The following is a 114,120-nucleotide window of genomic DNA, read 5'->3' as shown; positions in this document are numbered from 1 at the left end:
GCTCCACGAAGTCGCCGAAGCGGGGGTAGAGCTGGGCGAGGGCGTCCGCGTCCTGGGTATGGAACTGGCCCCAGTGGGGCCGCCCCCCATGCGCCTTAAAGACCTCTTCCAACGCCCCAAACAACTCAGCATGGGGCTGGCGCCAGTAGGCTCGGGCCGAGATATAGAAAGTCTCCCGCCCATAAGCCTGAGACAGCCAAATATCATCAGCGGCAGCGGTCCGCACAACCAGGGGGTAGGCCATCTCATTCCGGTAAGAGGCCAGGTGATCGCGCACGTCGCGCATGACCCCGGCAAACTGGGCCAGGTCGAAAGCGTATTCCATATTGTTCTGCCGCACCGTGCGGTGAATGGTGAAAACCCGGGCCGAATAATCGGCGTAGCGGCGGTTGCCCTTACCCCAGTTCGACACCTTATTGAGAACAGGCTGAACAGCTGGCACCTTGGCCCCGGCGTAGCTGAGGGCCGAGAAGACCCCGTTGTTGAGCAGGTGGTCGCCCCCGTAGCGCCGGGCCTGGCTGACGGACGACCCAGCGGGCATGTACCCATCCGTCAGCAGGGCCAGACGGGTGAGCCTGCGGGTGCGCACCTCCCCGGAGCCGGGGAACCAGCTGAATTCGTAGTGGTCGGCCCCGCGACAGCGGTCTTCAAAAGAGTGGACGATATCCGTGTAGGAGTGCCCGCGTTCAGCCGCGTGCAGGCGGAACTGGGGTACCACCTGGAAGGTCAGCTCCACGATGATGCCCAGGGCCCCCAGCCCGCACAGGGCCGCTGAGAAAATTTCCGGGTTCTGCTGGGGGGAGCAGACCAGCAGGCTACCGGTAGCGTCCACGATTTTTAGTTCTGCGACCTGGGTGGCAAAGACCCCGTAGGCCAGGCCGGTGCCGTGGAAGCCGGTTGAGATCGCCCCGGCCAGGGTTTGATCGTCGAGGCGGCCCAGGTTGGTAAAGGCCAGGTTGTAGTAGCCCAGCAGGCGGTTAGCGTCGCGGACGGTGGTGCCCGCCAGGAAGGAGGCGGTGAGCTTGTCGGGGTCCACCTGCACCAGGCCGGTCAGGTGGTCCAGGGTCAGCAGGGTTCCTGCGGGTTGCCCAATGGCGGACGCGCTCCGCCCCCGCCCCACGACCTTGACCCGGCTGCCGGCTGCGGCGGCGTCCTGAACCTGCTTCTGCACTTCGGGCACCGAGCGGGGGGCCAGGACGCCGGTGGGCTGGGTGGTGTGTTGGCGGGCCCAGGTGCTCCACGAGGGGGTCTGGTCTGCTGTAGCCATGCTTGCCTCTTTTCTCTCGTTTCCTTATTTTCCCATGTTTTTGGCAGGGGCTAGGGGATAGGACGCTACCTATTGCCCTCCTGGGATGGGGCAGGGGAGCCGGGGGAGAGCCGTCCGCTGACTCGAACCGACCGGTGCAAACATTGCCCCTAGCGAACCGCAGGGTGTCATCATGTGACATAGACCCTTTTCTGCCAGGTGGGGGGACTAGACTGGTGGTAAGGCCCCGGCAAAAACGCCGGAAACCCGGCTGACGCAAGCGGGGTCATCGAAAATCTAAGGAGATGACCATGACCGAGCGCGAACTCACCTTTGGTGAAAAAGCAGTAGCAGCCCGCGATAACCTGGCCGACGTCGCCAATGCAGCCGGCGAAATCATTGTTGGTATTGATGGCTCAGAGCAGAGCTACGGCGCCCTGCAGTGGGCTGTCCATGAGGCTGCAGTCCGTAAGGTTCCCGTCCGCATGGTGACGGCCTACTCCCTGCCCGTTTTTACCGGTACCGGCTTTGACGCGGGCTACTCCATGGTGGACGAAGAAGCCCTGACCGACGGGGTCGCCCAGATTCTTGATGAGGCCTATTCCCGGGTGGGTGATTCAGGCGTTGAGCTCCGGGCAACCGTTGAAACGGGGGACGCTACTGCTGTTCTGCTGGAACTTTCTAAGAAGGCTGAACTGATGGTGGTGGGTTCTCGTTCCCACGGCGGTTTCCTGGGCCGCTTGCTGGGCACTGTTTCAACTTCTTTGCCTGCACATTCTCACTGCCCTACTGTCGCTGTGCCCCATTCTTTTGCTGAGAAGATTGAGGCTGACCCTGCGATCCTTGACCGCTCCCTTCCCATTGTGGTGGGCTCGGACGGCTCCGACGAGGCTCGTCTGGCCATGATGCAGGCAGCGGATGAAGCTAACCGCCGGGGCGTTAAGCTCACCCTGGTCAATGCCCTGGCTCCCTATACCGGTGCCCTGAACTGGGTGCCCGCTGCGGTTGATTTTGAGGCCCTCTACCGGGAAATCGCTGACCTGCAGCGGAAGGCTGCCGAGTGGATTCGCGGCTACTTCCCCCAGCTTGAGATTGAGTTCAAGCTGATTGACGGCTCCCCCGTGCAGGTTCTGTTGGAGGCGGGTAAGACCGCCGACCTGGTGGTTGTAGGTACCCGTGGCCGGGGTGGAATCGCTGGCATGATTCTGGGCTCTACCTCCCAGGGTATTTTGCACAATACCCAGGTGCCGGTCATGATTGTGCCCCAGATTGAGGATCCCCGAATCGAGCAGGCACCTGACGCTAGTGTTTCGTGGGGCTAATCTTTAGGTCTTGACCTCTAGCCAGTCCCGGGTGAGGGGAGTAGGCTAGATGTAAGACAAGGCAGGAGAGCTCCCGCCGAAGCCGGTTTTCTTCAGGAAACAGGCTCCGACGGTGCTCTCCTGCCGTCTTTTTTAAAAAAGTTCAAAAAATTTTTGGGACGGACGCCCGCGGCGGCATTATGCGGTTTGACTAGGCTATTTATTTGTAGCGTCGGTTACTTTTGGGTGAATTTGTGGTGCAGGGCACCTAGTTTTTGCCCTCAAATGGGCTCTTTGGGCGGTTTTCGATTTGCACGCCTGTTTGAACTCGCGTAATGTATTACTTGTTCGAGCGACGGGCTGAGGAAACAAGGCCGGTCACGACAAGCGAACTAGCCCCTATCGTCTAGCGGCCTAGGACGCCGCCCTTTCACGGCGGTAACACGGGTTCAAATCCCGTTGGGGGTACTGTGAAACCTTGGTTTCACGGCCATGTAAGAACTTCGGTTTTTACGTATGGCCCCGTAGCGCAGTTGGTTAGCGCGCCGGCCTGTCACGCCGGAGGTCGCGGGTTCAAGTCCCGTCGGGGTCGCTCCGACCGCGTAAGTTCTCACTTGTGAGAAGACGCGGTTGTGGCATATCTAAGGGTATGCCTGGCTCTGTAGCTCAGTTGGTAGAGCGTGCGACTGAAAATCGTAAGGTCACCGGATCGACGCCGGTCGGAGCCACGAAATCCACTCTCTAGGCTTCTACATGAGAGTGGGTTTTTTCTTTTAAGAAGTAGCTGCGCCTGCTTATCCCCCAGGGGATGAGCAGGCGCAGTTGTGTTTTGCCCATAGCCCGAAGTCTTCTCAAGCTACAGAAGCCCTCTGAGGCTTATTTACACAGGTGCCCCCGGCCTAACTAGCCGGGGGCACCTGCTTTGCGCGGGCGTCCGCGCCCTTAGGCCTCTTAGGCCGCTGCGGGGAAGCTCTGTAGCTTGCCGCCGATCATGGTCTCAAGCACACGAATCACCTGGCAGGAGTAGCCGAACTCGTTGTCGTACCAGACGTAGAGAATAGCGTTATCGTCACCGGAGGTGATGGTGGCCAGGCCGTCCACGACACCGGCGGCACGGGAGCCAACGAAGTCGGTTGAGACGACCTCGTGGGAGTCGGTGTAGTCAATCTGACGGCGCAGGTTAGAGCGCAGGGAGCGCTCGCGCAGCAGGTTGTTGAGCTCTTCCTTGGAGCCGACGGGCTTCTCAAGCTGCAGGCTCAAGATAGCCATAGACACATCGGGAGTGGGAACGCGGATAGCGTTACCGGTCAACTTGCCCTCCAGCTGGGGCAGGGCCTTAGACACGGCTTTAGCGGCACCGGTCTCAGTAATGACCATGTTCAGGGCAGCGGAGCGGCCACGACGATCGCCCTTATGGAAGTTATCAATCAGGTTCTGGTCATTGGTGAAGGAGTGGACAGTCTCAACGTGGCCGCGCTTGACCCCGAAGACCTCGTCCATCACGGCCAGCACGGGGGTAATGGCGTTGGTGGTGCAGGAGGCAGCAGACAGGACAGTGTCGCTATCTTCGATGATGTCGTCGTTGACGCCGCAGACGATATTCTTGACGCCCTTGCCGGGGGCAGTCAGCAGAACCCGCGCCACTCCCTTAGATTCAAGGTGGCGAGAGAGGCCTTCCTTGTCGCGCCAGCGGCCGGTGTTATCCACCACGATTGCGTCCTCGATGCCGTGGGCGGTGTAATCAACCTCAGCCGGATCAGAAGCGTAAATGAACTTGATGGGGGTGCCGTTGGCAATGATGGTGGAGTTCTCTTCGTCCACGCGGATAGTGCCCTTGAAGGCGCCGTGGACCGAGTCACGGCGCAGCAGGGAAGCCCGCTTGTGCAGGTCGTTGTCGGTGTTCTTACGAACCACTACGGCGCGGAGCTTGGGGCCGGGGCCGGTGGAACGCTCCAGCAGAATACGGGCCAGCAGGCGGCCAATGCGGCCGAAACCGTAGAGGACGACGTCCTGGGCCTTAGCCTCAATCTGGCCCTTCTTGCCCACGACGGGGGCGAGCTCATCGCGCAGGAAGGTTTCAAGGTCATCGGCGCCAGAAGCCTCGAACTTGTGTTGCAGGCTGGCCAAATCCAGGGAGCAGGCGCCCAAATCAAGGGTAGAAACCAGCTCAAGAATGGCCAGGGAATCAGCCGGGTCAAGCTCGACATTGTCAATCTGGCGGGCAAAACGGTGGGCCTTCAGAATCTGGATAACGGACTTGTTGATGAGGCTGTGGCCGTGGATGGACACAACGACGTTGTTCTCGCGGTTCAGCTTGCCAATCAGGGGGATCGCGGCCTCAGCTTCGGCCTCAGAGGCGAGCCACTGGTCGTGAGCGTTTTCGGCAGAAATAGTCATAGGGTGACCTCTTCCTCGATGAGTAGCGTCGTTGAACTCATCGGTTGGCAGCGCGGCGGTGCGCTGGTGGGCGGTAACAGGACGTGCCTGCCGCACCAGGACGCCGGGCGTCAGGTGAGGCGGACACTCTAGGGTTTAGTTTATAGTTTGTTCACTCACATGTGGAGTTTGTGACGGAAAAGTTAGGTGAGGTCCAGGCCTCACCCGGTAAAATTTTGTTCATGCTTACAGTCATTGGCGAAGCCCTTGTAGATGTTGTCCAGCGCCCCGGCGCAGAGTCCCACGCCCACCCCGGCGGTTCCCCCATGAACGTCGCTGTTGGCGTGTCCCGTCTGGGTCATGAAGCGCAGTTTATTGGCCGTTACGGGAGCGACGCCTATGGCGAACTGATTGAGGCGCATTTGAAGGCCTCCGGTGTGATCCTGCCGGTGGGTGCTGACGCCAAGAAGACCTCGGTGGCCCAGGCAAACATTGGTGAAACCGGGGCAGCTGAGTACGAGTTCGATATTGACTGGTCCCTGGACGCTGCCGAAGAGGCCCTGCGGGAGGTGGCCCAGACTGCGACCGCCGTCCACGTTGGATCTATCGGCGCCATGCTGGAGCCGGGGGCGTCGGCCGTCCTTGCCACTGTTAAGGAAGCCTCCTCCCACGCCCTCATTTCCTACGACCCCAACTGCCGTCCTTCTATCGTTCCTGACGCCTCTGAGGCCCGCGCCTGGGCTGAAAGCATCGTCAAGCACTCTGACGTGGTGAAGGCCTCTGACGAGGACCTCCTCTGGCTCTATCCCAACCGCACCCTCGAAGAATCAGCCCAGGCCTGGCTTGAGCTTGGTGCCTCTTTGGTGGTTGTCACCCGCGGGGAAATGGGTCCCTGGGCAATCACCCGCAAGACCTCCCCGGAGGGCCTGGCCCTGCCTGCCTACCGGGTTGAAGTAGCTGACACCGTTGGAGCTGGTGACTCCCTGATGGCTGCCCTCATTGCGGCCCTGCTCGATCGCGGCATTGAAGGTAAGGGCTCCCGGGCTGCCATCGAGCTGCTGAACAAGGAGGAACTGAAAGAAATCCTGGCCTTTGCCGTCATCGCAGCAGGTATCACCGTCTCCCGCGAGGGCGCTAACCCTCCCACCCGCGAAGAACTCAACGCGGTGCTCTACCCCGAAGGCTAAACCCTCCCTGATATGAGTCTGTAAAACCCACCGTGCAGGTGGGTTTTGCTTTTAAGGCCACCTGGGGTGAGGGGCTGGCCTGAGCCAACGGGCCTGGCCCCTGGTCTTGTCCGGCAGACCCCCGTAAAATAGGTAAGGAACACCACATTAAGGACGAGGAGGCCCCTATGCTCAACCGCGAACCCTACGCAGACCTGCCCGACCTGCCCACCTTCACCCTGACGTCCGACGATGTGCAGGACGGCGCCCCGGCTCCCGCCTGGATGCGCTCAGCCATCTTCGGTATTGAGGGCGGCGAAGATATCAACCCGCAGCTGACCTGGAGCGGCTTCCCCGAAGAAACCAAGTCCTTCGTCATTACCTGCTTTGACCCGGACGCCCCCACCCCCAGCGGCTTCTGGCACTGGGTAGCTTCCAACGTCCCTGTCAGCGTGACCTCCCTGGAACGCGGCGGCGCTACCACCCTAGCGGCCACCAAGCACCGCAATGACGGGGGAACCCGCGACTTCCTGGGGGCTGCCCCACCGGCTGGCCACGGCCCCCACCGCTACATTTTCTGCGTCACCGCTGTGGATGTTGAGAAGCTGGAGGTTGACGAGGACGCCTCCCCGGCCGTCGTGAACTTCAACCTTTTCTTCCACGGGATTGCCCGCGCTTTTCTGACCGTCACCCACGAAGAGAACTAGAATCTAGAGCATGATTAAACTGATTGCCAGCGACCTGGACGGAACCCTCATCGGCGAAGACATGAGGTTCCGGCCGCGTACCCTGCAGGCCCTCCACGCGGCTGCGGACGCTGGTATCAGAATCATCTTTATCACCGGCCGCCCCCTGCGCTGGATGGGCCCCGTCTTTGAGCAGCTGGGGGCCGAATGGAACGGCGAGAACTCCTACGCTTTTTGCTCTAACGGAGCGGTCACCTACGATTTGGCCCGCGGTGAAGTGGTGGCAACCCGCGTCATGACGGGCGTCCAGGTGCGGGAACTCCACGCGGAGCTAGAGGCCACCTTTCCCGGGGCCCTCTTCATCGCAGAGACTCTGAATGAAGTCTTTATCCAGGGGGGTGCCTACGAGCCCCACGTTGATGAACGCGATAGCAAGGCGGTCCAGGGGCAGATTCTTGACCTGGTGGCTGAGGACGCTGAGATCGTGAAATACCTGATTTTTCAGGACGGGGCCACCCCGGCTGACCTGCTGGAGCAGGTTCGGTCTGTAGTGGGGGAGCGGGCCACCGCAACCCGCTCAGTGCCCTACCAGCCCCTGGTTGAGATTGCCCAGCGCGGCCTGCACAAGGGCCGGGTGCTGGCTGACTTCGCAGCTGAGCACGGCATTGAAGCTGCCGACATCGCGGCCTTTGGCGACATGCCCAACGACCTGGAAATGCTGACCTGGGCTGGGCACGGCTACGCCATGGCGTCGGGCCTGCCTGAGGTCCAGCAGAAGGTGGGGCGTATCTGTCCGGCCTTTGACGAGGACGGCGTTGCCCAAATTATCGAAAGCATGATGAGCCCGCAGGGCTAGCGGCTGGGCCGGGGATAAACCCTATACTGGTTGCTATGTCTGAGAAAACCCGCACCTGTCTCACCTTCGCCCACCGGGGCTTGGCCACCACCAGCGCCGAGAACACCCTCGAAGCCTTCCGCGCCGCCGTCGCCGCTGGCGCCCAGTGGATAGAAACCGACGTTAACACCACTGCCGACGGGCAGATTGTGGTTTTCCACGACCCCACCCTCAACCGCATGGCAGGCCGCTCCGGGGTTATTGGGCAGATGACCTGGAGTCAGCTCAAGGACTGTGAACTGATTGGCGGCGGCAAGATTCCCCTCCTGAGCGAGGCGCTTGCAGCCTTCCCCGAGATTCCCTTCAACATTGACCTCAAAGACACTGCCTCTGCTGAAAATATCGCCCAGGTGCTGCGTGAGGCCGGGGCTGAACACAGGGTACGCCTGGCCTCCTTTAGCGAGGCCCGCCTGAGGGTTGCCCACCGCCGCCTGCGAGAGGCTGGCCTGCCGGTACAGCTGAGTGCGTCAAAGAAAATCTTTACCCTTTTCTTCCTGCTGTCCCGCCTGTCCCCGCGTATCTGGCCTGCCCTGCAGAAGGTGGGCGGGCGCGTCCTGACCCCCTTTGATTCCCTGCAGATCCCTGACCACCATGTGATAGCTGGGCGTCGAATCAACCTGATTGACCGACGGCTCATGGCAGCTGCCCGCGCTGCCGGGGTGCAGGTGCATGTCTGGACGATTGACGACGAACCCACCATGCGTCGTCTCCTCAAGCAGGGGGTGGACGGAATCGTCACCAACCGCACCGACCTACTCGCTGGCGTCCTCGCCTCCTCCCGGTAGGTACCATTTAAACTAGAAAAACCCACGAACTAGGTGGGTTTTTCTAGTTTAAATGGTACCTACTGTCAGGTGAGGGGCTAGTGGACGTCGCCCTTAGCCTCGCTCGGGGTCAGCGGCTCGGGGTGGGCATTGGAAGCCTTATTGAGCGCCGCCATCAGGTGATAGACCACCAGGGTAGCGGCGGTACCCAGGGCGATACCGGCAAACTGCAGGTCGCCAATATCCCAGGTGTAGTCAGCAATACCAACAATCAGGGCCACGGAGGCGGCAGTCAGATTGACCTGGTTGGAGAAGTCCACGCGGTTCTCCACCCAAATACGCACACCCAGCATGCCGATCATGCCGTAGAGCACGGTGGCAGCCCCGCCCAGCACGCCGGCGGGCACAGAGGCCACAGCGGCACCGAAGACCGGGAAGATCGAGAGCAGGACGGCAAAGACCGCAGCGACCCAGTAGGCGGCGGTGGAATAGACCTTGGTTGCCGCCATAACACCGATGTTTTCAGCGTAGGTGGTGGTACCTGAACCGCCACCGGCACCGGCCAGGGTGGTGGCCAGGCCGTCGGCCATGAGGGCCCGGCCGGAGTACTTATCGAGGTTATCCCCGGTCATCAGGGCAACGGACTTCACGTGACCGATGTTCTCGGCAACCAGCACCAGAATGACGGGGATGAAGAGGCCAGCTAAGTTCCAGTGGAACTCAGGGGCCTGGAAGTGGGGCAGACCGATGAGGCCCTGCTCAGCCCAGGTCTTTTCGATGGTGGTGAAGTCAACCTCACCGCGCACCACGGCGGTGATGTAGCCAATGATGACGCCCAGAAGGATCGACAGGCGGCCGATCATACCCTTGAAGAGCACGGAAATCAGGATGATGGAGCTCAGGGTCACCAGGGCGGTCACGGGTGCGGCCATGAAGTTGTTCTTGGCGGACGGGGCCAGATTGAAGCCAATCAGGGCCACGATAGCGCCGGTGACAACCGGGGGCATGAGCTTGGTCAGCCAGCCGGTGCCAGCAACCTGAACGATAGCGCCCACGATGAAGAGGGAGATACCGGCCATGACGATACCGCCCAGGGCCCCGCCGGGGCCGTACTGGTTGGTTGCCGCAGCCAGGGGTGCAATGAAGGCGAAGGACGAACCCAGGTAGGAGGGCACGCGTCCTGCAGTGATCAGCAGGAAGAGCATGGTGCCGACACCCGAGAAGAAGAGGGTGGTGGCAGGCGGGAAGCCGGTGAGCAGGGGCACCAGGAAGGTCGCGCCGAACATGGCAACCACGTGCTGGGCGCCGATACCGATGGTGCGGCCCCAGGTGAGGCGTTCGAGGGGGCGGACGACTCCGCCGGGGGTGATGTTCTTGCCGTCACCGTGGAGGGTCCAGGCAAGACCGAGCTTAGAGTCCTTAGACATGGGAGAGGAAAGCCTTTGTGATGGTGGGTAAATCGTCCTTATTCTACGCCTCTTGAGGCGATGAATGAGGACGGTGCGATTGTGAAATGCGTAGTTTCCTTCGAGATGCGGAGGGAAGAACCGCACCTCGAAGGAAACCCCGCAGTTCGTGGAGCCCCCACCTGTAACCCATAGCCCTATGAGATATGGGTCATCGACAAGGTAAACTAAGTATGCCTACTCTTTTAAGAGGAGTGTTTCCCCGGCCGTCCTCGCCCAGTGCGCGACGGATCCCACCGCCACCGACCCTAAGGGCCGATACGTGACCATAGTTCTAGCGCTTTTTACCCTGCTGTCCATAGCAACCCCCTGGCTCTACCGCCGCCTGGGCACCTCCACCTTCTACCTGCTGGCAGCGGTTCCGGCCGCCGTCCTGGCCCTGGTGCTGACCAAAACCGGGCAGATTCTTGGGGGCACCCCCTGGAGCGAGAGCTACCAGTGGATTCCCGAACTGGACATGGCGCTCACCTTCCGCATGGACACCCTAGCCTGGATTATGAGCCTCCTGGTACTCGGCGTAGGCTCCCTGGTGCTCTTCTACTGCGCTAGCTACTTCAAACACTCCACCGGCGATAACGGCCAATTCGCCGCCTACCTCTTCGGCTTTGCCGGGACCATGTTCGGCCTGATTACAGCAGATGACTTCATCCTCATGTTCATCTTCTGGGAAATCACCACCATTCTCTCCTACCTACTGATCGGCTACTCCCGCCACCGCCTCACAGCCCGCCGCTCAGCCCTCCAAGCCCTGACCCTCACCACCGCCGGCGGCCTGGCTATGCTGGTCGGTATCATCATGCTCGGTTACTCGGTGGGCACCTACTCCTTGGCCGAACTCGTCGCCCAGGGCCCGGCCGTCCTCGCCGGTTCCCAGGACGGCACCGGCCCCCTCAGCTACGGCTTGCTGTCGGTTGCGCTCGTCCTTATCCTCTGCGGGGCCCTCTCTAAATCAGCGATCTTCCCCCTGCACTTCTGGCTCCCCGGCGCCATGGCCGCGCCCACCCCTGTCTCCGCCTACCTCCACGCAGCAGCCATGGTCAAGGCCGGTATCTACATTCTGCTGCGCCTGGCTCCGGGCTTTGGCGACGTTGCTATCTGGCAGAACGTCCTGGTGATTTTCGGTGCCTTCACCATGGTTTTCGGTGGATGGAGCGCCCTCAAACAAACCGACCTCAAACTGATTCTGGCCTACGGCACCGTCTCCCAGCTCGGCTTCCTGACCCTGGTCATCTCCGGCGGAACCCCGGACGCCCTCTACGCGGCTATGGCCCTCATGGTAGCCCACTCCCTCTTCAAGGCAACCCTCTTCCTCTCGGTCGGTATCATCGACCACCAGTCTGGCACCCGTGACATCCACAAACTCTCAGGCATCTACCGCCGGGCCCCCAAGCTGGCTACGGTCGCAACCATATCAGCTGCCTCCATGGCCGGTATCCCACCCCTGGCTGGCTTCGTAGCTAAAGAAGCCGTCCTCGAAACCTACCTCACCCCCAACGGCGGCTGGCAGGGCGGTATCGCCCTAGCCGCTATCGTCCTCGGCTCGGTGCTGACCTTCGCCTACTCCGCCCGCTTCGTCTGGGGGGCTTTTGCCGTCAAGCCCTACGCCTACATGCACACGGAAGGCGTCAAATACTGCAAGACTGAAACTGGAAGCGCTGACTTTGAAGAAGTCGATAACGGTGATGCTGACTTCAGCACCCGCGCCCTGCCCCGCAGCGCAAGGGGAGTGAAGCTGAGCCCCGACACAGCCTTCCACCCGGTCTCCTGGAACTTCCTCTTCGCCCCGGCCCTGCTCACCCTGCTCACCGTGGTCTACGGCCTTTACCCCGAACCCGTCCATCTCTTCATCAAACCTGCCCTGGCGGTATTCCCCGCCACCGCCCCTGAAACGCACCTGCACCTGGCCCTGTGGCACGGTATTACTCCGGCCCTGCTGACCTCCCTGGCAGTGATGGCCGTTGGCCTTCTGCTCTTTATCTTCCGCAAGCACATCGAAGAATTGCAGCTGGCCCTGCCTAGCTTCCGCTCGGCCTCTGTGGTCTACCGCGATACTATCGACGCCCTAGACCGCCTGGCCGTGTGGGTCACCGGTATGACCCAGCGAGGCTCCCTGGGCTTCTACCTGGGCGTTATCCTGATTACCGCTGTGGTGGTTCCCTTCGCTGCCCTCTTCATCAACGAAACCCCGCCGCTGGCCAATGTGCGCGTCTCAGAATCCCCAGCCCAGTGGTCAATCGCTGTGGTCATGATCGTGGCCGCCCTGGTCGTCGTCTTCGTGCGTAAACGCTTCTTGGCGATCATGATGGTCTCCGTGACCGGCTACGGCATGGCCATCCTCTTTGCTCTGCGTAGCGCCCCCGACCTGGCCACCACCCAGCTGCTGGTCGAAACTATCGTGCTGGTAGCCTTCGTCCTGGCCATGCGCGTTCTGCCCCGGCAGATCCCCCGGATCCGTTCTAAGGACGGCAAGGACGGGGCCAACAAGACCCTCCGCATTATCATCGCCCTGGGGTTTGCCGCCCTCATGATGGCCCTGGCCATGTTTACCTTCTCCTCCCGCTCCCTGGCCCCCATCTCCCTGGAAATGCCCAAGCTGGCCTACGAAATCGGCCACGGCTACAACGTCGTCAACGTAACCCTGGTAGATATGCGAGGCTGGGACACCTTCGGCGAAATCTCGGTGCTGGCTCTAGCCGCAACCGGTGTGGCCTCCCTGCTCTTCATCGGCGGCCGGGCTGACTCAGGTTCCGCCCGCAGGCTTGATACCCAGGCCATGAAGAAGATCGAGAAGTCTTTTGCCAAGCGCACCCAGATTACTGTGGCCCAGAAGGTTGCAGGCCGCTTCTCTTCTGTTGAACGGGACCCTTTCATCGTGGCTGGCCGAACCCTGCCGCCGGAATCCCGCTCAATTCTGCTGGAAGTGATGACCCGTCTGCTCTTCCACACCTTGATTATGGTCAGCTTCTACATGCTGATTGCCGGCCATAACCTGCCCGGCGGTGGCTTTGCCGGTGGCCTCATGGTAGGTCTGGCCTTCGCCGTCCGCTACCTGGCAGGCGGCGGCGCTGAACTGCGGGCCGCCTCCCCGGTGTCAGCAGGTACCTTCCTGGGCGCAGGCCTAGGTATTGCCTCCCTCTACGCCCTGGCCCCGGCCCTCTGGGGGGATCCTATCTTCTCCAGCTACGTCCTCGATTTTTGGCTTCCGGTCTTCGGCGACGTCCACTTCGTCACCGCCACCATCTTCGACATCGGGGTCTACCTGCTGGTGATCGGCCTCGTCCTTGACATTCTCAGAAGCCTGGGCGAACGGATCGACCAGAAGCTCCTGGACGAACGCCGCAGAAAAGAAAAGCAAGCCCGTCAGAAAGCAGGAAAGGCCTAACCATGATTATTGACCTCAGCCTGATTCTCGTCATGGGCGTGCTCTACGCCGTCGGGGTCTACCTGATCCTCGACCGCTCTATGACCCGCGTCCTTCTGGGCCTCATGCTCATGACCAACGCGACCAATATTTTGATCCTGCACGCGGGCGGCCCTGCTGGCCTTGCCCCCTTCTACGACAAAACCGTGGCAGCAGAAGACTACTCCGATCCCCTTCCGCAGGCCCTGATCTTGACCGCAATCGTGATTTCCTGCGCGGTAACGGCCCTGATTCTGGGTATTATCTACCGCTCCTGGTTGCTCTCTAAGGCCGACGAAATCACCGACGACGCCGAAGATATCCGCGTTGCCGAGCAGGACGCCTTCGATAAGGAAGAAGACGCCGCTGCTGAATTCGATTCCTCAGAATTCGACGCTGATGAAGCAACCCGCGAAAAAGAGTTCGCCCAAGCCGAAGAGAAAAAGAAAATCAGTCAAACACAAGCCCAGCCCCTCGTGGCCCGAAAGGGGGACTAGACGATGCTCCTTGCCCAGCTCGCCCCCTTATGCATCATCATTCTCTTCCTCGCCGCTGCTATTACCTTCATCTCAAAGAAGGACAGCGTGCAGCGCGTCATTGCCTTCGCGGCTGTGACTATCACCCTCATCTTTGAGGCCCTGCTGTTAGCGTCCGTCTGGAACTCAGAGCCCCAGACCGTCCACCTGGCAGGCTGGGAGGCTCCTTTCGGCATCACCATGGTCGTTGACCAGCTCTCAGCCCTCATGCTGGTCGTTTCCTCCACCATCTCGCTGGCGGTGCTGGTTTTTGCTACCGGCCAGAACCTGCAGGACGAGGACGATGAGGTGCCCATCTCGGTCTTCTACCCCACCTACCTGCTACTGCTGGCCGGCGTCTCCAACGCCTTCCTGGCGGGGGATCTCTTCAACCTCTATGTGGGCTTTGAAATCCTGCTCATGGCCTCCTATGTGCTCATCACCATGAACGCCAACACCCCGCGCATCCGGGCGGGCGTGACCTATGTGGTGGTATCGGTTGTGTCCTCCATGCTCTTCTTGACCGCTATCGGCTTCGTCTATGCCTCGGTGGGCACTATCAATATGGCTGACCTGTCGTTGAAGCTGGGCACCCTACCTGAAGGCACCCAGATGCAGCTGCATCTTATGCTGCTGATTGCCTTCGGTATCAAGGCCGCGGTCTTCCCCCTCTCCCTCTGGCTACCTGACTCCTACCCGACAGCCCCGGCCCCCGTTACCGCCGTCTTCGCGGGCCTGCTGACCAAGGTGGGTGTCTACGCCATTATCCGCACGGAAACCCTGCTTTTCCCCGAAGGACGTCTCGACACCCTCCTGGGGGTCGTGGCAGGTTTAACCCTGCTGGTGGGTATCTTAGGTGCCCTGGCCCAGGGCGATATTAAGCGTCTGCTCTCCTTTATTCTCATTAGCCATATCGGCTACATGATTTGGGGTATCTCGCTGGGCAACGAGCTGGGCCTGACCACCGTGGTCTTCTACATTGCCCACCACATCGTGATCCAGACCGGCCTCTTCATGGTCGTTGGCCTCGTTGAACGACGGGGCGGCTCCACCAATATCCGCCGTCTCGGCGGCCTTATCAAGAGTGCCCCCGTCCTGGCCCTGCTCTACTTCATTCCCGCCATCAACCTGGGCGGTATCCCACCCTTCTCAGGATTTATCGGCAAGGTTGGCTTCATCGAAGCCTCCGTTGAAAACGGCGGGGCGCTCGCCTACATCAACGCAGGGATCGGCGTCCTGGTCTCCCTGCTGACCCTGCTGGCCCTGGCCCGTGTCTGGAACAAGGCCTTCTGGCGCCCCGCCAAGGAAGCTGAAGAGCCCACCCCTGAGCTGGTCATGGCAGAGCACTCCGACGACCCGGCCCACTACGAGACCAAGCCGATTCCGGCGTCCATGATGGCCTCAACCGTGGCTCTGGTTCTTGTGGGTGTCGCTATCACCGTCTTCTCCGGCCCCCTCTTCCAGCTGGCAGATAACGCCTCAGATAACCTCTTCAACCCTGACACCTACATCAGCTCGGTCTTCGGCCCCGACGCCCCCAGCCGGGCCGACTACCTTGAACAACAGATCGTTGGCAACCAATCCCAGGAGGTGAACCAGTAATGAAGAAAACCCCCCTCACCACCGAGAAGTTCCTGCATTCGCTGCCGCCTTTCCTCTGGCTGGTCTTCGTCTGGTGCGCCCTCTGGCAGGACTTCTCCCTGCGCTTTATCGCCTTCGGCGCGGTGCTGGCTATCCTCACCATGGCCGTCTTCAAACTGCCCACCCTCTATCTGTCCAACCGCTTCAACCTGCTCTACGCCGCCAGGTTCGTCATCGAGCTGGTCTGGAACATTGCCAAGGCGTCCTTTGAGGTTATGTGGCTGGCTGCTACCTTCCGTCCGCCCCTGCGGAACTCCATCGTGGCTGTGCCCCTGCGTACCCGCTCAGACCTGCTGCTCACCGCAGTGTCCCACACTATGTCCCTGATTCCCGGGTCGGTGGTCGTTGAGGTAGACCGCCCCCACTCGGTGCTCTACTTCCACGTCCTGAACACCTCAACCGATGAAGAGATCAAAAAGTTCGCCCGCCAGGTCGACTATTTCGAGGCGCTCATCATCAAAGCTGCCGGAAGCCGTGAAGAATACGAAGCCCTCAGATTCGACGAGGCTATTGAAGCTGATTTGGCTCAGAACTCACCGGCAACCCGAAAGGAGAAGGCATGACCTGGGCTATATGGGCCACCGGCCTCATTCTCACCCTGGCCACCTGGGGTACCGTCTACCGGATCTGGAAGGGCCCGGCCCTACTTGACCGGGTGCTCGCCTCTGACGTTTTACTGTCGATTCTGACTGCTGCCCTCTGCGTCCTGATGATCGTGACCGACAGCCAGTTCTTCATGATCCTAATGGTAGCCCTGGCCATGATTGGCTTCGTAGGGTCCGTGACCGTGGCCCGCTTTGCCGATAATTCCAAAGCCGATGAATCAACCCCCGTCTCCCGCATAGCAGAGCTCAGAAGCCGGAGCCGCCGCCGGATCCGGGGCGGCAAGTTTACCCCGGGCGTCCTGGCCGAGGACGCCGATAAGCAGGGAGCGACCCAGGCCCACCCCGTCCGCGCTAGCCATGACCAGGGGGAATAGATGAACCTTGATACCGTCCTTGATACCCTCACTATCATCTGTATGATTCTGGGGGCCCTCATGTCCCTCGGGGCTGCTATTGGCCTGGTGCGCTTTCCCGACCTACTGACCCGCCTCCATTCGGGCACCAAGCCCCAGGTCTTCGGCCTGATGCTGATGCTGGCTGCGGTGGGCTTCCACTTCCGTTCCTGGGCCCTGGTTCCCTTGCTGCTGGTGATTCTGCTCCTGCAGATGCTCACCATTCCCATTTCGGGTCACATGATGGGCCGCTCAGGCTACCGTAACAAGCACTTCCGTAAGGACGACCTGCGCCACGACGATCTGCGGGCCCTGGTGGACGAGGTTGAGGGGAACTAGGGGACTAGCCCACGGGCGTCCGCCTGCCCCCCATTCCCGCAAGGGGACCAGAAAACCAAAAAGGACCGCGAAATATGCGGTCCTTTTCTGGTTCTGCGGTCCCCATTATGGGGAGGCAAGGGGGGAAAAGAGACTGTTAGCGGATACCCGCCATCTTCTTCACAATCCAGCCGTTGAGTGCCCACAGGGCTACACCGATACCGATGGTCACAATACCCAGCGTGGTGAAGTAGGCAACCTCGGTTTCTAGCGAGTAGAACCGACCCAGCCAGCCCGCCAGCACGGTACCCAGAGAAATGGAGGTGAAGTAGAGAGCAACCATCGCTACACGGTGCTTCTCGGGAGCCAACTTGGTAGCCAGGGATGAGCCGACCGGTGAGATAGATAGCTCACCCATAGTGCAGATAAAGAGAATCAGCACAATCCACATGAAGTTTACGTTGGTGTTGCCTGCCTGGGTAAGGAAGATAAGGAAGGCGATGCCAATGAGGATAAGCGCGATAGCAAACTTGACCGGGGTGGTGGGCTGACGATCGCCGAGCTTAGTCCACATGGCAGTGAAAATAGCACCAAAGATGATGATGAAGACCGGGTTGATGGAGTTCATGAACTCGGGAGTAAGCTGTAGACCCAAGATATTCCAGTTGATCCGTGACTCTGAGTAGACAGCCAATACGGTGAACTGCTGCTGGAAGAGAGCCCAGAAGGCCACATTACCGATGAACATGGGGATAAAGGAGACTACACGGGAGTGTTCTTCAGCGGTGGTGAGCTTAGAGGTCAGCAGAGTGTAGAACAGCAGGGCTGCGCAGACAGCTACGGTACACATAACCCAGGTAGCTAGGTTAGCGGGGTTGATGAGACCGGTGAAGACCAGAATGAGGATGACCGCAACGATAGCTACAGCCGCGAGAGAGAAGTTTCGCTTTTCGTTACCAGTCAGGGGCTGAGAGAGCTGGTGGACGGACGCAGGCAGGTTCTTGCGCGTCAGTGAGTACTGGATGAGACCAGCAGCCATGCCCAGGGCAGCCAAGCCGAAGCCAATGTGGAAGCCGTAGTTTTCACGCAGAATACCGGTGAGCATGGGGCCGAGTAGGGCGCCAATGTTCACGCCGATATAGAAGATGGTGAAACCACCATCGCGGCGGGGGTCGGTCTTGCTGTAGAGCGAACCAACCAGTACCGAGGCATTGGTCTTAAGGCCGCCAGAACCAATGGCAACCAGCACCAGGCCCGCGATTACACCGGCAGCACCGGGCAGAATCGCCAGGGCGATGTGGCCTGCCATGATGGCCCAGGCTGAGTAGTAGAGGGTGCGTTCGGGGCCAAGTACACGGTCACCGAGGAAGCCACCGACCACAGCCATAAGGTAGACCATGCCACCGTAGGCACCCATCACACCTGCTGCTGATGCTTCACTGAGCAGGCCTAGACCGCCACGGTCAGCCTCCCAGTAGAGGTAGTAGAGCATGATGACCTGCATGCCGTAGAAAGAGAAACGTTCCCACAGTTCTACGGAGAAAAGGTTAGCTAGCATGCGGGGGTGGCCGAAGAAGCCCCGGTCGTTTGTTGAGGTGTCTGCTGGATTCGGCGGGGTGGTCGTAGGCAGAGTAGACATATCGACTCGCTTATATAGATAGGAAAACCGTGGGTTCACGGTATCTGTTCGCTAGGTAACGATACTCTTCTCAGCCAGCTTAGTTAAACTCGGTAGTCAATTTTCTTAAGGCGCAGGCCCTAACCTACTTACCTACACAAAAGGCCCCACCCGTGCGCTCACCAGCACGGGTAGGGCCATCAGAAGTGGGGGGTGTTAGGCGATGACGCTATCTACCAGCTTCTTCGCCTCGGCCTGTACCTGTGCCAGGTGGTCGGCACCCAGGAAGGACTCCACGTAAATCTTGTAGACGTCCTCGGTACCGGAGGGGCGGGCGGCAAACCAGGCATTTTCGGTGGTGACCTTAAGACCGCCAATAGCTGCGCCGTTACCGGGTGCCTCGGTGAGTTTAGCGGTGATAGTTTCACCCGCTAGCTCGGAGGCAGTGACGTCCGCTGGGGAGAGCTTGGCAAGCTTAGCCTTCTGCTCGCGGCTTGCGGCGGCGTCCACGCGGGCGTAGGCCGGTGCGCCGTGTTCTGCGGCGAGTTCGGCGTAGCGTTGGGAGGGGGTCTTGCCGGTGACGGCAATAATTTCGGCGGCAAGGAGAGCCAGGATGATACCGTCCTTGTCAGTCGTCCAGACGCTGCCGTCCCGCATCAGGAAGGAGGCACCTGCGGACTCTTCGCCACCGAAACCGATGGTGCCGGTGCTGAGGCCGTCCACGAAGTACTTGAAGCCAACGGGAACCTCAACCAGCGTGCGCCCCAGTGCAGCTGCCACACGGTCAATCATGGACGAAGAAACCAGGGTTTTACCAACACCTGCATCCGCGGCCCAGCCGTCACGGTGGGTGTAGAGATAGTCGATGGCTACCGCGAGGTAATGGTTGGGGTTCATGAGACCAGCATCGGGCGTCACTATGCCGTGGCGGTCGGAATCTGCATCGTTGCCGGTAGCGATATCGTACTTATCGCGGTTAGCAATGAGAGAAGCCATAGCATTGGGCGAAGAGCAGTCCATACGAATCTTCTCGTCCCAGTCCAGGGTCATAAAGGCCCACTGGGGGTCCACATCGGGGTTCACGACAGTCAGGTTCAGGTTGTAGTCGACGGCGATGCGCTTCCAGTACTCAACGGACGCGGAACCCATCGGGTCTGCGCCGATACGGACGCCGGCAGAGCGAATAGCATCCATATCGATGACCTCGCCCAGCTCAGCAACGTAGGCACCCAGGTAATCATAGGTGCCGGTGGTGGCAGCGGCTTTCGCCTCTTCCAGGGGCAGACGCAAAACGTCAGCGTTCTTGCCTTCCAGCAGCTCATTGGCACGTCGGGCAATCCAGCCGGTAGCGTCAGAATCGGCTGGGCCGCCGTGAGGGGGGTTGTACTTGAAACCACCATCTGCCGGTGGATTGTGGCTGGGGGTAATAACAATACCGTCAGCCTGCCCTGTAGCGTCAGGGTTGGCGTTATGCACAATAATCGCGCGCGAGAGAGCCGGGGTGGGCACAAAACCGTCCGCCTCATCCAAGAGCACAGTGACACCGTTAGCCGCAAGAACTTCCAGGGCGGTATCCTGCGCGGGACCAGAAAGGGCGTGGGTGTCCTTACCCATAAACAGCGGCCCGGTAATACCCTGTGCTGCCCGGTACTCAGCAATCGCCTGCGAAATCGCGGCGATATGTGCATCATTAAAAGAGCTCTTCAGTGAACTACCCCGGTGCCCCGAGGTGCCAAAAGCTACCCGCTGGGCAGGGTCAGCCAGGTCAGGGGTGCGCTCGCGGTAGGCGGCGAGCAGCTCATCAATGTTGACAAGGTCTTCTGGGGTGGCAAGGGTGCCTGCACGGTTTGACATAGCCCTAATTAAACACTGAAGAACCAGTTGGACGCCGCACCTCGCCGTCCTGACGGAAAATAGGGGACGCGAGGACCTTTTATGACAGGGCGCCCTGCCTACGCCCTGCGGGCAGGGGAACGCTAAGGGCTAAACCAGGGGCTTAGCCTTGAAGCCTGAGAAGGCCACGCATAGGCTGAAGGTGTTACTACGAAAGAGAGGTTCAGTGATGAACGAAGATATCCGCCAGGTCACTGTCGATGAAATCCCCGCAGACGCCAAAATTCTGGATGTACGCGAAGACTACGAGTGGGTAGAGGGCCATATCGAAGGTGCCCAGCACATTCCCCTGGGTGAGGTTCCCGAACGCTACGGCGAAGTTCCCCTCGATGAGGACGTCTACGTCATCTGCCGCGCTGGTGGCCGCTCCCTGCGGGCTGCCGCCTACCTGACCCAGTACGGCTTTGATGCTATCAACGTCATTGGCGGTATGGGGGCCTGGCAGGACGCCGAGAAGCCCATGGTCTCAGAAAACGGCGAGACCCCGCAGGTTCGCTAGTTCTGACAAGGGTAGCTCTGGTTTGACCTGCACAAGCCACCCTTGAGCGTCAGCCCCGAGCCAGGCTTGCGCAGGTAAAACCTCCGCCTACCCCGTTACAATGAGTCGGTGACTTCTCTAACCTGTCGTGCCCTGAACTTTCCGGTAGAACCCGCCGCCGCCTTTCCTGTGCTGGCTGGCGGGTCTTCCTATGCTTTCTGGCTGGATTCGGCCCGCGACGAGTCGCCTATGTCCCGCTACTCCTACCTGGGGGCGCCCCTGGGCGGGGGAGTGGTGCGCTACGCGCAGCCGGGGCGGGTTGATGTGCTGGGCCAGGACGGATACCCGCGTGAGGTTTTGGGCGACAGTATCTGGCAGGTGCTCCCCGGCTTTCTGGAATCCGCGCCGCGCCCTACGGTAGGGGAGGGGCAGGACGCTCCGCCCGCCGACGTCCTGCTGGGCGGCTATGTGGGGTTTATGGGCTATGAGGCCCATGCTGACCTAGAGGTCACTGCCTTCCATAGTGAACACCCCCAGCGGGTCGCCCGCACCCCCGATGCCCTGTGGATGCCCGCGACCCACTACCTGATGTACGAGCATGAGAGTCGGAAGGCCTGGCTGGTGGGGCCTGCCGACTGGGTTGAAACTATGGTGCAGGAACTGCAGGGAATCTGTTCTTCACCTGCGTCTATAGCTGATAAAGAATATGCTTCACGGGTAGATTTACCCGACTTCCCCCTGCCTGACCGGCAGGCTTATCTAGCCGCTATCGCCACTGCCCAGGCTGAAATTGCTGAGGGCAACAGTTACGAGGTCTGTCTGACGGCTGAAACCTCTGTGCAGCTGCCTGCCCCCTTGGGCCCTGGTGAACTTTTGAACCTTTATCTGGCCCAGCGACAGGCCAACGCCGCCCCCTACGCCGCCTTTTTACAGTGTGATGACTTTACGGTGCTCTCCTCCTCGCCGGAGAAGTTCTTGACCGTCACCTCCGACGGCCGGGCTGAGGCCAAGCCCATTAAGGGCACTGTGCCGCGGGGTGCGTCCGCCGCCGAAGACCAGCAGGCAGCCAGCTGGCTAGCCAGCGACCCCAAAACCCGCGCCGAAAACCTCATGATCGTTGACCTCCTCCGCAACGACCTGTCAATGGTGTCCCACCCCGAGAGCGTGCGGGTGCCGGTGCTGATGGGGGTGGAGTCCTACTCAACCGTTCACCAGCTGGTATCCACTATCGTCTCCCAGCTACGCCCCGGCGTCACCGCCCTGGACGCGGTCGCCGCCGCCTTCCCCGGTGGCTCCATGACAGGTGCCCCCAAGGCAGCCACCATGGCCATTATTGACCGGCTTGAGAACCGGGCCCGCGGGGTCTACTCCGGTGCCCTGGGCTACCTGGGCGCTGACGGCTCTGCCGCCCTGTCCATCGTCATTAGGACGCTGGTAGCCCACGCCGACGGCCTCATCACCCTGGCAGCCGGTGGGGCGATCGTTGCCGACTCCGACCCGGTTGCCGAATATGACGAGATGGTGACCAAGCTCCGGGCGGCTGTGCCCAGATAGCGCCTGGTAGGAGCTGGGATAAGTAAGTAGTCCTGTTGGCTGTGGGGTAGACGGAAGTCTGCCCCACTTTTTTTTAAAAAACTCTTGCGCTCTCCCGCCCTGTAACTTAGGTTAATTACATGAGTAACTAACCAACTAACCTGCCCGCTGGGTGGGCCAGGTAACCACAGAGAAGGAGGTGCTCATGCTGACCGGTGACAAACCGATCTTCCAACAAATCGCAGACCATATCAGCGGCGAAATTTTAGCTGGTACCTATGCAGAAGAAAGCCAGGTACCCTCAACCAACGAGTTCGCCCTCTTCTACCGCATTAACCCGGCCACCGCCGGTAAAGGCGTCAATCTCCTGGTCGACCAGGGGGTTCTCTACAAGAAACGAGGTATAGGCATGTTTGTGGCAACGGGGGCACAAGACATTCTGCGCACTAACCGGCGGCGCGACTTCATCGCCGGCTATATCACCCCCCTCATTGATGAGGCCCGTACCCTGGGCCTGAGCCAGGACGAGGTGCTCTCGGCCCTCCGCGCCGGTTTCAGTGCTGAGGACGGCGGGGGCGTAAGCTCCCTGCAGGTCCTCGGCGAAAGCGGGGAGCAGGCATGACCGCAGTAGTACGCACCCAGGACCTCACTAAAACCTACGGCTCCACCGCCGCTCTCTCAGACGTTAACCTCACCCTGGAGGAGGGGCTCATCTACGGCCTCGCCGGGCGAAATGGCTCCGGTAAGACCACCCTACTTGCCGCCCTCGTCGGGCAGGTCACCCCCACCAGCGGCTCAATCGAACTTTTCGGCACAAAGCCGGGCGGGCGCGTCCTTGCCCGCACCCACCTGCAGCGCACCCACCTGGCCTACCCCGACGGGCTGAAAGTGCGGGACGTCCTGAGACTGGCAAGCCTGGCGTACCCGGCCTGGGATGAAACCCTGGCTGATACCCTCATCAAGGACTTCGCCCTCAACCCTGCGGCCAAGGCTCGCAAGCTATCCGACGGGCAGGCGTCCGCCCTGGGAATCACCGTTGCCCTCGCCAGCCGGGCGCCCCTCACCCTCATGGATGAGCCCTACTCCGGCCTCGACCCTGTCGCCCGCACCATTTTCTATGACCGGCTCCTAGCTGACTTTGCCCTCAATCCACGCACTATCGTCCTCTCCACCCACCTGCTCAACGAAATTGCGCCCCTGCTAGACCGAGTGCTGATACTCCGTGACGGCACCCTCGTGCTCGACGGGTCCCACGATGAGGCTGCCACCAGTGCCCACGAAATTGCCGGTAGCCAGGACGCTATCAACGTCTACCTAGCCCGTACCGGACTAGCGGACGCCGTCGCCCGGCAGCGCTCAATCGGCTCGCTGGTCACAGCCCTGCTCGCCGCTCCGCTCACTGAAACGAACGAACAGCGTGCGGCCTCGCTCGGGGTTCATATTCAGCCCGTCAGCCTGCAAGACTCCCTAGCTGTACACAGCGACGCCACCTACTCACCCCTACTTGAGCCTCAAGGAGGTCGCCATGACTAGCACACTTCACGCTGAGCCCCTCTACCCGGCTTTACCGGAAGCACGGCTCGCCCGTACCGGGGGAGGTGCTCGTACCGTATTCCGGATGCTCCTGACCGAACGCGCTACCAGCACTGTGCTTCCCCTGTTCCTGCCGCTCGGCGTTGCAGTACTTATGCTGGGACTCGCTTGGGTTCACGCGGTTCTGACCGGCCACTCGCTGGCGGACTACAGCGGCTTCATTAACCACAACTCTATGCAGGTCATTATCCTGCCCCTGGTTCTGGGTGTGACTATGCTCCTCAGCTACCGGTCACATGCCCGGCTCATACTGGGGATGGGGCTAGGGCGCTGGGACTACTTCCGTGGCTACCTCTCCTTAGCCCTCTACCGGGCGGCCCTTGCCACACTGGTCTACGCTGTAACCCTTGCCCTCGAATTGCTGAACAAGGGCTATGGACGCGGGTGGCAGGTATTCAACCAGGACTTCGGTATCTGGCCCTTTGCCTTTGATAAGACCTACAGCACCCTGGGGCGGGCATATACGGTAACAGATTACCTGGCTACCTGGTTTATCGTCCTGCTGGCTGTGCAGGTAGCGGCCCTCTTTATCGCCATAGTCTCCCTACGCTGGGGGTCGCTGGCGATGAGCCTGGCGTTGTGTGTAGTGGTCCTGCTCATCTTCAATATTTCCCGCCAGCTCTTCGGTTCCACTGCCTGGGATATGGGTATTGGCACCCTCTGGGGTCAGTTCCATTCCCATTACGGTACCTACAACATCTGGGAGCTAGCTGCGGCTCAGGGGGGAGTTGCTGACCAGGATATCTCTATATCTGATCATCCACCCCTTAACCTGATCGTGTGGAAGTACGGCTTGCTGGTATTCTCTCTCTGCGCCGCCTACCTGCTCTCCGCGCTCAGCTGGGCCCGAGCGTCCTTACGCTAACCTGCCCTGCCTGCTACCCCCTAAAAAGTGCAAGTGCCCCGTGAAAAATGACAGGCACTTGCACTTTTCGCGGGGTAAATATCTGCCGGTCTACTAGACTAAAAAGCATGACTAACCTCTCCACCCCCCTCCCTATCGAAGAAGCGCGCGAACGCCTGCGCGAGCTCATTAGCGAACTGGCCGTCGTGCGCGGCAAGGTTGTGCTGGCCTCCGGTAAGGAAGCCGACTACTACGTTGATCTGCGCCGGATCACCCTGCACCATGAGGCCTCCCGTCTGGTCGGCCAGGTCATGCTTGACCTGCTGGATTCTGCCGGCATCGAGTTTGACGCCGCAGGCGGCCTGACCATGGGCGCTGACCCCGTCGGCCACGCCATCATGCGCACCGCCGGCGACCAGGGCCGCGCTATCGACACCTTTGTGGTGCGTAAGGCCCAGAAGTCCTACGGCATGGGCCGTCAGGTTGAAGGTCCCTCGGTTGAAGGACGCCGCGTCGTTGCCGTTGAGGACACCTCCACCACCGGTGGTTCCGCTCTTACCGCTGTTGAGGCCCTGCGCAAGGCAGGTGCCGAGGTGGTGGCTGTTGCCGTCATCGTTGACCGGGCCACCGGTGCCAAGGAGCACATCGAAGAGGTTGCGGGCGTTCCCTGCCTCTACGCCTACTCCAAGACCGATTTGGGCCTGGACTAAACTTCTAGAAGAAAACGTTAGCGAAGGAGCCCCCGTGTGGGGCTTCTTTGCCTTGATAAGGGGTATGGGATGAGTGAAGAACACAAGGACGCGCCCGCCACAGCTTTAGCGGGCACAGCCGCTGAGGCCGGGGCTGAGAGCGCCGCTGAGGCAGAGCGCGAAGTGGGGGTTGGCCCCTGGGAAGGGGAGTGGCCAGAGGGGGACCACTGGGATCCGGAGCTGCTGCGCGAGGGCGACCGCCGCAACGTCCTGGACCACTACCGCTACTGGAGCATGGACGCTATCATCGCCGACCTGGATACCCGCCGCCACTCCTTCCATGTGGCGATTGAGAACTGGCAACACGACCTAAATATCGGCACCGTGGTGCGCACTGCCAACGCTTTTTTGGCTAAGGAAGTGCATATTATTGGCAAGCGCCGCTGGAACCGGCGCGGAGCTATGGTCACCGACCGCTACCAGCACGTGCGCCACCACCCCACCGTTGAGGACTTCGTGGCCTGGGCGAAGGGTGAGGGGCTGGCCATTATCGGCATTGATATCTTCCCCGATTCCAAGCAGCTTGAAACCTACGACCTGCCCAAGGACTGCGTGCTGGTCTTTGGCCAGGAGGGGCCGGGTCTGTCAGAGGAGATTCACGCGGCTGCTGAGGCAACCCTGTCTATTGAACAGTACGGTTCAACCCGGTCTATGAATGCTGCAACCGCTGCCGGTATAGCTATGCACGCCTGGATCCGCCGCCATGAGTTCGGCCAGCGGGTGAGCTAGACCTGCCCACCGGCGTCCGTAGGCCAACAATTTGCTGAGTGTCCACGAGAGTCGCGGAGTGCCCACATTGTTCGTGGGCACTCCGCGATTTTCATAAGAACTTGCATTTCTGCAAAATTTTCTTCATAAAGTATTAAACTTGGGGGCACCCCAGGTCTACAATGGCACTGTCAGCCCACAATAGACACGAAAGGACGCGCCATGACCACCCCGCCACCCACACCCCACCAAGCAACCGGGGCCAGCGCGTCCAACCCCCGCAAACTCCTCACAGCCCTGCTCACCCCGCTCTTCATGGCCCTCATGGCCATCTCGGTGGTCAACGTCGCCCTCAGCCCCATCGGCACCTCCCTCAACGCCGGATCCAGCGCCACCCAGTGGGTCGTCTCAGGCTACGCCCTCGCCTTCGGCATCCCCCTCGTCGCCGCCGGCCGCATCGGTGACGCCACCGGCCGCCGCCGCATGTTCACCATCGGCGTTTCCCTCTTCACCCTAGGCTCCCTGCTCAGCGCTATTGCGCCCACCATCGGTGTCCTCATCGCCGCCCGCGTCCTCCAAGGTTTCGGGGCCGGCCTCTTCAACCCCCAAACCACCGGCATCATCCAAGCCAACTTCACCGGCCAGGCCCGCGCCCGCGCCTACGGCATGTTCGGCACCGTCGTGGCGCTCGCCGTCATCGTCGGCCCCGTGCTCGGCGGCTTCCTCATGCAAATCTTTGGGGACTCCCTCGGCTGGCGCATGATGTTCCTCGTCAACGTGCCGATTGGCCTGATCGGGCTTTTCCTGGCCCAGCGCTGGATTCCCCAGGACGCCCCGGCTGGCTCCCGAACCGGCCGCCTCGACCTTGACCCTGTGGGCATGATAAGCCTGGCCCTTGCCATCTTGGCTGTGCTCTTCCCCTTCGTACAACGCAGCCAGGACGCCCTGATTTGGGCTTTACTGCCCCTTGGCCTAGGTCTGCTCCTCTTCTTCATCCTGTGGGAGCGCCGCTACAAGAGGGTTGGCCGCCCGCCCATGCTCGATATCGACCTGGTCACCGCCCCCGCCTTCCGCAACGGAATCATGATCGTGACCCTCTACTTCCTCGGCAACACCAGCATTTGGCTGGTTATCCCCGTGTACCTGCAAAACCACCTGGGCCAAAGCGCCCTCATGGCGGCGGCCGTGACGATTCCCTCCTCGATCCTGTCGGCCTTTGCCGCCCCCTGGGCAGGACGGCGCGTGCTGAGTATGGGGCGGCGCATGGTGATCGGTGGAATCCTGCTGTCGCTCACCTCGGTCATCGCCACCATGCTCACGATCACCCCCATTGAGCAGGGGGATCTGCCGGTCTGGTTCCTGGCGGTACCGCTGATCCTGCTGGGGGCCGGTGGTGGCCTTGTCATTTCACCGAACCAAACCCTCACCCTGGCCTCGGTACCCCCGGCCGTCAGCGGTGTTGCCGGCGGTGTGCTGTCCCTCGGCCAGCGCATGGGCACCGCAATCGGCACCGCCATTATCCCCTCGGTGCTGTACGCCCTCGTTGAAGCCGGCTACCACTGGAATATCGGTCTTATCGCAAGTTTCGGCGCCATCATCCTGACCCTCTCAACCGCCCTGACCTTCACTGTCGCCGACCGCCGCCGGGAACTCCGGGAAAGCGCCTAGGAATATCAGGGGGTAGACGGGGCACTGAAACCCATAAAAAACCAACACCCTAACACCGGCAAACCCAAAAAGCCGGTGTTAGGGTGCTTAAGACCCCCAGAAAGGCATGGTTTTCTGTGGGTTTATGCCCGAAATTAATGTGGGAAACCTACCCTTTCAGGCCCTGCCCTTGGTAAACTGAAAAGCAGGCAGGAGCCCGCCCACCCCGCGTCCTCACCCCAGAGCGACGCCCCGGCGCGGCACCAACTCACCGCGGCCGCCAACCGGGCGGCCCCACAGACCACCAAGGAGTCAGGCATGCCTATCGCAACCCCTGAAGTCTACGCAGAAATGCTCGAAAACGCCCGCGCCAAGGGCTTCGCATACCCCGCCGTCAACGTCACCTCATCCCAGACCCTGAACGCAGCTATCCGCGGCTTCGCAGAAGCAGGCTCAGACGGCATCATCCAGGCTTCAACCGGTGGTGCAGCCTACTGGTCAGGCCCCAACAAGAAGAACATGGTTGTTGGCTCCCTGGCCTTCGCCGCCTACGCCCGCGAAGTTGCCAAGCAGTACGACGTCAACATCGCCCTGCACACCGACCACTGCCCCAAGGACAAGCTCGAAGACTTCGTCCTGCCCCTGCTGGCAGAATCCGAGAAGGCTGTAGCCCGCGGTGAAGACCCCATCTTCAACTCCCACATGTGGGACGGCTCCGCTATCTCCCTGGAAGAGAACCTCGAAATCGCCCAGCAGCTGATCGAGCGCACCTCCAAGGCTAAGCAGGTTCTGGAAGTTGAAATCGGTGCCGTTGGTGGCGAAGAAGACGGCGTTGAAGGCGCTATCGACGACTCCCTCTACACCACCGTTGAAGACGCCATCAAGACCGTTGAGGCTATCGGCCTGGGCGAAAAGGGCACCTACATGGCAGCCCTGACCTTCGGCAACGTCCACGGCGTTTACAAGCCCGGTAACGTTCACCTGCGTCCCGAACTGCTCAAGGAAATCCAGACCGAGGTCGGCGCCAAGTACGGCAAGGGTGAAAAGCCCTTCTTCCTGGTCTTCCACGGCGGTTCAGGCTCCACCGAGCAGGAGATTGCAGATGCAGTGTCCTACGGTGTTATCAAGATGAACATCGACACCGACACCCAGTACGCCTACACCCGCCCCGTTGTGGACCACATGTTCCGCAACTACGACGGTGTGCTCAAGGTTGACGGCGAGGTCGGCAACAAGAAGACCTACGACCCCCGCGTATGGGGTGCAGCTGCTGAAGCTGGCATGGCCGCTCGCGTGGTTGAAGCTGCCCAGCAGCTCGGCTCCGCTGGTACCTCCGGCAAGTAAGCCCTGTAAGCTAGGCTCGTTCGCCTAGACCAAAGGCGCCGGACGCTCCCGCTTGTGCGGGGTGCGTCCGGCGCCTTTGGTCTGTGCCACCGAATGTGCCACTTACTCCCGCATTGGGGGAGTTAGAGTGGCACATTCGGGAATAAGTGGCACATTCGCGGGTGGGTGCGGGGTGCGGACGTCCGCCCCCGGCTAGACGATGGACAGGAAGGTCATGATGTTCACCAGGTTGGTGAAGTCAATGAACATGCCACCGACGATGGGCAGGATGAAGAAGGCCAGCTTAGAGGCCTTGTATTTGGTGACCAGGGAGGCCATATTGGCGATGCCGTTGGGGGTTGCACCCATGCCGAAGCCGCAGTGGCCGGCGGTGAGGATAGCGGCGTCGTAGTCTGCACCCATGGCGCGGAAGGTGACGAAGTTAGCCCAAACCCACATGAGCGCAACCTGGGCCAGCAGCAGCACGATGAGGGGGATAGCCAGCTCGGCCAGCTGCCAGAGCTGCACGTTCATCAGGGCCATTGCCAAGAAGACGTTGAGGCCGATGTTGCCCAAAACTTCGACTTCCTGCTCGGGCACGAGCTCGTGGTATTCCTTGGAGTTGCGGCGGTCGCTGATGTAGCGCAGGGCGATGGCGATAATCATGGGGCCCATGTAGCTGGGGAAGGCGGCGCGGTCGGTGAGCTGGCCGACCAGGTAGTTGAGGGCTTCGGTCAGATAGCTACCGATGAACATGGCGACCAGGATCATGATGAAGCCGTGCAGGACGCTGTCGGCGTCGAGCTTGCGGGGGCGTACTTCCAGCAGGGCGGTGTTGATGTTGACCTGGTGGGAGGATTCTTTTTCAAGCAGGTTGTGCTTGATGATGAGACGGTTGGCAAGGGGGCCGCCCATGAGCGAGCCGGCGATCAGACCGAAGGTTGCTGCGGTGTAGGCGACGGTTTCTGCGCCGGTGACGCCGGAGGCCTCAACGAGCGGGGCGATACCGCCGGAGACACCGTGACCACCGGTCATGGGGGTGGAGCCGGTCATCAGGGCCAGGGCGGGGTCGACGTTCACGACGGGGGCCAGCAGGACGGCCACGATGTTCTGGGCGATACAGAGACCTGTTGCTACCAGCAGGAAGAGGCCGACCTTAGAACCGGCTGACTTCAGCACCTTAAGGGAGGCTCCGTAGCCCACCGAGGTGAAGAAGATGACCATGAAGAAGCTCTGCAGGGTGGTGTCGAACTTAATGGTGAGCACCCCGGTCTGGTTGAGGACCAGGTTGACCAGGGAGAAGAGGAAGCCGCCGATCACGGGTGAGGGGATAGCAAAGCGCTGGAAGAAGTAGAAGCGGTTCTTAATCCACATACCGAGTAGGAGCAGTAGTACTGCCCAGCCGGCGGACTGAACCATGGTCAGTTCAAGCGTCATAGGGGTCTTTCTGTAATTGTGTGATTGCGTGTTTCCACTTCGTCGGGGAAGTTTGACCTTTCACACTATACGGGACGCGAAAAGGGCAAGTGCCCCGGCAGCCCTTGAGTAACTCATGACAGTAGGTCTACGCAGGGGGCGGGGCACTTGCTGTGGGGGTGGGGGCGCTGGGGCTTGCTAGGCTTCGATGCCTACCTTGCCGCCGTCCTTACGCCAGATGACGACGACGGCGGGGCGGGGGGCCTTGCCGGGGCCGTCGGGCCAGGTGGAGCTGGGGTTTTCGACGGTGGCGTCGTCCCCCTCGCCGGGGTGCTGGACGTTGACCATGACGCGCTCGTCGGTGATGATGGGACCGCAGGTTTCGGCGTCCTTGGGGACGGTGAGGAAGCACTTGACCTGGCCGCGGTTCTCACCTTGGGTTTCAACCCCGTAGAGGCCGTCGTGGGTGCCTAGGGCGTTGCCGTCGGTGGAGATCCAGAGGTTGCCGTGGGAGTCGAAGGCCAGGTTGTCGGGGCAGGAGATGGGGGAGACTTTGGTTTTATCGAAGCCTCCGAAGTAGGAGTAGGCTTCTGCCGGGTCGCCGCAGACTAGCAGGATGTTCCAGGTGAAGCTGGTGCCTGCGTGGTCGTCGTCGATTTCCATGACCAGGCCGTTCTTGTTCTCCCGCACCGGGGCGTATTCGGTGACGTCTTCCTTGCTCTTGGAGGCGTTCTCGCCGGTGGCGCCGCGGTACTTGTTGTTGGTCAGGGCCACGTAGGTGAGGCCGGTGACGGGGTTGGTCTGGAAGTCTTCGGGGCGGTCCATCTTGGTTGCTCCGACGGTGTCAGCAGCCAGGCGGGTGTAGACGCAGACCTCTTCGGGGGTGAAGCCGTCGACGTGGGATTCGGCGCTGCCGTCCTCGTGGACGGTGACGAGCGGGTGCCAGGTGCCGGTGCCGTCGAAGGCTCCGTCCTCGGGCAGGGTGGCGTCACCGTCAAGTTCGGTGGCGGGGGAGTTGCCCTGTAGGGACGCCACATAGAGGGTTCCAGCGTCCAGGATAGTCATGTTGTGGGCGGTGTCGCCGTCCTTGATTGTGCGGGTGGAGACGAACTTATAGATGTATTCGAAGCGCTCGTCGTCGCCGGAGTAGCAGACTACGGTGCCGTCGCTGGTGACGTGCACGTTGCCGGCCTCGTGCTTGAAGCGGCCCAGGGCGGTGTGCTTGACGGGGGTTGATTCGGGGTCGAAGGGGTTGATTTCGACGATGTAGCCGAAGCGGTTGACCTCGTTGGGTTCGGTGGCCAGGTCAAAGCGGGGGTGGAACTTCTCCCAGAGGCGTTCGGTGGCTCCCTCCTTCACGCCCATGCGTTTGGTGGCTTCGAGGGCGCGGCCTTCAAGGGCCTGGACGTTGGCGAAGTACTGGTCGATGTTTTCTTCACCCGAGAGGTAGGTGCCCCAGGGGGTGACGCCGCCGGAGCAGTTGTTGAGGGTGCCGAGGACGGTGGTGCCGTCGGGGTCTTTGCTGGTTTTGACCAGGTCGCTCCCGGCTGCCGGGCCGGTCAGGGTGAAGGGGGTGGTGGCGGTGATACGGCGGTTGAGGGGTGCGCCGACCAGGGCCTTGAGGTCACCGGATCCGGCTACCTTTTCTACCTCAAGCACGGTCTGACCGTGGGCTGCCAGGCCGATGTTGACCTGTTCCTCGGTGGGGTTTTCGGGGTTGTAGTTGGGGTGCATTTGCGGTTCGGTGGTGTACTCGTGGGAGCAGACGTAGACCAGGCGGTTGCTGTCGCTGGGGTGCTCTAGCAGGCCGGCGAAGTCGTTGTTGAAGCCGAACTGGCGTTCCTGGGCGGCGGCGGTTTGCTGGTTGATGTCAAAGGCCGGGGCGTCGGAGAAAACGGGGTCGCCCCAGCGGATCAAGACCTTAGAGGTGTAGCCTTCAGGCACCACAACGGTGTCTTCGGTGTTGGGTTCAACGGGGGTGAATTGTAGGCCGGCGCTATTGAGGATTTCGGTGAGGGAGGGGGACGCGGCAGCTGAGGGTGCGCTCGCTGAGCTGGTAGCTCCGGTGGTGGTGCTGGGGGCGCAGGCGGTGACGCCGACGGCGAGGGTGAAGAGGCCACCTGCGCGGAGGGCGGAGCGGCGGGTGATATCGCCGAAGTATTCGTTGGAGGATGTGTTGCTGCATTTGCCGAAGCAGGCGTTGCCGCACTTGTAGGTGCAGGTGAGGGACGAGCGGGATGAGAAGAAGTTGGTGAGGAGGTTCTTGCCGATGAGTGACATGGGGTGTCTGTTTCTTTCGGTGTGTTGCTTGTGATGGGAGCAGGTGTTGACGTGGGGAAACACCTACCCGGTTACTGTAGGGGTGCGGGGTGTCCGCGGGGTAAGCCCCAGGTTGCGCCCCGGTGAATTGCGTGTGAAGGCCGGGGCGGACGTCCGCCCCCTGCTAAAACACAAAAAGGGCGGTTTTGGGGAGTTAGAGGCGCTTGGTTATGGTGCTATCTCCCAAAATGGGGTGTTTTTGGGAGATAGAGTGGCATAGGATTACCTGTAACTACCAAAAAGATGAGATTTTGGGAGATAAGGGAGCATGAAAAAATACCGGAGCCTCAAATCCATTTTTCACCAGTTCGACCGGCAGGCTGCTGAAAGGTTCGCGCAGGAACGCCGCGAGATGGGCTACGAAACTGGCTTTATGGTGGGCGAGCACCGCCTGTTCTATGCTGTGACCCCTCAGCTTCTTCTTCTGCAGGAACAGATTCTGCTGAATGAGAGAACGCTTGAAGAGCTAGCAGCTAGCCTTCCTGCGACTGCCCGGGCGAGTTATCTTTATGAACTCATTACTCAGGAAATCTCAGCGACGAACGAGATTGAGGGGGTGCGGTCCACTCGGCAGGAGATACAAGAGGCTCTCGACGCTGAACCTTCTGACAATAAAAAGTTTAGAGAGATAGCCCGTCTCTACGTGGAGCTCTCACAGGGCAAGATTGAGGCCCCGCGCACGTTAGAAGAGATACGAGTAACGTACGACCGTCTCTTCGGCGCAGAGATTGCCGATGAGGATCGGCCTGACGGCAGATTGTTTAGGGCTGGCCCTGTCTATGTGCATGATGGCTCAGGCAAGATTATTCATGCCGGTGCTCGCGACGAAGAGGCCCTTGAACAGCAGCTGCAGGCTATGTTCGACCACCTTGAAAGCACCGAGGTGCCCTTTCTCCCTTCTAGAGCTGTCTCGCACTTTATGTTTGAGGCGGCCCACCCCTTCTATGACGGTAATGGGCGGTTTGGGCGTTTTCTGTTGAGCGCCCAGCTGCAAGAGGTACTCTCTGCCTACACAGTGCTTACGCTGTCACGCGTTGTGAACCAGAAAAAAGAGGAGTACCACAGGGCCTTCAGCGATGTTGAAGAGCCCCTTAACTACGGTGAGGCTACCTCTTTTGCCCATGTCATTCTAGGGTTTATTTATGATGCCCAGTGTGAGCTTCTGGATGACTTTAGGCAGAAGAGAGAGCTTATAGAGTCACTGCGGGAACGGGTTGACGGCCTCAAAGACGGTAGTTTTGAACTGGCGTCTGGCGCATATGAAGTGCTTTTCATCGTAGGGCAGACCTACCTTTTGAGCGGTGGTCGCGGGCTTTCCTGGGATGAGCTGACCCAGGTGTTAGAAAAGTCGCGCAACACGGTTCGGGCCTACCTCGTTGAACTAGAGCAGCAAAAACTCATTGAGCGCACCTCGTCCCGCCCCCTGCGTGTGCGGTTGAGCGAGTCCGGCAAGGCCCTGCTTTTCCCCGAGCACGCGTAGACTTTTTGTAGTTACAAGAATTTGAGTTGAATGGAGTAACCATGTCACTTGCCGGTAAGAACCTGCTGGATGGCCCCGCCCCCACCTTCCTGCCCGAAGAGCCCGAGCTGACGGCCCGCGTCCGCGCCGGTGAGGCCCCCGCTGACCTTGCGCAGGCCTTCCCCAAGTCCTCCCTGGCCTGGGCCCTGCTAGCCGAAGAAACTCTGAAGGCTGGTAAGACTCTTGAAGCCTACGCTTACGCTCGCGTGGGTTACCACCGTGGCCTGGACGCCCTGCGCGGCAACGGCTGGCGCGGGCACGGCCCGATTCCGGTTAGCCACGAGCCCAATCGGGGCTTCCTTAAGGCCCTGCTGATTCTGGGTCGGGCCGCCGCCGCCATCGGTGAGGCGGACGAGGCTGAGCGTATCGAGAAGTTCCTGAACGACTCCGATCCTGCGGCTGCTGCCGAGCTGGCCTAGCGGGGGTCTGTCCGTCCTGCTTGCAGTGCCTACCCTTAAGCATTTGGTGCCGGGGTGGGTTAGAAAGCAGAAAGGCTTGGGTCTTGCCCCTGCTCTGACGTGGGCGTAGTGTGGGTTTTACCTATTCAATGACGATGAGATGGGAGAACCCCACATGCGTATTGGCGTACCCCGCGAAATCAAGCCCCAGGAGCAGCGCGTTGGCCTTACCCCCGATGGCGTGCTGGCCCTGACTCAGGCTGGCCATGACGTCCTGATTGAGAAGGACGCCGGGCTCGGCGCAGGCTTTCCCAACGAGGAATACGAGAAGGCAGGCGCTACCCTGGTCAGCCAGGACGAGGCCTGGAACCAGGCTGAACTGTTGGTGAAGGTCAAAGAGCCGATTGAGTCTGAGTACAAGTACCTGCGTGAGGATCTCACCCTTTTCACCTACCTGCACCTGGCTGCCGATAAGCCCCTGACCGAGGCTCTGCTGGCTGCGAAGACCCGCGCTATCGCCTACGAGACGGTGCGTAACGGACGCGCCCTGCCCCTGCTGCTTCCCATGAGTGAGGTTGCGGGCCGCCTGGCTGCTCAGGCGGCAACCCAGTACAGCCTGGCAACCGAGGGTGGTCAGGGTATTCTGCTGGGCGGCGTACCCGGTGTTGCCCCCGGCCGTGTGGTGGTTCTCGGTGGCGGTAACGTGGGTACCCACGCCGCCAAGCTGGCGGTGGGCGCTGGCGCTGAGGTCACCATTCTTGAGGGCTACGGCCCCCGCGTGCGGGAACTGTCTGACCTATTTGGCTCCACCGCGCGCGTGCTGAACTCCACCCCCGCCAATATTGAGCGTGAAATCGCTGAGGCCGATGTGGTGATCGGGTCGATTCTGGTTCCCGGTGCTAAGGCTCCTAAGGTTGTGCGCCGCGAGCACCTGAAGACCATGAAGCCCGGCACCCTGCTGATTGACGTTGCTATTGACCAGGGCGGTTGCTTCGAGACCTCCCGCCCCACCACCTACGCTGACCCGATTTTTGAGGTGGACGGCATCCGCCACTACTGCGTTGCCAACATGCCCGGTGCCGTGCCCCGCACCTCGACGATCGCCCTGACCGATGCCACCCTGCCCTATGTGCTGAAGCTGGCTGCTGGTGTGGACGAGGCTCTGGCCAAGAACCCCGACCTGGCCCTGGGCCTGAATACCGACGCTGGCAAGATTACTTTCCCCGGCGTGGCTGAGGCCTTCCCCGAGCTGCCTGCCGCTTAGGCGTTAGACGCAAGTTTCAAGGGTGCGGACGCCCGCCCCACCTTCCTGCTGTGTAGCAGGGGAGTGGGGCGGGCGTCCTTATTATGTGGGTGCTAGGCGCTGTGCTTGCTGCTATAGGGTGGGCTCATTGGCTGACCCCATCGGAAGAAGATAAAAAGAAGGGTAAAGACTATCGCCTGGACAAGCAGAATGCCTGTGGTGCTGGCAGCGTAGCTTTCGGTGAAGATGCGTTCTTGGAGGAAGACGGTTATCAGCATCGCAGCAAATATGCAGAGAATAGTTGCCAGCAGGGAAAAAAACTGCTGTTTGCCTTTGCTGGGTATGTGTAGACCTGTGTAACCGAAAGCGAAAATAACGATGGCAACCATGCGGAACCAAAAGCTGTCATAGCGGTTGGCCCAAGCGAAAAGGCTAAGGCCAAAGGCCATTACGACAGAGGAACCTGTAGATACACCGAAGACTAACTTTTCGGTGGAGGAATTAGTCATGAGCGACTCTCTTCTCTTCAATGGGGTGGTAGCCGGGGGTGACGAATCGGTGGAAGATGAAGGTGGTGACTGCCAGGAGGGGAAGGCGCCAGGTGGCACTGGCGGGATCGTCCAGGCCGGGGTAGAGCAGGGCAAGGACAGCCACTGCGAAAACCGTCTGGGAGGCGTAAGCGTAGCTTGCAGGGAGGGTTCGTTTCGCTGAGGACATACGGCGGTTGGCGTAGATACCGAAACCTACGCAGCAGAAGACAAGAACCATATTGAGCAGGTGGGCCTGGAAGATGAGGCTGGCTGCGAGAGCCGTGAAGAGGGCTGTAATGGTGAGGGCTTGTAGCCAGCTGCTGCCGATACGTTCCTCGTAGAGATAGGGTGCGGACGCCTGCTGCACGGCCGGGCGGGGCGCGAGAGTCGTTTGGGTCATGGGAATCTCCTCCTTGAGATTTCTACCATTGTAGAACTGTGAGCTCTAGTCAGGCTAGGGGTACCTGTTATTTTTCGTTGGGTATGGCGGTAACCTCCTTGTTGTCTGCCTACTCCCCTAATTATATCATTGCTTACTATTTTGGAGGGTAGAGAAAAGGTCGCAACCTTCTGGTTGCGACCTTTTCTCATTACACACACATTTTTCGCACCGTTCCCTTGCGGGAGGGGCTTCAGAGGTACACACATTCTCTGAAAAGGATGATTGCTCATCTCAGGGAGATTCTCACTCTCTTGAGGTGGCGAGGTTTTCTCTCCTCGTCCTCATGTCTTTAACTATGGCAGGGGAACCTTTGAAGAGAGTTCGGGAAAGCTGTGTGAAACCTATGAAAATAGTTGTATCGTGAAGTTTTTGGGGTGATGTCAAGCAGAGGCTAGGCATAACAGCTGGTTGTTTGAATTTTTTGAGACTGGGGAATCGCACCCCGGCACCAGTTAACTTGCCTGCTGCCGGGGTGCCGTTTTAGGAATCAGCTATGCCTTATCGGAGTTTTCCTGGGCAATTTCGTCGAGGGTTCGGAGGGTGCCGTCCTCGTCGCTTCTAAAGAAGTCTTTACCATAGACCAGCGCTACCAGGATGATACCGGCAACAAAGCCCCAGGTTGCGCCCTGGGTAGCGAGGATTGCTCCGGTGACACCGGCAATGCCAAGGTCTTTCTGATTGCGGGCTTCCATGATGCCAACGCGGATGCTGACGAAGCCCTGAATAATCAAGGTGAGGGCCAGCCCAACAGCAAGGATCGGCTCAACCAGGGTGATAATCGGCAGAAGGAGCAGGCCGGTATTGGTGCCCCAACGGAAGGAACCTGCCCCACCGAAGATCGAGCTCATGGCTTTCTTGCCCTGCTTGTAACGTTCCACGATAACGACGTGCATAGCAGCCCATAGGGGGCCACACATAGCAACGTCGGGTCCGATGACGCTCATGATGGCGTTACGGCCGCCAAAGATGAGGTGGGCCCGGTTGGGGTTGTAGACGACAGCTTCGTCCTTACGGACTTCATCAGCTTCGCTAAGGATTGATTTGGCTTGGAGGACGTCACCAAAGACGACAATATATGCCGCGAGCATGGTCGGGATAGCGGACAGGAACATGCTGGCTGGGGGAAGACCGAGGCCGAAGACGGTGTAGTCCTGCCATAGCCCGGCGAAATCGGGGGAGCTGAAGCCCCATTCAATCTTGGGCCAAGGGGCTTCTCCTACCAGGGGCGCGACAACAACGGCTACGAGGATAGAGGGTAGTATGCCTAGTGAAGCTAGGAAACGCCAGCCTGCGCCACGTTCACGGAGGCTTGCAAAGGCTTTGGAGTACATGAGGAAGAAGGCAAGGCCTACCGCGATACTGATGGTGATGGGGAAGAGATGGAACCGCCCACCTTCCTTGAAGACGGAATGGATGGCGGCGAAGCCAGCACCGATGATGATGCCTGCACGAAGGGCAGGGGGAATAATGCTCACGACTCTTGAAGCCATGCCTGTTGCGCCGAGGGCAATGGAGAATATACCAAGGAGTAGCTGGAAGGATATAAGGGCGTGGACGCGTTCAGGCCCTTCTGGGAATCCCTGAACGTAGAGAATCAGCAGGGGAATTGCGGGGGTAATCCAGCCGGGGACGACGGGGTCGCCGAGAAGGTGATGGGTGAGGTAGAGCAGGCCGTTGAGGAGAACGACGGCGAGAGCTACTTCGAAGGGCATACCGAGGGCGTCAACCATGAGGGGGATAGCTGCCAGGTCGACAGCGCACATGAAGAGGCCTTGGACGTAGTCTTGCCATTCAAAGCGGTAGTGGATGAAAGGAAGACGGATTTTGAAGGGACCGGCTTTCCAGTGGGGAGGTACCTGCCCGATTCCGTCGGGGTGGTTATGTGCTTGCATGTCACATCCTTGTGAGTGCTGATGATAGTTGTTTCGGGGTGAGCTGGGCTTTACCCGACGAGGTGACTTTACTCCTGGAAGAAAGGGGGACGCCAGTTAGTTGACAGATATGACGTTTGCGGGTGGCTAGAGGCAGGTAGAGCTGAGCTTACAGACTGTTAAACGTAATCTTTTACCGGTATAAATCTGGTAGTAAACCCGGCAGGCCAAAAGAGCTGCAGAAATTCATAAATCTAGTTATGCTGCATCTATGGCGACTACACCGGCGTTTAATTTGAAGGCAGATATCATTTACCCCAGCCTGACAATCCCTGTTGACTACGAGAAACGCAGGGTCTGGCTGTTTCGGGCTTTGCCTGATGAAGATAACCGGAGGGCCCCTGCAGGGCTAACCTATGATGATGAGCTAGAGTCGCACTACTCATTTACTAACCGGGTCATTAACCACAAGCGGGTGAGGCCGGGCGATTTGGTTTTGCTCCGTGACAACCAGGTGCTCTTGGGCGCTGCTGTTATTGAAAGCCTGAATATCAGATCCCACCTGCATGAGAAACTGTGTTGCCCCCGGTGTGGCAGTAGCAAACTGACTTTCCGCAAGAAACAACAGGACTGGCGTTGTGATGGTCCTTGTCTGAAACGGGATGGGCTGGATCCTGATGTAAGGTCTGTGACTGAGCCCGTCGTTCAGCAGGAGGAGGGAACAGCATATACTGCTGAGTTTGGTGATACCTGGTCAGATTTGGCCGGTGCGCTGGTTGCTTCTGAGATGCCTCAGCTTTCTGATAAGTGGAATAAACAGAACAGTATTGTTGAGTTGAATCCGGTGAAGGTTCTGCATTTCCTTGAGTCTTTACGGTTCTCATTGCGGAGCCAGGTCAGCGTTTTGGAGGGGATTTCCTCCCCAATTGTTCAGGGTGGTTTTGTTGAGCGGACGGTAAGGGCTCGGCGTGGGCAGACCCAGTTCCGTGCCCAGCTCGTCCGGAAATTTGGTGCTAGGTGTGCCTTTACAGGCCCCTGTTATGTGGCGGCTTTGGATGCGGCGCATTTGTATTCGTATGCTGATGTTGGGGAGCATAAGGACGGCGGTGGCCTGCTGATGCGGAGTGACGTGCACCGTTTGTATGACAAGGGTCTGGTGGCGGTTACTTCGAAGAACCGGGTGGCTCTGCATGAGGACTTGTTGAAGAGTCAGTATGCCGAACTTCAGGATCAGGTTTTGCAGGTTCCTGTGGGCCGGGAAGAGAAAATGCTTCTCGCAAAGCATTACGAGAAGCATTCAAACCATCTGGTAGCTGGTTAGAACAGAGAATCTTCGGGTGGCTCTGGAACCGCATTTAGTTCAGGAGCTATTTCTCGTTCAAGTCCGAAATGCCGGCGGTTGATAGCCTTGCCGAGGGCGTTTGGAATACCAACGACGAGGGCGTTACCCATGCAGAACGCGCGGTGTCCATCGGTGAGTCCAGCATCTGTCCAGCCTTTGGGGAAGCCTTGAATCTGGTCTAGCTCGTCCGGGACCAAACGGCGAAGGCGCCCAGATGGGGTTTCGACAACGTGCTTAAAGCGAGATGCACCTGCTCCGCCTTCACCCGTCAGGATGGTGCGGGCCGGGCGATCTAGGGGATCGGGGAAGGACATGCTGCCCTCCGAATAGGTGTATTTGAAACCACTGGCTTTATTGATACGTTCCTCTTTTTTCCCGCCCTTGAGGTATTCCCAGGCATGGACTTTACTAGGTTCAATAAAGAACTGATCAGGCACTTCAGTTTCATCGACAACAATATCGCCCAAAGTCAGATACTTACCTGTATATAGAGCTTCTGGTTTAGCGGTGTAAACCTTACCGTGCTGCATGACACCGGCTTCTTGGAACCGTGAGGTTTTAGCGCCTAGGCCAAAGCTTTGAGTCACTTCAAAGGGGTCAGAGCTGATACTAAAGTTATCTTCCCGAGTCAGGTTCTGAGTGATAGGGAAGGCCTCAGCAAAAACTCCTTCGGTGCGCAGGTTTGTTTCTAAATCCCATGATGCATCGGTGAGTTCTGCGTAGATATATACACGTTTGCGCTTTTGGGGGTGGCCGTAGTCAGCTGCATTAATGACTCGCCATTCAACGGAGTACCCCAGTGAGTAGAAGCAGGAAAGGATAATCGCAAAGTCACGGCCACGCTGTTTCGAGGGTGATTTCAGTAGTCGGTCTACATTTTCGAGGACGACGTAGCGAGGCTTCTTCATCTCTAGCGCACGGTAGATATCCCACCAGAGCACTCCCTTTTTGCCTTCAATGCCGTGTGACTGAGATAAGGGCTTGGAGACAGAGTAGTCTTGGCAGGGGAAGCCGCCAACGAGCATATCTGCGTCTGGAATAGTGATTTCACCATTCTCGGCCATGGTGAGAGCTTTATTGATGTCTTCGTTGAGGAAGTTTTCTTCACCAAAACGTGCAACGTAGCAACGGGCAGCAAACTGTTTGGTGGGGGTTCCTGGGGGTTCCCACTGGTTAGCCCAGACTGTCTCAAAGCTGCCGGCTGAGGGCAGGGTAAACCCATCTTTGTTGTAGCCTTCGAAGCCCAGGCGGAAGCCGCCGACGCCCGCGAAGAGCTCGATGATGCGAATCGGCTGGTCAGCCACTCGGAACCTCCTGCTATAAATGCTTAACTCTACGAGTATAGATCAGAATGTATGTTCTGATCAATTCTATGTGATAAACATCTATAATTTAGGTGCTTTCTGCTTTCGTCGAGCGAAATGAGTTTAGAGAATGGCCAATGAATTCACCAGGGAGTCTTTGGAGTCCCTCCTAGATGCAGCTATGGGCAGGACGCTGGGGGAAGTTGATAGCAAGCGTCTTATTGATCGTTATGTGGAAAGCCGTCCTGACCGTGTGGTCAAGGGGGTTCCTGGCGATATCATCGAACAATCTGTCCTTGGCCTCCCCAAAGATTCTCTCCAGAAAGCTGACCTCTTGGTTGACGGGATTCCAACGGAGCTGAAGGTAACTGGGGTCTATAAACGTGGGGAAGGGAGGAAAGCGGAGTATCACGCCAAGGAACGTCTTACGATAACTAACGTGAATTACTCTGGAGTCGTTCAAGAGAGTTTCATAGACTCCCATCTGTGGGAGAAGATTCAGAATATCTTGCTGGTGTACTACCAGTATGGTGACGCCCGTGCGCTCTCGACTGAAGACTACAGAAAATTCCGGTACTTGCTCTACTCAAATCTTCACTTCAGTGATGAAGAAAGAGAGATTATCAAGTCAGATTGGGAACAGGTCCACGGTTTCTTCGCCTCTGAGCGTGGCCAGCATGTTATTAGACAGCTTCAGGACTCTCAAACTGACGACGAAGAACGTCGAGCCCTGAGGGCAGAGCTATCCGCTACCCTTGGTGGGCTGATGTATCTAGAGGTTGCTCCTAAATTTCCTCGTGCCCGGTTGGCTATAAAAAACTCGTACTTCAAAGTAAAGACAAAAGAAATATTTAGCGCGAAAGCATCACAGCAGAAACTGGCAGGGGTTTCTGGTTATTCAGATTTGCTCCAACAGATTTCTAAGTCTGTAGCACCTTATGTTGATATGAAGCTAGGAGATATCGCTAAAGAAGCGGCAGAAGCTAAATCTTCTACTCTTGCTGACCGAATCAGCAAAGGGGCAACCAACTACATACTCGGGTACATGCTTACTGGAGATTACGTTAAAGCTACTTCTATTGAAGAGCTTGCTAAAGCTGGTTTCATCGTTAAGGCAATACCCATCAAGGACACCGGCCATAAGAAGGAGGATTCTAAACTTACTCCGGTCGTATTCTCAGAATTTGAGGATGATACAGCTTTCGAGGATTCAACACTTTTTGATTACCTTTTTAGTCATAGGTTCTTATGCGGGGTCTTTGAACGTCATCAGGGGAAGGATAGGAGCCTAGATATCTTCAGGGGTGTTAAGGTTGTTGAATTTTCAGACAACATGTTTGAAGAATCTGCCCTGAGAGTTTGGGAGACAATGCGTCGCATGTACCTTCAGCAGGAGATGACCACTCACTTGGCTCTGCGAAAAGATGGAACGGTTATCTATAACAAAAACGGTTTCCCAAAGATGGGGAACAACCTACCTAAGTCCAAAGAATATGAAATCTTTATCAAGGGTACGAGCGGAGATTCATCGAAGAAACCGTTAGTCCTTAACGGACATGCCTTTTACAATCTGGATTATTGGATAAAGGGTTCCCTCATGGTTGAGTTACTGAATAAATCTGAGTTCCTTTAGGGAGAGTGATTCAAAAAATCTGGGGTGAAGCAGGAATACAGCGAGCGTAAGCCTGTTTCACCTCTTTCATTCCTCTGGTTCCGCTATATGGGCAGCCCCCGGTACAAAACCTCCACTAACCTTTCTGCAGCAAGCCAGGGGGCAACGCCCACCCGCTAAACTAGAACCCATGCGTTACACCTACCTCGGCCCGTCCGGAACCTTCACCGAAGCAGCCCTCCTCACCGTCCCCGGTGCCCCCGACGCCGAACGCATTCCCGCAACATCCGTCCCCGCAGCCCTCGACGCCCTGCGCGACGGCACCGCCGACGCCGCCATGGTACCCATCGAAAACTCCGTCGAAGGCGGCGTCACCGCAACCCTCGACGCCATCGCAGCCCTCGACGGGTCCCTCCGCATCGTCCGCGAAGTACTGGTGCCCATCACCTTCGTGCTGGTTGCCCGCCCCGGCACCACCCTGGCCGACATCAACACCATCTCCACCCACACCCACGCCTGGGCGCAGGTACGCTCCTGGGTGGCAGAGCACAAACCCGGCGTCAACTACCTGCCCGGCTCATCCACCGCAGGCGCCGCCCTCGGCCTACTCCACGATAACCCCGGCTACGAAGCCGCCATCTGCTCACCGGCCGTCGCCCAAGCCCACCCCGAGCTAGAAGTGCTGGCCCACAACATCGGCGACAACAAAAATGCCGTCACCCGTTTCGTCCTCGTCGCCCGCGACGCAACAATCCCCGCCCCCACCGGCGCGGACAAAACCACCCTGGTCATCCCGCTACCCCAGGACCGCCCCGGCGCTCTCCTTGACCTGCTTGAACAGTTCTCCACCCGGGGCATCAACCTCTCCCGCATCGAATCCCGCCCCACCGGCGAATTCCTCGGAGCCTACTTCTTCTCCATCGACATTGACGGCCACCTCTACGACGCCCGCGTCCGCGACGCCCTGCGCGGCATCCACCGCGTCTCACCCGGCGTCCTCTACCTCGGCTCCTACCCGCGAGCTGACAAGCGCCTCGCCAGCGTCGACCCCATGCACGACGACACAAGTTTCGACGCCGCCCGCACCTGGGTAGAAACCCTCTTCCCAGGCGGCCGGCCCGAAAGTCTCAAACACAACATCTAAATGTGGGTCTACCTATAAGGGAGTCTCTGGTTCCTGAAAACACAACTAAGACTCTTCTAAGCCCCATATCCGGTGGTGTTTCCAATCATCCGGAAATCCCATTTCCTGGGCAGTAAGGAAAGATACTGCAGATAGCGCTGAATCGACAAGAGAAGCAGTTCTACTTGCCCAGGCTGAACCAGGGGATACGGTTTCAAGAATCTTGGCAATAATGATAAGTGCGCCGTAAATTTTTTCGCTCTGCTGCCTTGGAGTGCCCTCCTGCCCCGGTGGGAGAGGCAGATGCGAGAGAGATTCTAAACCGCTAACCCTGGATAAAATACCAGTACCCATAGGAGATAAGGTGCAGTTCCATATTCTGGCGTGATGGGCAGACTTATTCCGTAGCAGGGTCAGCTGACGCAGAGCAGCTGCAAAGGGGTGATTGGGTGAAAGGCCTTTGGCCTCTCCTCTACTGAGCCCCAGATTTCTAACATCTATGCCAATTCGACCAGCAACCTCGTTCTGATCTGGGGTTCTCAACAGATTGAACAGCTTAGAAAGGTCCGAGAAATCTAGCACGTCCATAACAACCCAGGGCGCTAATTGAACCCCGTATTTCTCCACATTGTGCTTAATATGAGAGCTATCTCGTGACCCTAACGCACGGTTTACTCTTGAGGTAATAGTGCTAATGATCTGGTAGTGCTCGTATTCTCTGCCACGGAGCACCCGAAAATTATCCCTATCGTATAAGGCGAGCGACCCAGTGCTGCTAATGATATCTGCTAAAGATGTGCGCAGGGCAATCTCAACCCGCTCAATACCGTCGTGTACTTGAGTGCGTAGCTTCCGGTCAAACTCATAAAGAGCGGTAATCTCGGTAAACCGAGTTCCCGGCGCGAAGGTGTCCGTACGCACGGGACGGGGTGGATCTCCCATCGAAAGAGGCGGGTCGCTTAGCGTTCTGCGGGTGTACCAGTACCCGCTTAGTCTGTAGTACCCAACAGTTGAAAGCCATTGCTGAGCCTCAGCTTCATTGACATCCATGCCTCGTTCACGAAGCAGGGCGATTTGCTGCTCAATAGATGTAGGCGGTTTATGCGGTGACGTCATTGAACACTCCACAACCTAGTGAAGGGGGAAATAGAAATCCAGCCCACACTTCACTGCGGAAGGCGGGCTGAACGATTGGTACCAATTATATACAGATAAGGCCCGTTTATCTAGAAAGTGTGTATATTTCACCCCGGCCCGAAAGCCTCAAACACAACATCTAAAGCCGCAAGAACCTCTGCCACCAGCGGCGCTGCTGCTCCACCAGCTCATCCTTCGCCTCAATCAAATCCGACAGAGAATTAATCTGCATCTCAGGCGGGTACACCTTCACCAGCAAGGACGCAGGGCGCACCCGCGCCCGCAGGCCCGTTACCTCCCCGAGCACGTCCCCGTCCACCTCAACCGGAAGCCGAGAATTCGGGAAGTGCACCTGCACCTCAGAGCCCACAAAATGCTCCACCACCGGCCGGCGCACATTAGGCTTCCGCAAAATAAACTGGGCCGACATGCGGATCCAACTCAGGAGGGTGCGTGGAGTCAGCACAATCACCTCCAACTGCCCATCAGACAGCTGAGTCTGCGACGCCAAATTCACCCCGCCCTGAATCTTGCCTGTATTCGCCACCAAAACCGTGCGAATCTTCCGCCGAATAGGGCGGCCACCGTCAACCCTCATCACAGCTGCCCGGCGCCGGGTAAACATATGCCGGGCGCTTACACCCACATAGGCCAGCCAGCCAAACCGCGCCTTCAAATCCTCATTCGTATCAGTCATAATCTGAGCGTCAAAGCCAGCGCCACCCATGACCACAAAATTCACCGGCCCCGGGTTGGTTGTGCCCTGCAACTCCATGCTGATCATGTCAATCGCCTGAGTCTGGCCGTGCAAGGCCAGGTTCACGCAGGCCTGCAGATCCCCCACACTCATCTCAAGATTCCTAGCCAGCAGGTTGCCGGTGCCCAAGGGAACCACACCCAGGGGCACACCCGTGCCCGCCAGGCCGTCCGCAACCGCCCGCACCGTGCCGTCGCCACCTGCCGCCAAAACAACATCAGCACCCGCAGCAATAGCCTGGGCGGCCATGCCCTTGCCCGGGTCCTGGAGGGTTGTCTCAAACACCAGCGGCCTCGGCCACTGGGCCAGGCCCAACTCGGCGGTAATAACCCGCAGGGCAGCCTCAGCCCGCTCCTTGGTCGGATTAAAAATCACCGCCACCTGTTGCGGTTCACCCGCTTCAAGCATGCGATGGAGCGGCCGGTAGGCAGGGAAAAGGTCAGGGCGCTGCCGCCTTCCCCTCTTCACCGCCACCAGCGCACCGCAAGCCACAAGGGCGGATGTAGCTGCCGACGAATACAAAACCCTGCGAGAAACCATAAATCCAAGCATACTGAAGATGTAGGGGAGAACCCACTCGGCTCCGTCCGGCAGGGAATCTATGACGGCAGCCCCCACCCGAAGACCCACCGGGCGGACGTCCCCACCCCGCCTATCTTCTTTGGAGGCAGGGAAACTCGGGGCAATTTACGGTACATTTAGAGGCATGATTGACATTAACCTCCTGCGTGAAAACCCCGATATTTTCCGTGCCTCCCAGCGGGCCCGCGGCGCCGACGAAGCAGTCATCGACCAGATCCTTGAAGCTGACGCAACCCGCCGCACCTCCATCAACGAATTCGAGAAGCTCCGCGCCGAACAGAACGTCTTCTCCAAGAAAATCGGCAAGGCCGCCAAGGAAGAAAAGCAGGCCCTGCTCGCTGAGGTTAAGGAACTCTCGCAGAAGGTGTCAGAAGCCAAGGCCGCCGCTGACGCAGCTGCCGCTCGTCAGGACGAACTGGTCGCTGGCGTCGGCAACCTGATTATCGACGGTATTCCCGCAGGCGGCGAAGACGACTACGTTGTCGTCAAGCACGTTGGCGAACCCCGCAACTTTGAGGCGGACGGCTTTGAACCCCGCGACCACCTCGAAATCGGCGAGCTCGTCGACGGCATTGACATGGCCCGAGGCGCCAAGGTATCAGGTGCCCGCTTCTACTTCCTCAAGGGCCACGTCGCCCGCCTAGAACAGGCCCTCATGTGGATGGCCCTCGACCAGGCCACCGCCAACGGCTTCACCATGCTCACCACCCCCACCCTGGTACGTCCCGAAACCATGAACGGCACCGGCTTCAACGTCGAGCACGACGACGAAATCTACCGCCTCGAACGCGACGACCTCTACCTGGTGGGCACCTCCGAGGTCGCCATCGCCGGCTACCACGCCGATGAAATCATCGACTTTGACAAGGGCCCTAAGAAGTACCTGGGCTGGTCCTCCTGCTACCGCCGCGAAGCCGGCTCAGCGGGTAAGGACACCCGCGGTATCATTCGCGTCCACCAGTTCAACAAGGCAGAAATGTTCGTTTACTGCCCCGTTGAGCAGGCAGAAGAGATGCACGCCAAGATGCTGGCCTGGGAAGAAGAAATGCTGGCCAAGTGCGAGCTCTCCTACCGCGTGATCGACACCGCCGCAGGCGACCTGGGCTCCTCCGCTGCCCGCAAGTTCGACTGCGAAGCCTGGGTGCCCACCCAGGGGGCCTACCGCGAACTGACCTCAACCTCCAACTGCACCACCTACCAGGCCCGCCGCCTCAACGTCCGTGAGCGCATGCCCGACACCGTCACCGCAGAGGGCAAGACCAAGAAGGGCGGCACCCGCACCGTCGCCACCCTCAACGGCACCCTGGCCACCACCCGCTGGCTGGTCGCAATCCTCGAAACCCACCAGCAGGCAGACGGCTCCGTCCGTATCCCCGAGGCCCTGCGCCCCTACATGGGCGGCCTTGAGGTCATTCCCACCGTCGCTCAGTAGCTTATTTTTGGTTCCCCACGAGATACTGTTTGTACTTGTCAAACAGGGTTTCGTGGGGAATTTTTGTGTTAACGAACGGGAGGCTTAGACCGCACCCCTTGAAAAGTTCGTCTAGGCGAACTTATGATGGTTGCACACACCAGACCATGAACAGGGCTTCACCGACTACAACGGCGTAAGTCAGAAGAACGCGCACCTCCAACTAAGGAACAACGCACCCATGAACACGGCAACCCGCACCCCCCACACCCGCCGCCTCAGCCACCGCCTGCTCGCTGCCAGCGGGGCACTCGCCCTGGGCGTCCTCACCGCCTGCACCCCAGGCGACGGCAGCGACACTACAGCGCAAAACGATACCCCCACCGTCATCGCCACCTTCACCGTGCTGGCAGATATGGCGCAGAACGTGGGCGGCGAACACATCACCGTAGAATCCCTCACCAAACCCGGCGCCGAAATACACGACTACGACCCCACCCCGTCCGACGTGAAAAAGGGGGCGGACGCAGACCTTATCCTCGCTAACGGACTAGGCCTGGAAGCATGGTTTGAACAGTTCTTACAGGACACCGACGCCCAGAGCGTGACCGTATCCGAGGGCGTACAGACCATCAACATCGCTGAAGCAGAATCCGCCGGTAAGCCCAACCCGCATGCCTGGATGAGTCCGCTAGCAGCGCAGACTTACGTCGATAACATCGCAGACGCCTTCGCGGAGCTAGACCCCGACAACGCGGACGCCTTCCGAGCCAACGCCGAGACCTACAAGAAGCAGCTACAAGCCGTCCACGACGAGCTAGTGGCAGATCTTTCCACCGTACCCGAAGGCAAACGGGCCCTGGTGACCTGCGAAGGAGCCTTCTCCTACCTAGCAGCAGACGCCGGGCTCACCGAAAAGTACCTGTGGGCGGTGAACTCAGACGGCGAGCCGAGCGCCTCCCGGGTAGCTGAGGTGGCTGTTTTTGTAGAGGACAACAAGGTTCCCGCCGTGTTCTGCGAGTCCACAGTGTCGTCTAAGACCATGGAACAGGTAGCTCAAGAATCAGGTTCAACCTACGCAGGTACGCTCTACGTCGATTCGCTCTCTGAAGAAGGCGGAGACGTGCCCACCTACCTGGACCTGATTCGCTATGACGCAGAAACCATTGCAGAGGCGCTCAACAAGTAGCCCCGGCACATAACAAAACCTGGTAGATTCCCGCCCACTGACCTGCGGCTGCCGGTGCAGGACGCGGCCCCACCCAGGAGGCCCGCAACCTGCCTTCCGGCGCCGCGTCCATAACTTCAAAAGAAACTGAGCAGCGTTAGAGTACAAGAATGAGCCTTTTAGATATCCGAGATGTAACGGTTACCTACGGCGACGTGCATGCTCTTCGGGGGGCGCACCTGGCAGTAGACGCCGGGAGCGTGTGCGGCTTGGTAGGCATGAACGGGTCGGGTAAGTCCACACTTTTTAAGGCGATCATGGGCGTTGCTCCCGCCAGCGGGTCGGTCATGATTGACGGTATGACCCCGAAAGCAGCGCGGAAAGCTGGCGTGGTGAGCTATGTGCCCCAACGGGAGGAGATCGATTTCTCGTTCCCCGTATCTGTCCGTGACGTGGTAGCACAAGGACGGTACGGGCGGCTGGGCTTCGCCCGACGGCTCCGGGCCGAAGACCACGCCGCTGTGGACAAAGCCCTGGAAAGGGTAGAACTCACCGACCTGGCCCACCGGCAAATTGGCAACCTCTCAGGTGGCCAGCGCAAACGGGCTTTTGTGGCACGCGGACTGGCACAAGGAGCTAAACTCCTGCTACTCGATGAGCCCTTCGCAGGGGTCGACAAACGGAGCGAAACCATGCTGGTAACCCTCCTGCGGGAACTACGGGACGCCGGGGCAGGGATCCTGATCTCAACCCACGACCTAGCCAACCTAGCAGACCTAGCAGATACCGCCGTCCTGCTCCGCAACCAAGTGCTGATGGCAGGGGACCCCGCCACTGTACTCGCCCCCGATAACCTGGTGCGTGCCTTCGGCATGAACCCACTGACCCCAACCCAGGAGGGCAACCGTGCTTGACCTACTCCTAGAACCGCTGACCTATGGATTTATGCAACGCGGATTCCTGGTGACAGTGATTGCCGCCCTCGTCTGCGCCCTGCTGTCCTGCTGGCTGGTGCTCATGGGATGGTCGCTCATGGGCGACGCTATCTCTCACGCCGTCCTACCCGGGGTAGTGCTCGCCTACATGGTGGGTGCGCCCTTCGCCGTGGGGGCGGTGATCGCCGGTTTGCTTGCAGTTGCCCTCATCGGGGCGGTGCGTGGTAGCGGGCGCATCAGGGAGGACGCCGCCATCGGCATCGTTTTTACGGTGATGTTCGCGCTGGGGCTGGTACTGATTTCCGTGACGCCCTCCCAGACGGACCTGCACAGCATACTCTTTGGCAACGTGCTAGGGGTGTCCTGGGCTGAAGTCGCCCAAATCGCGGTGTTGGCGGTACTGGTAGTCACCGTACTCATGATCAAACGCCGCGACCTGGTGCTCTACGCCTTCGACCCCGGCTACACCCACGCCATTGGGCTGAGCCCACGCCTGCTGGCAGGGATCCTGCTGGTGGCGCTCGCCCTGACCTCGGTACTCGCCTTGCAGATCGTGGGCGTGGTGCTGGTTGTCGCCATGCTGGTAATTCCCGGCTCTACAGCGCGTCTGCTCACCGATAGGTTCAGCACCATGCTGGCGATTTCTGCCGGTGTGTCCCTAGCCGGTGCCCTGGTGGGGCTCTACGCCAGCTACCATCTAGACGTCTCCGCCGGTGGCGCGGTAGTAATCGCCTTAGGCACTTTCTTCGGCGCAGCCTACCTATGTGCCCCGCACCATGGTCTGCTGGCTCGACGTCAGGCAACCGCACAGGCGTCCAAGGGCTAGGCGTCCAGGGACGAGGGAAACGCTCACCGGAACCTCCTCACAAGGCGGGCAGGCCACGACGAGGCCGCCCTGCACTCCTGCCTTCTACAGGTAAGAGACATACACGGCGGCAGCTGCACCCGCATCGAGGGAGAGCTCAGAATCATTAGGCAGAACCAGATTCACGGCGGAACCCTGCCCTGCCTCTGCACTGTTAACAGCGGTAACTTCCAAGCGCGTACCCGGGGCAATGCCATGCCCCGCAAAGAACCGCAAAAGCTGGGGGTCGTCGTCCGAAATACGCTCTACCAGCACTCTGTCCTTCGGCGAACAATCAAGAAGGGTATGCGGGGCAATGGACTCTACCTCACCAGTGGGGGAGGGGATCGGGTCGCCGTGCGGATCGCGGGTTGGGTGCCCCAACAGAGCGTCAATCCGTTCAATCATTAAATCCGAGACGGCGTGTTCCAACACCTCCGCCTCATCGTGTACCTGATCCCAGGTGTAGCCCAGCGTCTTCACCAGAAAAGTCTCAACCAGGCGGTGGCGGCGCACCATCGACACCGCATATTTCCGTCCCTGCTCTGTCAGCTCAATTGTCCCGTACCGCTGGTGCTCCACCAGCCCGGCGGCAGCAAGCCGCTTCACAGCGTCCGATACCGACGACGGACGCAACCCTGCCCTCGCCGCAATGACAGAGGTAGATGCCGGCTCGGTACCGTGCTCGGTAATGCCCCAAATAATTTTGAGGTAGTTCTGGGTACTGTTAGACAGCTTGGCAAGAGACATACCTACAAGTTTAACCCCCACTTCTGTACTGGCCCGACCCGGTAGATTTGCGAACTGCGGGGTTTCCTTCGAGAAGCGGTAGGAAGAACTGCATCTCGAAGGAAACCCCGCAGTTCAGCCTACGGACGCTCCGCTGGGCGACCCTTCACCCCCTGCTCACCTTGCCTTAACCCGGCTTTTGTATAGTCTGGTCTAGACGAGAAGAAAAGAGACACCGATGATTTCAGAGATCAAAGACATGCAGACCCTGCCGCTGCGCCGCTCGGCCTGGCAGAAAGAAGAAGGCGCCAAGTACCTGGTCGCTATCGACGTTGATGGCACCCTGGTCACCCACGACGGCGCCATGAGCGAGGCCGTCAAAAAGGCCGCCCAGGAGGTCGTGGACGCCGGCCACCACGTCGTGATTTCCACCGGACGGTCCCTGGGCGCCACCCTGCCCATCGTTGAGATGATTGGGCTCACCCGCGGCTACGCGGTCAGCTCCAACGGCGCGGTAACCCTCAGCATCGACCCCTCCCTTGAGGCTGGCTACCGCATTATCGACAAGGTCAGCTTCGACCCCTCCCACGCTATCAAGCTCCTTAAAGAGAAACTTCCCCACGCCTCCCTGGCCCTTGAAGCCCCCGACGGCACCGTCTACGCCACCGACAACTTCGAGGATTGGTCTTTTGGGGTCAACACCGTCAAGACCACCCGCACCGAAATGGCCGCTATGAACTCGGCCGTCCGCGTGGTGGTCTGCTCACCCACCGACACCCCCGACGACTTCAAACGCGCTATCTACGACTCCGGTCTGCACGGGGTCAACTACGCGGTGGGCTGGAGCGCCTGGCTCGACGTGGCTGCCCACGGGGTTTCTAAAGCAACCGCCCTGGAGCAAATCCGCCGCAAGCTGCGCGTGGACCCCCGCCACACCATTGCTATCGGCGACGGGCTGAACGACAAAGAAATGATCCACTGGGCCGCCCGCGGCGTAGCTATGGGCCAGGCCCTGCCCGAGGTAGCGGAGCTGGCTACGGACGTCACCGGTTCGGTCTACGAGGACGGCACGGTGCCGATCTTGCGCGACCTGCTCTAAGCCCGTGACGGGCCTTGCCCCGTCACACTTAATATCAGGCGCTCCTCTATAGTGCTACTGGCCCTGCTTGCTATGGTGGTCTTACATCTGACCCGGAAGAGAAAGGGCCACCGTGACCACCTCCGTACCAGCTGAAGGCCTGCTGCTCTACGACCCCGACTGCGGTATCTGCCAGAAAGCCGCCCGGCTTCTCACCCACCTGGGCCTAGAGGCCCAGGTGCGCCCCGGCCACTACGACCGCCTAGAAGAACACGGCGTCAATTTTGAGCGCTTCATGCGCCAAATCCCCTTCATCACCCCTACCGGCCAGGTGGCCTACGGGGCGCTCGCCATCGCCCTAGCCCTGGCCACCAGCCGGTACGCACCCGTGCGGGTGGCGGCGTCCGCCCTGAAGAACCCCCAGCTTCGCCCGCTGGCAGAGCGAATCTACCTGCGTATTTCCACCAACCGCTCCACCGCCTGCCAGCTCAAGCCCTAAGAGACTGACAGCCCATGACTCCGGCCTACCGGTTCGCCCCCGCTAAATCGTCGAGTAGCTCAGCGATGAGCGCACGAGAGGCCAGCTCCTCGTGCCAGTAGGAGCGCACCAGGGTCTTACTCACCGCCTGGGAGGTAATCCCCAGGGCCTGAGCCACCGCCTTTTGCTGCCCGCGCACCCCGGGCACTAGCAGGTCAAGCACCCGCCACTCGGCGTCAGTCCGGGCGGACGCCACTCGGTAGAGCAGGCGCAACAGGCCGGTTACCTGGTCTGCCCGCACCCCCTGACCAGCTGCGTGCACGCAGATACTGCGCGGCGGGGCTCCGGTTTGAGCCTGCTCCACCGCAGACCGAGACAGGCTCAAAGCCTCACCGGAACACTCCGGGGTAGACACTGCCCCCAGGGCAGCAGCGAAGCGCGGCAGGGCCAAGGGCCCGGCCCCAATCCCAACCCAGAAACCACCAAAACGGGCCCCGAGCAGGGCGGCGGCGAGGGCGTCCTCGGCCTGCTCGAAAGCCCCCTGAAGTTCATCAGGGTAGGTGCGGCTGAAAGGGACAGTCGGGGCTAACTGCTCCAGCCGGGCCTCCAGGGCGGCAAAATCGGCGGCGGCAGAGCGGGCGATGAAGGTGAGAACAAACATAGGTTTCAGTATGCCTTACAGGATGGGTCAAAGGAGCACTTAGGGTTCCCAAAAAAGGGTTTCAGCATCGACCCCGGCTAGGAAGAGCTGCTCTTCAAGGTGGCGGCGGCACTCAATGGGGAAGCGGATACTGCTACACCCAAGGTCGGTGCCCAAGTAGGCGGTGATACGGTCAAAGCCCGTGAAATCGCGGGCCAGGGAGCGGCACAGATGAACCAGCTCGCGGAGGTCTTCAGCTGAGCCAAAAGCCCAAAAATAGTCTGCACTGGTGAGCTGGAAGAGGCCAATTGGCTGGCCACCGCCTGGGGAGTCCTTGACCCGCACCCACCCGCCGTCGATATCGAAGGCATCGGGGCCGTCGCCCGGGGCCAGCGGGTCAAGCCGCCAGGTACGGGTATTCTCTAACCAGTCAGGCAAAGCCGGCATATAGAGGGTGTCGTTTTCCCCCCAGGCCGGGGCCTTCTCAAAACTCCGGGCATACATGGCCGCCCAAAATTCGGCCTCACCACAGGTCACACCAATGCTGTTGAGCTGGTCAGGATCTCCCACAGGGGCTGATCGTTCAGCTAGCTGGGCCAAGGATTCCGGATCTTCTAGGGAGAGATCAGCCAGGTAGGTTTGGTCCCAGTAGGTAGGGCGGGTGTGGTAGCCCTGCTCCGTGAGCCGGTCGTTGATTCGGCGGAGGTAGTCAGGGTCGCCCAGGGCGACCGCCTGCCCGTCGAAGAACAGGACGTAGGGGGCCCGCCGACGGTGCGTAGGGGAGAGCGCCATACTTTAGCTCCTTTCAGAATCGGGGTCATCGTCGTTGTTGTGCAGGGAACCAAGACCAGCAGGCTGAGACGACCAGGGCCTGGCACTGCGTTCTAACCGGATGAAGGCACCCAGTAGGGCGAGGGCTTCAGGGCTGGTCGGTAAAAAGTCGGTGAACCCGCTGGAACAGACCACGACGGTCGCCCACATACCGCGGGACAGGGCCACATTGAGGCGGTTGGGGGATAGCAGGAAGTCGGTGCCGCGCGGAGTATCACCAGCACTTGAAGCTGCCATTGACACAATAACGACCGGGGCCTCCTGGCCCTGGAACTTATCAACTGTTCCTACCCGCACGCCACTGCCATCTGGCGCGGCTAAACCTGCCTCAACCAGGGCCGCACGGATCGCCTCGACCTGGGCGTTATAGGCCGCCACCACAATGATGTCACCGGGCTCTAAGGGGGCCGCCTGCTCAGGGGCCGAGAGGGCTGGCGTCCACTGGCACCCTATGAAGCTCCGGGCTACCCTCACCACCTCCTCAGCCTCTTCCAGGGAGAAGGTGGAGTTACCGGTATGTTCTAAGGTACGCAGGTACACTCCCGGCTCCCACCCCTGCAAGTGGCGCTCGCTGCCGGACGGAGCTGACGCTAAACGTCCCTCATAGGACAGGGCAGAAACCGGGGCGCAAAGCTGCGGGTGCATCCGCCAGGTGACATCCAGGAAGTAGCCGTACTCCTCGGGCAGTACCGTGCGGCCATCTGAGAGCCAGCCCAGGGCGGACTCGTCCACCGGGTAGGGGTGGGCCCCCTGGGTTACCTGGGGCAGCTGGGCCGGGTCCCCCAAGAGCAGGAGGTTCTTGGCAGAGCGGGCCACTGCCAGGGTATTAGCCAGGGAATATTGGCCAGCCTCATCAATCACCAGCAGGTCAAGACCCTCAAACCGGAATTTGTTGTCGGAGGCAAAGTCCCAGGCTGTACCGCCAAAAATCCGGCCGCCGGGTTCGTCCATAAAACGGCTGACGTCAGGGTTGCGGACCTCCCGCCAGGGGAAATCCGGGGTCTGGCTCTTCCCGACCCCCTTGGCAATAGCATCGGGATCAACCCGGCCGTTATTAATACAGCCCAGCAGCATATTCTCGACGACGGCGTGGGACTGGGCCACAATCCCGACCTTCCAGCCAGCTGCCACCAGACGTCCAATCACATGCGACCCCACAAAGGTCTTGCCTGACCCGGGAGGCCCCTGCACCGCAACATAGGACCGATCCAGCTGGCTCACAGCCTCATAAATTGCCTGTACCGTAGCCATCGCCCCGTGAGTCTCGGCAAACTCAAGAGGGCGAGGCAAGACCGGGGTGCTCCCACCTGCACTCCTACCTCGTAATCGGGGTGGACGGCGGCGCAGCAGCTCCGTGCCCGCCGACTGGGGAAGCTCAGGGAGGGTCTGCGCTGTACGGGCAGCCAGCTCCATCAAGGCCTGCTCCTGGGCCCGGGTAGGAATCGGCTGGCCCGGTGTCAAGGCTAAGGGCAGATGGGGGTAGGGCTCAGCAGGCTGCCCCTCAACCGTCTTCAGGCTCTCCTTCACCGTGATCCGCACCAGGTAGGGCTGGCCAGCCTCCTCCACCGGAATCTCTTCAAGCTCAAGAATCTCAGTGTTAAAAGCCCCAGCCCGCTCAGGCTCTACCGGCAGGACCCCCTCATGCAGGGCAGCGTAGGTCAGCGCCTGCTGCCGGGCCTCAAACTCCAAAAAAGGAGGCAAGGGGCGGCCGTACATGGCAAAGAGGTTGCTGTCTCCAACCTTCACCGATGATCCCGGCGCCAGGCGGGCGACCCCGCTCAAGACCCGCGATAGGGAGCGGGCCCGCTCCGGCTGATGCCAATCGGCAACCACCTGCATCCGACCCAGCAAGACCACATCGCGGGCGTCCTCCCAATCTTCCAAGGGAGCAGTCAGCCGGTTGAAATGATCCCACCAGAACTGGCGACGCTCACGGCGGTGATAACCGGTTGCCGTAGCCACCATCGCAACCGCCTGCTTTTGCTCATCTAGCTCGCCGCCGGCGTCCAGAGCCCCAATAAAGCGCTGCAGGGTGCGTTCTTCTTCAGTCTCGTCTTCAGCGCGACCAGCCTGTACCAGCAACTCATTGAGGTCAGCCAGCGGGGCCGGCTCATCAAGCTCCCGCTCCACCGACCGGCCAGCTAAATCAAGCAACCAGGCTCGCAGCTGCAGAAGGGAAACCCCCGTGCGGTAGAGATCGCGAGCCAGCATAGCCTTCATCTGGGCAGCCAGCTCCACCTGCCCTGCCGCCTGGGCCTCAACCCAATCGGTATAGGCCGTTGGGGGAATCTCCTGCTGCCGTTCAATACCTTCAAGGTACAGGGGCTCAACCTCAGCAAGCTGGCTGGTGCCAACACTCGTGCGAACAGAGCGCCTCATCACCTCAGAAAGATCAACAAGCACCTGGTCCCGCTGTAAATCAGTCAGATAGGCCTCGCCTACCCCGTGCTTACCGGCTAGCTCCTGCAAGGAGGCCAGCACTCCCGCACCGAAATAGTAGACACGCATACCCGGGTTTTCAGTGCGCTGCTGGTGCACCAGGTTCAAAAAATCTCCCAGCAACCTGCCCTCAGCAGCCCGGGAGTGGGCCCAAAATTGGGCAAAGAGGGGCTCCGAACTTGGATTATCAGATAGATGGGTTACACCTAAGGCGTAGGTCAGCCCCCACATCAAGGCTGGTGAGGTCGCTGCCTCATCCCGCCACAGGGGATCAGACCGGAGCGCAAGGAAAAGATCTCCAGAAGCTGCCCGGGGTAGGGCCCGCAGGGTATGGCGGGGCAGAAGGGTATAAGCCAGGACGCTTTCATTACCCTCCGCATCGGTTACCTGCACTGAGCCGTCCGGCTGGGCCCTTCCCGTCTGCAGGGCTGCCTGTTCGGCATACCGCCGCACCAAACCTGGTAGATGGGACTGGCCAGCCAAGGCTGCCAGCTCATCGATCGTCTGCACCCCGCACCGGTCAACAATAAAAGAACGGGTGCGGGCAGACATGCCCGCTGTCAGCAGCATATCCTGGTGGCGTACCGCCAAGGCCTGGCAGGTATCACACCGGCCACATCGTTGAACAGCCTGCGCAGGCTCAAGGACTTTGCCGTCTTTGACCTCGGCTAACCAGCTCAGCGGGAGGGCATCAGGACGGCGGCGCTGACGGAGGAGGGCTTCGAGCCGTTCCCGCTTCTCTTCAAAGACCGGGGTAATGGTGGATAGCTCGTGGAGGGACTCTACCTCGTGCCCCAAAATCAAGGAAACCTGCGAATCAAGGTCAATACCCTCATGCTCAAGCTGGTGGGCGTAGGCCGCTAACTGCAGGAGGGCAGGGACCCGAGCCGTACGGGCCAATTTCGTATCAACTACCCGGTAGGAGCCGTCCTCTTGTTTGACGAGAAAGTCAGCCCGGCCGTGGAAGGAGCCGTCAAAGAAAGCGGCCTGGAAGACCACATCAGCCCCAGCCCTGAGCGCTTCTAGGGTTTCAAGCCGTTTTTTGTTGAGTTCTTCCCTGCTGTAGCTGGTAGGTGGTTCTACCTCATAAACCCCGCGCCCGGTAGCCGGATTCCATACCCCATAGGTTTGCCGGTAGGTATTGAGTACCCGTTCTTCATGGGCGTTGCCGAGAGCTGCAGCCCGGGCTAGGCCAGGGTGAGGGGCAAGATCAAGGGCGGGGACGCGACCCAGCAGGTGGTCGAGGGCGTAGAGGGTTGCAAATTGGCATTGGGCGCTGGTGACGAGGTCGGTTGCAGAATAGACCAGGCTGCGGCCAGCAGGTTCAAGGCCAGAGTCACTCTGGGTTGGGTCAGCGTCGATGAAGAACATGGGGCTCCTTTGCGTGCGTCGCTTCCTAGGCTAGCAAGGGGGTCTGACATTTTAAGAACCTCTCTCAGTCACCGAAAACTGTTCCGTACCAATCTGGAATAGTGGGAACATGTGTTCTAAATATATTCTAGTCAATTAGAAGATAACCCTAGAGTTTCTTGGCTGCTTTTCTTTGAATAAATCAGCAGTAAATAAAAGCCCATGTGACCCACCTCAATCAAGACTCTTTGATTTGCTCGGCGGGTGAATTTAGTGAAAGTGGGTTGTATGGAAATTGCCCGCATTGTGGGTAGGGCGGGCAAGTGGGTTGGATTTTCCACTGTTTGCCCAAGTCATACTGGTGCGAGCGGCTGGAAAGGCTGGTTGTGGGGGTCTGTGAAGTGGCGGGTCTCCCATGATTAATTTTTTATCATTTTTTGCCCACAAAAAATTATTGAATATTAATACAAATGTGCCCTTGGCAAGGTAGAACAATCATGAAGGGAGAATGAAGACGTTGCAGACGGCCCCCTGAACCTGATTGTCCCCTTAAAAAAACTTCCTGAAAGTGTAGACATCAGGTCACGATTCTATAAAGTTGTGTTCAGAAAAATTCTCGAATGAGAACCTGAGACTTAGATGTGGAGACCAAGAGTGAAGAATCTTCTTGAAACTACTCGGGCAGTTAAGCCTAACCGCCGCCAGGCAGCTGCCCTCACCCTCGCGGGTGTTGCCGTGGCCGGTGCTGCAACCTCAGCAAACGCAGCCGCTTCAGACATCCGCACTGTGTCTGCCGCCCAGCGCGCAGCCGACCAGCAGCGCCTACTGGACCTGATTAACGCCTTCCGCGCCCAGAACGGCCTGAGCCCTGTCCGTCACTCAGCAACCGTCGCCTCCGTGATGGAGCTTGAAGCAATCCGCCAGTTCAACGCGGGCTACTTCTCCCACGGCACCCAGTTCCTCTACAACTCCAAGGTGCAGGGCTACAGCTTCGTGCGTGAGGTCATCGCTCTGACCTACAACGACGACATCAGCCAGCTGCTGGCCTTCTGGAAGAGCTCACCTGCCCACCGGGCAGCCGTCCTTGCTCCCCAGGCTAACGTCATGGGTATCGGCCTCTGCTACGGCCACGGCGGCGCCCGCCTGCCCTGGCGAATCCTCGGCAACGTCGGCATCTACCGCTACGAGAACGGCCGCGGCCCCAACGACTACACCTCAAGCATCGTCGCTCCCCAGTCTTCTACCCAGGTGCAGCAGGTTTCTGCGATTCCTATGAGCTCTGAGTTCTCAGACCACTACCAGGCCAATGGCGGGGAAAACACCTTCGGTGTTCCCACTGGCCGTGAGTTTAGCTCAATCCAGGGCGGTCGTATCCAGAACTTCTCCAAGCACCGCACCATTTACTGGACCTCAGAGCACGGCGCCCAGGACGTCTACTGGCCCGGTGCTATCGGCCAGCGTTTTGCAGGTCAGAATTTCGAGCACGGCTGGGGCTACCCCATGAACCGTGAGTATTCCTTCTTGGGTTCTATGCGTCAGGATTTCTCCAGCAACGGCAACATCACCTCCGTGTACTGGACCCCTTCAACTGGTGCCCGTTCACTCGTTGAGGGTGGAGCGATTTCTAACCGTTGGTACACCCTGGGCGGCCCCACTGTTTTGGGCTTCCCCGTGACTGATGAGGTTCGCGGCGGAGACGGTGTTACCCGTGTAACTTTCGCAAGCGGCATCACTATCAACTGGACTGAGGCCCGCGGCACCTGGGAGAGCTAAACTCCCTGAGGCCCTTTTGAGAGCACTCAACCCCGTATCCGATTCGTTCGGATGCGGGGTTGATGTTTTGTGGTCGGGTGGCGCCACCGGGGCGCTGTTTGGGCCCCTGACCTACCCTGCGGTGAGTTCTGCTGCGAACCGGTCGATGGTGTTTTTGGCAGCGTCGGTGCTCTCTAGGTCGTTCATGGTGACGGAGAAGATGAGCGGCCGGTTGTCGCTGGTGACGGTATAGCCGCTGAGGGAGAGGACGGAGTTGAGGGTTCCGGTTTTTGCGCGGACGTAGCCCCGGCCGGCTGTTTCGTTGGCGTCGTTGAAGCGGTTGGGCAGGCCGAGGGTCCCGTTGTAGCCGGCGATGGGCAGGCCGGGTAGGGTGAGGCGTTCTGTGGCGCTGCCGTTTATGGCCCGCTGGGTGAGGGCGGTGAGGAGGGTGCTAGGCACCTTGTTGTTCATGGAGAGGCCGCTGAGGTCGGTTTGGGTGTAGTCGGTGGGTAGGCCTTGTTCGGTGAGGACGGCGCGGACCTGCTGGATGGCGTCGGTCGCTGATCCGTCGCCGCCACGGGCTACGGAGAGGTTGCGGCCGAGTACCTCAGCCAGGGAGTTGTCGGATTCTTGCATCATGAGGGCGCTTTGTTCGGCCCAGGTTGCTGATTCAACGGCGGCAAGTTCTGTGCCCTGGGAGGGGGCATCGAGGGCATTGCCGCCGGTGAAGGTGAGGCCGGCTTCTGCCCCGAGGCGGTTGAGGGCTTCGAGGAGGGCTTGGTGGACCTGGGTGGGGGCGTCGTCAGGACGCTCCCCGCTGGCTCCATTACTTCCGGGGGTGTAGTGGGAGTAGAAAGCGAGGGGGGTTACGGCGCTCATGAAGCCTGAGGCGATGTCTTCTTCGTGCCATTCTGGGTTGAGGGCGGGGCCTGAGTAGATGGTGGTGTCTAGGTTGAGGGTGAAGTTTTGGGCGCTCTTGCCCTGTTGGGTGAGGGCGGCGATAGTGCCTTCTGCGAGGGTTTCAATTCCTGCCCGGCCCATAGTGCTGTCGGGGTTGGACGGTCCTGGCACCAGCAGGGTGTCGCCGCCTGCAACGAGGGTAAGAGCCCCGTCTTCGGCCAGCGTGACTGAGGTTTTGAAGCGGGTGTCAGGGGCGGTGACGACCCCGGCGTAGTGCACTAGCATCTTCATGTTGGAGGCCGGTATGCGTTGGGCATCGGCTTCCCGTTCAAAGATGACTTCCCCGCTGTTGGCGTCGATGACCCGGGCTGATACGGTGCCCTGGTTGAGCTCGTCCAGGATTCCGCCCAGGCGCTCAGCTAAACCGGCGGTATCAAGCGGGGCGGGGACGTCCTGGCTATTGGCGGGGGCTACCGGTTGGGCGGTGATACTGGGGGCCACCGACTGGGCTTCTAGCTGCTTGGCCTCTTGCCACTGGGGCAGGGCCCAGGCGCCTGCGGCAAAGCAACCAACAGCGAGGGCACCGGCGCTGAGCCAGGCAAGGACGGGGCGGGGGGTGGCCATGGAACCTCCAGGGGGTGAGCCGGCGGGGCGGCGTCAGGGAAAATGGGTCTTCACACCAGGGTATCGGGTGCGGGTGCGCTTGGGCGGAAGGGGGCTGGGGTGAGGTGTAATACGGGTGACACAAGCCTGCCTGCCCAGAAAAAGCTGTGAGACTGCCTGTTCTCAAGTAAACTAAGTTGCCGAACCACCCGTTCAACCGACGGGTTTTCTTTTACCACCAACCAGGAGGTTCCTTTGGAACTCGACGTCACTATTGAAATTAACCGTGGCTCACGCGTCAAGTACGAAATCGACCACGAGACCGGCCGCCTGCGCCTGGATCGCGTACTGTTCACTTCTATGCAGTACCCCACCGCTTACGGCTACTTTGAGGACACCCTGGGTGAAGACGGTGACCCGCTTGACGCCATGGTAATCCTGGACGTTGATGTTGTTCCCGGCGTCCTGGTTGAAGCCCGCCCCATCGGCGTTTTCCGCATGACCGACGAGGCTGGCGGCGACGATAAGGTTCTCTGCGTTCCTGCAGACAAGCGCTACGACCACATCCAGGAAATCGGTGACGTTGCCGACCAGCTCAAGGAAGAAATCAAGCACTTCTTCGAGCGTTACAAGGACCTGGAGCCCGGTAAGTGGGTTAAGGGCGAAGGCTGGGAAGACAAGGCTTTTGCTGAGAAGCTGGTAGTTGAGGCCCAGGAGCGTTTTGAGAAGTCTCACTACGAGTCCGCAGCTGAAGCTGAGGCAGACGATAACTAAAGATGGGCTGGGGTAGCGGGAGCTACCTTGTGCACCTACTGGTCAGGAGGCTGAACCCTGCAGGGTTCAGCCTCCTTTTCTCTGTGGAGGGTGAGGACGCCGGTAGCTGGCGGGGTGGGCTGGGCCTGCTGGGAGCCGGTAGAGTGGGTTTTCATGAAGCTCAACTTCTCTCTGGCCCATAAGATTGCAGGTACCCTGGCTCCGGCTGGCCCCCGCGCTGAGGCTTCCGCTAAGCGCCGTGCCGTCGAAGAGATGCGGTATGCGGCTACCGCTGCCGTTGACTACGTCCATGCCATTACTGGACTAGCTGCTGCAGAAAATTTGCATGATTCTGAACTGCTGATTGTTGATCGGGCGACCTGGGTGAAGGCTAATACCCAGTCCTTTGAGATGATGCTTGGGCCTATTGCCGAGGAGGTGCTGGGTTCCCGGTTCAGCAAGCTATCTGATACCGAAAAGATGGTGACTGAGGTGGGGGGTGCCGCAGAAATTGGGGCTGTGCTGGCTTTCTTATCCACCCGCGTCCTGGGTCAGTATGATCCTTTTGCTGCGCTGGCTGGCCACGGGGCCCCCGGCGGCCGCCTGATGATTGTTGCCCCCAATCTTCTTGCCTTGGAGAAGGAACTCAACCTTGACCCGGCGGATTTCCGCCTCTGGGTTGCCTTGCATGAACAGACCCACCGGGTTCAGTTTGCGGCGGCCCCCTGGCTGCGTGACCACCTTTTGAACCTCATGCACGAGCTTGGTCGCGAACTGGGCGATACCAGTGAGAATCTGTCGGAGCGGATCGTTACTGCTGCTACCGGGGCTGTGGCCAGCATGAAGAAGAAGGAGGCTCTGGGCGAGTCGGTTCCTGCCGGCCAGCTGCCGAAGGCCGCCCTCTTGCTCAGTGACCGGGGCCGGGACCTCATGGACGCGGTGACCGGCGTGATGAGCCTGCTAGAAGGCCACGCCAACGTGGTTATGGACGCTGTGGATGCCGATATCGTACCCTCTGTGAAAACTATCCGCCGCCGTTTCGAAAGCCGCGGTAAAAACCAGGGCTTCTTCCCCCGCTTTATGGGCAAACTCCTGGGCATGGATGCCAAAATGGCCCAGTATAAGAATGGGCAGAAGTTCGTACAGACTATTGTTGACGAGGTGGGTATGGAGTCTTTCAACCGGATCTGGGAGGATCCTGCCAACCTGCCCACCGTGGCAGAAATTCATGCCCCGGACCGCTGGATTGACCGGGTCTTGGGTGAAACCCCCAGGAGCACCGGCAGGGAAGGCCAGGAAAAGGCATAATGCAAAACCAACGTAAGAGCCGCCTAAACCCGGTGGTGGGTGCCGCCCGCCGCTCTGTGGCAACCGTCCTTGATCGGGTGTTTGGGGCGGGGACGGTCGCCCCCACCGGCGGTAAGGTCCAGCGGGAGGCCGGGGAACGGCCCCTGATACTGGCTGCGGTTTCCGGCGGCCCGGACTCCCTGGCCCTAGCTGTCCTGCTGGCCCATTTTAGCCGTCGCGGGGACGTCCGGGTGGGGGCCCTTGTGGTAGACCACCAGCTTCAGGCTGGTTCAGCCCAGGTGGCCGAGGAGACCGCCCAAATTCTGCGCGGGCTGGGGCTGAGTCCGGTGCTGGTTGAGAAGGTGGCCGTTGAGAGCGGTCAAGAGGGGCCCGAAATGGCTGCCCGCACCGCCCGTTACGGGGCTTTTGCCCGGGCTATGGCAGCAACCGGAGCTGAGGCTGTTGCCCTGGGCCATACCCTCGATGATCAGGCTGAGACTGTACTGCTGGGTCTGGCCCGCGGTTCGGGTACCCGCTCCCTGGCCGGTATGCCCCTTGACCGTACTGAAGAGCACCCGGCCGGTCCTGTCCGCCTGATCCGCCCTATGCTCGCCCTGCGGCGCACCGAGATCGAAGAGATCTGCGCCGACGCCGGCCTGACCCCCTGGCAGGATCCCACCAACACCGACCAGTCCCTCATGCGGGCCCGGGTGCGGCACTCCATCCTGCCCTATCTTGAAGAGAATCTGGGTGGGGACGTCGCCACCTCCCTGGCCCGCACCGCCACCATAGCTGGGGCCGACGCCGACTACTTGGCTAACCAGGCGGAAGCCGCCCTGGCCTCTGTCCTGATCAGCGCGGACGAGCTGGCCCCGGTTGCCCCTGCCCTTGCAGCCAGTGTGGGGGTTCAGAACCTCACTGGAGCTATCCTGCTTGACCGGGCTACCCTCGCAGGCCTGCACCCGGCCCTGCGCGGCCGCGTCCTGGCCCTAGCCCTGGAACGGGCCGGTGGAACCGCCCCCGGTTTCGAACGACTGGCTGCCCTCGATGCCTTCATCTGTGACCACGGAACAGCAGGTCCCCTCCAGCTACCCGGCCATGTCTCTGCCTACCGCCGCCGCCCCGGAGCCACCCTCATGCGGGGGGCCCAAGCGATAAACCTCAAAAAAACCGGCCTCATCGTTTTACTCAGGCCCGCCCCATAAACCATACTTAAGAGAGAACAAGCGCTCGCGCCCGTCTACAGGGCCTGGCGCCCAACCTTTCCTCCAGCAGAAAGCAAACAAACGTGGACGCACTCGACGTACAGAACGACATTAAGCACGTCCTCTTCACCAAGGAAGAGATCGACGCCAAGATTAAGGAACTCGCAGCCCAGATCGACAAGGACTACGAGGGCCGCGATGTCCTGCTGGTCGGCGTCCTCAAGGGTGCCATCATGGTGGTAGCCGACCTCTCCCGCGCTCTGAAGACCCACTACACCATGGACTGGATGGCTGTTTCCTCCTACGGATCTGGCACCAAGTCCTCCGGCGTCGTCCGCATCCTCAAGGACCTCGACACCGACCTGACCGGCCGCGATGTTCTCATTGTTGAAGACATTATTGACTCGGGCCTGACTCTCAAGTGGCTCCAGCAGAACCTGGTCTCCCGCGGTGCTAACTCGGTTGAAATCTGCACCCTGCTGCGCAAGCCCAAGAGCGTCAAGACCGATGTTGACGTCAAGTACGTCGGTTGGGACATCGAACCCGAATTCGTTGTCGGCTACGGCCTGGACTTCGCCGAGCGCTACCGCAACCTGGACTGCATCGTTACCCTGGCCCCCCACGTCTACTCCTAAGACTTAAAGCCACCGCAGGAGACGAGGTAAGACACCTCGTCTCTTGTGCTTTAAAGCCACCTCCTTTAGCCCTGAGGTGAAACCCTAGTCTCATGGAGCATTCACCCAGCAATTTTGGGTACATTAGATAGGTCTAGGCTCAGTGCACCCTGTGCGGGGTGGGCGGGTCTGAAAGATTTTGGTGGGGAGGTTCCCCGCCCCGTCATTGTGTGGAAGGCATGCCTGTGCAGAAAACGGATAACGCTCCCGATCCTCAGCAGAAGAAGGGTTTCTTCGGCAAGCTTATTTCGGGGCCCTGGTTCTGGGTCTTGTTGGCTGTGCTGATTGCTGTGCCCATGTTTTTTGCCAACTCATTGGCAGCTTCCACCCGGGTTGATACCAATGTCGGTATCGGCCTGTTGAATGACCAGAAGGTTGTCAGCGCCAAGATTTACGACGGCGAGCAGCGGGTTGAGCTGGAGCTGAAGGACGATTACGTCACTTCTGCCGGTGAAAACAAGGGCAAGAAGGTGAGCTTCTTCTACGTTGCCCCGCGTGCTGTTGATGTCGTGGACGCCATGGATGCTGCTGAGCTGGAGTCTTTCACTGACCAGCCGGTACGCACCAACTGGTTCACCTCCATGCTGTCCTTTATGTTGCCTTTGATTATTCTGGTGGCGATTTTCTGGTTCATGATGAGCCGGATGGGCGGCGGCAGCTCCCAGATTATGAACTTCTCTAAGTCTCGGGCTAAGAAGTTCAACAAGGACAACCCCACCGTTCGTTTTGCTGATGTGGCCGGTGTTGATGAGGCCCTGGCTGAGCTCGAAGAAGTACGCGAGTTCCTGGCTGAGCCTGAGAAGTTCACCCGCCTGGGCGCCAAGATCCCCAAGGGCGTTCTGCTCTACGGCCCTCCCGGTACCGGTAAGACCCTGTTGGCCAAGGCGGTAGCCGGTGAGGCGGGCGTTCCCTTCTACTCGATTTCAGGTTCTGACTTCGTTGAAATGTTCGTGGGCGTGGGCGCTTCCCGCGTGCGTGACCTCTTCAAGGAGGCCAAGTCCAACAAGGCCGCCATTATTTTTGTGGACGAAATTGACGCCGTCGGCCGCCAGCGCGGCGTCGGCATGGGCGGCGGTAACGACGAACGCGAGCAGACCCTCAACCAGCTACTGGTTGAGATGGACGGCTTCGACGGCACCTCCAACATCATTGTCATTGCGGCAACCAACCGCCCCGACGTCCTTGACCCGGCCCTGCTGCGTCCTGGCCGTTTCGACCGCCAGGTGGGTGTGGACGCCCCCGACCTCAAGGGCCGCCAGCGGATTCTTGAGGTTCACGCCGCCGGTAAGCCCATTGACCGCCGCGTTGATTTGGCCTCCGTTGCCAAGCGCACCCCCGGTTTTACCGGTGCTGACCTGGCCAACGTCATGAACGAAGCTGCCCTGCTGACCGCCCGCGACGGCGGTAACGTCATTGACGAACGCGCCATTGACGAAGCTATTGACCGCGTCATGGCTGGCCCCCAGCGGTCTTCCCGCATTATGAGTGAGCACGAGCGTAAGGTCACCGCCTACCATGAGGGCGGCCACGCCCTGGTAGCTGCTGCCCTGCGTAACTCTGCCCCGGTTACTAAAATTACGATTCTGCCGCGTGGCCGGGCCCTGGGTTACACCATGGTCATGCCTCAGGACGACAAGTACTCTACCACCCGCAATGAGCTGCTTGACCAGATGGCCTACGCCATGGGTGGCCGGGCCGCTGAGGAAATCGTCTTCCACGACCCCTCAACCGGTGCCTCAAACGATATTCAGAAGGCAACCGATACCGCCCGCAAGATGGTGACCGAGTACGGTATGAGCGCCAAGGTTGGTTCCGTCCGCCTGGTGGCTAAGGAATCAGATCCCTTCCTGGGTGGCGGTGCCGGTGGCGGCAACCAGCACTCAGATTCCCTGGCCTACATTGTGGACCAGGAAATCCACGACCTGCTGGCTATGGCCCACGACGAGGCCCACGAGATTCTCACCGAGAACCGCGATATTCTGGACGCCCTGGCCTACGCCCTGCTAGAGCGGGAAACCCTGCTCGAAAATGAGATTGCAGAGATTTTCGCTAACGTACGGAAGCGCCCGGAGCGGGCCCAGTGGCTCTCCAAGGAGAACCGCCAGGTCTCTGACCTTCCCCCGGTGCTTGCCCCCAGTGAGAAGAAGTCTGAGGCGGCTGAGCCGGTTGCTCCTGCTGAGCCCCTCGTCCAGCAGCCTACTGTTGACCCTATGGAGCCGGGTAACCCCCACCCGGGTGCCGCAGGCCCCGCAGGTAACCCTGATATTGACCCCTTGGGAGGTCCCCGCTAATGGCTGTTGATCAGGCCCGTATTGAGGCTGCCGTCCGGGAAATCCTGCTGGCTATCGGTGAGGACCCTGACCGCGATGGCCTGCTAGAGACTCCGGCCCGCGTAGCCCGGGCCTATGACGAAATGTTTGCTGGCCTTAGCATGGATGCAGCCGATATCTTGGGGACCACCTTTGATATCGACCACTCTGAGCTAGTGCTGGTCAAGGACATCCCCTTCTATTCGACCTGTGAGCACCACCTGGTGCCCTTCTACGGGCACGCCCACATCGGCTATATTCCCGGTGGTGACGGTAAGGTCACCGGCCTATCCAAGCTGGCCCGCCTGGTAGATGTCTACGCTAAGCGCCCCCAGGTGCAGGAGCGTCTGACCACCCAGGTGATTGAGGCCCTTGAAGAGCACCTGCAACCCACCGGGGCTATTGTGGTGATTCAGGCTGAGCACATGTGCATGTCCATGCGCGGGGTTCGCAAGCCCGGGGCTAAGACGGTCACCAGCGCCGTCCGCGGGGCCCTGCGCGACCCTGCCACCCGGGCTGAGGCCATGAGCCTGATTATGGCCTCCTAGTTCCTCGCAGGGGAGCCTGATTTTCACAAAAGGACCGCATTTTATGCGGTCCTTTTTAGGTTTTGCGATCCCCTTGGCTAAGACGGGAGAGGCGGGGTAGGGGCCTGAAGCTGTTAGCCTGGGAGCATGACTCTTCCTCACGCTCACGGTTCTTTCACCCAGCTACCTACCGACCGCACCCTCATCATGGGTATTCTCAACGTCACCCCTGATTCTTTCTCAGATGGGGGTTTGTATCAGGACGCTGGGGTGGCAGTCGCCCACGCCAGGGAACTGGTGGCCCAGGGGGCAGACATCATTGATGTGGGTGGGGAATCAACCCGCCCCGGGGCTACCCGCGTTGACCTGGCGGAGGAGCAGCGCCGCGTCCTGCCTGTAATCGAAGCTCTAGCGGCTGAAAATATCGTCATGTCGGTCGATACCCTCAACCCCGAAACCGCCCGTGCGGCTGTGGCTGCCGGTGCCCAGATCATCAACGATGTAGCCGGTATGAGTCTGCGGGATGACATGGTTGAAACCGTCGCTGAGCTGGGTGTTCCCTACATTCTCATGCATTCGCGGGGTACGTCGATCACGATGGATTCTCAGGCTGTTTATGCCGATGTTGCTGGTGAGGTGTTTCGGGAGCTTTTTGCCCTGCGCGAGCGACTGCTGGCCGGGGGAGTGGCACCTGAGCAGATTATTCTGGACCCCGGCCCGGGCTTTGCCAAGCAGGGGGAGCAGAACTGGCAGATTTTGGCCGGGGTGAGGTCCTTAGCCCAGGACGGCCACCGGGTGCTGGTTGCCGGGTCGCGGAAGCGGTTTATTGCCCAGCTCTTGCGGGAGCAGGACGCAGCTGCCGCGGGTCTTCAGATCGAGCAGGTGGAGGAGCGTCCGGCGAGGGGGCGGGACGTGGCGAGTGCTGCCCTGTCACTGCTGGCGGCCCAGGCCGGGGCGTGGGCTGTGCGCGTCCACGATGTGAGGGCAACTGCTGACGCCCTGGCGGTGCAGGGGGCCTGGCTGGCGCATGACCAGGGGCACATTGTTTAAGTCTTATGTGTTCTCCACTCGGTACCTTCCTGAAAAAATAATCTGACTGGCCGGTCAGGAGCTGAAACAGACCCGTCATAAAAGAAAAAGTTGCTGTGACTTTAAGCTCCTGAAAGGACGGCGGGGCAGGGCCTGGGGGCGAAAAATTGCCGTCAGAACACGGTAAGTAACCTGTTAGACATGCCTAAGACCACAGCCAGCTAAGGGTGGGGAATGCCCAAAACCCGAGGATAATGGCAACAAACCAGGCCCTGCGGTCCTCTCTCAATGGTGAAAGGTAACTATGCCCGCGACAACCCCCGCCCCCGTCATACCCGGCGACTACGCACGGGCTGACCGCATCACCCTCACCGGCGTCGGTAGCGTGGGCTACCACGGCGTCCTCGAATCCGAAAAACAAACCGGCCAGCCCTTCTTCGTTGACGTCACTATGTTCACCGACTTCACCCGGGCCGCCGAAACCGACAACGTCGCCCACACCGTCAACTATGCAGAAGTTGCTGAAGTTATCAGGGAAATCATCACCGGCGAATCCCTTGACCTGATTGAAACCCTGGCCGAGCGTATCGCGGCAGCAATCCTGAGCCGTTTCCCCCTCCTGGCGGTGGAGCTGACCGTCCACAAGCCCAAGGCCCCCATCGAGGTGACCTTCGCTGATGTCTCCGTCACTATCTTTAGGGAGAAGAATGCCGGTTAAAGCTATTTTGGGTCTTGGCTCCAATCTGGGCGCGAGTGAAGATACCCTCATCAAGGCCATCACTGATCTTTGCTCCCACGAGAAGATCGTGGTCACCAAGATTTCTCCGATTGCGATTACCGCCCCGGTCGGGGGCCCTACTGGGCAACCTGATTACACCAACATGGTGGTAGAGATTGAAACCAGCTTGAGCCCCTTTACCCTGCTGGCCTACACCCAGGCCATTGAAACCAAGCACCACCGCACACGGGAGGTGCGCTGGGGCCCCCGGACCCTGGATATCGACATTATCGACATTGCCAGCCTGCAGATGGACGACCCTGATCTCACCCTGCCCCACCCCCGGGCAGCTGAGCGGGCCTTCGTCCTAGAGCCCTGGGCCAGGATGGATCCTTCTGCCCATCTCTTGGGTAACTCCGTCCGCCAGCTTGCCAACAAGGCGGCAGATGCCGGTGGTATCCGGGAGTTCCACCCCGCTCCGGTGGTGTGCGCATGAGTCTTCGAAACCGGGCCCTTGCCCTTGTCTTTGGCGTAGGCGTTGCCTCCGGGGCCCTGCTGAACCTCTTGAGTGTGCAGGCCGGTGGGCCTGAGTTGTCCCTGCCGGCTCTGATCCTGCTGGCCGCCTTGATTTTGGCCGTCCTGGCCCTTTATTTTGCCCGGCAGGTGTCCCGCTTCAGTCGGGTAGACACCCGGGCTAAAGCGGGCTCTATGAACCCCCTGCTGGCTGCCCGGGTGGCTGTTTTTGCCCAGGCTCTAGCTTTGACCGGGGCCCTGATTGCTGGCTGGCAGCTGGCCCTGGTGGTCTACCAGGTGGGGCTTCTAGCCTCCCGTTCGGCAACTGCCCCTCTGGTGGAGAGCCTCCTGGCCCTGGTCGGCGGTCTTATCATGCTGGTGGCCGGAATCATTGCTGAGAACTGGTGCAAGATTCCTCCCGGGGACGATGAGGGCTCCGGGGGAGTGGGGCAGGTCGCCCCTCAGGCCGGGCCCCTCGCCCGAAAAACAGATGCTTCATAAGGCATGTATATGGTTGTAAAACTCCGGCCTTGCCCAGCAGGCCGGAGTTTTCTATGTCACAATGGAAGTAGATTTTTCCCTATATGAGCTAGCCAGCAAGGAGTTACCGTGACCGACCCGAGCCCTACAGAGAACCTGCTGACCAACTCACCCGCCCGTCCTGACGAGAGCATGACGCCCCAGCCTGCCCCAGCCCAGGCCCAGGACGAGGGGGCAAAGGTGCCCCCGACAACCCCCGTCTTCACCCCGATCCTGCCCCCGCTTGATATGGACGGCCGCCCCAAAAATACCGTTGATCTAGCAGAGGTCACCTGGAAGCGGGTTGCCCCCGCCTACCTGAAAGTGAAGCTGATTAGCCGCCTGATTTGGTCGGTCCTGCTGGTAGGGATAACCTCCCTGCCCCTGATATTTACTGCCGTTTTGGGCTGGTGGGATTGGCCGGCCTGGCTCATCTACCTCCTGCCTGCCCTGGCCCTCATCTGGAGTATCTGGCTCACGGCCCTGACCTCTCGTCAGGTGCGAGCCCTGGGCTATAGCGAACGAGCTGACCACCTGCTGGTGCGTAAGGGCCTCATGTTCCGCACGGTTACGGCTGTCCCCTACGGCCGCATCCAGTATGTTGATGTGTCCTCCGGGCCGATTGCCAACGCCCTGAACCTGGCAGAACTTGAGGTGAAAACTGCCGCCTCCAGCGTCACCATCCCCGGCCTGCCCAAGGAAGAGGCTGCTGCCCTGCGGGAAACCCTCACCGACCTGTCCGATGCAAAGATGGCGGGCCTCTAATGCAGAACCCAACCCCTCTACCCCAAGAGCACACGAGCCTCACTAGCTCCGCCCCCGAACCCGCCGGGCCCGCTGTCCTGGAATGGCGCCGGGCCCACCCCCTGTCTCCCCTGGTGCGAGCCTGGCTGATTGTTGCGGTGCTGGGGTACACCATCGTCACCAACGGCCTTGAAGAGTTTATCGCCGGGGCGAGAAACTTCGACCTCAGAGAACTGGGGGAAGCTGGCCCACCCGACACTATCTTCTTCACCTGGTCAAGCATCTTTGGCGGCTACTGGTACCTGGCGGTACTGGCAGTGATTTTTGTACTTCTTCTGCTGCCCTTTATCTCTACCTGGTTCTTTTACCGCTTTGCTGTGGACGGGCAGAACGTCTACGTCAAAAGCGGCATGCTCTTCAAAACCGAGCGCAAGGCCCGGTTGGACCGGGTGCAGTCCATTGACGTGAACCGACCCTTTGTCGCCCGTCTGCTGGGGTTAGCTGAGGTCAAGTTCGATGTGGCTGACGGGGCGTCCTCTGCCCTGAAAGTGGAGTTCCTCCGCTACCGGGAGGCCCGTGACCTGCGGGAACAACTCCTGGCCCAGGTGCGGGCCCTCAAGGCCGGGGTAGCAGCCCCGTCGCCCTCTGCGGCCCCGGCAACCGGTGGGCCCAGCCCGTCCTCTGATTTAGCTGACCGCCTAGCCGACCACGTTACCGAGAACTTCTTAGGGATTAAGGACGCGGACGAGCGCCTCATCGTGCAGGTGCCGGTAGGGCGCCTGCTGGGGTCCATGCTCCTGACCCTTGGTTGGATCGTGGGTGTGCTTGCCGTAGCCCTGGTTGTTGGTCTACTGCTGTGGGCAGAAGCCTCTTTGGCTACGATTTTTGCCTCAAATGTGGCATTGATTATGGGTATTGCCTCAAGTGCCTGGAAGCGCTTTAACACCGGCTTCAATTTCTCCCTCTCAACCAGTGCAGACGGCCTGAAAACCCGCTTCGGGTTTGCCGATACCACCACCCAGTCCCTGCCTGCTGGCCGCGTCCAAAAGATTGAGGTGGTCCAGCCCCTCCTGTGGCGTCTGACCGGCTGGTACCGGGTGAAGGTGACCCTGCTCGGTAAGGGCGAGGGACAGGGGGACTTTGCCGGTGAATTGCTACCGGTGGGCACTTTTGATGAGGTCATGCGGGTGCTGCCCCTGGTCTTGCCCTCTGAACAGGACGGCGGGGTGTCCCTGCCCCAGCTACAGGCTGGTTTGGGTGGGGCTGGATCTGAGCAGGGGTTCATTGTTTCCCCGGCCAGTGCCCGCGTGTTTGACTGGTTTACCTATCGGCGGAACGGCTTTGCCCTGACCCCGGCCCTGCTGGTGGTGCGTTCTGGCCGGTGGATCCACTCCTTGACCCTGTTGCCCCACGGTAAGGTGCAGGCCCTGGCCCTGTCCCAGGGGCCCTGGCAGCGTCGCCTGGGCTTGGCTAACGTGCAGTTTAAGGTTGCAGGTAGCGCCCTGGGGGTTACGGTGCAGAATACGGACGCCGAGGTTGCCCGCGCCCTGCTGGTGCGGCAGGCCCAACTGGGGGTAGGCTCAGGCAACCAGCTGGGTGCCCCCGCTGGCCGGGGCAACAACATCCCGCCCTTTGAGCTCCTGCCCCTACCCGGCGCTGACTGGACAGACTGATGGGCTTACCTCCAAAGGTTCCATCGCTTCAACTAAATCAGGGGGCCAAAGCCTTTGACGAGAATGTTATTTTCTCTGGTGCTTCTGTCACGCTGGAGCCAGGAGTGTATTACACTTTGACTGGCCCTAACGGTTCCGGTAAGTCGACCCTCATGAGCTGTCTTCTTCTGCATCAGGATTTAACCGAAGGGCAGGTGCTCATCGATGGGGCACCGGTGACCTCTGCGTCTGAGGCCTTCCGTTTACAGGTTTTTGGGCTCAACGACGCGCTGGGCTGGCTTCCCGGCCTAACCGTAGGGCAGCATCTTGAAATACTGGCCGGTGAAGGCCCTAAAATCGCTCAAAAGCTGGGAATGGCTTCTTCTCAGCGTATGAGCGTGCGTCAGGCGCTAGAAGAACTTGGAGTACCCCAGGCTTATGACAGAGAACCGCACACCTTGAGCTCTGGCCAGGAGCAACGCTCCCGCCTTGCGTCCTTGTTGCTCCGTCCTGCCCGTTACTACTTTTTAGACGAGCCAGAAAAGCGTCTTGATACTGCTGGAGTGCAGTGGATTGCTCAGTGGGCGGAGTCTACAGTCTCTGCTGGGGCAGCGGTTTGTATAGCCACACATGACCCGGCGCTTAACGCGTTGCCAGGAACTAAAAATTTGGTGTTTCCATTGGAGACTGATGGGCTTGGTCTAGGGGCCGAGAACGCATGGTAGCGCTCAGGACGCTGGGGTACCGGCTCGGTGCGGTCTATAAGGTATTTTTCTACCTGGTTTTCTGGCTTGCTCTTGCAGGGTCATTCAGCGTCTCCCTGCGTCAGGTTCGAGGCTCCTACCTATATTTCACATTAGAAGATATCCAAGCGCCCGGTTTCTTTATGGGCAGTCTGCTGATTGCAGGAGCTGGGCTAGTCTGGCTCTTTCATCAGTTGGGACCGCTGGCTTACTCGCCGGCTGAACTCTTTTGGCGTTACTCTGGACTTTCATATCCCAGCCGTAACCCCTGGCATTTTCGGGCTATATGGGTTGCTTTAGGCGCGTGGACCCTGCTCTCCGTAATGCTAGCGACTATTTTTGCGCCGCTCTCGGTGACTTGGTTGGTGGGAACGGCGCTGGGCGCTGTAGCGTTTGGGGTACTTATGCTGCACGGTATGGCTGCGGCGCAGCTACTGGGACGGCTGAAGTCTCTTTTGGCTTGGGCAGGTCTGGCAGCGGTTACGGGTTTTCTATTGCTCATCGCTACGACCACCGACTCAGTCGTAAGTGCAAACGTTGCTTTAATTTACGGTCTTGGAGTGCTGGTTCTGTCCCTCGGAATACTTGGAGCTTTTGTGCTCGTTGTTTCAGCTCAGAATAGTCCTCTGGAACGGGTTGCTGCTACCCAGGGGTTTGGGAGAAGTACGCTGCTTCTATACGCCGTCCGTAATCTCAGCGGAGCACAGGGTTACCGCTACTATGGTGGGCAGAGCGGTACCTTCCGCAGAAAACTTGTGAACTCCCGTTCTTACCTTCTATCGATGGCTGCTTTAGCTGATAGCCTGGCCCCGCTCGTTCTTACTACCTTACTGAGTATCCCCCTGGGAATCTTTGTGGGGGTCGGGTTCGGAGCGTCTGGCATCGGTATCGTAACGATTGTAGGTGTCTGGTTGATTGCCTTCTTCTACCGCTGGCTACCGCGGGAATGGTCAGCACAGCTGCCTCTTCGGCAGTGGCTTACAGCTCCTTATTTTTCAACCTTGTTGGGGTTTATCGTGGGCGCTGGTGTTGCTACGGTCATCTATGCCGTGGCAATGACCATCATCTTTCAGCTTCCGGGCATTATTACGGGCGCTGCTCTCTTTTTCGGTATTGCCGTGGCACTAGGAGAGACTGACCCTCTACAGGAATACGACTATAGCCTTGTCGTTGCCCTACCGTCGGGATTAGTAGTTCCGGTTCAGCCTCTGGTAGCTGCTAGTACCGTTGCTTTTCAGATTGGGGTAGTTGCGCTGGCTGTTTTTAGTGGCACTATTCAAGGGCTACTTATTCCCCTAGCCTTCTGCCTGTGGCGTCTTGGGCAGCACTACAGTAAAGGCCGTACCCGGTAAGAGACGGCCCCCGGTAAACTAAGCAGGCAGGACGCAGACAGAAAGGGCCCCATGCAGAGCACCAACCACCTTAAGCCCGCCCGCCTGGGTATCGGCGTAATCTCCGCAGGCAAGGTGGGGGCCGTGCTCGGCGCAGCCCTCCGTGCCGCCGGGCACCTCATCACCGGCGTCCATGCCGTCTCAGAAGCCTCCCGTACCCGGGCTGAGGCCCTGCTCCCCGGCGTCCCCGTCTCCAGCATCCCAGAGATCATTACCACCAGTGAAGTGGTGCTGCTGGCCGTCCCCGACGACGTCCTGCCCAACCTGGTCAGAGGTATCGCCGACACCGACGGTTGGCGGCCCGGCCAGATTCTCATTCACACCTCCGGCCGCCACGGAATCGGCATTCTTGCCCCCGCCACCGCCCAGGGGGCCATTGGCCTTGCCATCCACCCGGCCATGACCTTCACCGGCCTCTCCCTCGACCTGCCCCGCCTAGCCAACACCAGCTTCGGCGTCACCGGCCCAGCCCCCTTCACCCCCATCGCCCAGGCCCTGGTTGTCGAAATGGGGGGAGAGCCCGTCCTCATTGCTGAAGGCGACCGCCCCCTCTACCATGCCGCCCTGGCCCACGGCTCCAACCACCTGGTCACCATCACTGGCCAGGCCCTCCAAATCCTGGCCTCCATTGGCATCGAAAACCCAGCCCGCTACATCGAACCCCTCCTCAGAGCCTCCCTGGATAACGCCCTGGCCAACGGTGATAGCGCCCTTACCGGCCCCGTCGCCCGCGGGGACGCCCACACTGTCGCGGCCCACGCCCACACCCTCGCCAGTTACGCGCTCGAAGAAAACGCCGCCGACGTCCCCGCCGCCTACCTGGCCCTGGCCCGCGCCACTGCCGAACGCGCCTACAAACGCGGAGCCCTCACCCAAGAGAACTACCATGCTGTGCTTAAAGCACTTGACGGGTAAAATGGTAAAGCGCAAAAGACGAAAGGACCTCTCACCATCGTGACGAGTCAAACCCCCATCGCATACACCATCACCGATCTCGGCAATGAACTCCTGCTGGCAACCACCACCGCCAAGCGTCGCCTCGAAGCCAGCAGCAAAACCTCAGACGGCCCCAAAACCATCAGCGTCGGCTTCGTCCCCACCATGGGTGCCCTCCACGAAGGTCATGCAACCCTGATCCGCCGAGCCCGCGAACAGAACGACGTCGTCGTCCTCTCCATCTTCGTCAACCCCTTGCAATTCGGGCCCAACGAAGACTACGACCGCTACCCCCGCACCCTGGAGGCCGATGCCGCGCTTGCAAGCGAGGCAGGTGTAGATGTCATCTTCGCCCCCTCCGTTGAAGAAATGTACCCCGGTGGCACCCCCAAAATTACCGCTGTTTCCGGTGAGCTAGGCACCCTCTTTGAGGGCAAAACCCGCCCCGGCCACTTTGACGGTGTGCTGACCGTGGTCAATAAGTTTTTCAACATTCTGAAACCCCTGATTGGCGGGGCAACCCTCAACGCCTACTTTGGCCAGAAGGACGCCCAGCAGCTGGCCCTGATCCAGCGCATGGTCAAGGACTTCAACCACGACCTCGTCATTAAGCCCGTGCCGGTTGTACGCGCGGACGACGGCCTTGCCCTCTCTTCCCGCAACCAGTACCTCAGCGCTGACGAACGCGAAGCCGCCCTGGTGCTTTCCCGCACCCTGGCTACCCTGCGCGAAAAGTACATCACCGGTAGCTTCAGCGCGGACGACGTGCAGGCGGCCCGCGAGGCCATTGACGGTACCGACGGGGTTAAGCTGGACTATCTCGAAGTGGTCGATACCGACACCTTCGCTACCCCCACCGATGAGAGTGCGCGTGTTATAGCGCTCGTCGCTGCCTACGTGGGCAACACCCGCCTCATCGATAATATGGACATCAACTAAGACTTCATACACCACCTAGGAACAGGTAAACCATTGACTGAACAGGGCAAGACCCCCGAAACCCTCAACGTGTCAGAGCAGATGCAGATCCGCCTGGACAAGCGAGCCAAACTCCTTGAGTCGGGCCGCGAAGCCTACCCCGTGGGCGTCCCCGTCACCCACACCATCACTGAGATCCGTGAAAAGTACGACGGCAAGCTCGAGGCAGACCAGACCACCGGCGATATTGTGGGCGTCGCCGGACGCGTGGTTTTCGTCCGTAACACCGGTAAGCTCTGCTTCGCCTCCCTGCAGCAGGGCAACGGCACCCGGATCCAGGCCATGATTTCCCTGGCCAGCGTCGGTGAGGAGGCCCTGGCTGACTGGAAGGCCCTGGTTGACCTGGGCGATTACGTCTTTGTTAAGGGTGAGGTTATCTCTTCCCGCCGCGGTGAGCTGTCCATTATGGCTGAGGAATGGCAGATGGCTTCTAAGGCCCTGCGTCCTATGCCCAACCTCCACTCTGACCTGAATGAAGAGACCCGCGTCCGTCAGCGTTACCTGGACCTGATGGTGCGCGATGAAGCCCGTGACCTGGTTATTAAGCGGGCCAAGATCACCCAGACTGTGCGCGATGTACTGAACCGCCACGGCTACATTGAACTGGAAACCCCGGTCTTGCAGCTGATTCACGGTGGTGCCTCTGCCCGTCCCTTCAACACCCACCTCAACGCTTTTGACCAGCCCATGACCCTGCGTATCGCAACGGAGCTTTTCCTCAAGCGGGCGGCAGTCGGCGGCCTGGAGCGCGTCTACGAAATCGGCCGCGTCTTCCGAAACGAGGGCGTGGATTCTACCCACAGCCCCGAGTTCACTACCCTGGAATGCTACGAGGCCTACGCTGATCAGTTCGTCATGGCCAAGCGCATGCAGGAAATTATCATGTCCTGCGCTGACGCTGTGGGTATCCACCAGATTGAGACTGAAGCTGGCACTATTGACCTGACCGGCGAGTGGAAGTGGCTGGGTGTCTACCCCGGTCTGTCTGAAGCTGTGGGCGTTGAGATTACCCCCGCAACCACCGCAGAAGAACTGCGTGCTATTGCCGAGAAGCACGAGGTTCCCGTTGATCCCAAGTGGGACGCTGAGAAGCTGGTCGTTGAGCTCTTTGGCGAGATCGTTGAACCCACCCTGCTCAACCCCACCTTCGTCTACGATTATCCGCCCTCTGCCCAGCCTCTTGCCCGCCAGCACCGCTCTGAGCCCGGTCTGATTGAGGCCTGGGACCTGATTATTGGTGGTATGGAGCGAGGCACGGCCTTCTCCGAACTCATTGACCCTGTGATCCAGCGGGAGCGCCTAACCGAGCAGTCCAAGCTGGCTGCCGGTGGTGACGACGAGGCTATGCAGCTGGATGAGGACTTCCTCCGCGCCCTCGAACACGGCGCTCCCCCCATGGGCGGTATCGGCCTGGGTATTGATCGTCTGATTATGCTCTTCACCGGTGTGGGTATCCGTGAAACTATTCTCTTCCCGCTGATGAAGCCTGAAGCCGAGTAGTCTTCACATTTCTTTAGCTCTGGAGGTAAGGGGGCGTCATAGCCGTTGTGGTTATGGCGCCCCTTCCCTTTGGGGCGGTAGGACGGCGACGTGGCCAGTGGGCTTCCTCCGGCAGCTTCTCAGGTGGCTAGGGTAGATTGAAGAGCAGAAACATCTCATGAAAGGCAGTGTATTTCCGTGGAGTTTTTGATTGGCTTGGTTCCCTCAATCGGTGCCGGTCTTGTTCTGTATTTTATTTTGCGGTGGATGAACCGGGCTGACCGTACCGAGCGGGCTGCCCGGCAAGATATTGAAAAGGATGCTGAGGCTTGGTACCGCGAGGTAAAGAATTCAAGCGGTAGCCGGAATCCGTTTGGAACCGACGATACTAAATAAAACTTTTCTTACTCTTTAGTGGAATTCAATTTGCATTATGCGGCTTAATCAAAATATTATATAGATAATGTTTTGGCCGTAATGGCTCAAGCTTGTAGCTTTCCCCTAGGGTGCAAGGTTATTCCTTAACTTTTGTTGCGCCCAAAAGCTGTAAGTTTGGAACATTCCCTTGTGTTTCATAACGATGTATTGGAGATGAATAATGGCTCAGAAGGTCAAGATTATTCTTGAAGACGACCTCGACGGCGGCCCCGCAGAAGAAACCGTACGTTTCGGTCTTGACGGCGGTCAGTACGAGATTGACCTGTCCAGCGCTAACGCTGCCCGTCTGCGTGACGCCCTGCGTCCTTTCGCTGCTAAGGCCCGCCGCGTTCAGGGTGCCCAGCGCTCTGCTGGCCGTCCTGCCGGCTCCCGCACCACCACCCCTAAGCGCAATCCTGAGATTGCTGAAATCCGTAAGTGGGCCCAGGAGAACGGTTACGAAGTTTCAAGCCGTGGCCGTATTCACCAGAACGTTCAGGACGCTTACTACAAGGCTAAGGGCGAAGGAAAGTAAGGTTTTTCTTTAGCTCCAGCTAATAGCGAAAAGGTGGCAGGATTCTTTTGGAGTCCTGCCACCTTTCTTTTGTTTCAGAACCTTCCCCGTCGGTTATGCGGAGGTCGTTGGGGGCTTATGAAATGCAGGTTTTAGGGGCGGCAGAGTGGGGGTAAAAAGCTGCGGGTGGATTGTCTTATTTTTCGGTGGTTGATGCGGGACGTATTCCCGATAAAGGCGCTGGAGCGGATAGGCCACGTTGGGGGCAGGGGAAGCTAACCCTTTCCTTGAGGGCGAACGCCATTCATTCCGTGGCGAACAGGGCCCCGCAGGCTGAAAAACGCGCGTAATCTTTTGGGTAATAGTAAGTTCCCAAGGAGTGTTCAATGTTTGAACGGTTTACCGACCGCGCCCGCCGCGTCATTGTGCTTGCCCAAGAAGAAGCACGCATGCTGAACCACAACTACATCGGCACCGAACACATTCTGCTCGGTCTGATTCATGAGGGTGAAGGCATTGCCGCCCGTGCGCTGGAATCGCTCGGTATTAACCTCACCGCTGTGCGCGACCAGGTGCAGGACATCATCGGTTCTGGTCCCCAGGCCTCAAGCGGCCATATCCCTTTTACCCCCCGCGCTAAGAAGGTCCTTGAGCTGTCCATGCGCGAGGCCATTCAGCTGAACCACGGCTACATTGGCACCGAGCACATCCTCTTGGGTATGGTCCGCGCAAATGAGGGTGTAGGCAACCAGATTCTGACCAAGCTGGGTGCTGAGCCCGCCAAGGTCCGCCAGACCGTCATGGATCTGATTTCTGGCTACCCCGGCAACAACAACGGGGAAGGCAAGGAAACCGCTGGTGTCGGTGCGGGCAACTCCCGCGAGGGTACCCCGGCTGGCTCTGCCATTCTTGACCAGTTTGGCCGTAACCTGACCGCTGCTGCCCGGGAGGGCAAGCTCGACCCGGTAATCGGTCGTTACAAGGAGATGGAACGCGTCATGCAGGTTCTGTCCCGCCGTACTAAAAACAACCCCGTCCTCATTGGTGAACCCGGCGTCGGTAAGACCGCTGTGGCTGAGGGCCTGGCCCAGGCTATCGTCCACGGGGACGTCCCTGAGACCCTCAAGGACAAGCACCTCTACACCCTGGACCTGGGTTCCATGGTGGCTGGCTCCCGCTACCGCGGTGACTTCGAAGAGCGCATGAAGAAGGTTCTGAAGGAAATCCGCAACCGTGGTGACATCATCCTCTTCATCGACGAGATCCACACCCTGGTGGGTGCAGGTGCCGCCGAGGGTGCTATTGACGCTGCCTCTATTCTCAAGCCCATGCTGGCCCGCGGTGAGCTACAGACCATCGGTGCAACCACCCTTGATGAATACCGCAAGCACATCGAGAAGGACCCTGCCCTGGAACGCCGCTTCCAGCCCATCCAGGTGGATGAGCCCAGCCCCGAGCTGGCCGTCGAGATCCTCAAGGGCCTGCGCGATAAGTACGAGGCCCACCACCGGGTGACTATCTCAGATGAAGCTCTGGAAACCGCCGTCAACCTGGCCCACCGGTACATCTCTGACCGTTTCCTGCCCGATAAGGCCGTTGACCTCATTGACGAAGCCGGTGCCCGCCTGCGTATCAAGCGCATGACCGCTCCGCCGGAAATCAAGCTCCTTGAAGAGCGCATTGCCAAGCTCAAGGGCGAGAAGGAAGAAGCCATTGCGGCTAACGAATTCGAGAAGGCAGCTGACCTGCGCGATAAGGAGCAGAAGCTGACCGCCGAGAAGGAAGAAGCTGAGAAGGAATGGCGCAATGCCGGGGACGCCTTTGGCGAGGTCACCCCCGAAATTATTGCTGACGTTCTGGCTGCCTCCACCGGCGTTCCGGTCTACAAGATCACCGAGGAAGAATCTGGCCGTCTGCTCAAGATGGAAGAAGAGCTGCACAAGCGCGTCATCGGCCAGGAGAACGCCATCAAGGCCCTCTCCCGTTCAATTCGTCGTACCCGTGCTGGCCTCAAGGACCCCAAGCGCCCCGGTGGCTCCTTCATCTTCGCTGGCCCCACCGGCGTCGGTAAGACCGAGCTGGCTAAGGCCCTGGCTGAGTTCCTCTTCGGGGATGAGGACGCCCTCATCACCCTGGACATGTCGGAGTACCAGGAGAAGCACACCGTCTCCCGTCTCTTCGGTGCCCCTCCCGGCTACGTTGGCTACGAGGAGGGTGGCCAGCTGACCGAGAAGGTCCGCCGCAAGCCCTTCTCCGTTGTGCTCTTTGACGAGGTTGAAAAGGCCCACGCTGATCTCTTCAACTCCCTGCTGCAGATTCTGGAAGACGGCCGTCTGACCGACTCCCAGGGCCGGGTTGTGGACTTCAAGAACACCGTCATCATCATGACCACCAACCTGGGCTCCCGCGAGATGGCCCGCCGGGTACCCGTAGGCTTCCAGCAGGTGGGCGACGACCAGGGCTCCTACGAGCGTATGCAGGGCCGGGTCATGGAGTCCCTCAAGGAGCACTTCCGCCCCGAGTTCCTCAACCGCGTGGACGACATTATCGTCTTCCCCCAGCTCTCCGAATCTGAGATCCTGCAGATCGTTGATCTCTTCGTGGCCCGTCTGGCCAAGCGCCTGGCTGAGCAGGATATGTCTATCGAGCTGACCGACAAGGCTAAGATCCTCATGGCAACCAAGGGCTATGACCCCTCCATGGGTGCCCGTCCGCTGCGCCGCGAAATGCAGCGCAACCTGGAGGATCCGCTGTCTGAGAAGATCCTCTTCGGTGAGATCAAGCCCGGTGAGAAGATCACCGTGGACGCCGAGGGCGAAGGCGATCTTGCCAAGTTCACCTTCAGTTCTGCCCCCATGGGGGAGCTGGACTCCGAGGCTTTCGATAAGGCCTTCAGCGAGCCTGTTGTTGAAGAAGCACCAGAAACTGAAGAACCTGGCGAGTAAACCTAGCTGATCGCGCAGAAGCCGGGGCGGGGCCGTCCTGAAAGACAAGGACGCCCCGCCCCGGCTTTGTGCTACCGCGCCCAGGGGCAGGCGGCAGATTCGTGACCGTCTAGAGATGAAACAGAGCTAGAGTAACCAAAACTTGACCATACTCCCAGCTTGTATTCAGCCCCTTAAGGCCGGAGTACAAGGCTAGTGGGCCATACTAGAGGCATACGGTTCGAGAGAGCCCCTGAAGTACACAACCTTTGTGTGTTGGGTTGTTCAGGACAAGAAGACTCTTGTGTGTATGTGTGTGTAATGATGAAAAGTCAGCCCCCGCCGTGAAGCGGGGGCTGACTTTTTTGTGCCGGTATATGCTGGCCTGCCAGGGGAGGTGGTGGCTCTCGCACCGGCAGATAGGCCGGGTTGAGGGGTTCCGGGGCGGTAGGGCAGTAACCTAAAGGAATGACCGAACTGACCGTGCGCCCCGCAACCGTCCACGACGTACCCGCCATCCAGGAGCTGGTGCGTCCGCTCGCCCTAGAAGGCATCCTGCTGGATAAGGAAAGCGTTGCCTACTACGAGTCCATACAGGAGTTTTTAGTGGCTGAGGACGCCTCCGGGGGCCTACTGGGGTGCGGGGCCCTGCATGTTATGTGGGAAACCATCGCTGAAATCCGTACCCTGGCGGCAGCACCTGAGGCCAGGGGCAGGGGGGTGGGCTATGCCCTGGTGCAGGGGCTGATTGCGAAGGCCCGGCGCCTTGAGGTCGACAGCATCTTCTGCCTGACCTTTGAAGTGGATTTCTTCACCCGTCAGGGTTTTCGTGTCATGGAGAACCAGGAGCAGCTCGACCCCGAAACCTACATGGAGCTACTGAGGTCCCATGACGAAGGCGTCGCCGAGTTCCTGGATTTGGCCCGGGTCAAACCAAATACCCTGGGCAACACTCGCATGATTCTTGAGCTTTAGAGGCTCACCAGGCCGTCGGCGGTTTCGCGGGCGAGGCCGTCGGCCAACAACCCTGCGTAGCATCGTTCAGCCTGCCCTTCCTGGGGTGTGAGACCCCGCAGTTTTTCTAAGGACGGCGCTAACTCGGCAGGAAGGATAAAGTCCACCGGGCCGGAACCCACCAGGACGCTCCGGGGCAGGGGGGCTGAAGCTGCCCGCAACACCCCCATCATGGCTCCCCGCAGCTGGCGGTCTGTCCCCGCCCATGCCTGGCCCCGGGGCGTATAGTCGGGCTCAGGCCGTCCGGTTGCAATCCAGGCGCAGGCAGAAGAGACTGGGCAGACCTCACAGGCCGGGGACTTGGCCGTGCAGACCAGGGCACCCAGTTCCATCACCGACACATTCCACAGGCAGGAGGTCGCCAGGTCAGCAGGCATCAGCTCATCAGCTAGGCGGGTCTCAGCGGCCGTCAAAGACGGGGAGGGTAAACCCCTGCCCGATACCAGGCGGGCATGAACCCGGCGGATATTGGTATCAATGACCGTAGCCCGATTGCCAAAAGCAAAAACAGTTATCGCCGCTGCCGTATAGGACCCCACCCCGGGCAGGGCCAGAAGCTCATCATAGGTTGAGGGCACCTCACCCCCGTGCTGCTCGGTGATGGCCACCGCCGCCGCATGAAGCCTCAAAGCCCGACGGGGGTAGCCCAAACGTCCCCAGGCCCGCACCGCCTCAGCTGAATCTTCAGCAGCCAAATCAGCAGGTGACGGCCAGCGATCAAGCCAAGCCTCCCAGACCGGCAAGACCCGCTTCACCGGGGTCTGCTGCAGCATAAACTCACTCACCATAACCTCCCAGGGGGAGTTGGTCCCCGTCCGCCAGGGCAGATCCCGGCGGTGCTCAAGGTACCAACCGTTCACCGCCTCATGGAGGGCATCAAGCTGAGACGGACGAAGCTGGGAAAGAGGCAGTGCAGAGGTCATTCGACCACTCTAAAACATGCCCTGCGAAACCCGCCACACAGTGAACTTAGAATTCTGCAAAGACGGCAGAAAACTGTACTCTAGAAGTATGTCTGAAACTGTTGATTCCTACGAAGGCCAGGTACCCCCCGAGGTCTACCGCCGCCGCCGCATCGTCGCCCTGCTCGCCTTGGTCATCGTCCTGCTGATTATCATCGGTCTGATCCGCATGATTGTCGGCGGAGGTAACGATTCCAACCAGGTAGCCAGCACCGCCACCAGCACTACGACCAGTGCTGAACCCTTTAGCGACTTCAGCGAACGGGCCACAGAATCAGCAGAACCTTCAGAAAGCGCTGACCCCAGTGCATCAGCTGACGCCACCGAAACCGCTGAAGCCAGCGAAACCGCCTCAGCTGACGCTACCGAAACCCCTGAGGCTAGCCCCACCCCCAGCGAGACCGCTGAGCCTACCGAAACCCCCGAGGCAACCCCCACCCCCAGCGAAACTGCAGCAACCGTCACTGCCTGCTCAGCCGCTGACATCAAGGTAAACCTGACCGCAGACGCAGCCTCCTACGCAGCAGGTCAGCTGCCCGCCCTGGCTGTTACCGTCACCAACTCAGGCAGCAACCCCTGCACCGTCACCGGTGGCCTCAACAACATTGACATCAACATCACCTCCGGCCCCGCCCAGGTCTACAACTACGCCCAGTGCCACGCAGTAGCCGGTGAAGACGCAGAACTTGCAGCAGGCGTCGCCAACACCACCTCCGTTACCTGGGACCGCACCATGAACGTCCTCGGCTGCGGCACCACCAAGACCATTCCCGCTGGCCACTTCTGGGCCACCGCCACCGTCAACGGCGTCTCCTCCCAGCCTGTCCGCCTCATCGTGAACGGCTAACCACCGCTTCCAGGCCCCACACGGCCCCCAAGCCCCGGCGTCAGTGAACAAACCCGGTTCACCGACACCGGGGCTTTCTGCACTAAAATGAGTGGGGTGCACAAGGTCTATAGTGAATCCCTGCTGAAAACCCTCGCCCAAATCGCTCCTGGAACTGAGCTCCGCGAAGGCCTCGAACGAATCCTCCGCGGCCGAACCGGCGCCCTCATCGTCCTCGGGAGCGATAGGGCCGTCACCCAGATGTCCTCCGGCGGATTCGCCATCAATACTGAGTTCTCAGCTACCCGCGTCCGCGAACTTGCCAAAATGGACGGCGCCATCGTTTGCGATAAGGACGCCTCCACCCTCCTTGCCGCTGGCGTCCAGCTCCTGCCCGACCCCAGCATCGAAACCAATGAATCCGGTACCCGCCACCGCACAGCTGAACGAGTTGCCAAACAAACCGGCTTCCCGGTGATTGCGGTCAGCGCCTCCATGTCCCTCATCTCTGTGTACACCGAAGGTATCCGGCACACCGTTGAGGACACCCAATCTCTTATGGGACGGGCTAACCAGGCCATCCGCACCCTCGATAGCTACACTGAACGGCTCGAACAGGTCCTCCAACAGCTCTCCTCCCTCGAAATCGAAGCTAGCGCTACCCTCCGCGACGTTGCCGCCACCCTCCAGCGCATGGAAATGGTCCGCCGTATCACGGTTGAAGCTGGCCACTACGTCGTGGAACTGGGGGATGTGGGACGCCTGGTGGCCCTCCAGCTTGAGGAGCTTACGACCCACAACCTCCCCCACAGCTGGGTCGTCCTGCGCGACTACCTGCCCCGCGATACGACCCCTGACCAGCTCCAAAGCTACGTCACCGCGCTCGAAGCCCTCGACGATAAAGATATCGTCGACCTCACCACGATCGCCCGGACCAGCGGCCTCGGCGAAGACCTTGAAGCCCCCCTCCACCCCCACGGCCACCGCCTCTTGGCAGGGATTAAATCGATGCCGGGGGCCGTTGCCGACCGTCTTGTCGATAGCTTTGACGGCCTGCAGTCCCTTATGGCAGCCAGCCTGGATGATCTCCGTGCCGTTGACGGTATCGGTGAGCAGCGAGCCCGTGTTATCCGTGAATCCCTGTCCCGCATGGCTGAGAGTTCCCTGCTAGAGAGATTTATGTAATCAGCCCTTAAAGTGTCAGCCAGGGGCCCTAAGCTGGGTGTATGGCTACCCGAAAAACCTCTAAGTCTCGATCTGCTAACGCCTACCGCTGCACCGAGTGCGGCTGGACGACCGCCAAATGGGTGGGGCGCTGCGGAGAGTGCCAGTCCTGGGGCACCGTTGAAGAAGCCGTCGGCCCCGTAGCTGCTAAAACCACTGTGGCCTCCAGCGTGCAGAATCCGGCCCAGCCGATTAGCTCCGTCGACTCCACTGTCGCCCAATACCTGACCACCTGCAACCCCGAATTTGACCGGGTTTTGGGTGGGGGGCTTGTTCCCGGCGCGGTGATTCTCATGGCGGGGGAGCCGGGCGTCGGTAAGTCTACCCTGCTCCTTGATGTAGCTGCGACCTTTGCCCGCGGGCAGTCGACGGGTAAACCCCACAATGTCCTGTACGTGACCGGCGAAGAGTCAGCCGCCCAAGTGAAACTGAGAGCTGACCGGATCGGGGCTCTTGCCGATACCCTTTATTTGACCAGCGAAACAGATCTGGGGACGGCCCTGGCCCATATTGAGCAGGTCAACCCCGACCTCCTGATTGTGGACTCGGTGCAGACCCTGGCCTCTTCTGAGGTTGAAGGTAGCGCTGGCGGCGTGACCCAGGTCCGTGAGGTGGCCGCCTCTATCATTGCCGTTGCCAAGCGTCGCAACATGTGTACCCTGCTCGTTGGGCACGTTACCAAAGAGGGCACCATTGCTGGCCCGCGTCTTTTAGAGCACCTGGTGGATGTTGTCTGCCAGTTCGAGGGTGACAAACACACCCCCATCCGGATGCTCCGGGCCATCAAGAACCGCTTTGGTCCGACCGACGAGGTGGGCTGTTTCGATATGCACGAGGACGGCATCGCCCCGGTCACTGACCCGTCGGGCCTTTTTGTCTCCCGCACCCCGCACCCGGTCGCCGGAACCTGCGTCACGGTCACGATGGAAGGTCGCCGCCCCCTGCTTGCTGAGGTCCAGGCCCTGCTCGATACTAGCGCCACCCCTCAGCCCCGGAGGGCCACCAGCGGCCTTGACCCATCCCGTATTTCTATGCTGCTGGCCGTGCTCCAAAAGCGGGCAGGCTTCAACGTCGGCAAACTGGATTGCTACATTTCGACGGTGGGCGGAGCCAAAATTTCTGAGCCCTCAGCAGATTTGGCCTGCGTCATTGCCCTAGCCTCTGCCGCCCAGGACAAGCCCCTGCCCCGTAAACTGGCAGTCTTTGGCGAGGTCGGTTTGGCCGGGGAGGTCAGGGCTGTCCCCGGTATCCGCCAGCGGATCGCTGAGGTAGGCCGTCTTGGCTTTACCCACGTCATCGTTCCGGCCTCCCCCGCGGGAGTCGGTGAGGTACCTGCTGGGGTGTCAGTGCGTGAGGTTGCCTCCCTGGGCGAAGCCCTCACTCTGCTCTTTCCCGGCGCAGGATCCTAGTTACGGGCCTCGTCCTCACTCATTCTGCGCTCAATCACCTGCAACTGCTGGGTGTTGAGGACCTGCTGCTTCTCGGCGCGGGCCACCACCTCCCGCTGGCTGGTCGTCGGCGGGGTGGGCGGGGCCTGCACCGCGGGGAAACTGCGGGGGTCGCGCACCGAAGCGTCCTTCATTACCTGGATGCTGACGCTCGGGGCCCGGTCCTTGGCTCTGAGCACCGTGGTGAGCTTGCGGGTATCGTCCCGTAGCTTTTGCTCTTGGACGGACGCTCCCGCCCCGGCCTGGTCTTGGACCGGCAACATACTCGTGGCTGGGGCGTGTTCTGTCATGGACTCGCCCAAGGGAACAAGCATGTCGACGGCCTCATCGTGGGTCAGACCAGAGGCCTCCAGCAGGTCCACGACCAGGGGCCTCATCATCAGCACCAGGGCTTCGGCCTCCATTGACTTTACCCCCATCAGGTGGGGCTCCAAGCCCCCCGCCAGCCGGGCCAAATCCCGTCGGGCCCGTACCATTGAGGCCCGACGCACCTCAGCCTCAGCAGAAGACATTCCCTCGCCCAAAAGGGCAATGGCATCGCCGGTCGCCCTAAGAGCCTCAGCCAAAGAGGTGATAGCCTCCTGCGAAATCTGTACGTTCGCAACAGTAGAGGCCAGCCGGCGGTTTAGCACCCGGGTGTTCCTAATGGCGTAATCAATCTTGTCGAGGACAAGGCTGTACTGTTTCAGCTCCCCCTTGTGGGAGCGGCCCGTCCAGGCAAGCTGGGCCATCCCCTTTGCGGTAATAATGTCCTTCTCACAGGTATTGTAAAGCGGCTGCAGGCGGCGGGCTGACGACAGGGCATGCCAGGCCTCAGTGCTGTCATAATGCTCCATGGCCACCGAAGCATCCCGGAAGACCTGGGCAAAAGCCCCCATCATCCTGGCGGCGTTCTTCCGGGGGGTCCGGCGGGGATCCTTGGGGAAGAGAAACATCAGCAAGAAAGCACACAGGCCCCCGACAATGCCGTCGAGACTCCGGGCAAAGGGCCCGTCAGCATTGGGGGGGAGCAAAACGACAAGGGCCGACTGGAGTCCCATCTGAATGGTAAACAAGATGCCGTTATCTAAGAACCTAGCCAGCATAATCGACAGGAACATCACTAACCCGGCCTGCCAAATGCCCTGGCCTAAGAGCAGCATCATCATATCGCCCATCAAAATACCCAAGGTCACCCCGAGGGAGACCTCTAAGATACGACGGGCATGGGTAGCCCCGGTGATATAGCCCAGGGACACAATCGCAGCTGTCGCCGCAAAAATAGGCTCAGTGTGCCCCAGGACCTGCTCAGCAAACAGATAGGCCCCGATACCCGACACCACAATCTGAAGGGATTGGAAAAACCCGTCCTTCATCCGCCGCCAGCCCTGCTGGCACCGATCCGCTACCTTCTTCTTTAGCCCAACAACCTGCTGCTTAAAACCCATGCCTCCCATTCTAAACCCGCCCCAACTCCGTCCAGCAGGCCCTACCCAACCCCAACTGTGTGCCACAAGTTAACCAGGCGTTCACCGTGTGCTAGCCAACCTGCTACCTGCCGCCCCTAAAGTCGAATCCGTTAGACACCACCCCATGCCCTGTCTCACCCAGAAGAACACAGAGACACCGGGGCCACCTACCCCAAAGGAATTCACACAGTGAACGTCAAGTCACTTGCTCGCTGGAGCTCCCTCGCCCTCATCGGTACCGTAGCCCTGACTGCCTGCGGCTCAGACAACGCAACCGGCACTGCCACCACCTCAGATGCAGGCAGCAGCGCAGCTTCCCTGCCCAGCGCCCCCCTCACCGGCGTCGGTGCTTCCTCCCAGCAGGCCGCTATTACCGCTTGGGAAACCGGTTTCGCCAACCTGGGCGGCACCGTCCAGTACTCCCCGGACGGCTCCGGTGCAGGCCGTGAGGCCCTGCTAGCAGGCGGCGCTAAGTTCGCTGGCTCAGACCGTCCCCTCAAGGCAGAGGAATGGGAAGAGTCTAAGCAGGTCTGTGGCCCCAACGGTGCCATCAACATCCCCGTTTACATCTCCCCGGTAGCAGTAGCTTTCAACCTGCCCGGTGTCTCATCACTGAACCTGGACGCTGAGACCATCGCCAAGATTTTCAAGGGCGAAATCACCACCTGGAACGATGCAACCATCGCTTCCCAGAACGAGGGTGTAGAGCTGCCCGACACTAAGATCACCGTCGTCCACCGCTCAGACGACTCCGGCACCACCGAGAACTTCACCGACTACCTGGAAGCAGCCTCTAACGGCGCCTGGGATGTCGAAGCAGACGGCAACTGGCCCTCCCAGTACGCCGCTGAATCCAATAAGGGCACCTCCGGCGTCGTCTCCACCACCTCCTCCACCGAAGGCGCCATCACCTACGCAGACGCCTCCGCTATCGGCGACCTCGGTAAGGTCAACGTCAAGGTCGGCGACAGCTATGTGGAGCTCTCCCCCGAAGCAGCCGCCAAGACCGTTGAAGTGTCAGAGCGCGTCGGAGGCATGAACGAGAACGACATGGCCATCAAGGTCAACCGCACCCCTGAGGACTCCACCGCCTACCCCGTCGTCCTGGTCTCCTACCACATCGTCTGCTCCGGCTACTCCTCAGAAGATGACGTCACCCTGGTCAAAGCCTACGAGAGCTACGTCGTGAGCGAGCAGGGCCAGAAGGACGCAGCGGATGCTGCTTCCTCCGCCCCCCTCACCTCAGCCCTCACCGCCGACGCCCAGAAGGCTATCGACTCCATCTCCGTGACCAAGTAACACTCAGCACTAGCGGGGCAGCCAGCACCCTGGCTGCCCCGCCTCTCCCAGCTCAAAGGTTCACCCACTCCCATGTCAGCATCAGCTCTCCAGCAGGCCGCGGCCGCCAACGGCCGTAAAGCCACCAAGGACCTGCCCGCAGTCGGCAACCCTGCCGCCGACAAAATCTTCTCGGGAATCTCCCTCACCGCAGGCATCACCATTCTGATCGTTCTGGCAGCCGTCGCTATCTTCCTGGTCGCCCAAGCCCTGCCGGTCTTCACCGCCGACTCTGCCGACCTCACCAGCGGCAGCTTCCTCCAGTACATTATTCCGCTGACTATCGGCACCCTCATCGCCGCGGTGATAGCCCTGTCTCTGGCCACCCCCATCGGCCTCGGCGTAGCCCTCTTCATCTCCCACTACGCCCCCCGCAAACTAGCCAAGGGCATCGGCTACGTTATCGACCTGCTCGCTGCGATCCCCTCCGTTATCTTCGGCGCCTGGGGTGCCTCCGTCCTAGCCCCCCATATTGTGCCCTTCTACGACTGGCTGGCCACCTACCTGGGCTTTATCCCCCTCTTTGAAGGGCCCGCCTCCCAGACCGGCAAGACTATCCTGACCGCCGGTATCGTCCTGGGCATTATGATCTTGCCGATCATCACCTCCATGTGCCGCGAAATCTTCATCCAGACCCCGGTCCTGCAGCAAGAGGCGGCCCTAGGCCTGGGCGCTACCCGCTGGGAGATGATCCGGATGACGGTCTTCCCCTTCGCCCGCACCGGCATTATCTCTTCCGTCATGCTGGCCCTGGGCCGAGCCCTTGGCGAAACCATGGCAGTGACTCTCGTTCTGGCCTCCGGCCCGCTGACCGCCTCCCTCATCACCTCCGGCAACCAGACCTTCGCCTCAGAAATCGCCCTCAACTTCCCCGAAGCCTACGGTCTTCGCATGTCAGAGCTCATCGCCGCCGGTCTGGTGCTCTTCATCATCACCCTCATCGTCAATATCCTGGCCCGCATGATCGTGGCCCGCTACAAGGACTTCTCAGGAGCTAACTAATGTCTGTAGCTACCACCTCATCCCGCTTCGCCAGCCGCCAGGCCCCCCGCTGGCTGCCCGCCGCAGTTGGAGCCGTTGCCATTATCCTCGGGGCCGCCACCAGCTCCCTCACCGGCTTCTCCATCGCCACCTTCGCCCTCTTCAGCGGCCTCATCTTCGTCATTGCCGGGCCCCTCGCTGTAGGGTCGTATGAAGGACGCCGCAAGGGCCAGGACGCCTTTGCCCGCTACCTGGTCTACGGCACCTTCCTCATCGCCCTCATCCCCCTGGTCTCGGTACTCTACACAGTCCTGGTCAAGGGAACCCCCGGGCTCTCCGGCAACTTCCTCAGCACCTCCATGAAGGGGGTCACCGGCGTCCACGACAACGCCGCAGCAGCCGGGGAAGGGGCTGTCCTCGGTGGTATCTACCACGCAATCATCGGTACCCTGGAAATCACCCTGCTGGCCACCGTCATCTCGGTACCCATCGGCCTGCTCACCGCTATCTACCTAGTGGAATACGGGCAGGGTAAGTGGCTCTCCAAGGCCATCACCTTCTTCGTGGATGTCATGACCGGCATCCCCTCCATCGTGGCGGGCTTGTTCGCTGCCTCCTTCTTCGCCCTCGTCTCAGGCAACCCCATGAACCGTATGGGCCTGGTCGCAGCCGTCGCCCTGTCCGTCCTCATGATTCCTACCGTGGTGCGTAACGCTGAAGAGATGCTGCGTATCGTACCCAATGAGCTGCGTGAGGCCTCCTACGCCCTGGGGGTGCGCAAGTGGCGCACTATTATGAAGGTCGTTATTCCTACCGCTATCTCAGGTATCGCCTCGGGCGTCACCCTGGCCATTGCCCGCGTCATCGGCGAAACCGCGCCGATTCTAGTGACCGCAGGCTTCGTCACCTCGATCAACTGGAACGCCTTCAGCGGCTGGATGGCAACCCTACCCACCTACATCTACTACCAGATCATGACCCCCACCAGCCCCACCGCCGCCACAGTCTCCGAGACCCGCGCCTGGGCTGCTGCCCTGATCCTGATTATCATCGTGATGATCCTCAACCTCATCGCCCGCATGATCGCCAAAATCTTTGCCCCCAAGACCGGCCGCTAAAACCACCGGAAGAAACCAACTAGCTGAGCCCCTCTTCCCGCCCCGGTCACCACACTGTGTAAGAAAGAAACAAACCCCATGTCAAAGCGCATCGATGTAGAAAACCTCAACGTCTACTACGGCGACTTCCTGGCCGTCGAAGACGTCAATATGGAAATCGAGCCCCGCACAGTCACCGCCTTCATCGGCCCATCAGGTTGCGGCAAATCCACCTTTCTCCGCACCCTCAACCGCATGCACGAGGTAATCCCCGGCGCCCGCGTCGAAGGTAAGGTCCTGCTCGACGGCGACGACCTCTACGGCAAGGGCGTTGACCCCGTCGTCGTCCGCTCCCAGGTAGGTATGGTTTTCCAGCGGCCTAACCCCTTCCCCACCATGTCCATCCGCGAGAATGTGCTGGCCGGCGTCCGCCTCAACAACCGCAAGATCTCTAAGACCGACGCCGATGAGCTGGTCGAATCCTCCCTCCGCGGCGCCAACCTCTGGAACGAGGTCAAGGACCGCCTCGACAAGCCCGGCTCCGGCCTCTCCGGTGGCCAGCAGCAGCGACTCTGCATCGCCCGTTCCATCGCCGTCAAGCCCGACGTGATTCTCATGGACGAGCCCTGCTCCGCCCTCGACCCCATCTCAACCCTGGCCGTTGAAGACCTCATTAACGAACTCAAAGAGAACTTCACCGTCGTCATCGTTACCCACAATATGCAGCAGGCAGCCCGCGTCTCAGACAAGACCGCATTCTTCAACATCGCAGGCACCGGCAAACCCGGCAAGCTCATCGAGTACGCCCCCACCCAGGAAATCTTCAACAACCCCAGCCAGAAGGCCACCGAAGACTACGTCTCCGGCCGCTTCGGCTAAGCCCACCCCGCTAGGAGCCTCCCCCTAGCCACCCGCCCACCGCGGGCCGCCACCTTCCCCCGGCCAACCAAGCTGACGGGCCGGGGGAAACCATGGGAAGGTGCGTGCCGCAGGAGCCCTGCTGACGCTGACACAGCAGAAAACTCCCGGCACACAAAACCTGCCCTCCCGGTATCAGGAACCGGGAGGGCAGGTTTTCTACTTCTTATGAGGGGTTACTCGCCGCGCATCTTACGGCGCATCCAACCGCGGAAGGTCGCGTTTTCTTCAGCCTCAATCAAGGAGTCCTCAAGCTCAGCGTTCTTTCGCTCCAGCTCAGCAGCCCGAGCCTGGGCCTGGTCCCGCTGCAAGAGACGCTGGTAGTCCCAGGAAAGGGCCCGGTCGGTTTCAGCGCTTGCCATCGCTGCGGCCAGAGAAAGCTCAGCGATATCTTCGCGCACCAGCAGGTTGGTGATATTCCATTCGCCGGTGAAGATTGTGGGGGTGTTATCGAGGTCGCGGACGGCCTGGCCCGACTGGGCATTGCCGGTCAGCAGAACCTGGGTTACGGCATCCCACCAGGCGCTGGAGAAGCTACGGAGCTCTTCAACGCGGGTCAGCAGGGTTTCTGATAGCTCATTGCGGAGCTGGATAACCTCGTGCAGGGCCTCTGCCGGTGCATCTGAGTTCAGCAGGGACAGCGGAATCGCGTAGTTCTCGGCCCCGTACTGCTCCATCATGCCGCGAACCCGCATATCGGTGAAGGCATCGGGAAGCAGGGCTACAAAGGGCACACCCGCTGAGAGGGAGAAAACGCCGGGGTGGTAGCGCGTGGAGAAAGTAATGAAGGCCCCGCGGTGAACCTGAACCGCGTCGTCCGTATGGACCACGGGCAGCTGCACCGGGTCAGAGAACATGTGGGAGGCAATCTCTGCGTGGGTGTCGACGTCGTGGCCTCCCTCGAGGGGGACGCCCATGTGGGGCAGGAAGACGGTGCGCAGGCCGTAGTCGCGGTACATGTCATCGAGCAGCTGGCCTACGGTGCGGGCCTGACCGGGGTTCAGGCCGGAGAAGGTGGCGCAGATGTAGTGCTCAGGCAAATCGACGGTTGGACGGCCGGGCAGGGAGCGCTTCTGGTGGGTGTAGAAGGTGGCGTCGTCAACAATATGGTTGGCGGTGATACCGCGGCCCTGGGCCCAGGCGTGGGAGGACTTTTCCCGCATACCAACAAGCTGGGCAGCTGAGAGCATGTTCTGCAGGGTTTCTGCGTCTGCCTCGGTGAGGACGGGGCCAACCGACTGGCCGGAGATAACCAGGGGGATTCCGTGGACCTGGGCGATGAGGGCGTAGGCGGCCCGTTCGTAGAGGAGCCAGCCGTAGGTGGAGTTCATATTGCCGCCACCGGCAATGACGATACCGTCCATATCGGCTACGGCACGGACGAACTCGGTGATTTCGTCGCGGGCGGTTTCACCGGCGAGGTGGGCCCGGACTTCTTCTAGATAGATTTCACGTTCGGCCGGGGGCCAGGGGAATTCTAGGGTTTTAAGGTAGCTGGAGGCGGTGCCGATGTACTGCTGGGAGTGTTCAATGCTTCGGGTGGCAATGACGACGTCGTAGCCGCGGCGGGTGAGTTCCGTGGCGGTTGCGATGCCCATGGCTTCGTCGCCAACGTGGTAGACCGGCTGCCCAAGGTCTGCAAGCACAAGAATGCGAGGCATGTTTAGCGGGTTCCTTTCACAAAGCGGGAGAGGCGCGATTTAAGCGAGAGCGCCTTCTCGATGCGTTCGAGCCGCTCTGAGGTGGTGCGAGTGGTTTTTTCTATTAAGTCTAGTTTGGCATTGATCGCGGCTAGTTCTTCGAGAACACGGTGGGTTAGGTCAATATTGTGACCCACACTGCCATCTACCTGGTTGGTGAGGTGGGCTTGGAAGAGGTAGGGGCCGAGGGATCCTCCGGCGGCGAGGTGGTCGCGAATAGCTTGGGCCCGAACCTTGCCGTCGTAGATACCGTGCAGGATTTTTCCGGCGTGAACGGAGTTGGCGTTGCTACCTTCTGTTTGGTCAGGGCGCTGGGACCAGTGGGCGAGATTTTGGTCGATGAAGGCGATGGGGTAGCGGGAGGCTACGCGGAGGTTGAATTCCCAGTCTCCAACGACCGGGAGATCTTCGTTGTAGTAGCCGAGTTCATCGTGGAGGGTGCGGCGGTGAAGGATTGAGATGGGAACAGCGCGGTTGATGCGGGCAAGGTCCTGGAAGGTGATGTCGTTGAGGAATCCCCAGAAGGGGCGGGAGTCGATGAACTCGAAGGTGCCGTCATCGGTGATGCGTTCGAAGTATTCGTCGGTACGGACGGTGACCATCTGGCCTTGGGTTTCTTCGAGGTGGCTGACGGTGGTTTCGAGGAAGGTGGGTTCCCAGAGATCGTCATCGTCGTGGATGGCGATGTAGGTTGAGTCGGTGGCTTGTATGCCCTGGTTGGAGGCTGCCTCCATGCCACGGGAGGTTTCGTTGTGGATAACTTGCACATGGGTGAGGCCGGTGCTTGCAGCAAGGGTCGCGTCGACGGTGGATGCCTGGCCGCCGTCATTGACGACTACAACGGTGTAATCGGTATAGGTTTGGGCGGCTATGTTGCGCAGGGCCCGTTCGAGGAAGAGGGGGCGGTCTTTGGTTCGAACGATGATGGCGACTGTGGACATGGTGCTCTCTCGGTGGGGCCGGGGTCAAGGGGTCTGTACCCAATATAGCGAATGTGCAGGGGTAGCGGGCTAGAGCAGGGGGGATAGGGCGAGGAAGAGAATGGCGGAGAGGGCGAAGCAGGCAGGCATGGTGATAAGCCAGGTGAGGACGATCCGGAGCACGATTTTGTGGCGGACGGAGGCGAAGCGCTGGTTGAGGCCTGAACCGAGGACAGCTGAGGCGGCCAGGTGGGAGGAGGAAACCGGGGTGTTGAGGAAGAACTGGAGGAGGACGAGGGCCATGGCGGTTGAGCTCTGGGCGATGGCGCCTCGGAAGGGGTCGACTTTGACCATTTGGTGGGCGAAGGTGTAGCCGATGCGGGCGCTGCCGCGGGCGGTGCCGAGGCCGAGGATGAAGGCTAGGAAGATGGCGGAGATGACGTAGGTGCTGGCGCTGACGTGGACGCCGGCGGCGAGGAGGAGAACGGCGTAGATGACGATGGCGCGTTGGCCGGTTTGGATGCCGTGGACGAAGGAGATGAGGGAGTTTGCGATGGAGAGGATGTTGCGGGAGGCCCGGTTGACGGCGGCGGGGTAGGAGCGCAAGAGGATCCGGTAGAAGGGGAAGACGGTGAGCCAGGCGATGACGAAGAGGAGGAGGGGGGCAATGATGAGGGGGGCAACGATGAAGGTGGTGAGGGGCTCTGAGAAGGGGTTGTAGCTGCCGAGGTTGGTGGTTTGGGCAGCCCAGGCTGCTCCGGCGAGGCCGCCGATGAGGGCATGGGTCGATGAGGAGGGCATACGGTACCACCAGGTGAGGAGCCCCCAGATGAAGCAGGCGAGCAGGGCGGTGAGAACCATGCCGAGGCCTATGGTGTTGTGGGGGACGGTAAGCCAGTGGGTGGTGACGGATCCGAGGGCAAGCCCTGTGATGGCCATGCCGAGGAAGTTGAAGAGGGCGCTGGTGCGGAGGGCGATGCGGGGGGTAAGGGCCCGGGTCTTGACGGGGATTGCGGTGGCGTTGGCTGCGTCGTGGAAGCCGGTGACGAAGGTGAAGCCGATGAGGGCTAGGCAGCTGAGGATAAAGAGGAGCAGGGCCACGTTTAGGATTCCTGCACGATGATTCGGCCGATTTCGGTGGCTAGGGTGCGCATGGCTTCGGAGGCTTCGATGAGTTTGTGGACGAAGCGGGTGGTTTGGAGGTAGCGGGTTTGTTTGTAACGGCTGAGGATGTCGGCGTCGTATTCTTCAGCGATGCGTACGGCCTGTTTGGTGATACGGAGCATGGTGATCCAGTAGTCGTCGAGGTCGCGGAGGTTACTGAGTTTGGGGATGGTTTCAGTGGTCAGGACGGCCTGGCGCTGGATGAGATCGAGTAGGGTGGCGGCGCGGGGGGAGAAGCGCACAATCTTGTTGAGGTAGAGGATGTTGGCCGCTGAGGTGAGTTTTTCGACGACGCCGCCGAGGGAGACAGCCAGGGTGTAGATGTCTTCGCGGGGGATGGGGGTTGAAAAGGAGCTGCGCACGGCTGTCATGGTGGTGTGGAGCATGTCCAGGGTTTCAGCTTCGTGGGTGAGGATGCGCTCGAGTAGGGTTTCGTAGCGGTCTTCTGGGGAACCGACCATTTCGGAGAGGAGGGCTGCTGCCCCTGACACCTGCTCTGAGAGCCCGGCGAGGGCTGAGAGGGAGGTGTTTTCTTGGGGGAACATGCGCTGGAGCATGGCCGGATATCTCCTTGAATCGTGGGTGGTATGGCTAGGGGCCATGGTATCGCGTTAAGGTAAACGCGGGAGCTGGGCCGGGTGTTTGTTAAGGACGAAGACGCCGGGCTTACCTGCCCTCGATGAGGTAGGGCGGTACCCGGCGTCTACGGTGTGAAGTTTAGGGATGCCAGGCTGGGAGCGCCTCTCGGCGGAAGGCCGCTCGAAGCGGCTAAAGATTTGGAGCCCGGGGCTACCTATTAGCAGCCTGACATCTTGCTTCCTATCATTCTCCTGTTGGGGTGGGATGTCAACCCTGGAAGTGGAATTTCTTGGTCGGTTAGATTTTTCTGGGGGACGTGTGGTTGACGTGGGCGGATGTCTCATATTCTGACAATTTCTGTAAAAATTTTGAACAAAATCCGGGTTGAGTATTGACCTACATGTGTGACATGGGCCATGGTTGAAGGACTCGTAGTTTTATTGGTACACACCACCACGGATCACTTGGATAAAGGAAATCCTTCAATGACGAAAAAGTACACACCCAAGAAGGTAGCCCGCAGCGGTGCGGCCTCCCTGCTTGGCCTCGGTATGGTTCTTTCGATGGGCCTACCCGCGGCTAACTCCCTGACCGATGCTGACCTGTTCCATAGTGCTACTCAGGCCATGAGCGAACAGGTGCTCACTCCTTCCATGAAGGCAGCTCAGGGTACCGTCAGCGTATTTGTTCAGTTCAAGGGTAAGGGTGCCTATGAGAGCACCCAGCCCGCCGCCGTCCTGCAGGGTAAGCAGGCCCCCGTTGAAGCCCAGGCTGAAGTCCAGGCTATTGCCGCAGCCGTTGAACGTCAGGGGCAGGCCGTTGCAGCTGAAACCGGTTCAAACGTCCTTTACACCGCCCATAACTCCGTCCGCGGTGTAGCAATTCGCGGTGATGCTGAGAAGATTCGTGAACTGGCTTCTCGCAGCGATGTTGTCATGATTTCCCCCATCGTCTCGAAGACCCCGTCCAACACCGGCACCGTCATCGATACCCAGGCCATCACCAGCTGGCAGCAGACCGGTTACACCGGTAAGGGCGTCAAAATCGCCATTATCGACACCGGCGTTGACTACACCCACACCCAATTTGGTGGCCCCGGTACCGCTGAAGCCTACGAAAAGGCTTCTAAGCTGACCGAGATGCCCGCTGCTGATTCAGGTCTGTACGATCCTGAAAAGTACCTCGGTGGTTATGACCTGGCCGGTGATAACTACGACGCAGCTAGCGATGCAGCAGACGCCCTGCCCCAGCCTGACGGCAACCCGCTTGACTGCCGCTTTGCTGGTCACGGTACCCATGTTGCAGGTACTGCAGCAGGCTACGCCGTCAACGCTGACGGCAGCACCTTCAAGGGCGATTACACCAAGATCACCGAAGATGAGATGAAGGGCATGAAGATTGGTGCAGGTTCAGCACCTGGCGCCCAGATTGTTGACTTCCGTGTCTTCGGTTGTGGCGGCTCAACCGACCTGACCGGCCAGGCCCTCGACCGCTCCTTGGACCCCAACAACGACGGCAAGTACGACGACCGAGTTGACGTCGTTAACATGTCCCTGGGTTCTGACTACGGTGCTACCGACGACCCCGAAAACGTCATTGTTGATGCCCTGACCCGCCAGGGTATCCTCTCTGTGGCAGCTGCCGGTAACTCCCGCGCCGCTAACGGTAACGGCGATACCTACTCTATTTCCGGTAACCCGGCCAATGCCCGTTCAGCCCTGGCCGTTGCCAACTCCATCGGCTCTACCGCCGCTATTGACAAGGCTAAGGTTCATTCCCCTGCAGGTCTTGCCGGTGACCTCAACGGTGACTACTCAGTCAGCTTCGACTACTCAGCTGCTACCCCTGAGCAGCTGATTGGTGAGGTCGTCAAGAGCACCCCCGAGAACCCCTTCGGCTGTGATGCCTACCCCGAGGGCACCGACTTCGGTGGTAAGTGGGTCTTCATCGACTGGACCGATAACTTTGAAACCTTCCCCTGTGGCTCGGCCGTCCGCTTCAATAATATTGAAAAGGCCGGCGGTAAGGGCGTGATCCTCGCCTCCAACCTGAATTACGAGACCGTCGGTATTGCAGGTAACCGCACCATCCCCGGCGTCCGTCTGGTTGCTCAGGATGCTGAAAAGGTTCGCGCCGCTCTCGATGCCGGTGAAGAAGTCAAGATTGAGCTGAAGAACGAATGGATTTCCTCCGTTCTGGTTGAGCATGGCCTCTTTGACCAGGTCAATGAATCAACCGGTCGTGGTGTTCACGGCACCGTTGGCTACACCAAGCCGGACGTCGCCGCCCCCGGTACCGGTATCGGTTCAGCTGCCGTTGCTGGCGGCTCCGAAAAGGCTGTCATGTCAGGTACCTCCATGGCTTCTCCCCACGTTGCAGGTGTTGCAGCCCTGGTCTACGAAGCCAACCAGAGCTACTCAGCTCCCCAGGTCAAGGCAGCTATCATGAACTCTGCTGTTCATGACCTGACGACTGAGGACGGCGCAGTTCACTCCGTAGAACGCGTTGGCGCCGGCCGTGTTGACGCCCTGAAGGCCGTCAACCAGAAGGTTCTAACCTACAGCGCTGACCACCCCGACCAGGTTTCAGAAAGCTTTGGCGTGGTTGAAGTCCTGCCCAATGCAGGCGTTCAGACCTATGTCCGGAACCTGACTGTTGATAATTCAGACAATAAGGCCCACACCTACAAGGTATCTTTTGCGGCATCATCAGATATTCCCGGTGTTGAGGTGTCAGCCCCCGAGACCGTGACCGTTGAGGCCGGTGGCAAGACCACCTTCGCCGTTACCGTCACTGTTGATCCCTCCAAACTGGAAAAGAAGCTAGAAGCAGCTAGCTCAGCCCAGCAGCTGGGCTATGACCGCCAGTACCTGAGCATCGAATCCGGCCGTCTGTTGCTGACTGAGAATGGCAGCGAGATGCGTCTGCCCCTGCAGATTGCCCCCAAGCCGGTATCAGATATGAAGGCTGCCGCAAGCACCATCGAATTCGGGGAGTACAGCCTCAAGAACACCATTGACCTTGAAGGCACTGCCGTTGACCAGGGCGGCTACAAGTCCCTGGTTGGCGCCTTCGAACTCGGTGCAGTGTCTGACCGTTTCAAGACCTCCAGCCTGGGGGCTGCTACCAGCCAGCGGGTTGACCTCCAGTACGTCGGTGCTTCGACCAACGTCCCTGCCCTGCAGGCCGCTGGCGGCGATGTCGCCAAGGACGGCATGATGAGCATCGGTGTTTCTACCTGGTCCAACTGGGAGAACCTCACCAACCCCACCAGCATTGAAGTTGCCTTCGATGTTGACGGTAATAACCGGGCAGACTACTACGTCTACACCAACCGTGTCGCCGGCCTAGACTACCCCGTTGCAACCCTGGTTGGTTACGTCAACGGCCAGCTGACTGCCCTGGACCACCAGCCCATCAACGGAGCTTTCGGCAGTGTTGACACCAACACCTTCGACAGCAACGTCCTCACCCTGCCGGTCCAGCTGTCCAAGATGGGTATTACTGCTGATAACGCAGGCGACCTGCGCTACATGGTAGATACCTACTCCTGGTACGAGAACGGCCACACCGACTCAACTGACTGGGTTTCCTTCAACCCCCACAACCCCAACCTGTGGTTCGAAGGCACTGCCTCTGACGCAGCAGGCCTGTTCGTTGACGCCCCCGATGCTGATATCACGATCAACCGTGGCAACGTCAACGTCCGGGATGCCAAGGCCCTGCTCCTGCACATGCACAATGGCACCGGTGACCTGAGCGGCACCAAGACTGGTGAAGACGGCGGCAAGGCTGAAATCGTATCACTGGTTCAGGAAGAAAAGATTCAGAATCCCCGCTTCCACGATGTCACTCCTGATGATCAGTTCTACAAGGAAATCGCTTGGCTGGCTGAACGCGGCATCACCACCGGTTACCCCGATGGTACCTTCAAGCCCCTGGCTAACGTAGAGCGTGGCGCTATGGCTGCCTTCTTCTACCGCCTGGCAGGTAGCCCCCAGTTCACTGCCCCGAGCGAATCCCCCTTCAAGGACGTAGCTACTGACCACCAGTTCTACAAGGAAATCGCCTGGATGCACGCTTCCGGTATCAGCACCGGCTGGGCAGACGGTACCTTCCGTCCCCACGATCCTGTCAACCGTGACGCTATGGCTGCCTTCTTCTACCGTTACGCAGGTGAGCCTGAATATGTAGCACCCCAGGACGGCAAGTTCTCTGACGTTGCCCCTGACTCTCAGTTCTACAAGGAAATCTCCTGGCTGGCTGAGTCTGGCGTAACTACCGGTTGGGCTGACGGCACTTTCCGTCCCGTTACCCCCATTGCCCGTGATGCAATGGCTGCCTTCCTCTACCGCTTCGATCAGAATGTTTCTCCCCGCTAAGACCGGTGGTGAAAACTTCATGGGGGTCTTGGAGTTAGGTTTCTAGCAAGACCCATCGGAGTAAAGCCCGGCCCCTCTTCCAGCTGGAAGAGGGGCCGGGCTTTTGATTTTAGGCCCGTACTAGTCGAGTATTCCGGCCCGCCAGTGTTCTGCGGCGGTGTCGAGTTCGCGGGCTGTGCCGGTGAGCTTTCGGGCAGCTGCGCGGAGGCGGGCGGCCCGGGTGGCTGCTTCGTCACGGACTTCAAGGGACGGCAGGTGGCGGCCCGGGGCCTCCTGGTGGTGGCCGCGGGGGTCAAGGGTGCTACCATGCCGCAGTTCCAGGGCGACGTCGTCCTGCCCCAGGGCAAGTACCCGACAGAAGGCGGCAAAACGGTTGAGGGCTACGTCGAAGTCGCCGGTGTAGGCGCCGGCTAGGATTTCGTCGACGGTAGCGGCAATTTCGTCGGCGGTCGGTGGGGTCGGGACGCCGGCGAGGGCCTGGGAGAGCAGGGACGAGTGCATGCCGCGTTCGTAGTAGTGGCTCATGAGCTGGGCGTTGGCGCGAATGACGCCGCGCAGGGCGTAGATACGCCAGAGGGCACCGGCGGTTGTGACAGGGGCTGCCTGGGACCAGAGTTCGGCGACGGCTTCTATACCGAATTCGTCGGTGTAGTGCACCAGGCGTTTGGTGACGGAGGGGTCTTCGTTGGCTCGTCCACGGGCGAGGATGGCCCGGGCAGAGGCTTGGGCTGCCGCGGCGAGATCTTCAGGGCTGCCAGCCCCCTGGTAGCGTTCAAACTTTTCGGTGGAGAGGCGGACGGGGCGGTGAAAGCGGGCGTCAGATGGCATGCCTACCAGTGTAGAACTGCCGGAGTGCTCAGCGGAAGGCTATGCGCTGAGAGGTAAAACTCGGGTGCGGGTGATGATGCTGGTGAGGAGCAGTGCTGCGATGGTTCCTGCCAGGGTTTGGCCTGCCAGGACGGCGATTTGGAGCTGGGCGGCGAGCAGGGGAGAGGCTCCGCCCATGAGGGCGCCGACGAAAGTTCCGGGCAGGGTGACGAGGCCGGTGGCCCGGGTCTGGTCTAGCCCGGGGGTAAGGGCCTCGGTGATGGCGGCTTTGGTGATGTCGCGGAAGGCGACCGGGGAGGTGGCTCCCAGGGCTAACCAGGCCTCAATCTCCCCCTGGCGGGCAGTGGTGAGGGTGGTGAAGTTGCGTGCTGTGAGGGTTGTGATGGTCATGGTTCCGCCGATGATGATTCCTGCAACAGCTACCAGGTTTTGGGTGGAGTAGGGCACCAAGCCCAGGGCGAAAATCAGCAGGACAGCAAGGAGGGCACCTACAGTGATGGAGAGAGCGGTTGCTGCCAGGCCCCGGTGGAGCTGTTTGCTGTGCTTACCGGAGGTGATGGTGGCGGTGGTGAGCATGAGGGCTATGAAGAGCACCAGAGCCCAGGGGGCGGCCAGAATGCCCTGTAAGAGGAGGGCAATGACGGCAAGCTGGAGGCAGGCCCGCAGAATGGAGATATAAGGCTGCCAGTAAAGCTGAATCTTTTGGGCAGCGAGCAGGGCTGTGGTGAGGCCGACGAAGAGCAGCAGGGCTGCGGCGTAGTGGGTGAGGGGGCTGTGCAGGAGTGCGTTCACACTGCTATTAGAGCACGGTAATGGGGCGGACGCTTGCCGCGGCCGGGTTTTTGGAGCTTTGCGTCACGGGGGTGTATAGTGGAAGACGCTGAGTTTACTCAGTGGATGCGCCTTTAGCTCAGTTGGTAGAGCATCGGACTTTTAATCCGTGGGTCGTGGGTTCGAGCCCCACAGGGCGCACTATTAGGACTACCTTTGTGATACAAATGCACGAAGGTAGTCCTTTTTCATTTCCAGCGTCTCACCCCACAACGAAGCTCTGAAAGTACTGGTCAGAGTAGATTTCTAGACTTTTGTGTTGAGTGTGGTGTCGCTGGTGACGCGGGTTCGACACCCACTGGGTCTAGTTGCGACTCAGGCAGCAAAAAGGCCAAAACCCCGTGAAGGGACTGATGGCCAGAATAGTTTCTGGTCGACTGACCTGTTCACTAGATGCCGTTCTTGAATTCGACCTTTACTTATGCAGTCATGCTCTGGTGTATGAGTACATGTGCACATTTGTGATTTGGTTTCATGTAGCAGTTAAATGCGTTTTTAGACTTTGCGCTTCTTAATCGTTTTCTTGAGCCAAATGATGGTTGAGAGGATGTAAATCAACCATTAGTACTTGGGTTTTTATGCAAAGATTTGAGTGCGATTTGAACCCCTTGGGTTCCGCGTTTTAACTGGTATTTCGCGGGATTTGAGGGGTTCAGTGTTTCTCAGTAGTCGCATTGCGGTCGCCGCCCATGGGATATTCTGCGACCGCGGCTTGGAGTGCACCACGTGTAACGTTGGGTCGGGACGCTCAATCCTTTCGAGCGACAAACACCATGAGTGGTTGACCTGGGCCGCCAGTAAAGGGCTCCCTCGACCAGTTCCGGTAAGTGCAAACGTTAGTGAGTCCAGCACGGTTTAGATCTGCAAGGATCTGCTGGTGGCTTCGGAACTGCAGTTCCTGCTTGACCTCAACGATATCTCCATCGTCAGGCCACTCGTTTCTGATGTGCATGACGACACGACCCGTGACATCGGGCCCTTCAATTGAGCACGACTCGACGAGCCTGCCGTCCGCCGTGTCCCGTTCTGAACCGGTATCGCTCCAGTTGCGCCATGCAGATGCCTCGGGATTGCGTGACTCGAAGGCGACTACTCCGCGCTCGGTTAGTCCTGCGGCGATGCTGGCCAGGGTTTCGGGCCAGTCTTCAAGGATGTGCATGGCAACGTTTCCGCTCATGATGATCACGTCAGCACTTCGAGGTTCGATGGTGGCAGCTGTCCCTTCAAGCCAAGTGACTGTGTCCCCGCCGGGACGGGACCGCGCGAAGTCGAGCATATCTTTCGAAGGGTCGATCCCTAGCACCTTGCGTCCTGGCTGAGCAAGTGTAACGGTGAGGATACCGGTGCCGCACCCAAGATCCACCACTCGTGGGGCTTCGACTTCGTTTACGAGTTCACGGAAAAAGTCGTGATCTGCTCCGTCGGGGTTATCCACGTCGTATAGGCGGACTAAGCGAGGATTACTGTAGGGCATGATGTCATTTTAGTAGACATGGATCCAATCTTATGAAGGTGGTCGTTGTATCACTTACAGAGAGTGGATCACAATACCCAAACGTGAGAAGTCCGGGAGTACTGCGTTACCTAGCCACCGCTGGATTGCACCGACGACGCCTGGAACCTACTCGTCGACTACGCGATTGTCACGAGCACCGGTGACATGGCTTTAGTGTTCGAGGACGGTTTGTAAGGATAGAATCGAATCGGTGTGCTAGGCCGAATCGGTGAACACATCAGCACCGAAAACCATGACTGCTTTATGCACGCGCTCGTTATCGTCGCCTCAGTGGTATTTGCGCCCACCCCGATTTAAATTGCACCCACCTGGCTCCTTGTATCAAAAGTTGCGTATAGAGAACTGTCTAAATCCCGTTTCAGCTGTTGGCTGGGGCGGGATTTTTGTCTGCCCTCGGGTGTGAGCCAGAAGTCTTCATGTGAGTCAGTAGTGCTCACACCTGTAGTGCCCACCGGAGCGCCTTCTTGAAAGGTCATTGGTGCAGTTCTGCAACATTTGGTAATACTTTCAATGTAAAGTTTATTAATGGTGGTGGGAGGAGTAGTGTTGGCTGTATCAGAACAAGAACTCTTCGAAGGAGAAGACCACCATGTCACGCGAATTCAAAACCGTAGCTGTTCTCGGTACCGGCGTCCTGGGCTCACAAATCATCATGCAGGCAGCCTGGCACGGCAAGAAGGTATTTGCCTACGATCCCTTCCCCGAAGCCCTCGAAAAACTAACCGACCGCTGGGCCTGGATCCGTCAGGGCTACGAACAAGACCTTCCCGACTACACCCCCGAAAAGTTCGACCAAGCCATCGCCCGTATTACCCCTACCAGCGACCTGAAGGAAGCTGTAGGCGACGTTGATATCGTCATCGAGGCTGTGCCTGAAAACCTCGACCTCAAGCGCGAAACCTGGGCTAAGGTAGGGGAGCTGGCTGACGAGCGCACCCTGCTTGCCACCAACACCTCATCCCTGCTGCCCTCTAACTTCGCAGACGCCAGCGGCCACACCGACCGCTTCCTGGCTATCCACTATGCCAACCGCGTCTGGATCCGCAACACCGCAGAGATTATGGGTACCGCCGCAACCGACGAAGAGAATATCAAGGACGCCATCCGCTACGCCGAAGAAACCGGCATGGTTCCCGTCTACGTCCGCAAGGAGCAGCCCGGCTACCTGCTGAACTCCCTGCTCATTCCCTGGCTCGATGCCGGTGCCAAGCTCTACGTCAATGGCGTAGGCACCCCCGAGGAAATCGATAAGGCTTGGACTATCGCCACCGGTACCGAGTTCGGCCCCTTCGCCGCCTACGACACTGTGGGCTTCAACGTCGCCTCCCATATTGCCTCCGTGAGTGAGGACGCCACCGTCCGCGAGTTCGGTGCCAAGCTCAAGGAAGCCCTCGACGCTGGCTTCAGCGGTGTTGCCGACCGCAAGGGTTTCTACCTCTACGACGAGGACGGCAACATCACCGGGGCCAACGACTACTGGACCGAAAACTTCGGCCAGTAACCTCAAACCCCTCTTCTCTACGCAAACTGCCCGGGAAGTCCAGCCATAGGACCTCCCGGGCAGCTTTTTGTGCTGGACTCAGTTGACCGTACGGTTAGCGTTCAACCGGACGCAGCCCGGCAGGGTCCTCTGCACCCCACTCAGCCCAGGAGCCGTCGTAGACAGCGAGCTCGGTATAGCCAGAGACATAAGCTGCCAGGGCGTCAATGCAGGCGGTGACACCAGAACCACAGGAGAAAATGAGGGTTTCGGCTTCCCCAGCCACAGCGTCAACGGCAGCCTTGACCTCCTCGGGGGAGCGGAAGCGTCCTCGTTCATCGAGCAGGGAGGTGAAGGGCAGATTGACCGAACCGGGGATATGGCCGGCGCGAAGACCAGGACGGGGCTCGGGGGCAGTACCGGCAAAACGTTCGGCGCTACGGGCGTCAATGACAGCCGCGTCCTGACGCTCGGCAAAGGCCTTGGTGGTTAGGGCGTCCACAAAGAGCCCGCGATCCTCAGCCACAAAGGAGCCGGGGCTGAAGGGGCCCTCGTTGAGGGGGAGCTGGCTGAACCCGGCTGCCTCCCAGGCGGGCAGGCCACCGTCAAGGACGGCCACGTTATCGTGTCCCATAGCCACAAACATAAACCAGCCGCGAGCGGCAGAAAACATGCCCTGGCGGTCATAGACCACGATGGCGGAATCCTTGCTAATGCCCAGGGCACGCACCTGAGCTTCAAAGTCCTCGGCCTCCAGCATGGTGTGCACCCCCTCGGGGGCACTGAATTCGCCGTCAATATCGAAGCGGCGGGCCCCCGGAATACCCGTACTTGCCCCGGCAAACTCGCCCACTGAGGCGTCCAAAATAACTAGGTTCGGGGCAGCGATATTGGCCGAGAGCCACTGGGCACCCACAATGGGAAAGCGCAGGTCAAGGCGGTGGGAAGAAGTAGTCACAGGCGTCCTTTCGTCAAAAACTCTTACACCCCATGCTACCGACCCTTCTCACCTGCTGGCAGACCCCTGCACCTGCCTACTGCCCTCAACTAGACTTAGATACAAGAAATCAACCCCAGTACCCCGTCCTTCAAGGAAAACTATGCCTATCAACAACGCAGAGCGCGTCACCATTCTGACGACCGGTGGAACCTTCGATAAGGTCTACTCGGTAGCCGGTGAGCTTGAAATTGGTGAACCCTCAGTACCTGAGCTACTGAGCTTTGTACTGACGGACACCGCTTTTGACGTCCAGAGCGTGCTCAAGCTCGACAGCCTGGACATGGTGGATTCCGACCGGGCTACCCTGACCCAGGCCCTCAACGCAGTCACCAACGACCGCGTCATCATCACCCACGGTACCGACACCATGCCCGAAACCGCCCGATACCTAGAGGCCCACGCCGACCTGGGCGAGAAGGTCGTAGTGCTCACCGGGGCCATGCAACCGGCCTCCATGCGCAAGTCCGATGCCAGCTTCAACCTGGGAGCCGCCGTCGCCGCCCTCAACCTGCTTGAGCCCGGCGTCTACATCTCCATGAGCGGCCGAATCTTCCCGGCCTCCGCGGTGAAGAAAGACCGCGCTCGCGGTATCTTCGAGATCGCCTAACCCTATATTTTAGGACGGCCCCGCCCCGGCTTCCGGCCTGATTGGCCCGGTCGACGGCGGGGCTGTTGCGCCTTCTCAGGGGAAACTAGCAGTTAGCGAAACACCTGGTGAGCCGCGCCACTGGCCTGTAGGCTTAAAGAACACCACCATTTTCGATTGTGAAGGAGCACAGCCATGAGTGAGCCCACCGGCAACTACCAGCAGCCCGCACAGAACCAGCCGCCTGCCTACCCCAACCAGCCCCAGCCCCCGGCCTATTCCGCAGCACAAGGCGGGGCATACGCGTCCTACGCCCAGGCCTATGGCCAGGGCCTGCCCAGTCACATGGAGGCCCCCGAGAAACCCCAGGCCCTCAAAACCGCGATGATGATTCAGTACATCATGCTGGGGGTCGGCCTGCTTGCAGCGGTCTTGAACGCTATTTTCGCCAAGGAACTCCTGGCCGTGCAAAACGGTGTGACAGAGATGCTGCTCGGCAGCTCGACCATGCCTGGCGCTGACGCCCAGGAGGCACAGGCTGAGTTGCTGAATTCCTCGGGCGCGATGGCTGTCATCATGGCTTTGGCTATCGGTTTCTCGCTGGTGTGGTTAGGCCTCCAGCTGCTGTTCATTATTTTTATGGGTAAGGGGCGAAACTGGGCCCGTATTGTGCTGACCATCTTCGCGGGTTTCAGCGTCTTGAGCCTGCTCGATATTATCGGCTACTTCGTGGCCTTCCATTGGGTCATGCTGTTTAGCCCCCTCAACGCTATCTTGGCGATTGTTTTCTTGGTTTTTGCCTGGAAGCGCCCTGTTAGCGAATACATGCGTAACACTGTGGCCTACCGTCAGTGGCAGCTGCAGCGGTCCTACATGGGCCAGTAAGAAACCCAGTCGATGGCAGAAAGTCCCCTCAGAGCCGAAGCCCGGCAGCTACTGATTCAGCTGACCGGCACCCCCTCCGCTGATTTTCACCCCGGCCAGTTTGAGGCCATTGAGGCCCTGGTTGAGCACCGGCGCCGGGCCCTAGTCATCCAGCGGACGGGCTGGGGCAAGTCTGCCGTCTACTTCCTCTCTGCCCTGCTGTTGCGCCGACGCGGAAGCGGGCCTGCCCTCATCGTCTCGCCCCTACTGGCCCTGATGCGCGACCAGGTGGAGGCCGCTGCCCGCGCTGGAGTTCGGGCAGCTATGGTCAACTCCTCCAATGTCACAGAATGGGAGGACGTCCGCGCCCGCCTGATAGCCGGGGAGATCGACGTTCTGCTGGTGGGCCCCGAACGCCTCAACAACCCTGCCTTCCGTAGCGAGTGGTTGCCAGACCTCGTCCGCAATCTCGGGCTACTGGTGATTGACGAAGCCCACTGTATCTCCGACTGGGGCCACGATTTCCGCCCCGATTACCGGAGGATCCGCGACCTCATCGCCGGGCTGCCTCCGCAGGTTCCGGTGCTGGCCACCACCGCTACCGCCAACGAGCGGGTAGTGCAGGACGTGACCGAGCAGCTGGGCACCGGCAAGCCGGGGGTAGAAGACGGGGGAGTCTTCCTGCTGCGCGGGGCCCTGTCCCGCGACTCGCTTCGGCTGGGCGTCCTAACCCTGCCAACAGCTGCCGACCGTCTAGGCTGGCTAGCGACCCATTTAGGGAGTCTGCCCGGCTCAGGTATCATCTACACCCTGACCGTTTCAGCCGCCGAAGATACCGCCACCGCCCTGCGCTCTGCAGGCTACGATGTACGCTCCTACACCGGTAAAACCGACCCCGATGAGCGCCGTGACGCTGAAAACGCCCTCAAAGAAAACCGGGTTAAAGCCCTGGTTGCAACCAGCGCCCTGGGCATGGGCTTTGACAAACCCGATCTGGGATTTGTGGTCCACCTGGGGGCCCCATCCAGCGCGGTGGCCTACTACCAGCAGGTGGGTCGAGCCGGCCGCGGGGCAATCAAGGCCGATGTCCTCCTGCTTCCCGGCAGCGAAGACCGCGAGATTTGGGAGTATTTCGCCTCAGCTTCCATGCCCACCCAGGCCAATACAAGTGCTGTGTTAGCGGCCCTCGCCGAGGCGACCGCGTCCGGCCAAGAACTTAGCGTGCCAGCCCTTGAAACCCGGGTGGATATCCGCCGTTCCTCCCTAGACTTGCTCCTCAAAGTGCTGGCTGTTGAAGGGGCGGTAGAACGCGGCTCCCGCGGCTGGGTAGCCACCGGCTCCCCGTGGCACTATGACGCCCCGCGCTATGAGCGCGTCGCCCAAGCCCGCCTCAAGGAGCAGGAAGCCATGCTGGCCTACCAGGTCACAGGCACCTGCCGCATGGTCTTCCTCGCCCGCGAACTGGACGACACCACCGCCCAACCCTGCGGAATCTGCGACGTCTGCACCGGGCCCTGGTACCCCGCCGGCTTCGACGCCCACCTGACCGAGCTGGCTGGCTCCGCCCTTGCCCGTGTGGGGGTGCCCATTGAACCGCGTGGCATGTGGCCCAGCGGCCTTGACCAGATCCTTCCCCACGCTGTGCACGAGATAACCGGCAAGCCCCTGCGCGGCAAAATTGCGGCCGAAGAGCGGGCTGAAGAAGGACGGGCCCTCGCCCGCCTCACCGACCTTGGCTGGGGCAACCGCTTGCGCGAAATTTTTGCCCCCGGCCCTGAGGGGGCACCTGTGGACGGCCCCGTCCCGGCTGATCTGGGCCGGGCCAGCGTGCAGGTGCTAGCCGAATGGGACTGGGCAGAGCGCCCGGTTGCAGTTATCGGCCTGCCCTCCCCGGTCCGTCCGCAGCTGGCCTCGTCCCTGGCACGGGGGCTCGCCGCTGCCGGCCGCCTCACCGACCTCGGTGACCTTGAGCTGGAAACAACCCCAGCCCACTTTGGAGGTAACAGCGTTTTCCGGTGCGCAGGTGTCTTGAAGGCCTACCGGCTTCCCTTGGCCGCCACCGATTACCTTGCCGCCCACCCCGGCCCCGTCCTGCTGGTCACCGACCGTATAGACTCCCGCTGGTCCACCACCGTCACAGCCCGGGCCCTGCGGGCAGCCGGGGCAACAGCCGTCCTGCCCTACGCCCTGGCCCTCACCAACTAGGCTGAACCCGTTAGCTCCTGCCCCCTACCGCAAAGAACCATGCCCCGACCCACCTTCACCGACCGGCCCCGAAACCCCTACCATGAAGAACTCATGGGTCTTGCCCTTGAGCAGGCCCACCGTGCCTTGGCAAGCGAAGACGTCCCTATCGGGGCTGTTGTCGTCGACGCGGACGGGCAGGTCATTGGGCGCGGGTATAACCGCCGGGAAGCTGACTTCGACCCCACCGCCCACGCCGAAGTTCTTGCAATCCGACAAGCCGCAGAGCACCTGGGAACCTGGCGGCTTGACGGCTGCACCCTCGTCGTCACCCTTGAACCCTGCCTCATGTGCGCAGGGGCGATTCTTCTCGCCAGGATTCCCACCCTGGTCATGGGGGCCTGGGAACCCAAAACCGGGGCTGTAGGTAGCGTCTACGATGTGTTGAGGGACCGCAAGGTCAACCACTGGGTTGAGGTCTACCCCCGGGTGCGCGAAGAAGACTGCGCTGCCCTGCTTACAGAGTTCTTCAAAAAACACCGGTAAATCAAAACGCGCCCCAGAACCCGGGTGAAAGTTCTAGCAGACGGCCACATCATCATGTATCTTTGAAAAAGCATTGTGATTTCTTCAAATAAACGAGGGGAGTGGCGTGGTCCAACTGCAGATGGAGTCCGTAATTTACGCCCACCAAACACCCGTTGCCGCAGCTGCAACCCGTCGCCCCGGCAGAACCAATAAAACCCAGCTGAAACTCTTCGAAGCCGCCATGGACATCATGAGCGAAGGCGGCCCCCTGGCTACCACTGTCGAAGACATCGCAGAACGCGCCGGAGTCTCCAAGGGCACCGTCTACTACAACTTTGGTTCCAAGAAAACCATGATCGACCAGCTACTCCAGTACGGGGCTAAGCTGCTCCTTGCTGAAATGTCGGTTGCAAGCCAGGACGACGACCCCCGCCTGGCCGTCCACGGGGCCCTTCGCGCGGCAATCCGCTACATCAGATCCCACCCTGGCTTTGCCCGCCTCTGGGTCTCAGAACTCTGGCAGGGCATCGAAGACTGGTCAGCAACCACCGCCCAGATTCGCACCGACATCATCCTCTTCCTGCGCGAACTCATCGTCCGCCTGTCCGATAAATACTCGGTGCGTTCTGAGTGCAAGCCTGAGGATCTTGCCATCATTATTTTCGGTGCGGTCTTTATGCTCTCCATGGATGAAACCCGCTCCGGCCCCCACCGTAGCGACTCTGAGGCAGCTGACATCGCTATGCTCACGATCGATGGCTACATCATCGCAGAAGCCTAACTGCCCCTCTTGCTGCCTGGCGGAACCAGCTGGGCGGCTCCGTCCAGCCCCTGAAAACCCGGGCTGGTTGGGGTTCTTCCGGCCCCTTGGGTTGCAGCGGATAAGTTGAGGCAGGTAGGTAACTAGGGTAGACTTTTCACGTTTGGTGACGTGTCCGAGCGGCCGAAGGTGCAACACTCGAAATGTTGTGTACGGTAACCCCGTACCGAGGGTTCAAATCCCTCCGTCACCGCCACAGGAAAAAACCCGTTTCCCCTAGTGAAAGCTAGGTGAGACGGGTTTTTTCATGCCCAAAAATG

Annotated in this window: 96 protein-coding genes and 5 tRNA genes (1 of these 101 only partly in view); 73 read left to right on the top strand and 28 right to left on the bottom strand. The window is 60.0% G+C overall.

Going from position 1 to position 114,120, the window contains the following annotated elements:
- On the bottom strand, positions 1-1,267 hold the 5' portion of the coding sequence (locus ACMXX3_RS05130; protein ID WP_421083676.1) for a D-arabinono-1,4-lactone oxidase. It extends 68 nt beyond the left edge of the window; only the first 1,267 of its 1,335 coding nucleotides appear in the window; the start codon lies at positions 1,265-1,267; the stop codon falls past the left edge of the window.
- A gap of 290 nt (positions 1,268-1,557) precedes the next feature.
- On the opposite strand from ACMXX3_RS05130, the gene ACMXX3_RS05125 reads away from it, so the two are divergent.
- From ACMXX3_RS05125 to ACMXX3_RS05110, 4 genes are all read left to right on the top strand, one after another.
- A complete protein-coding gene (locus ACMXX3_RS05125) occupies positions 1,558-2,568 on the top strand; it encodes a universal stress protein (RefSeq protein ID WP_421083675.1) in 1,011 nt (336 codons plus the stop codon).
- Positions 2,569-2,942: 374 nt separating this feature from the next.
- Positions 2,943-3,015, top strand: a tRNA-Glu gene (locus tag ACMXX3_RS05120).
- A gap of 50 nt (positions 3,016-3,065) precedes the next feature.
- A tRNA-Asp gene (locus ACMXX3_RS05115) sits at positions 3,066-3,139 on the top strand.
- Between the two features lie 63 nt (positions 3,140-3,202).
- Positions 3,203-3,275: transfer RNA gene (locus ACMXX3_RS05110), tRNA-Phe, on the top strand.
- 223 nt (positions 3,276-3,498) lie between these two features.
- Here ACMXX3_RS05110 and ACMXX3_RS05105 read toward each other — a convergent pair.
- A complete protein-coding gene (locus tag ACMXX3_RS05105; RefSeq protein WP_237189536.1) occupies positions 3,499-4,944 on the bottom strand; it encodes a glyceraldehyde-3-phosphate dehydrogenase in 1,446 nt (481 codons plus the stop codon).
- A gap of 221 nt (positions 4,945-5,165) precedes the next feature.
- Between ACMXX3_RS05105 and ACMXX3_RS05100 the strand changes: the two genes are divergently transcribed.
- The 4 genes from ACMXX3_RS05100 to ACMXX3_RS05085 all read left to right on the top strand — a co-directional run bounded on the left by ACMXX3_RS05100 (position 5,166) and on the right by ACMXX3_RS05085 (position 8,455).
- The gene (locus ACMXX3_RS05100) at positions 5,166-6,110 is read left to right on the top strand and encodes a carbohydrate kinase family protein (RefSeq protein ID WP_421083674.1); all 945 of its coding nucleotides are present in this window, start codon (positions 5,166-5,168) and stop codon (positions 6,108-6,110) included.
- 167 nt (positions 6,111-6,277) lie between these two features.
- Entirely contained in the window at positions 6,278-6,796 is a 519-nt protein-coding gene (locus ACMXX3_RS05095; protein ID WP_421083673.1) for a YbhB/YbcL family Raf kinase inhibitor-like protein, read from the top strand.
- Between the two features lie 10 nt (positions 6,797-6,806).
- Positions 6,807-7,631, top strand: coding sequence for an HAD-IIB family hydrolase (locus tag ACMXX3_RS05090; RefSeq protein WP_421083672.1), 825 nt, complete (start codon positions 6,807-6,809; stop codon positions 7,629-7,631).
- 35 nt (positions 7,632-7,666) lie between these two features.
- Entirely contained in the window at positions 7,667-8,455 is a 789-nt protein-coding gene (locus ACMXX3_RS05085; protein WP_421083671.1) for a glycerophosphodiester phosphodiesterase family protein, read from the top strand.
- Between the two features lie 77 nt (positions 8,456-8,532).
- On the opposite strand, the gene ACMXX3_RS05080 is transcribed toward ACMXX3_RS05085, so the two are convergent.
- Positions 8,533-9,861 (bottom strand): uracil-xanthine permease family protein, encoded by a 1,329-nt coding sequence (locus ACMXX3_RS05080; RefSeq protein WP_421083670.1) that lies wholly within the window; start codon positions 9,859-9,861, stop codon positions 8,533-8,535.
- A 301-nt stretch (positions 9,862-10,162) separates the two neighbouring features.
- Here ACMXX3_RS05080 and ACMXX3_RS05075 point away from each other — a divergent pair, with 301 nt between their 5' ends.
- The 6 genes from ACMXX3_RS05075 to mnhG are packed head-to-tail and all read left to right on the top strand — an operon-like array spanning position 10,163 to position 16,792.
- On the top strand, positions 10,163-13,282 hold the full coding sequence (locus ACMXX3_RS05075) for a Na+/H+ antiporter subunit A (RefSeq protein ID WP_421083669.1): 3,120 nt from the start codon (positions 10,163-10,165) through the stop codon (positions 13,280-13,282).
- Between the two features lie 2 nt (positions 13,283-13,284).
- Positions 13,285-13,797 (top strand): Na(+)/H(+) antiporter subunit C, encoded by a 513-nt coding sequence (locus ACMXX3_RS05070; RefSeq protein WP_421083668.1) that lies wholly within the window; start codon positions 13,285-13,287, stop codon positions 13,795-13,797.
- Positions 13,798-13,800: 3 nt separating this feature from the next.
- A complete protein-coding gene (locus ACMXX3_RS05065; protein ID WP_421083667.1) occupies positions 13,801-15,417 on the top strand; it encodes a Na+/H+ antiporter subunit D in 1,617 nt (538 codons plus the stop codon).
- Positions 15,417-16,019: a Na+/H+ antiporter subunit E gene (locus ACMXX3_RS05060; protein WP_237189527.1), complete on the top strand. Its 603-nt coding sequence runs from the start codon at positions 15,417-15,419 to the stop codon at positions 16,017-16,019. Before ACMXX3_RS05065 ends, ACMXX3_RS05060 begins: the two co-directional genes overlap by 1 nt.
- Complete coding sequence (locus ACMXX3_RS05055; protein WP_421083666.1) at positions 16,016-16,435, top strand: monovalent cation/H+ antiporter complex subunit F; 420 nt, start codon at positions 16,016-16,018, stop codon at positions 16,433-16,435. Before ACMXX3_RS05060 ends, ACMXX3_RS05055 begins: the two co-directional genes overlap by 4 nt.
- Positions 16,436-16,792: a monovalent cation/H(+) antiporter subunit G gene (gene mnhG, locus ACMXX3_RS05050; RefSeq protein WP_421083665.1), complete on the top strand. Its 357-nt coding sequence runs from the start codon at positions 16,436-16,438 to the stop codon at positions 16,790-16,792.
- A gap of 136 nt (positions 16,793-16,928) precedes the next feature.
- Here mnhG and ACMXX3_RS05045 read toward each other — a convergent pair whose 3' ends face one another.
- Complete coding sequence (locus ACMXX3_RS05045; RefSeq protein WP_421083664.1) at positions 16,929-18,410, bottom strand: peptide MFS transporter; 1,482 nt, start codon at positions 18,408-18,410, stop codon at positions 16,929-16,931.
- A 195-nt stretch (positions 18,411-18,605) separates the two neighbouring features.
- Complete coding sequence (gene pgm / locus ACMXX3_RS05040; protein ID WP_421083663.1) at positions 18,606-20,243, bottom strand: phosphoglucomutase (alpha-D-glucose-1,6-bisphosphate-dependent); 1,638 nt, start codon at positions 20,241-20,243, stop codon at positions 18,606-18,608.
- A 208-nt stretch (positions 20,244-20,451) separates the two neighbouring features.
- Here pgm and ACMXX3_RS05035 point away from each other — a divergent pair, with 208 nt between their 5' ends.
- From ACMXX3_RS05035 to fbaA, 9 genes are all read left to right on the top strand, one after another.
- Positions 20,452-20,781 carry a rhodanese-like domain-containing protein gene (locus ACMXX3_RS05035; protein ID WP_237196268.1) on the top strand — a complete coding sequence of 110 codons (330 nt, stop codon included), beginning with the start codon at positions 20,452-20,454 and terminating at the stop codon, positions 20,779-20,781.
- 108 nt (positions 20,782-20,889) lie between these two features.
- Complete coding sequence (locus tag ACMXX3_RS05030) at positions 20,890-22,314, top strand: anthranilate synthase component I family protein (RefSeq protein WP_421083662.1); 1,425 nt, start codon at positions 20,890-20,892, stop codon at positions 22,312-22,314.
- A 184-nt stretch (positions 22,315-22,498) separates the two neighbouring features.
- Positions 22,499-22,915, top strand: coding sequence for a GntR family transcriptional regulator (locus ACMXX3_RS05025; protein ID WP_421083661.1), 417 nt, complete (start codon positions 22,499-22,501; stop codon positions 22,913-22,915).
- Positions 22,912-23,826, top strand: coding sequence for an ABC transporter ATP-binding protein (locus ACMXX3_RS05020; protein ID WP_421083660.1), 915 nt, complete (start codon positions 22,912-22,914; stop codon positions 23,824-23,826). The genes ACMXX3_RS05025 and ACMXX3_RS05020 overlap by 4 nt, the downstream gene beginning before the upstream one ends.
- Complete coding sequence (locus tag ACMXX3_RS05015) at positions 23,819-24,751, top strand: hypothetical protein (RefSeq protein ID WP_421083659.1); 933 nt, start codon at positions 23,819-23,821, stop codon at positions 24,749-24,751. The genes ACMXX3_RS05020 and ACMXX3_RS05015 overlap by 8 nt, the downstream gene beginning before the upstream one ends.
- Before the next feature lie 107 nt (positions 24,752-24,858).
- Positions 24,859-25,440 carry an orotate phosphoribosyltransferase gene (pyrE, locus tag ACMXX3_RS05010; RefSeq protein WP_421083658.1) on the top strand — a complete coding sequence of 194 codons (582 nt, stop codon included), beginning with the start codon at positions 24,859-24,861 and terminating at the stop codon, positions 25,438-25,440.
- A 69-nt stretch (positions 25,441-25,509) separates the two neighbouring features.
- The gene (locus ACMXX3_RS05005) at positions 25,510-26,208 is read left to right on the top strand and encodes a TrmH family RNA methyltransferase (protein WP_421083657.1); all 699 of its coding nucleotides are present in this window, start codon (positions 25,510-25,512) and stop codon (positions 26,206-26,208) included.
- A gap of 201 nt (positions 26,209-26,409) precedes the next feature.
- On the top strand, positions 26,410-27,855 hold the full coding sequence (locus ACMXX3_RS05000) for an MFS transporter (protein WP_421083656.1): 1,446 nt from the start codon (positions 26,410-26,412) through the stop codon (positions 27,853-27,855).
- A 297-nt stretch (positions 27,856-28,152) separates the two neighbouring features.
- Positions 28,153-29,178 carry a class II fructose-bisphosphate aldolase gene (gene fbaA / locus ACMXX3_RS04995; protein ID WP_421083655.1) on the top strand — a complete coding sequence of 342 codons (1,026 nt, stop codon included), beginning with the start codon at positions 28,153-28,155 and terminating at the stop codon, positions 29,176-29,178.
- Positions 29,179-29,370: 192 nt separating this feature from the next.
- On the opposite strand, the gene gltS is transcribed toward fbaA, so the two are convergent.
- Together gltS and ACMXX3_RS04985 are read right to left on the bottom strand one after the other, a co-directional pair.
- Positions 29,371-30,594 carry a sodium/glutamate symporter gene (gltS, locus tag ACMXX3_RS04990; RefSeq protein WP_421083654.1) on the bottom strand — a complete coding sequence of 408 codons (1,224 nt, stop codon included), beginning with the start codon at positions 30,592-30,594 and terminating at the stop codon, positions 29,371-29,373.
- 177 nt (positions 30,595-30,771) lie between these two features.
- Positions 30,772-32,853, bottom strand: a complete 2,082-nt coding sequence (locus ACMXX3_RS04985; RefSeq protein WP_421083653.1) for a PhoX family protein — start codon at positions 32,851-32,853, stop codon at positions 30,772-30,774.
- A 307-nt stretch (positions 32,854-33,160) separates the two neighbouring features.
- On the opposite strand from ACMXX3_RS04985, the gene ACMXX3_RS04980 reads away from it, so the two are divergent.
- The 3 genes from ACMXX3_RS04980 to ald all read left to right on the top strand — a co-directional run bounded on the left by ACMXX3_RS04980 (position 33,161) and on the right by ald (position 36,073).
- The gene (locus ACMXX3_RS04980; RefSeq protein ID WP_421083652.1) at positions 33,161-34,372 is read left to right on the top strand and encodes a Fic family protein; all 1,212 of its coding nucleotides are present in this window, start codon (positions 33,161-33,163) and stop codon (positions 34,370-34,372) included.
- Positions 34,373-34,413: 41 nt separating this feature from the next.
- Positions 34,414-34,830: a DUF3151 domain-containing protein gene (locus ACMXX3_RS04975; RefSeq protein ID WP_421083651.1), complete on the top strand. Its 417-nt coding sequence runs from the start codon at positions 34,414-34,416 to the stop codon at positions 34,828-34,830.
- A gap of 154 nt (positions 34,831-34,984) precedes the next feature.
- Positions 34,985-36,073, top strand: a complete 1,089-nt coding sequence (gene ald / locus ACMXX3_RS04970; protein WP_421083650.1) for an alanine dehydrogenase — start codon at positions 34,985-34,987, stop codon at positions 36,071-36,073.
- Between the two features lie 92 nt (positions 36,074-36,165).
- Here the strand turns inward: ald and ACMXX3_RS04965 are convergent, their stop codons facing one another.
- The 3 genes from ACMXX3_RS04965 to ACMXX3_RS04955 all read right to left on the bottom strand — a co-directional run bounded on the left by ACMXX3_RS04965 (position 36,166) and on the right by ACMXX3_RS04955 (position 38,916).
- A complete protein-coding gene (locus ACMXX3_RS04965; RefSeq protein ID WP_421083649.1) occupies positions 36,166-36,561 on the bottom strand; it encodes a hypothetical protein in 396 nt (131 codons plus the stop codon).
- Entirely contained in the window at positions 36,554-36,982 is a 429-nt protein-coding gene (locus ACMXX3_RS04960; RefSeq protein WP_421083648.1) for a hypothetical protein, read from the bottom strand. The genes ACMXX3_RS04965 and ACMXX3_RS04960 overlap by 8 nt, the downstream gene beginning before the upstream one ends.
- Positions 36,983-37,515: 533 nt before the next feature.
- Positions 37,516-38,916: a hypothetical protein gene (locus ACMXX3_RS04955; RefSeq protein ID WP_421083647.1), complete on the bottom strand. Its 1,401-nt coding sequence runs from the start codon at positions 38,914-38,916 to the stop codon at positions 37,516-37,518.
- Positions 38,917-39,166: 250 nt separating this feature from the next.
- Here ACMXX3_RS04955 and ACMXX3_RS04950 point away from each other — a divergent pair, with 250 nt between their 5' ends.
- A complete protein-coding gene (locus ACMXX3_RS04950) occupies positions 39,167-40,216 on the top strand; it encodes an HNH endonuclease (protein WP_421083646.1) in 1,050 nt (349 codons plus the stop codon).
- Here ACMXX3_RS04950 and dcm read toward each other — a convergent pair.
- Positions 40,213-41,541 carry a DNA (cytosine-5-)-methyltransferase gene (dcm, locus tag ACMXX3_RS04945; RefSeq protein WP_421083645.1) on the bottom strand — a complete coding sequence of 443 codons (1,329 nt, stop codon included), beginning with the start codon at positions 41,539-41,541 and terminating at the stop codon, positions 40,213-40,215. The two genes, ACMXX3_RS04950 and dcm, sit on opposite strands and share 4 nt — an antisense overlap.
- 130 nt (positions 41,542-41,671) lie before the next feature.
- On the opposite strand from dcm, the gene ACMXX3_RS04940 reads away from it, so the two are divergent.
- Complete coding sequence (locus ACMXX3_RS04940; protein ID WP_421083644.1) at positions 41,672-43,174, top strand: MutH/Sau3AI family endonuclease; 1,503 nt, start codon at positions 41,672-41,674, stop codon at positions 43,172-43,174.
- Between the two features lie 169 nt (positions 43,175-43,343).
- The gene (gene pheA, locus ACMXX3_RS04935; RefSeq protein ID WP_421083643.1) at positions 43,344-44,297 is read left to right on the top strand and encodes a prephenate dehydratase; all 954 of its coding nucleotides are present in this window, start codon (positions 43,344-43,346) and stop codon (positions 44,295-44,297) included.
- 45 nt (positions 44,298-44,342) lie between these two features.
- Here the strand turns inward: pheA and ACMXX3_RS04930 are convergent, their stop codons facing one another.
- A complete protein-coding gene (locus tag ACMXX3_RS04930; RefSeq protein WP_421083767.1) occupies positions 44,343-45,326 on the bottom strand; it encodes an Abi family protein in 984 nt (327 codons plus the stop codon).
- 226 nt (positions 45,327-45,552) lie between these two features.
- Positions 45,553-46,545, bottom strand: a complete 993-nt coding sequence (locus ACMXX3_RS04925) for a diacylglycerol/lipid kinase family protein (protein WP_421083642.1) — start codon at positions 46,543-46,545, stop codon at positions 45,553-45,555.
- A 331-nt stretch (positions 46,546-46,876) separates the two neighbouring features.
- Here ACMXX3_RS04925 and serS point away from each other — a divergent pair, with 331 nt between their 5' ends.
- The 4 genes from serS (at position 46,877) to ACMXX3_RS04905 (ending at position 51,092) form a co-directional block, all read left to right on the top strand.
- Positions 46,877-48,184 (top strand): serine--tRNA ligase, encoded by a 1,308-nt coding sequence (gene serS / locus ACMXX3_RS04920; RefSeq protein ID WP_421083641.1) that lies wholly within the window; start codon positions 46,877-46,879, stop codon positions 48,182-48,184.
- Between the two features lie 220 nt (positions 48,185-48,404).
- Entirely contained in the window at positions 48,405-49,352 is a 948-nt protein-coding gene (locus tag ACMXX3_RS04915) for a metal ABC transporter substrate-binding protein (RefSeq protein WP_421083640.1), read from the top strand.
- A 149-nt stretch (positions 49,353-49,501) separates the two neighbouring features.
- Positions 49,502-50,245, top strand: coding sequence for a metal ABC transporter ATP-binding protein (locus tag ACMXX3_RS04910; RefSeq protein ID WP_237207325.1), 744 nt, complete (start codon positions 49,502-49,504; stop codon positions 50,243-50,245).
- A 31-nt stretch (positions 50,246-50,276) separates the two neighbouring features.
- Entirely contained in the window at positions 50,277-51,092 is an 816-nt protein-coding gene (locus ACMXX3_RS04905; protein WP_421083766.1) for a metal ABC transporter permease, read from the top strand.
- Positions 51,093-51,176: 84 nt separating this feature from the next.
- On the opposite strand, the gene ACMXX3_RS04900 is transcribed toward ACMXX3_RS04905, so the two are convergent.
- Entirely contained in the window at positions 51,177-51,860 is a 684-nt protein-coding gene (locus ACMXX3_RS04900; protein ID WP_421083639.1) for a metal-dependent transcriptional regulator, read from the bottom strand.
- A gap of 217 nt (positions 51,861-52,077) precedes the next feature.
- On the opposite strand from ACMXX3_RS04900, the gene ACMXX3_RS04895 reads away from it, so the two are divergent.
- Together ACMXX3_RS04895 and ACMXX3_RS04890 are read left to right on the top strand one after the other, a co-directional pair.
- Positions 52,078-52,938: an HAD family hydrolase gene (locus tag ACMXX3_RS04895; protein WP_421083638.1), complete on the top strand. Its 861-nt coding sequence runs from the start codon at positions 52,078-52,080 to the stop codon at positions 52,936-52,938.
- 112 nt (positions 52,939-53,050) lie between these two features.
- Entirely contained in the window at positions 53,051-53,416 is a 366-nt protein-coding gene (locus ACMXX3_RS04890; RefSeq protein ID WP_421083637.1) for a thiol-disulfide oxidoreductase DCC family protein, read from the top strand.
- A gap of 25 nt (positions 53,417-53,441) precedes the next feature.
- On the opposite strand, the gene ACMXX3_RS04885 is transcribed toward ACMXX3_RS04890, so the two are convergent.
- The 3 genes from ACMXX3_RS04885 to ACMXX3_RS04875 are packed head-to-tail and all read right to left on the bottom strand — an operon-like array spanning position 53,442 to position 58,676.
- Positions 53,442-54,056 carry a recombinase RecJ gene (locus ACMXX3_RS04885; RefSeq protein ID WP_421083636.1) on the bottom strand — a complete coding sequence of 205 codons (615 nt, stop codon included), beginning with the start codon at positions 54,054-54,056 and terminating at the stop codon, positions 53,442-53,444.
- A gap of 39 nt (positions 54,057-54,095) precedes the next feature.
- Positions 54,096-54,827 carry a hypothetical protein gene (locus ACMXX3_RS04880; RefSeq protein WP_421083635.1) on the bottom strand — a complete coding sequence of 244 codons (732 nt, stop codon included), beginning with the start codon at positions 54,825-54,827 and terminating at the stop codon, positions 54,096-54,098.
- A 3-nt stretch (positions 54,828-54,830) separates the two neighbouring features.
- The gene (locus ACMXX3_RS04875; protein WP_421083634.1) at positions 54,831-58,676 is read right to left on the bottom strand and encodes an AAA domain-containing protein; all 3,846 of its coding nucleotides are present in this window, start codon (positions 58,674-58,676) and stop codon (positions 54,831-54,833) included.
- Between the two features lie 633 nt (positions 58,677-59,309).
- Here ACMXX3_RS04875 and ACMXX3_RS04870 point away from each other — a divergent pair.
- Complete coding sequence (locus tag ACMXX3_RS04870; protein WP_421083633.1) at positions 59,310-60,428, top strand: CAP domain-containing protein; 1,119 nt, start codon at positions 59,310-59,312, stop codon at positions 60,426-60,428.
- A 111-nt stretch (positions 60,429-60,539) separates the two neighbouring features.
- Here ACMXX3_RS04870 and ACMXX3_RS04865 read toward each other — a convergent pair whose 3' ends face one another.
- Positions 60,540-61,931 (bottom strand): D-alanyl-D-alanine carboxypeptidase/D-alanyl-D-alanine-endopeptidase, encoded by a 1,392-nt coding sequence (locus ACMXX3_RS04865; protein ID WP_421083632.1) that lies wholly within the window; start codon positions 61,929-61,931, stop codon positions 60,540-60,542.
- Between the two features lie 156 nt (positions 61,932-62,087).
- Here ACMXX3_RS04865 and ppa point away from each other — a divergent pair, with 156 nt between their 5' ends.
- The 21 genes from ppa (at position 62,088) to ACMXX3_RS04760 (ending at position 84,197) form a co-directional block, all read left to right on the top strand.
- The gene (ppa, locus tag ACMXX3_RS04860; protein WP_421083765.1) at positions 62,088-62,684 is read left to right on the top strand and encodes an inorganic diphosphatase; all 597 of its coding nucleotides are present in this window, start codon (positions 62,088-62,090) and stop codon (positions 62,682-62,684) included.
- 153 nt (positions 62,685-62,837) lie between these two features.
- Positions 62,838-63,971 (top strand): zinc-dependent metalloprotease, encoded by a 1,134-nt coding sequence (locus ACMXX3_RS04855; RefSeq protein WP_421083631.1) that lies wholly within the window; start codon positions 62,838-62,840, stop codon positions 63,969-63,971.
- Positions 63,971-65,155: a tRNA lysidine(34) synthetase TilS gene (gene tilS, locus ACMXX3_RS04850; RefSeq protein ID WP_421083630.1), complete on the top strand. Its 1,185-nt coding sequence runs from the start codon at positions 63,971-63,973 to the stop codon at positions 65,153-65,155. Before ACMXX3_RS04855 ends, tilS begins: the two co-directional genes overlap by 1 nt.
- A gap of 83 nt (positions 65,156-65,238) precedes the next feature.
- The gene (hpt, locus tag ACMXX3_RS04845; RefSeq protein WP_421083629.1) at positions 65,239-65,790 is read left to right on the top strand and encodes a hypoxanthine phosphoribosyltransferase; all 552 of its coding nucleotides are present in this window, start codon (positions 65,239-65,241) and stop codon (positions 65,788-65,790) included.
- 218 nt (positions 65,791-66,008) lie between these two features.
- On the top strand, positions 66,009-68,120 hold the full coding sequence (gene ftsH, locus ACMXX3_RS04840; protein ID WP_421083628.1) for an ATP-dependent zinc metalloprotease FtsH: 2,112 nt from the start codon (positions 66,009-66,011) through the stop codon (positions 68,118-68,120).
- Complete coding sequence (folE, locus tag ACMXX3_RS04835) at positions 68,120-68,686, top strand: GTP cyclohydrolase I FolE (RefSeq protein ID WP_421083627.1); 567 nt, start codon at positions 68,120-68,122, stop codon at positions 68,684-68,686. The genes ftsH and folE overlap by 1 nt, the downstream gene beginning before the upstream one ends.
- 126 nt (positions 68,687-68,812) lie before the next feature.
- Entirely contained in the window at positions 68,813-69,715 is a 903-nt protein-coding gene (folP, locus tag ACMXX3_RS04830) for a dihydropteroate synthase (RefSeq protein ID WP_421083626.1), read from the top strand.
- 283 nt (positions 69,716-69,998) lie between these two features.
- Positions 69,999-70,412 carry a dihydroneopterin aldolase gene (folB, locus tag ACMXX3_RS04825; protein WP_421083625.1) on the top strand — a complete coding sequence of 138 codons (414 nt, stop codon included), beginning with the start codon at positions 69,999-70,001 and terminating at the stop codon, positions 70,410-70,412.
- Positions 70,402-70,908, top strand: coding sequence for a 2-amino-4-hydroxy-6-hydroxymethyldihydropteridine diphosphokinase (gene folK, locus ACMXX3_RS04820; RefSeq protein WP_421083624.1), 507 nt, complete (start codon positions 70,402-70,404; stop codon positions 70,906-70,908). Before folB ends, folK begins: the two co-directional genes overlap by 11 nt.
- The gene (locus tag ACMXX3_RS04815; RefSeq protein WP_421083623.1) at positions 70,905-71,426 is read left to right on the top strand and encodes a DUF3180 domain-containing protein; all 522 of its coding nucleotides are present in this window, start codon (positions 70,905-70,907) and stop codon (positions 71,424-71,426) included. Before folK ends, ACMXX3_RS04815 begins: the two co-directional genes overlap by 4 nt.
- A 108-nt stretch (positions 71,427-71,534) precedes the next feature.
- Positions 71,535-72,209 (top strand): PH domain-containing protein, encoded by a 675-nt coding sequence (locus ACMXX3_RS04810; RefSeq protein ID WP_421083622.1) that lies wholly within the window; start codon positions 71,535-71,537, stop codon positions 72,207-72,209.
- Entirely contained in the window at positions 72,209-73,861 is a 1,653-nt protein-coding gene (locus tag ACMXX3_RS04805; RefSeq protein WP_421083621.1) for a PH domain-containing protein, read from the top strand. The genes ACMXX3_RS04810 and ACMXX3_RS04805 overlap by 1 nt, the downstream gene beginning before the upstream one ends.
- Entirely contained in the window at positions 73,861-74,565 is a 705-nt protein-coding gene (locus ACMXX3_RS04800) for an ABC transporter ATP-binding protein (RefSeq protein WP_421083620.1), read from the top strand. Before ACMXX3_RS04805 ends, ACMXX3_RS04800 begins: the two co-directional genes overlap by 1 nt.
- Positions 74,559-75,935 (top strand): hypothetical protein, encoded by a 1,377-nt coding sequence (locus ACMXX3_RS04795; protein ID WP_421083619.1) that lies wholly within the window; start codon positions 74,559-74,561, stop codon positions 75,933-75,935. Before ACMXX3_RS04800 ends, ACMXX3_RS04795 begins: the two co-directional genes overlap by 7 nt.
- A 51-nt stretch (positions 75,936-75,986) precedes the next feature.
- Positions 75,987-76,889: a Rossmann-like and DUF2520 domain-containing protein gene (locus ACMXX3_RS04790; RefSeq protein ID WP_421083618.1), complete on the top strand. Its 903-nt coding sequence runs from the start codon at positions 75,987-75,989 to the stop codon at positions 76,887-76,889.
- Positions 76,890-76,928: 39 nt separating this feature from the next.
- Positions 76,929-77,849, top strand: coding sequence for a pantoate--beta-alanine ligase (gene panC / locus ACMXX3_RS04785; protein ID WP_421083617.1), 921 nt, complete (start codon positions 76,929-76,931; stop codon positions 77,847-77,849).
- An 81-nt stretch (positions 77,850-77,930) separates the two neighbouring features.
- The gene (lysS, locus tag ACMXX3_RS04780; RefSeq protein WP_421083764.1) at positions 77,931-79,388 is read left to right on the top strand and encodes a lysine--tRNA ligase; all 1,458 of its coding nucleotides are present in this window, start codon (positions 77,931-77,933) and stop codon (positions 79,386-79,388) included.
- Positions 79,389-79,565: 177 nt separating this feature from the next.
- Positions 79,566-79,763 (top strand): hypothetical protein, encoded by a 198-nt coding sequence (locus ACMXX3_RS04775; RefSeq protein ID WP_421083616.1) that lies wholly within the window; start codon positions 79,566-79,568, stop codon positions 79,761-79,763.
- 202 nt (positions 79,764-79,965) lie between these two features.
- Entirely contained in the window at positions 79,966-80,319 is a 354-nt protein-coding gene (locus tag ACMXX3_RS04770; RefSeq protein WP_421083615.1) for a histone-like nucleoid-structuring protein Lsr2, read from the top strand.
- Between the two features lie 365 nt (positions 80,320-80,684).
- The gene (locus ACMXX3_RS04765) at positions 80,685-83,243 is read left to right on the top strand and encodes an ATP-dependent Clp protease ATP-binding subunit (RefSeq protein WP_421083614.1); all 2,559 of its coding nucleotides are present in this window, start codon (positions 80,685-80,687) and stop codon (positions 83,241-83,243) included.
- Positions 83,244-83,690: 447 nt separating this feature from the next.
- Positions 83,691-84,197, top strand: coding sequence for an amino-acid N-acetyltransferase (locus ACMXX3_RS04760; protein ID WP_237187753.1), 507 nt, complete (start codon positions 83,691-83,693; stop codon positions 84,195-84,197).
- Here ACMXX3_RS04760 and ACMXX3_RS04755 read toward each other — a convergent pair.
- Complete coding sequence (locus tag ACMXX3_RS04755) at positions 84,194-85,159, bottom strand: A/G-specific adenine glycosylase (protein ID WP_421083613.1); 966 nt, start codon at positions 85,157-85,159, stop codon at positions 84,194-84,196. The genes ACMXX3_RS04760 and ACMXX3_RS04755 overlap by 4 nt on opposite strands.
- 88 nt (positions 85,160-85,247) lie before the next feature.
- Here ACMXX3_RS04755 and ACMXX3_RS04750 point away from each other — a divergent pair, with 88 nt between their 5' ends.
- The 3 genes from ACMXX3_RS04750 to radA all read left to right on the top strand — a co-directional run bounded on the left by ACMXX3_RS04750 (position 85,248) and on the right by radA (position 88,657).
- The gene (locus ACMXX3_RS04750) at positions 85,248-86,045 is read left to right on the top strand and encodes a hypothetical protein (RefSeq protein WP_421083612.1); all 798 of its coding nucleotides are present in this window, start codon (positions 85,248-85,250) and stop codon (positions 86,043-86,045) included.
- 87 nt (positions 86,046-86,132) lie between these two features.
- Positions 86,133-87,209 carry a DNA integrity scanning diadenylate cyclase DisA gene (gene disA, locus ACMXX3_RS04745; protein ID WP_421083611.1) on the top strand — a complete coding sequence of 359 codons (1,077 nt, stop codon included), beginning with the start codon at positions 86,133-86,135 and terminating at the stop codon, positions 87,207-87,209.
- Positions 87,210-87,250: 41 nt separating this feature from the next.
- Positions 87,251-88,657, top strand: coding sequence for a DNA repair protein RadA (gene radA / locus ACMXX3_RS04740; protein WP_421083610.1), 1,407 nt, complete (start codon positions 87,251-87,253; stop codon positions 88,655-88,657).
- On the opposite strand, the gene ACMXX3_RS04735 is transcribed toward radA, so the two are convergent.
- Positions 88,654-90,123: an FUSC family protein gene (locus tag ACMXX3_RS04735; protein ID WP_421083609.1), complete on the bottom strand. Its 1,470-nt coding sequence runs from the start codon at positions 90,121-90,123 to the stop codon at positions 88,654-88,656. The two genes, radA and ACMXX3_RS04735, sit on opposite strands and share 4 nt — an antisense overlap.
- 210 nt (positions 90,124-90,333) lie before the next feature.
- Here ACMXX3_RS04735 and ACMXX3_RS04730 point away from each other — a divergent pair, with 210 nt between their 5' ends.
- The 4 genes from ACMXX3_RS04730 (at position 90,334) to pstB (ending at position 94,439) form a co-directional block, all read left to right on the top strand.
- Positions 90,334-91,443, top strand: coding sequence for a phosphate ABC transporter substrate-binding protein PstS (locus tag ACMXX3_RS04730; protein WP_421083608.1), 1,110 nt, complete (start codon positions 90,334-90,336; stop codon positions 91,441-91,443).
- A gap of 72 nt (positions 91,444-91,515) precedes the next feature.
- Positions 91,516-92,484 carry a phosphate ABC transporter permease subunit PstC gene (gene pstC, locus ACMXX3_RS04725; protein ID WP_421083607.1) on the top strand — a complete coding sequence of 323 codons (969 nt, stop codon included), beginning with the start codon at positions 91,516-91,518 and terminating at the stop codon, positions 92,482-92,484.
- On the top strand, positions 92,484-93,581 hold the full coding sequence (gene pstA / locus ACMXX3_RS04720; protein WP_421083606.1) for a phosphate ABC transporter permease PstA: 1,098 nt from the start codon (positions 92,484-92,486) through the stop codon (positions 93,579-93,581). Before pstC ends, pstA begins: the two co-directional genes overlap by 1 nt.
- A gap of 78 nt (positions 93,582-93,659) precedes the next feature.
- Positions 93,660-94,439 (top strand): phosphate ABC transporter ATP-binding protein PstB, encoded by a 780-nt coding sequence (pstB, locus tag ACMXX3_RS04715; RefSeq protein ID WP_421083605.1) that lies wholly within the window; start codon positions 93,660-93,662, stop codon positions 94,437-94,439.
- A 215-nt stretch (positions 94,440-94,654) separates the two neighbouring features.
- Here the strand turns inward: pstB and ACMXX3_RS04710 are convergent, their stop codons facing one another.
- The 4 genes from ACMXX3_RS04710 to ACMXX3_RS04695 form a co-directional block, all read right to left on the bottom strand.
- Positions 94,655-96,139, bottom strand: coding sequence for a polysaccharide pyruvyl transferase family protein (locus tag ACMXX3_RS04710; protein WP_421083604.1), 1,485 nt, complete (start codon positions 96,137-96,139; stop codon positions 94,655-94,657).
- 2 nt (positions 96,140-96,141) lie between these two features.
- Positions 96,142-97,119, bottom strand: a complete 978-nt coding sequence (locus ACMXX3_RS04705) for a glycosyltransferase family 2 protein (protein ID WP_421083603.1) — start codon at positions 97,117-97,119, stop codon at positions 96,142-96,144.
- Between the two features lie 69 nt (positions 97,120-97,188).
- Positions 97,189-98,199, bottom strand: a complete 1,011-nt coding sequence (locus tag ACMXX3_RS04700) for an inorganic phosphate transporter (protein WP_421083602.1) — start codon at positions 98,197-98,199, stop codon at positions 97,189-97,191.
- Between the two features lie 2 nt (positions 98,200-98,201).
- Positions 98,202-98,819: a DUF47 domain-containing protein gene (locus ACMXX3_RS04695; RefSeq protein ID WP_421083601.1), complete on the bottom strand. Its 618-nt coding sequence runs from the start codon at positions 98,817-98,819 to the stop codon at positions 98,202-98,204.
- Between the two features lie 507 nt (positions 98,820-99,326).
- Between ACMXX3_RS04695 and ACMXX3_RS04690 the strand changes: the two genes are divergently transcribed.
- On the top strand, positions 99,327-103,223 hold the full coding sequence (locus ACMXX3_RS04690) for a S8 family serine peptidase (protein ID WP_421083600.1): 3,897 nt from the start codon (positions 99,327-99,329) through the stop codon (positions 103,221-103,223).
- A 120-nt stretch (positions 103,224-103,343) separates the two neighbouring features.
- Here the strand turns inward: ACMXX3_RS04690 and ACMXX3_RS04685 are convergent, their stop codons facing one another.
- Positions 103,344-104,051 carry a hypothetical protein gene (locus tag ACMXX3_RS04685; protein ID WP_421083599.1) on the bottom strand — a complete coding sequence of 236 codons (708 nt, stop codon included), beginning with the start codon at positions 104,049-104,051 and terminating at the stop codon, positions 103,344-103,346.
- A gap of 39 nt (positions 104,052-104,090) precedes the next feature.
- Positions 104,091-104,843: an ABC transporter permease gene (locus ACMXX3_RS04680; RefSeq protein WP_421083598.1), complete on the bottom strand. Its 753-nt coding sequence runs from the start codon at positions 104,841-104,843 to the stop codon at positions 104,091-104,093.
- A 107-nt stretch (positions 104,844-104,950) separates the two neighbouring features.
- Between ACMXX3_RS04680 and ACMXX3_RS04675 the strand changes: the two genes are divergently transcribed.
- Positions 104,951-105,023 (top strand) — tRNA-Lys (locus ACMXX3_RS04675).
- A gap of 607 nt (positions 105,024-105,630) precedes the next feature.
- Here the strand turns inward: ACMXX3_RS04675 and ACMXX3_RS04670 are convergent.
- On the bottom strand, positions 105,631-106,317 hold the full coding sequence (locus ACMXX3_RS04670) for a class I SAM-dependent methyltransferase (protein WP_421083597.1): 687 nt from the start codon (positions 106,315-106,317) through the stop codon (positions 105,631-105,633).
- A gap of 670 nt (positions 106,318-106,987) precedes the next feature.
- Between ACMXX3_RS04670 and ACMXX3_RS04665 the strand changes: the two genes are divergently transcribed.
- A complete protein-coding gene (locus ACMXX3_RS04665; protein WP_421083596.1) occupies positions 106,988-107,899 on the top strand; it encodes a 3-hydroxyacyl-CoA dehydrogenase NAD-binding domain-containing protein in 912 nt (303 codons plus the stop codon).
- 94 nt (positions 107,900-107,993) lie between these two features.
- Here the strand turns inward: ACMXX3_RS04665 and ACMXX3_RS04660 are convergent, their stop codons facing one another.
- Complete coding sequence (locus ACMXX3_RS04660; RefSeq protein ID WP_421083595.1) at positions 107,994-108,836, bottom strand: sulfurtransferase; 843 nt, start codon at positions 108,834-108,836, stop codon at positions 107,994-107,996.
- Positions 108,837-108,978: 142 nt separating this feature from the next.
- On the opposite strand from ACMXX3_RS04660, the gene ACMXX3_RS04655 reads away from it, so the two are divergent.
- From ACMXX3_RS04655 to ACMXX3_RS04630, 6 genes are all read left to right on the top strand, one after another.
- On the top strand, positions 108,979-109,485 hold the full coding sequence (locus ACMXX3_RS04655) for an asparaginase domain-containing protein (protein WP_421083594.1): 507 nt from the start codon (positions 108,979-108,981) through the stop codon (positions 109,483-109,485).
- Positions 109,486-109,659: 174 nt separating this feature from the next.
- Entirely contained in the window at positions 109,660-110,349 is a 690-nt protein-coding gene (locus tag ACMXX3_RS04650) for a hypothetical protein (RefSeq protein ID WP_421083593.1), read from the top strand.
- Positions 110,350-110,361: 12 nt separating this feature from the next.
- Positions 110,362-112,533, top strand: a complete 2,172-nt coding sequence (locus ACMXX3_RS04645) for a RecQ family ATP-dependent DNA helicase (protein WP_421083592.1) — start codon at positions 110,362-110,364, stop codon at positions 112,531-112,533.
- A 39-nt stretch (positions 112,534-112,572) separates the two neighbouring features.
- On the top strand, positions 112,573-113,058 hold the full coding sequence (tadA, locus tag ACMXX3_RS04640; RefSeq protein WP_421083591.1) for a tRNA adenosine(34) deaminase TadA: 486 nt from the start codon (positions 112,573-112,575) through the stop codon (positions 113,056-113,058).
- Between the two features lie 106 nt (positions 113,059-113,164).
- Complete coding sequence (locus tag ACMXX3_RS04635) at positions 113,165-113,821, top strand: TetR/AcrR family transcriptional regulator (RefSeq protein ID WP_421083590.1); 657 nt, start codon at positions 113,165-113,167, stop codon at positions 113,819-113,821.
- Between the two features lie 144 nt (positions 113,822-113,965).
- Positions 113,966-114,056 (top strand) — tRNA-Ser (locus ACMXX3_RS04630).
- The last annotated feature ends 64 nt before the right edge of the window (positions 114,057-114,120 follow it).

It is taken from the genome of Rothia nasimurium (assembly GCF_049068285.1).
GTDB classification, from domain to species: Bacteria; Actinomycetota; Actinomycetes; order Actinomycetales; family Micrococcaceae; genus Rothia; species Rothia nasimurium_I.
Note: the sequence above shows the minus strand (reverse complement) of the source record. Positions and strands in the feature narration are given on the sequence as shown.

What these genes read in the sequence shown, in the direction of transcription:
- ACMXX3_RS05125 (WP_421083675.1), top strand. Translation starts at nt 1,558, where the DNA reads ATGACCGAGCGCGAACTCACCTTTGGTGAAAAAGCAGTAGCAGCCCGC.
- ACMXX3_RS05105 (WP_237189536.1), bottom strand. Translation starts at nt 4,944, where the DNA reads ATGACTATTTCTGCCGAAAACGCTCACGACCAGTGGCTCGCCTCTGAG.
- ACMXX3_RS05100 (WP_421083674.1), top strand. Translation starts at nt 5,166, where the DNA reads ATGCTTACAGTCATTGGCGAAGCCCTTGTAGATGTTGTCCAGCGCCCC.
- ACMXX3_RS05095 (WP_421083673.1), top strand. Translation starts at nt 6,278, where the DNA reads ATGCTCAACCGCGAACCCTACGCAGACCTGCCCGACCTGCCCACCTTC.
- ACMXX3_RS05090 (WP_421083672.1), top strand. Translation starts at nt 6,807, where the DNA reads ATGATTAAACTGATTGCCAGCGACCTGGACGGAACCCTCATCGGCGAA.
- ACMXX3_RS05085 (WP_421083671.1), top strand. Translation starts at nt 7,667, where the DNA reads ATGTCTGAGAAAACCCGCACCTGTCTCACCTTCGCCCACCGGGGCTTG.
- ACMXX3_RS05080 (WP_421083670.1), bottom strand. Translation starts at nt 9,861, where the DNA reads ATGTCTAAGGACTCTAAGCTCGGTCTTGCCTGGACCCTCCACGGTGAC.
- ACMXX3_RS05070 (WP_421083668.1), top strand. Translation starts at nt 13,285, where the DNA reads ATGATTATTGACCTCAGCCTGATTCTCGTCATGGGCGTGCTCTACGCC.
- ACMXX3_RS05065 (WP_421083667.1), top strand. Translation starts at nt 13,801, where the DNA reads ATGCTCCTTGCCCAGCTCGCCCCCTTATGCATCATCATTCTCTTCCTC.
- ACMXX3_RS05060 (WP_237189527.1), top strand. Translation starts at nt 15,417, where the DNA reads ATGAAGAAAACCCCCCTCACCACCGAGAAGTTCCTGCATTCGCTGCCG.
- ACMXX3_RS05055 (WP_421083666.1), top strand. Translation starts at nt 16,016, where the DNA reads ATGACCTGGGCTATATGGGCCACCGGCCTCATTCTCACCCTGGCCACC.
- mnhG (WP_421083665.1), top strand. Translation starts at nt 16,436, where the DNA reads ATGAACCTTGATACCGTCCTTGATACCCTCACTATCATCTGTATGATT.
- ACMXX3_RS05045 (WP_421083664.1), bottom strand. Translation starts at nt 18,410, where the DNA reads ATGTCTACTCTGCCTACGACCACCCCGCCGAATCCAGCAGACACCTCA.
- pgm (WP_421083663.1), bottom strand. Translation starts at nt 20,243, where the DNA reads ATGTCAAACCGTGCAGGCACCCTTGCCACCCCAGAAGACCTTGTCAAC.
- ACMXX3_RS05035 (WP_237196268.1), top strand. Translation starts at nt 20,452, where the DNA reads ATGAACGAAGATATCCGCCAGGTCACTGTCGATGAAATCCCCGCAGAC.
- ACMXX3_RS05025 (WP_421083661.1), top strand. Translation starts at nt 22,499, where the DNA reads ATGCTGACCGGTGACAAACCGATCTTCCAACAAATCGCAGACCATATC.
- ACMXX3_RS05020 (WP_421083660.1), top strand. Translation starts at nt 22,912, where the DNA reads ATGACCGCAGTAGTACGCACCCAGGACCTCACTAAAACCTACGGCTCC.
- ACMXX3_RS05015 (WP_421083659.1), top strand. Translation starts at nt 23,819, where the DNA reads ATGACTAGCACACTTCACGCTGAGCCCCTCTACCCGGCTTTACCGGAA.
- pyrE (WP_421083658.1), top strand. Translation starts at nt 24,859, where the DNA reads ATGACTAACCTCTCCACCCCCCTCCCTATCGAAGAAGCGCGCGAACGC.
- ACMXX3_RS05005 (WP_421083657.1), top strand. Translation starts at nt 25,510, where the DNA reads ATGAGTGAAGAACACAAGGACGCGCCCGCCACAGCTTTAGCGGGCACA.
- ACMXX3_RS05000 (WP_421083656.1), top strand. Translation starts at nt 26,410, where the DNA reads ATGACCACCCCGCCACCCACACCCCACCAAGCAACCGGGGCCAGCGCG.
- fbaA (WP_421083655.1), top strand. Translation starts at nt 28,153, where the DNA reads ATGCCTATCGCAACCCCTGAAGTCTACGCAGAAATGCTCGAAAACGCC.
- gltS (WP_421083654.1), bottom strand. Translation starts at nt 30,594, where the DNA reads ATGACGCTTGAACTGACCATGGTTCAGTCCGCCGGCTGGGCAGTACTA.
- ACMXX3_RS04985 (WP_421083653.1), bottom strand. Translation starts at nt 32,853, where the DNA reads ATGTCACTCATCGGCAAGAACCTCCTCACCAACTTCTTCTCATCCCGC.
- ACMXX3_RS04980 (WP_421083652.1), top strand. Translation starts at nt 33,161, where the DNA reads ATGAAAAAATACCGGAGCCTCAAATCCATTTTTCACCAGTTCGACCGG.
- ACMXX3_RS04975 (WP_421083651.1), top strand. Translation starts at nt 34,414, where the DNA reads ATGTCACTTGCCGGTAAGAACCTGCTGGATGGCCCCGCCCCCACCTTC.
- ald (WP_421083650.1), top strand. Translation starts at nt 34,985, where the DNA reads ATGCGTATTGGCGTACCCCGCGAAATCAAGCCCCAGGAGCAGCGCGTT.
- ACMXX3_RS04965 (WP_421083649.1), bottom strand. Translation starts at nt 36,561, where the DNA reads ATGACTAATTCCTCCACCGAAAAGTTAGTCTTCGGTGTATCTACAGGT.
- ACMXX3_RS04960 (WP_421083648.1), bottom strand. Translation starts at nt 36,982, where the DNA reads ATGACCCAAACGACTCTCGCGCCCCGCCCGGCCGTGCAGCAGGCGTCC.
- ACMXX3_RS04955 (WP_421083647.1), bottom strand. Translation starts at nt 38,916, where the DNA reads ATGCAAGCACATAACCACCCCGACGGAATCGGGCAGGTACCTCCCCAC.
- ACMXX3_RS04950 (WP_421083646.1), top strand. Translation starts at nt 39,167, where the DNA reads ATGGCGACTACACCGGCGTTTAATTTGAAGGCAGATATCATTTACCCC.
- ACMXX3_RS04940 (WP_421083644.1), top strand. Translation starts at nt 41,672, where the DNA reads ATGGCCAATGAATTCACCAGGGAGTCTTTGGAGTCCCTCCTAGATGCA.
- pheA (WP_421083643.1), top strand. Translation starts at nt 43,344, where the DNA reads ATGCGTTACACCTACCTCGGCCCGTCCGGAACCTTCACCGAAGCAGCC.
- ACMXX3_RS04930 (WP_421083767.1), bottom strand. Translation starts at nt 45,326, where the DNA reads ATGGATGTCAATGAAGCTGAGGCTCAGCAATGGCTTTCAACTGTTGGG.
- serS (WP_421083641.1), top strand. Translation starts at nt 46,877, where the DNA reads ATGATTGACATTAACCTCCTGCGTGAAAACCCCGATATTTTCCGTGCC.
- ACMXX3_RS04915 (WP_421083640.1), top strand. Translation starts at nt 48,405, where the DNA reads ATGAACACGGCAACCCGCACCCCCCACACCCGCCGCCTCAGCCACCGC.
- ACMXX3_RS04910 (WP_237207325.1), top strand. Translation starts at nt 49,502, where the DNA reads ATGAGCCTTTTAGATATCCGAGATGTAACGGTTACCTACGGCGACGTG.
- ACMXX3_RS04905 (WP_421083766.1), top strand. Translation starts at nt 50,277, where the DNA reads ATGCAACGCGGATTCCTGGTGACAGTGATTGCCGCCCTCGTCTGCGCC.
- ACMXX3_RS04900 (WP_421083639.1), bottom strand. Translation starts at nt 51,860, where the DNA reads ATGTCTCTTGCCAAGCTGTCTAACAGTACCCAGAACTACCTCAAAATT.
- ACMXX3_RS04895 (WP_421083638.1), top strand. Translation starts at nt 52,078, where the DNA reads ATGATTTCAGAGATCAAAGACATGCAGACCCTGCCGCTGCGCCGCTCG.
- ACMXX3_RS04885 (WP_421083636.1), bottom strand. Translation starts at nt 54,056, where the DNA reads ATGTTTGTTCTCACCTTCATCGCCCGCTCTGCCGCCGCCGATTTTGCC.
- ACMXX3_RS04880 (WP_421083635.1), bottom strand. Translation starts at nt 54,827, where the DNA reads ATGGCGCTCTCCCCTACGCACCGTCGGCGGGCCCCCTACGTCCTGTTC.
- ACMXX3_RS04875 (WP_421083634.1), bottom strand. Translation starts at nt 58,676, where the DNA reads ATGTTCTTCATCGACGCTGACCCAACCCAGAGTGACTCTGGCCTTGAA.
- ACMXX3_RS04865 (WP_421083632.1), bottom strand. Translation starts at nt 61,931, where the DNA reads ATGGCCACCCCCCGCCCCGTCCTTGCCTGGCTCAGCGCCGGTGCCCTC.
- ACMXX3_RS04855 (WP_421083631.1), top strand. Translation starts at nt 62,838, where the DNA reads ATGAAGCTCAACTTCTCTCTGGCCCATAAGATTGCAGGTACCCTGGCT.
- tilS (WP_421083630.1), top strand. Translation starts at nt 63,971, where the DNA reads ATGCAAAACCAACGTAAGAGCCGCCTAAACCCGGTGGTGGGTGCCGCC.
- ftsH (WP_421083628.1), top strand. Translation starts at nt 66,009, where the DNA reads ATGCCTGTGCAGAAAACGGATAACGCTCCCGATCCTCAGCAGAAGAAG.
- folE (WP_421083627.1), top strand. Translation starts at nt 68,120, where the DNA reads ATGGCTGTTGATCAGGCCCGTATTGAGGCTGCCGTCCGGGAAATCCTG.
- folP (WP_421083626.1), top strand. Translation starts at nt 68,813, where the DNA reads ATGACTCTTCCTCACGCTCACGGTTCTTTCACCCAGCTACCTACCGAC.
- folB (WP_421083625.1), top strand. Translation starts at nt 69,999, where the DNA reads ATGCCCGCGACAACCCCCGCCCCCGTCATACCCGGCGACTACGCACGG.
- folK (WP_421083624.1), top strand. Translation starts at nt 70,402, where the DNA reads ATGCCGGTTAAAGCTATTTTGGGTCTTGGCTCCAATCTGGGCGCGAGT.
- ACMXX3_RS04815 (WP_421083623.1), top strand. Translation starts at nt 70,905, where the DNA reads ATGAGTCTTCGAAACCGGGCCCTTGCCCTTGTCTTTGGCGTAGGCGTT.
- ACMXX3_RS04805 (WP_421083621.1), top strand. Translation starts at nt 72,209, where the DNA reads ATGCAGAACCCAACCCCTCTACCCCAAGAGCACACGAGCCTCACTAGC.
- ACMXX3_RS04800 (WP_421083620.1), top strand. Translation starts at nt 73,861, where the DNA reads ATGGGCTTACCTCCAAAGGTTCCATCGCTTCAACTAAATCAGGGGGCC.
- ACMXX3_RS04795 (WP_421083619.1), top strand. Translation starts at nt 74,559, where the DNA reads ATGGTAGCGCTCAGGACGCTGGGGTACCGGCTCGGTGCGGTCTATAAG.
- ACMXX3_RS04790 (WP_421083618.1), top strand. Translation starts at nt 75,987, where the DNA reads ATGCAGAGCACCAACCACCTTAAGCCCGCCCGCCTGGGTATCGGCGTA.
- lysS (WP_421083764.1), top strand. Translation starts at nt 77,931, where the DNA reads ATGCAGATCCGCCTGGACAAGCGAGCCAAACTCCTTGAGTCGGGCCGC.
- ACMXX3_RS04770 (WP_421083615.1), top strand. Translation starts at nt 79,966, where the DNA reads ATGGCTCAGAAGGTCAAGATTATTCTTGAAGACGACCTCGACGGCGGC.
- ACMXX3_RS04765 (WP_421083614.1), top strand. Translation starts at nt 80,685, where the DNA reads ATGTTTGAACGGTTTACCGACCGCGCCCGCCGCGTCATTGTGCTTGCC.
- ACMXX3_RS04760 (WP_237187753.1), top strand. Translation starts at nt 83,691, where the DNA reads ATGACCGAACTGACCGTGCGCCCCGCAACCGTCCACGACGTACCCGCC.
- ACMXX3_RS04755 (WP_421083613.1), bottom strand. Translation starts at nt 85,159, where the DNA reads ATGACCTCTGCACTGCCTCTTTCCCAGCTTCGTCCGTCTCAGCTTGAT.
- ACMXX3_RS04750 (WP_421083612.1), top strand. Translation starts at nt 85,248, where the DNA reads ATGTCTGAAACTGTTGATTCCTACGAAGGCCAGGTACCCCCCGAGGTC.
- disA (WP_421083611.1), top strand. Translation starts at nt 86,133, where the DNA reads ATGAGTGGGGTGCACAAGGTCTATAGTGAATCCCTGCTGAAAACCCTC.
- radA (WP_421083610.1), top strand. Translation starts at nt 87,251, where the DNA reads ATGGCTACCCGAAAAACCTCTAAGTCTCGATCTGCTAACGCCTACCGC.
- ACMXX3_RS04735 (WP_421083609.1), bottom strand. Translation starts at nt 90,123, where the DNA reads ATGGGTTTTAAGCAGCAGGTTGTTGGGCTAAAGAAGAAGGTAGCGGAT.
- pstC (WP_421083607.1), top strand. Translation starts at nt 91,516, where the DNA reads ATGTCAGCATCAGCTCTCCAGCAGGCCGCGGCCGCCAACGGCCGTAAA.
- pstA (WP_421083606.1), top strand. Translation starts at nt 92,484, where the DNA reads ATGTCTGTAGCTACCACCTCATCCCGCTTCGCCAGCCGCCAGGCCCCC.
- pstB (WP_421083605.1), top strand. Translation starts at nt 93,660, where the DNA reads ATGTCAAAGCGCATCGATGTAGAAAACCTCAACGTCTACTACGGCGAC.
- ACMXX3_RS04710 (WP_421083604.1), bottom strand. Translation starts at nt 96,139, where the DNA reads ATGCCTCGCATTCTTGTGCTTGCAGACCTTGGGCAGCCGGTCTACCAC.
- ACMXX3_RS04705 (WP_421083603.1), bottom strand. Translation starts at nt 97,119, where the DNA reads ATGTCCACAGTCGCCATCATCGTTCGAACCAAAGACCGCCCCCTCTTC.
- ACMXX3_RS04695 (WP_421083601.1), bottom strand. Translation starts at nt 98,819, where the DNA reads ATGCTCCAGCGCATGTTCCCCCAAGAAAACACCTCCCTCTCAGCCCTC.
- ACMXX3_RS04690 (WP_421083600.1), top strand. Translation starts at nt 99,327, where the DNA reads ATGACGAAAAAGTACACACCCAAGAAGGTAGCCCGCAGCGGTGCGGCC.
- ACMXX3_RS04685 (WP_421083599.1), bottom strand. Translation starts at nt 104,051, where the DNA reads ATGCCATCTGACGCCCGCTTTCACCGCCCCGTCCGCCTCTCCACCGAA.
- ACMXX3_RS04665 (WP_421083596.1), top strand. Translation starts at nt 106,988, where the DNA reads ATGTCACGCGAATTCAAAACCGTAGCTGTTCTCGGTACCGGCGTCCTG.
- ACMXX3_RS04655 (WP_421083594.1), top strand. Translation starts at nt 108,979, where the DNA reads ATGCCTATCAACAACGCAGAGCGCGTCACCATTCTGACGACCGGTGGA.
- ACMXX3_RS04650 (WP_421083593.1), top strand. Translation starts at nt 109,660, where the DNA reads ATGAGTGAGCCCACCGGCAACTACCAGCAGCCCGCACAGAACCAGCCG.
- ACMXX3_RS04645 (WP_421083592.1), top strand. Translation starts at nt 110,362, where the DNA reads ATGGCAGAAAGTCCCCTCAGAGCCGAAGCCCGGCAGCTACTGATTCAG.
- tadA (WP_421083591.1), top strand. Translation starts at nt 112,573, where the DNA reads ATGCCCCGACCCACCTTCACCGACCGGCCCCGAAACCCCTACCATGAA.